Origin of the sequence: Mycolicibacterium moriokaense, from assembly GCF_010726085.1 — a bacterium.
Taxonomy (GTDB): Bacteria; Actinomycetota; Actinomycetes; order Mycobacteriales; family Mycobacteriaceae; genus Mycobacterium; species Mycobacterium moriokaense.
The window spans coordinates 2,906,039-3,019,243 of sequence record NZ_AP022560.1 but is presented as its reverse complement, the minus strand read 5'-3'; the positions used below and the strand labels follow the sequence as shown (position 1 = coordinate 3,019,243).

The following is a 113,205-nucleotide window of genomic DNA, read 5'->3' as shown; positions in this document are numbered from 1 at the left end:
GCAGGCACGCGGCCAGAAGTGCCAAGCTTTCTTGCCATGCAGGCAAAAGACGAGGAAAGTGTAGATCTGCGGGTGCGCCGTCGCCTCCGCGAGCTGCGCATGCAGCGGGGGCTCACCCTCGACGAGGTTGCGCGCCGGTCCAGCATCGACGTGTCGACGCTGAGCCGTCTCGAATCCGGCAAGCGGCGGCTGGCGCTCGACCATCTGCCCCGCCTGGCCGCCGCTCTCGCGGTGAGCACTGACGAACTGCTTCGTACCCCCGAGGTGGAAGATCCACGGGTTCATGCGAATTCGCATAGTAGACACGGAATCACCTACTGGCCGTTGACCCGGCAGGCGGCCGGCGGGCTGCTCGCGTACAAGATCAGGATCAGCGCCCGACGGCGTACGCCACCCGCCGAACTACCGGTGCACGAAGGTCAGGAGTGGATGTACGTGCTGTCCGGTCAGGTGCGACTGATTCTGGGAGACCGCGACTTCACGGTCAAACCCGGTGAGGCCGTGGAATTCTCGACATGGACGCCCCACTGGTTCGGTGTGGTTGACAGTCCGGCGGAGGCGATCACGATATTCGGCGTACACGGCGAACGGTTGCATCTGCACGGGTGATCTCACTCGTTCAGCCGCCCGACCACTGGTCGAGGTTGGCACGCAGGCATATTGGTCCGCCGGGCCTACAGGTAGCGCAGTGCACGCCCCCCTAGCTCAGGTAGGACGTCTGATTGACCAGCCGCACCGATGCCGCACCGTCGGGATAGAACTCGGCGATCGACAGCGACGCCAGGTCCAGGTGCATGCGGTACAGAATGCTCGGACCCGCGTCAAGCGCCATGCGCAGCAGCGTCTTGATGGGCGTCACGTGCGACACCACCAGCACGGTCTCACCCGGATGCTCGGCAATGATCCGCGCCCGCGCCCTGCCCACCCGCTCCGCCGCGGCGTCAAAGCTCTCGCCGTCCGGCGGCGCGACGCTCGTATCACGCAACCAACGCCGGTGCAAGGCGGGATCGCGCTCGGCGGCCTCGCCGAACGTCAGCCCCTCCCAGCCACCGAAGTCGGTCTCGATCAGATCCGCCTCCACGGTGACGTCGAGACCGAGCGCCTTGGCCGCCGCCTCGGCGGTGTCGTACGCACGCTGCAGCGGCGAGGTGATGACTGCGGCGACGCCGCCCTTCTCGGCCACGAACTGCGCGGCCGCTTCAGCCTGCCGACGGCCGAGTTCCGTCAGCGCCGGATTGCCGCGGCCCGAATACCGTCGCTCGACGGACAATTCGGTCTGGCCGTGACGCAGCAGCAGGAACCGGGTGGGTGCACCCCGCGCACCGGTCCAGCCCGCGGGGTTGGAATGCTTTTCCGTCTTGGCTTCCGGCGCCGATGTTTCCGCCTCCAATTCGGCGGCCGCATCCATGGCTTCGTTGGCCAACCGATCGGCGTGGCCGTTCTTCGCCCGCGGCACCCAGGTGTAGGTGACGCGATTGAACCGCGACGCCAAGGCGGTGGCCTGCTTGTGCAGTGGCGCGATGTCGGGATGCTTGACCTTCCAGCGCCCCGACATCTGCTCCACCACCAGCTTGGAGTCCATGTTGACGTCGACCTCGGAGGCGCCCAGCTTCGCGGCTTCCTCCAGGCCCGCGATCAGGCCGTTGTATTCGGCGACGTTGTTGGTCGCATGGCCGATCGCCTGCTTGCGTTCGGCGAGCACGGTCTTGTGGTCCGCAGTCCATACCACCGCGCCATACCCTGCGGGGCCCGGGTTGCCGCGCGCTCCGCCGTCAGCCTCGACGATGACCTTCATGTGCCGGTCCCCCTGACCCGCAACAGGATTGCTCCGCATTCGGGACACCGCAGCACGTCGTCGTCAGCAGCGGCGGAGATCCTGGCCAGTTCACCGCGGTCGATCTCGATCCGGCATGCCCCGCACCGGCCGCCCTGCAGCAGACCCGCACCCGCACCTCCGCGCGTACGTTGACGCTCATACAGCGCGACCAGGTCGACGTCCAGGCCGGCGACGAGTTCCTCACGCCGCGAAAGAGATTGGTGACGCTGACGGTCGAGCTCGTCGCGCGCTTCGTCGCACGCCCGCTGCGCCTCCCCCAGCTCCTTCTGCAACTCGTCGATCTTCGTCAGCTCGGTCGACTGCTGGGTCTGCAATTCCTCGCGACGCTCCATGACCTCCAGCAGCGAGTCCTCCAGCGACGCCTGCCTGCGCTCCAGGGTTTCCAGTTCGTGCTGTAACTCGGTGAGCTGCTTGGCATCCGTGGCCCCGGAGTCCAGCAGCTTGCGGTCGCGGTCCTCGCGCTGACGGACGGCATCGATCTCGGCTTCGAACTTCGCCACCTGCTCGTCGAGGTCTTCCAGCGCGATCTGCAACGCCGCCAACCGGTCGTTGGCCGCACTGTGCGTCGCCTGGATCTCCTCCAGCCGCTTGGACTCGGCGAGGTTGCCCGCCCGGTGCTCGATGCGGCCCAGCTCGGCGTCGAGCTCGGCCAGTTCGAGCAGCGAACGTTGTTGCACTACTTCAGCTTTCATGCCTCGTTCTCTCGACATTCCATGGGTCAGTACGAACCGCTGACACTCGCACGGGTAATGCTTCACCGAAATGACCGCGCAGCACGTCTGCCGCCTGCCGACACCACGGGTATTCGCTCGCCCAGTGTGCGACGTCGACAAGCGCCACGTCGGACGCGCGCCGGTGCTCGTCGGCGGGATGGTGTCGCAGATCCGCGGTGACGTAGGCCTGCACGCCCGCGTCAGCCACCGCATCGAGCAGCGAATCGCCCGCACCGCCGCAGACCGCCACCCTCGACACCGTGGTCTCGGCGTCTCCGGAGGCGCGGATTCCCCACGACGTGGCGGGCAGCGCATCGTGCACCCGTGCGACGAACGTCGACAGCCGTTCCGGCCGCGGCAGCGAGCAGATACGGCCCAGTCCGGCATCGCCCGGCAGCGGCGCCATTTCGAAGACGTCGAACGCGGGCTCCTCGTACGGGTGCGCGGCGCGCATCGCCGCCAGCACATGACCGCGCACCCGGGACGGTGCGACCACCTCGACCCGCTCCTCTGGTACGTGCTCGACCGTGCCGACGGTGCCGATGGCCGGTGCTGCACCGTCGTGCGGCAGGAACTGGCCGATACCCGTCGTACTCCAACTGCAGTGGGAGTAGTCACCGATGCGTCCGGCACCCGCGTCGAACATCGCGGTGCGGACCGCGTCGGCGTTTTCGGCGGGTACGAAGACCACCCACTTGTCCACACCCGGTCCGGTCGGGATCGGGGCGAGGACCTCCTCGACCGTGAGGCCCAACGCGTCGGCCAACGCGTCCGACACTCCCGGCGATGCGGCGTCGGCGTTGGTGTGCGCGGTGAACAGCGCCCGTCCGGTGCGGATCATCTGGTGCAGCAGCGCGCCTTTGGCGGTGTCGGCGGCGACGGTGTCGACCCCACGCAGTAGCAGCGGATGGTGTGCGAGCAGCAGCCCCCGGTCGGGCACCTCGGCGACGACGGCGGCGGTGGCGTCGACGGCAACCGTCACCGTCTCGACGGTCTCCGACGGGTCGCCGCAGACCAGACCGACCGAGTCCCAGTCCTGCGCCAGATTCGGCGGGTAGGCCGCCTCGAGCACGTCGATGACGTCGGAAAGCCGCACGCTCACGGCATCACCTCGGCGATCGCCTCAACGAGCGCCGGCCACTCGGGCCGCACCGCGGCACGCAGGAACTCCCCGTCCAGTCCGACGAAGGTGTCACACCGCCGGACTGCAATGCCCTTGCCGTCGAGGTGCTTTCGCATCAGCCCAGCATCCGCAACGGCGAACAGGACAAAGGGCGCACATCCGTCGACGACATTTGCCCCGATGCTAGTCAGGCCCTCGACCATCTCGACACGCAGGCGGCGCAGGCGCTGCGCACCGCGGTCGGCCTCGGCGACGGCCTCCGGGCTGCTGCACGCGGTGATGGCCTCCAATTGCAGGGTGCCCAGCGGCCAGTGCGGGCGGCGCGCGGTCAGCCGTTCGAGCAGATCGGGCGGGCCGAGGGCGTAGCCGACGCGCAGGCCGGCCAGTGCCCACGTTTTGGTCAGGCTGCGCAGTACCACCACATCGGGCAGCGCCTCGGCCGCCAGGGACTCCGTCTCGCCGGGCACCGCGTCCGCGAACGCCTCGTCGACGACGATGATGCGTCCCGGCCTGCGTAGCGCTCTGATCTGCTCGCGGGTGTGCAGCACCGAAGTCGGGTTGGTCGGGTTACCGATGATGACGAGGTCCGCGTCGTCGGGCACGCGGCCGTCGGACAGGTGAAACGGCGGCGCGAGCACGACGTGCCGGAACGGGACCCCGGCCGCGGCGAGGGCGACCTCGGGCTCGGTGAAGGACGGGGCGATCAGAGCCGCGGACCGCGACCGCAGCTCGGGCAGCAGGGCGAACCCTTCGGCGGCCCCGCCGAGCAGGGCGACCTCGTCGATGCCGCGGCCGTGTCTGGCGGCGACGGCCTCACGGGCGCGCTGCTCGTCGGCAGCACCGGGGTACCTGCCGAGATCGGCCATCCGGGCGGCGAGCCGGTCGACCAGCCACGACGGTGGCTGATCTGCGCGGACGTTGACGGCAAAGTCCAGCATGCCCGGGCCCGCGGCCTGGTCGCCGTGATAGCGCGCCCCCGGGCGGGATTGGCTTGCCACATCACGACACTAGTGGGCCGTACGGGACAATGAGATTGTGACGGCACGCCCGCAGCTGGTGATCTTCGACCTTGACGGCACCCTGACCGATTCGGCTCAGGGCATCGTGGCCAGCTTCCGTCATGCGTTGAGCACGGTCGGCGCCGTCGTTCCCGACGGCGACCTCGCCGCCATGATCGTCGGCCCACCCATGCACCACACGCTGCAGGAGATGGGTCTCGGCGACGACGCCGACGCCGCGATCGCCGCGTACCGGGAGGACTACCTGGCCCGCGGCTGGGCGATGAACCGCCCGTTCGACGGCGTCCCCACCCTGCTGGCCGACCTGCGGTCCGCGGGGATCCGGCTGGCCGTGGCCACCTCGAAGGCCGAGCCGACCGCGCAGCGCATCCTCGCCCATTTCGGTCTCGACGGTCACTTCGAGGTCATCGCGGGCGCCAGCGTCGACGGTTTGCGCGCGACCAAGTCCGAGGTCGTCAAGCACGCGCTGGTCCAGCTCGAGCCGCTGCCGGAGCTCGTGCTGATGGTCGGCGACCGGTCACACGACGTCGAGGGCGCCGCCGAACACGGCATCGACACCGTGGTGGTCGGCTGGGGCTACGGCCGCGGAGACTTCGACGGCCCCGACGCGGTCACCGCCCACGCGCACGTCGCCACCGTCGAGGACCTGCGGGAGGTGCTGGGTGTCTGAGACCTACCGGCTGCACATCACGTTCATCTGCTCGGGCAACATCTGCCGCTCGCCGATGGCGGAGAAGATGTTCGCGCATCAGATCCGCGAGCGCGGCCTCGCCGACGCGGTACGGGTGACGAGCGCGGGCACCGGCGGCTGGCATGAGGGCGAACCCGCGGACCGCCGAGCCAGTCACGTGCTGCGCTCGCACGGCTATCCCACGTCGCACAGTGCCACGCAGATCACCGACGACCACCTGTCCGCCGACCTCGTCATCGCGCTGGGGCGCAACCACGTCCGGATGTTGCGGGAGATGGGTGTGGAGGCGGACCGGGTGCGGATGCTGCGGTCGTTCGACCCGCGCTCGGGGGCGCACCCGCACGACGTCGAGGATCCCTACTACGGCGATCACGACGATTTCGAGGACGTCTTCGCGGTGATCGACGCGGCGCTGCCCGGCCTCCATCGGTGGGTGGACGAGCAACTCGCCGACCGGGGAATCGCGAGCTGATGAAGCGCTGGGCCTTCTTGTTCAGGCCATCCTGGTTGGCCCTGCTCGTCGTGGTGCTCGCGTTCGCGTACCTGTGTTTCACCGTGTTGGCACCCTGGCAGCTGGGCAAGAACACCAAGACGTCGCGGGAGAACGCCCAGATCGCGAACTCCGCGTCCGCTGACCCGGTGCCCGTGACAACGCTGCTACCGCAACAGGATTCGTCTGCACCCGACGAACAGTGGCGCCGGGTCACGGCGACCGGAAGGTATCTGCCCGACCACCAAGTGGTGGCCCGGTTACGGGTCGTCGACGGCGAACCCGCCTTCGAGGTGCTGGTGCCCTTCGCCGTCGACGGTGGGCCGACCGTGCTCGTCGACCGCGGTTACGTTCGCCCCGAGGGCGGCTCACGGGTGCCCGATATTCCCGCGCCGCCGACGGGGCCCGTGACCATCACCGCGCGGCTGCGGGATTCCGAAGGGGCGGTGCCGGGCAAGGAGCCGTTCCGCGAGGACGGCGTCCAGCAGGTGTACTCGATCAACACCTTGCAGATCGCCGAGCTCACCGGTGTACCGCTCACGGGCTCGTATCTGCAGCTGATCGAGGATCAGCCTGGCGGACTCGGCGTCATCGGGCTCCCCCACCTCGACGCAGGCCCCTTCCTCTCGTACGGCATCCAATGGATCGCGTTCGGCATCATCGCGCCGATCGGCCTGGCGTACTTCGTGCGCGCCGAAATTCTGCAGCGCCGACGGGAGAAGGCCGCCAAGGAGGCGGCGAACGCGGAGCCGGACAAGCCCCTCACGACCGAGGCGAAGCTCGCCGACCGCTACGGCAAGCGGCGCTGAGGCCCATCGCCACCACTGCAGCGGCCACCTGCACCGCCCGCGACAGTCGCACGGCCCGCTTGAGGTCGTTGATCGTCGGGGCCGGGCCGTCGCCGAGAGTGGGGCGGATCTCGAGTTCGTGGGCGTACTGGGTGGGACCGCCCAACCGCACACCGAGCGCGCCCGCGAAGGCGGACTCGACCACGCCCGCGTTGGGGCTGGGATGACGAGCCGCGTCGCGGCGCCACGCCCGCCACGCACCCAGCGGTGAACCACCGGCCACCGGTGCGCACACGATGACGAGGACTGCGGCGACGCGGGCGGCGACGACGTTGGCGGCGTCGTCGAAACGGGCTGCGGCCCAGCCGAATCGGGCATACCGCGGCGATTTGTGTCCGATCATCGCGTCCAGGGTGTTGGCGCCCCGGTAGACCAGAATCGCGGGGACGCCACCGACGGCGCCCCACAGCAACGGCGCGACCTGCGCATCGGAGGTGTTCTCCGCGACCGATTCCAGCGCCGCCCGCGCCAGGCCGTCGGCGTCGAGGACCGACGGATCGCGTCCACACAACGACGGCAGCAGGCGACGGGCGGCCTCCACGTCACCCTGCCCGAGGTGAGCCGCCATCTGCTCGCCCGTGCGGGCTAGCGACGTGCCGCCCAGTGTCACGAAGGTCGCCGCCGCCATGAGCGCGGGTTGTCCCGCCCGCCCGACAGCCCGTTCGCTGAAGATCCCGGCGACACCCAGCGCCCCGAGCAGAGCCGCGATGTGGATCATGCCGGCGCCGCGGGTGTCGGCGTAGGTCAGCCGCTCGAAAGCCGCTGCGCCACGGCCGAACAGCGCCACCGGATGGCCCCGGCGCGGGTCGCCGAACAACAGGTCGGCCAACCAACCGACCGCCACGCCGACGGCACGGCCATGGCGACGGGGAGCTGACACCCCGGCAGCGTCTCATATCGCGATGCCATCGAATTCAGACGGTTGGGCGTTCATGATTAGTGCAGGCCCTACAGCGAGGAGTCGATGATGACGTTCCCGGCCTTGAATCACGTCGCGCTGACGGTGCGCGACCTCGAAGTGAGCGCCCCCTGGTACCGCCAGCTGATCGGAGCAGACCCCCTGATCGACGAGCACACCGACGCCGGATTCCGGCATCTGGTGTGGACGTTCGACAACGGGACGCTGTTCGGCATCCACGAACACGACAGGAAGGCACCCGACGAACGCTTCACCGAGTTCCGCGCGGGGCTGGATCACGTCGGCTTCGGATGTGTGGATCGCGCGGCGCTCGAGCAGTGGGTCCAACGCCTGGACGCCCTCGGTGTCGAGCACAGCGGCATCGTGGACGAGAGCTACGGGTCGGGGCTGAGCTTCCGCGATCCCGACGGCATCGCGCTGGAGTTCTTCGCGCCACCTAGCTGATCGAATCGAGTAGTCGAATACTCCTGTCGCCGGGACGGCCCCCACTATCGGGGGATGGGGTGCGATCCGTTCCAGATGATGCTTATCCACCATGTCTTTCGGACGCAGTTCGCCGCGTTGCCTGGGTAGATCCGCACGGTAGACGCCGACGACACCACACGCGCCAATCTCGCAAACCTGATCGATGTGCTGCACCACCACGCCGGTTCTGTCGCAATGTCACGTTGAGAGCGCCGTCGCGCGCATATATGCATGGAAACGCTCTCAAGCTGACGTTGTGGTCGGCCTACGCCGCTGAGGACGGGGCCGGCGGCCCCGGCTCTGAACGCGCGGCTTTGCGCCCGTACCAGCTGTCGGCCACGCTGGCCGCCCATCTCAGCAACCACGCGCTGTCGATCGTGCCGGTTGTCGCGCAGTGGATCACACCCGAAGAAATTGAAGGCGTTCATCGACCGCGGTGGGGCGGATGTCAAGCCCGGCCAATCTTCAGTTCGCACTGTCCTTCGCGGGCTTCGTGCTCGCCGAATCAACGCCTGCCGAACAGGAGCGGTTCATCGCGTCCGTGCCGGTTATGCCCCGAATACTGTTGCGGCGCGTGGGCTGCCGCGCACAGTCGTCGTATCAGGCGAAGGTACACGCCACCTAGCTGAGCGTGACGACGATGCCCGACGCCGGGTCCACCTCGGCGTCGAGCAGCTCGAGGTAGGCCCGCTGGATTTCGTCCTCGGTCGAAATCCGCTGGACGCGCAGCCATCCGGCGGGCCATTTCGCGAACGGCTCCCACGCCTGCGCGACTTTCCGGTCGAGCTCGGCGGTTCCCCAGTCCTTGCCGCGCTTGGCCCCGGGGCCATTTGGGTCCAGTGCGTCGCGCCGACGGTGGCGCTGTGGGCCAGGCGGTCGCCGTAGCGGGAGTGGACATCGGTGCGCACCGCGCCGTCGCCCGAGATGTCGACGTACACCGCGCGATCGCCGGGCAGCTCGGCGACCGCGTCATACAGGTGCACATCGTCGTAGATGTTCAGGCTTTCGACGAACGCGCGGTTGCCGTTCGAGGTGAGGCCCACGACGTTGACGCCGTCGCGCTTGGCAAGCAGGTACGCCGCGATGATGGCCGTCTTCGACGAGGCGCTGGAGATGACGACGGTGTCTGTCCCGAAGAAGTTCTCGTCGGCGAGGAAGTCGTCGATGAGGAACGACGTGAAGAACAGCGGGAAGAACAGGATGTGTTCAGCCTCGCGGTCGGCTGAGTAGACGGGGTCGGTCTCGACGTCGCGGTACCCCTGATAGGCCGACGGCAGGTTGGCGCGGTGCGGCGCCGCGTCGAAGAAACCCTTGGTGTCGATACGGGACGGGGTGACGACCAGGTGGCTGGCGCACGGCAGGTAGCCGTAGACCCGCATGCCCTGGCGCAGACCGGAATTCCGCGTCTCCTCGACGTGGGCGTAACCCCAGACGTTCAGCTTTCCCCAGTCCGGGTCCGAAGCCGGGAAGAACGCCCAGTAGTTCATCGCATCGCCGAAGACGGCGTAGGTGATGTTGTTCGCGGTCAGGCCGAACGATTCGACGCGGAGCAGCGCCTCGCCATCGGCCAGCGAGGGCGGGTCGGCATGGACGATGCGGGTGTCGTGCAGATCCTTACGGTTCAGTTCGAGGTCCACGCGGTCAGCCTCGCACAAACGCGGGGTCGCCATTGCCGTCGTCAGTCACGCATACGGGAAGACGCCTCGGCGTCGTGCACCACCACACAGCACCGGTCGGGATCCGGATCGAGTTCCGCGCGCGCCTGCCGATGACCACATCCCTCGATCACGCCCTCGACGAGCCGCAGATTCAGCCCGCACACCACGTCGCGGTGATCCTGGGCAACCAGATGGAACGGGCAGTTACGCAGGGTGATCCTGCCGTCGTCGACACGGGGCAGATAGCCGCGAGCGAGCAGTGCGTCCACCACCTTTCCGTCGGCTTCGACGCCGGCTCTTCGACCCGACTCGTGCGCAGCGTTGTTCATCGCCTGCTGGACCGCTCCGCTGTCGTCCTGTTCGACGGATGCGACGAGAAGGGATGCCAGTAGTTGGTAGTCGCGGGGCGGCACGCTGACGGTGATCTCGTCGACGGCCCGGGCGTACAGCTTGGCGGGGCGTCCGGCCCCCGGCCCGCCACGCCCGGCTGGTCGTTGATAGCTGACCGTCAGCAGGCCGGCCTCCGCCAACTTGTCGAGGTGGTAGGCCGCCAGCGTGCGTCCGATCGACGCGGCGACCGCGGCCTGTTCACGCGAAACCGGCCCGTCGTGCTGGACGACGTATTCGTACAACTGCCGCCGCAACGGGTCATCCAGGTGGCTCAGGCCGTTCAGTGCGGCCAGGTCACGGGGCTGGATGGACATCCATTAACTCTAACACCAAAAACTATTGACAAATGCGATAGAGCGGCCGAATCTAAAACTAGTTCTGATTGGTTTTACAAAGGAGTTGATATGACCGCCTCAGCGCTACCCCACTCAGCTCATGGCTCCTCTGAGCTACTGCAGCGCGCCCGGTCGGACCCGGCGTACGCGGCGTTCCTGACACTGCGCGTCGGATTCACCGTGTTGCCGATCGTGATGGGCCTCGACAAGTTCACCAACAAGCTCGTCAACTGGGAGTCTTATCTCGCGCCGTGGATCGTCGATGCGAGTCCGATCGGCGCACATCAGATCATGCTCATTATCGGGGTAATAGAGATCCTTGCCGGCGTCGCCGTCGCCATCAAGCCGCGGTACGCCGCATACGTGGTCGCCGCCTGGCTGGCCGGCATCATCATCAACCTGCTGACCTATCCCGGTTTCTACGACGTGGCCCTGCGCGACTTCGGCCTGCTGCTCGGCGCGCTGACGTTGGGCGCCCTCGCGTCGGTCTACGACCCAGCCCCGCATCGGCATTCGGCTACCGATTCGACTGGCGCGTAACCGATCCCGCGCTGTTACCCTCCGGCCACCGGGTGCGACTAGCCTGGGAGACGTCATGAGCCGACGACCCAACGTCCAGGTACGGCGGATCTATGACCCGGTGCAGCCGGAGGATGGCACGCGGGTCCTCGTCGATCGCATCTGGCCCCGCGGTATGAGCAAGGCCCGCGCGCACCTCGACGAATGGTGCAAGGACGTCGCGCCATCGACTGAACTGCGCAAGTGGTACGGCCACGATCCCTCGCTGTTCGACGAGTTCACGCGCCGCTACCGCGACGAACTCGGCGATGCCACGCGGGCCGCCGCGCTCGCGCATCTGCGCGACCTGGCGAAGAAGCAACCGCTGACGCTGCTGACCGCCACCAAAAGTGCCGACCTCAGTGAGGCGGCCGTGCTAGCCGAGCTCATCGGAGCGTCATGAGCGATCAACGCCCGACCGTTGAGGCGCTCGGTGATCACGAATATCTTGTCCGGTTCGAACAGGACGAGGACAGCGTGGTGGTGCGCGTGTTCGCCGACCCGGCAGTCGTCGCCCAGATCGCCGACGATGAGCTGCGAGTCGTGGAAGCGACCGCGACCTACCTCGTCGCGCGCCAACTCCCGTTCGACCTACCCGAGCAGGTCAACCTCGATGAGGTTGCCGCGGCCTACGACAGCTACGTCGAGGATCTGCACCGGCAGTTGACGCCTCCATCGAGCCAATGAAACTTCTCGGACGGCCACCAAGGAAACCGCTAAACGGCCGGCATGCTCATCGACCGCGGCGAACGCCGGTGATCAGGTTCCGAAGTATTCGTGGATTTCGCGGATCGCCATCGATCCCTCGCCAACTGCGGCGGCCACCCGTTTGACCGAGCCCCGACGGACGTCACCGGCGGCGAACACACCGGGCCGGCTGGTTTCCAAGGTCATCGGCTGGCGTTGGGCCCGCCTCTGATTGCCGTGGGTGTCCGAGTAGAGGGCAGCCTGGCCGGTGGGCACAAAGCCGTGGTCATCGAGCTCGACAGCGCCGACTAGCCACGAGGTGTTGGGATCCGCGCCGATGAAAACGAACAGAGCGCGGGTCTCGATCAGGTGATGTTCGCCGGTCCTTTTGTCCTCGGCCACCAGCGCCGTCAGCAGACCGTCTCCGTGCACCTCCCGGATCTCGGTAGAAGGAAGCACGGTCACGCGGGGGTGCTGGTGGATCTGGTCGACGAGGTATCGGGACATGCTTTTGTTCAGGTCATCGCCGCGGATCAGCAAGTAGACCCGAGAAACCCGCGCGGCGAGGAAGACCGCCGCCTGCCCCGCCGAGTTACCGCCCCCAACGATCACAACGGGCCCTGTGCCGCACATCAACGCCTCTTGGAAGGTGGCCGCGTAATACACGCCGTTGCCCTCGTACGATTCGATTCCAGGTACGGCGAGCTTGCGGTACCGCGCGCCCGTGGCAACCACGACGGCACGCGCGATCACCGGCGCTTGATCGGCGAGTCGGAGCAGATGGTGTCCACTGTCGGATTCCAGCCGGGTCACCTCCGCCGAGACGATGATCCGCGCGCCGAACTTGCCGGCCTGCAGGACGGCCCGTTCGGTTAGGTCGGCACCCGAGATTCCGCCTGGAAATCCGAGGTAGTTCTCGATTCTCGATGACGTCCCGGCCTGCCCGCCGGTTGCGATCCGCTCCATGGTCGCGGTGGTCAGGCCGTCGGAGGAGCCATACACCGCGGCACCCAGCCCGGCCGGGCCCGCGCCCACCACGACGACGTCGGATTCGTCGGGCACTGTGTCAGGAACCGGCAGCCCGACGCGGCGGGCGAGCTCGGTGTTGGTCGGGTTGCGCAGCACTTCACTGCCCCAGACCACCACCGGAGTGTCTTGGGGCGATACTCCGAACCGCTGCAACAGCCGCTCGGCGTGCTTGTCACGTTCCAAATCGATCCATCTGTGCGGTAACCGGTTTCGCGCCGCGAACTCTCGCAGCCGCGCGGTATCGCGGTCATAACAGGAGCCGATGATCCGAAACCCGGTGCCATCCTGGATCAGCAGCGAGCGGCGAACCAGGTACGCGCGCAGAATGAGGTCACTCAGCACCGGATCGTGGCCAACCAGTGCCCGTACCCGTTCAGCCGGTATCACGAGAACTTCCCCGGGTTCGACCACTTCGGCGGTGTAGAAAGCGGCTTGGCCTTCCAGATCGCCGAGCTCTCCGAGGAACCGCCCTGGGCCATGAACCCGGATCACATGTCGGTTGCCTTCATCATCGGTAGTGGTGACGGCGATCTTGCCGGACAGAACGACGAAGAAGTAGTCGGAGCGCTCACCTTCGCGGACAAGCGTTTCGCCCCTGTTGACGGCGCGCCGGGCACCGCCGGCCTCGAGAACCGCAACCTGTTCGTCGGACAGTCGCGGATACGCACCGTGAAAATCGGGGGTTTCCGGCAGCGGAGTCGGTGCGCGCTGGTCGGGGGCGACCTCAAACATAGTTCTCATGGACGTAGCACCACCGCCACATCTCCCCCGGCTCCAAAGACTGCACGATCGGGTGACCCACGGTGTGCGCGTGGGCCCGCGCATGCCGCATAGGTGACGAGTCACAGCAGCCGACGTGCCCGCATGTCAGGCACAGCCGCAGGTGCACCCACGGTGTGCCGAGCCGCAGGCATTCCTCGCAACCGTCCGCACGTGGGCTCACGTTGCGGATCGCCGCCACATCCGGGTCGATCATCGTCGGCGTCATGACCGTGCCTCCTTCGCGCTGTCGGCCGACAGCGTCTGATCGAGCCATTTGCGTAGCGCCGCAACGGGAGCAGCGCCTGCCTGGCGTCCAAGTACTTGCCCCCGGTCCAGAAGCAGCAGAGTCGGCACCGCTTGGACCCCGAACCGCTGCGAGATCACCGGTGCCTTGTCCACGTCAACCTTGACCAATTTGAGTTGTCCCGCGCGTTCGGTCGCAAGCTGTTCGAGCGCCGGGCTGACCATCCGGCACGGTCCGCACCAGGTCGCCCACAGATCGACAAGTACTGGAACCGAGGACTTTTCGGCAACATCAGCGAAGTCCCCGTCGCCGGCCACAGCGATCCAGGGCAGCCATTGGTGACAATTGGCGCACCGCGGCTTGCCCGTCCCCGCCGCTGCTACCCGGTTGCGTTTTCCGCAGTGCGGACATCTCAGGATGTTTGTTTCCACGTGGTGTCCTCCGTCAGGCCGCCAGCGCCGGTTCCGAATAGCCCACGGCGAGTTCGCCGTTGTCCACCGTGATACGGATCTTGCCGCCCCCTGCGACGTCGCCGCGTAACAACGCCCGGCCGATCTTCGTCTCCACCTCATGGGCTATGTAGCGGCGCAGCGGCCGTGCGCCGTACACCGGATCGTAGCCGTGTTCGGCGATCATCCGGCGAGCGTCCGGAGTGATGTCGAGCTCGATTTGCCGTTCCGCCAACCGATGCTGCAGCTCGGCCAGCTGCAGCTCGACGATCCGTTCGAGTTGCGGCATCGACAGCGGGGTGAACAACACGATGTCGTCGACGCGGTTGAGGAATTCGGGCCGGAAATGTCCGCGCAGCTCGGCCATCACCCGGTCACGCGCGTCGGGCTTGATTTCGCCGTCCGCGCTGACACCGTCGAGCAGGTAGTGCGATCCGATGTTGGAGGTCATGATGACGACCGTATTGCGGAAGTCGACCTGACGTCCCTGTGCATCGGTGAGTCGGCCGTCGTCGAGCACCTGCAGCAGGGTGTTGAACACATCAGCGTGCGCCTTTTCGATCTCGTCAAGCAGCACCACCGAGTAGGGCTTGCGACGCACAGCTTCGGTGAGCTGACCGCCCTCCTCGTAGCCGACGTATCCCGGTGGCGCACCGACTAACCGGCTCACCGTGTGCCGCTCCTGATACTCGCTCATGTCGAGCCGGACCATGTTGTCCTCGCTGTCGAACAACGCCGCGGCCAGTGTCTTGGCGAGTTCGGTCTTACCCACCCCGGTGGGTCCGAGGAAGATGAAGGAGCCGATCGGGCGACGCGGATCCCGAATTCCGGATCGGGCCCGAATCACTGCATCGGCGACCAGTTGGACCGCCTCATCCTGACCGATCACGCGCTGATGCAGTATTTCGTCGAGCCGCAGCAGCTTTTCCCGTTCGCCCTCCTGCAATCGCGCGACCGGTATGCCGGTCCACGCGGCCACGATTTCGGCTATCTCGTTTTCGGTGACGACTTCACGCAGCAGCGGTTTGTCGCCCTGCTTTGACCTCAGCTGTTCCTCGGCCGCTTGCAGCTTGCGTTCCAGTTCGGTTATCTGACCGTAGCGCAACTCGGCTGCGCGGTTGAGGTCGTAGTTGCGTTCGGCCTCTTCGGCCTCGTGCCGTAGCTGCTCGAGTTGTCCGCGCAGTTCCTGTACCCGCCGGATCGCCTGCCGCTCGGCATCCCATTGTGCGTGCCGGGAATCGGCCTCGGCTCGCAGATCGGCCAATTCTTTGCGTAGTTCCTCCAAACGGGCCTTGCTCGCCGCGTCGGTCTCCTTGGCCAACGCCGCCTCCTCGATCTCGAGGCGTGTGACTCGACGAGTGACCTCATCCAACTCCGCTGGCATTGAGTCGATTTCGGTGCGAAGCCGCGCACAAGCCTCATCCACCAGATCGATCGCCTTGTCGGGCAGGAAGCGGTCGGTGATGTAGCGGTGCGACAGGGTCGCCGCAGCCACCAGCGCGGCATCCTGGATCTTCACCCCGTGGAACACCTCAAGGCGTTCACGCAGGCCGCGCAGGATCGAAATGGTGTCCTCGACGTCCGGTTCATTGACCAACACCGTCTGGAACCGTCGCTCCAACGCAGCGTCTTTTTCAATGTGCTTACGGTATTCGTCGAGGGTGGTGGCACCGATCATGTGCAGTTCACCGCGGGCGAGCATCGGCTTGAGCATGTTTCCCGCGTCCAGGGACCCCTCGGTCGCCCCGGCGCCGACCACGGTATGCAACTCGTCGACAAACAGCAGAATCTGGCCCTCGCCGGCCTTCACCTCTGCCAGTACCGCTTGCAGGCGTTCCTCGAATTCGCCACGGTACTTGGCCCCGGCCACTAGTGAGCCCATGTCCAGGGAAAATATTGTCTTGTCGCGCAGGCCTTCTGGGACGTCGCCGCGCACGATGCGCTGGGCGAGCCCTTCGACGATCGCGGTCTTGCCGACGCCGGGGTCGCCAATGAGCACTGGGTTGTTCTTGCTCTTGCGGCTGAGGATCTGGATCACCCTGCGGATCTCGGCGTCACGTCCGATCACCGGGTCCAGCTTGCCTGCGCGGCCTTCGGCGACCAGGTCCCGACCGTACTTCTGCAGCGCTTCGTAGGCGCCCTCCGGGGTCGCGGAGGTGACCCGCTGGTTGCCGCGCACCTTGGTCAACGCCGTCAGGAACGCATCCCGAGTCACGTTGTGAGAGGCGAGAATCCGTCCAGCAGCACTCGCCGAACCCTCGTCGGCGAGTGCGACGACAAGGTGCTCCACCGACACGTATTCGTCCTTGAGCCGCTTGGCTTCCCGCTCCGCTGCCTCCAGCAGGTTCGCCAGGCGCCTGGTGACAGAGACCTGGCCCGGCGTGGCGCCCGGGCCGCTCACCTTCGGGCGCCGGTCCAACTCGCGCTCCAGGTCCGCGCGCAGCGCCGCAGTGTCGGCGCCCGTCTGGTCCAGCAGCCGCGGCACCAGCCCCTCGGGCTGGTCGATCAGCGCCACCAACAGGTGTTCGCCGTCGACCTCGGTGTGACCCATCCGGGTCGCGATGCTCTGAGCGTCGGCCAACGCCTCCTGTGACTTCTGCGTCAGCTTGTTGATGTCCACAGCGATGTCCTCCTTCGGCGAGACGCTGATTCCAGTTCGTCGATGCGGTCCAGCAGATCGAGCACCAGCCCGATCGCCGCGTAGTTCAATCCCAAACCTCTTCGCAGCCGCTGGATGCGGGCCACGGTGGCAAGTGCAGACGGTTCAAACATCGGCTGCCCGCCGGCATCCCGGCTGCACGCGAGCAGACCAAGTGCGACCAGCCGGCGCACCATGTCGGGATGCAGCCCGCAGCGTCTGGCGAATACGTCGAGCTGCATCTCGGGTCGACGCGCGAGCACATACCGCGGGGCGGTCATCGTCCCCTCCTGGGATCGAACGTGGATTCGGCAGCCAGTTGCTGGAACAACTCGCGTTCGCGTGCGGTGGGTTTGGACGGCACCATCACCTTGATTTCGGCGTAGAGGTCGCCTGCCGCGCCACGCGGGTTCGGCATGCCTTCACCGCGCAGCCGCAGCCGCCGCCCGGTCGAAGACCCCTGCGGGACCTTGACTTTGGCTTCACCGCCGGGAGTCCGAACAGCGACGGTGGTGCCCAGCACCGCCTCCCACGGCGACACCGGCAGATCGACGATGACATTGCGGCCGTCGAGCCGGAAGCGGGGATGGGGCTTGATGCGCACCACAAGGTAGAGGTCCCCGGCCGGCCCATCGCGGCTGCCCCGGCCGCCTTCTCCGGCCAGCCGGATCCGTTGACCATCGATGACACCGGCGGGGATGTTGACCGAATAGTTGCGGCCGTCCAGGGAGAGCTGCCGTTTGCCGCCCCGGTAGGCCTCCTCGACGGTCAGCTCCAGCACCGCTTCCTGGTCGGCGCCCGGAATCGGCCCGAATCCGCCACTGCCGCCGAACATGTCGCCGAAAAGATCCTCGATGTTGATGCCGCCGGCACCGCCGAAGCCCTGGCCGTAGCGCACCCGCGCGCCGGACGGCCCTCCGCCCCGGAAGCCACCCGCACCAGCGCCTACCCGCTCATCCCAGTCCTCGGGAACCCTCCGGAAGTCTTCGCCGAACCGGTCGTAGCGTTTACGGGTCTCGGGGTCCGACAGCACGTGATAGGCCTCGTTGATCTCCTTGAACCGCTCTTCGGCCCCTGGATCCTTGTTGACGTCGGGGTGATACTTGCGGGCCAGTGTGCGAAACGCCTGCTGGAGCTGATCGGCGGTGGCGTCCCGCGACACCCCGAGCACTTCGTAGTAGTCGCGGGCCACGAAGCGTCACCCCCCGCGTCGACTGACCACGACGGCCGCCGGCCGCAGCTGCCGTGACCCGTCGCCGTAGCCCGGTCGAAGCACTTCGACGACCGTGCCGGGCGGGCTGTCCGGCTGGTCCACGACGCCGACCACCTCGTGCCGCTCCGGGTCGAAGGGGACCCCTGCCTCCCCATGGCGCGGATAGCCGAGCTGCTCGAGAACCTGTAACGCTTGTTCGAGAATGTTGCGGACACCCTCGACGACCGCATCGGACTGGTCGTCGGCATGACTGATCGCCCGCTCCAGGTTGTCCACGACGGGCAGCCACGCGCCGGCCACTCGGGATCGTTCTGTCATCCGTTCGCGGTCCAGTTCGCGGGCGTACCGCTTGCGCAAATTGTCCAGATCGGCGGCGGCGCGCCGCCAGCGGTCCTCGAGCCTGGCCAGTTCCTTGTCCGTATCAGGTTGGGGCGCATCCGTTTCTGGCGGGTTTTGAGCTAGCCGCCCATTTCCCTGTTCGGTTTCGGAATGATCTGGGCTGACCATTGCGGCTCAGCTCCGGTCGAACTCGGCGTCGACCACGTCGTCGTCGCCGACAGCAGAGCCCTGGCCGTCTCCGGCCGATTGCCCGTTGCCGCCGCCGGTCGGCATGGGTTGTAGTCCGTACAACACTTGTTGCAGCTCGGACGTCAGCGACTGCACGCGGTCCATCGGTGCGTCGTCCTTGATGGCTTGGCGCGCGTCGGCCACGAGCATCTCGGCGCGGGCCCGGTCGTGCGGCGCCGCAGAGTCGCCCAGCTCTTTTAGCCGGCGCTCGACTTGGTAAGCCACCGAATCGAGTTCATTGCGTGCATCGACCTGCTTACGCAGCTGCTCATCCTCGCGGCGGTGCGCCTCGGCCTCAGCGAGCATCCGCTCGACCTCGCTCTTGTCGAGGTTCGACTGTTCGCTGATGGTGATGCCCTGCTCGGCGCCGGTGTCCTTGTCGCGCGCAGTGACATGCAGGATTCCGTTGGCGTCGATGTCGAAGGTGACCTCAACCTGTGGTTCACCGCGCGGCGCCGGTCGGATGTTCTCCAACTTGAACCTGCCGAGTACGCGATTATCTTTGGCCATCTCTCGTTCGCCTTGCAACACAACGATATCCACGGCCGGCTGGTTGTCCGCCGCGGTAGTGAACACCTCGCTGCGCCGGGCCGGGATGGTGGTGTTGCGCTCGATGATCTTGGTCATCACGCCGCCGGCGGTTTCAACACCCAGCGACAACGGCGTGACGTCGAGCAGCAGGACATCGGACACCTCGCCCTTGAGCACACCGGCCTGGATGGCGGCACCGAGCGCGACGACCTCGTCGGGGTTCACGCTCATGTTGGGGTCCTTGCCACCGGTGAGCCGGCGCACCAGGGCCTGCACTGCGGGAATTCGGGTCGACCCGCCGACCAGGATGACCTCGTCGATATCGTTAGCCGTCACTTTGGCGTCGTCCATCGCCTGCTTGACAGGACCCATGCAGCGCTCGACGAGATCGTGCGTGAGTTCGTCGAACTTCGACCGATTGATGGTCATGGTGAGGTGTTTGGGGCCGTTGGCGTCGGCGGTGACAAACGGCAGGTTGACCTGCGTCTGCGTCACCGATGACAGTTCGACCTTCGCCTTCTCGGCTGCCTCGAACAGCCGCTGCAGCGCCTGCGGATCTTTGCGCAGATCGATGTTGTTCTCGCGCTGAAAGTCATCTGCGAGATAGTCCACGAGCCGGCGGTCGAAGTCGTCGCCACCCAGATGGGAATCACCGGCCGTGGCTCGGACCTCCACCACCCCGTCGCCGACGTCGAGCAGGCTGACGTCGAACGTGCCGCCGCCCAGGTCAAAGACCAGCACGGTCTCGTGGCCCTTCTTGTCGAGGCCGTAGGCGAGTGCCGCGGCGGTGGGCTCATTGATGATGCGCAACACATCGAGGCCGGCGATCCGGCCGGCATCCTTGGTGGCGTTACGTTGGGCATCGTTGAAATAGGCCGGTACGGTGATCACCGCTTCCTTGACCCGCTCACCAAGGAACTTGCTGGCGTCGTCGGCGAGTTTGCGCAGCACCTGCGCGCTGATCTCTTCGGGCGAGTACTTCTTGCCGCGGACTTCGAACCGGGCGGCGCCGCCGTCGCCCTCGACAACATCGAAGCTGACCGCCTTGGCTTCTTCCGATATCTCGTCGAAGCGGCGGCCGATGAATCGCTTTGCCGAGTAGATGGTGCCCTTTGGGTTCATGATCGACTGACGTCTGGCGAGTTGTCCCACCAAGCGCTCGCCGCTTTCGGTAAATGCCACCACCGAGGGCGTAGTGCGCGCTCCTTCGGCGTTGGCGATCACGATGGGTTCCCCGCCCTGCCAGGCGGCGATCACCGAGTTGGTTGTGCCGAGATCGATGCCTACCGCTGTTGCCATCGTCTATTCCCTTCGGTTGGAACTGGTGAGGATTTGCAGCGCCCGGTCGGCTACTTCGACGTCAGCCACGACGTCGTAGTACCTGGGCAGCAACCCGCTGACGGAGTGGAAATCGCGGCGGCCGAATTGCATCGCGTGCACTAGCAGGCCGACCAGGGCACCCGTGAGCGCACCGATAAGCAGGCCATAACCGGCCAACACAAACCCCGATATCATTGGGTCAATCCAGTTGAACAGTCCGAAGATCCAGCCGATCAACACACCGACCGCGGCGCCGGAGCCGGCACCACGCAGCGCTGCGCCACCGTAATTCAGCCGGCCTAGGACCTGCTCCACGTACTCGAGGTCGCGGCCCACGATGGCCACCCGGCTTACCTCGAACCCTTCGTCGGACAAGTAGTCGACCGCGCGTTCGGCGTCGGCGTAGTTGTGGAAGGTTGCGATCACCTGACGAGCCGGCTCATTGGGCCGGACCGCCCCTGTCGCCACCGTCGAATGATCAGCCATCATTCCCCCTATGCCTGCCAACCAGGTGCGTCAAAGCCACGGTTTCTCCTTGGTTGCAGAGGTGCTCCACGGAACGCCGACAACGGCTAGCGGTAGCGCATGCGCGAACCGCGCGTCGTAATTAGCTCCCAGACCAAGCAGTCTGGCGATCCGCAGCGACGGTTGCGTGCGCCCGGACAGCCGAAATGTTTGGCTGCAATTCGTCCTGGCAGCACCACGATGCGAATCGGCCGTCGTTATCAGGGCGGGGCTGACGATCCGGAGCGAAGAAGAGGGTTCGGATCGCCAATGTCGGGTATAGGGTCGCTTGTAGCGCATCACCACACTCCGCGCGACAAGGCCAGAGACGGGGGTCGGTCAGCGTGGCCGGTTCAACGTGAGCGGGAAACCGCTAGGCCCGCCAGGGCGAAGCCGGCAGGTCGGACTGGCCCCAGCGCAATTGGCGGCGCTCTCGCGCGTCGACTTCGGTGATTACGACACTGACGGGATCTTCCAGGTCGCAACGGTCGCCGTTGGCAACCTCTCAACCTGTCAGGTGGAGGCCAGTTACCGGTCGTTGGACGGTGAGTTCGTTCGCTTTCCACGCTCCCAGCCCGAATATCCCGAAATCGACCGACAGCTTCGCGAGTTCGGCTCCGGCGGGCAGATCGATGTTGGACGCGGACAGTGGGGATGGGCAATACCGATGAATCACCAGAGCATCGTTCAGGGTTGCCTGGTGGTCAGTGCCGCCGATGCGCCGCCAGAGTTTCAAGTCCTGTTGCTGAAGATCCTTGCGCAGCAAGCGGGTACCGCCTTGGCATACGTCGCAGTACAGGAGCGCGACATCGGTGTAGCTGAGCAGACGGCACAGGTGACCACCGATCTACACGAAACGAATCAGGCACTCGCCAGTACGGTTTCGCGGTTGCAACGGCAATCGAACATCCACGAGGTGCTGGGCGCTGCGGTGGCGGCGGGACGGGGCGCGCAGGGCGTCGCGGATGCGTTGTATGACTTGACTGCACTTCCGGTGGGGGTCGAAGACAGGTTCGGCAACCTGCGCTGCTGGGCTGGATCTGGGAGACCACACCCCTACCCAAAGCAGACAAGTGACGAGCGCGAGCTGTTGCTGCACGAGCTGGCGGCACGGAACGGTCCGGCGCGGATCGGCGGCCGGATGCTCGCACTTGTCCAGCCGCGGGCCGAGATCCTCGGTGTCCTTGCGTTACATGATCCCGATAACACGGTGTCCGAAGACAGCCTGTTCGCCCTGCGCTATGGCACCACCGTGCTGGCGATGGAGCTTTCCCACGAGCGAAGTATCGCCGAGATCGAGCTCAATCTGCGACGCGACTTGGTCGACGACCTGTTGGTGGGCACCGATCGGGACGGGGCCTACGCTCGCGCCGATGCCCTGGGCCATGATTTGCGGCGCCCGCATTACGTCGTGGTGATGAATGCCGCCGGTCGAGCAGATTGCACGCTGGCCACCGCCGCTGGGCGCGCCGCGACCGCGTTGCATCTGAACTACCTGCAAGGGCAGCACGGGGGATTCGTTGTTCTTCTCACCGACGGCCGCCCAGACCCCGGAGCGTTGCACCACGCGATCGGGGAAGGTCCCGACCGCGCGAGCGTCGTGATCGGCATCGGCACGCGATGCGACGTGCCCGATGAGTTGCCGCAGTCCTTCATCGAGGCGCGTCGCGCTTTCAACATCCAGCTGCGCTACGCCAATCCTGGGGGCGCGGCGGCGTTCGACGAACTGGGTTTCTACCGCCTCATCGACGGCGCCCACGACGGCGGCGCCGTCGAACCCTTTGTGCGCGAATGGTTGGGCGCACTACTCGACTACGACAGCAGCAAGAAATCCGAAATGGTCCTGACCCTCAGCGAGTATCTCGAATGCGGCGGAAACTATGACGAATCGGCGGCCGCGCTACACATTCATCGCAGCACGCTGCGCTACCGGTTGGCGCGCATTGCTGAACTCACCGGCTACGACCTCCGCGACGTCGATACCCGGTTCAACCTCCACGCCGCGACACGTGCGTGGCGGTTCCTCAACCCCGCTGGTTGACCGGCCGCCCGGCGTATCTTGCGTCAGGGCGAGCCGTCGCCCTCTAGGTCGATCAGCGGTTGTCGTCACCGAGAATGGCGCGGCGCTGCGGGCGGACGCCTCGGACTGTCGAGACCATTTCCGCCCCGGCACTTCAGTCGCGTGGGCAGTAACCACAGCCAGGAATCGCCTGAAATCAGAACACCATTCGGAAGAGCGCAAGCACCCGATCCCAATGCTCAGTCGACGGGTTGGACACGGCCGCGTCGATTATCCGAAAGGAACGGGCCACCGCGATGCTCAACCCGCCGAACAACTCTGGCAGCAGACGCTCGGTGTCCTCAGCGAAGGAGACGTCAGAAGGTGGCTGTCGCACTACCTGACGCAGCAGCTCACGGATCTCCTCAGCCTCTTCCATCTTGTCGAACTCGCGCATCCGCTCCTGAACGCCTTTGGTGATCGGAAGATCCTGCGGCACAATCACATCACGCCTGTTCCACTCGGCCGAGTTGCGGCCCGCGATGGCGATGTCATCGATCTGCTCGTCGACGAACTCCCGGAAGCGACGGAGGTCGTTCTTGTCGATCTTGATGCCTGCGACCGACCGAAAGAACCTTTCGAACACCGGAATACCGGACGGATGGGTCACTGGATACCTCCGCTCCATGGATAGAGACCGGTCCACCAAGCCACTGTTCGAGTTTCCACTGTCGCCCTCGACACGGAACCGGGCCCGCAGGCGCAATACCGCCAAGCCGGTTCGGCCTCACAGGACGATACGACCGCATGCGGCGCGTATACGCTCGCCTGGGGTGCCTGCCATCGACGGCGTTTTTCGATATGCCAGGCCGGTGCGTCGCCGATCGCGTGTTTCGACGATTAGCACCATAAGATTCTGGGTTGGGGGTTAATCCAGTTGCCGTCAATGGATTCCGCAGACACAAGAATCCGGACTCGGAGGGTTCAAATGAATGAAAGGGACGGACGGGAAGGACGGGAAGGGCAACGAATAGAGACCCGCTCCGTCACAGTCGATGTGAAGCGCTCCGCAACGAACAAGAGCGTAATCTCTGTCAGCGGTGAACTGCACCGCGGAGCAACCGCGACGATGCGCCGGGTAGTGGCCGATGAATTAAACCGATCGCCTGCGCAATTGGTACTCGATCTCTCCGGGGTGCTCCGTATCGGCGCCGAAGGGATCGATGCGTTGAAGTCGGCCGCGACGCAGGCCGGCGAATCCGACATTTCGCTCTGTCTCGTCGGGGTGCACGGCCACCCTGCCGGGACCGCGCTGGCCGACGCCGGACTGTTGGACCTCTTTGAGATATCCACAGCAGACAGCGCGAAATGAAATCGGGGTGTTCCCTGGTGTGTCGGCGCCAGTCCGGCCGTCTCAGGTGTTGTCTTGCGGGCGGTGTCGAGCTTGTCGTTGCCGTTCGCGTCGGCTGAAAGCTGCTCGACGCACAGCCTCTTCGCTGTCAAAGCTCGATCCGAGGGCGCCGGCCATGATGCCCATCGAGCAGGCCAGCCAGACTATTCGGGCGTAGTCGACAAGGCCGGCGGGACGCCTCAACTGGGACTGAAGGTACCCAAGGTCGATTACCGATAGGGCGGCCAGCATGGTCATCAGGAAGAGCACCACGTACATCACCATCACGCCGATGGTCAGGGTGAGCACCGTGGAGACGTTGTGGAGCAGGGCTTCACCACGCTGTCCGTGACTGGAGGGCCTGTCCCACAGGCGGTTGTAGCAGACGAACCACAGCACCATGGCGATGACCGCCAGGACCGAGATCGACGCGAGCCGCAATGGGTGAACCGTGACGGCCATCGGCCAGATGCCGGAGTAGAAGAGAGCGAAGGCCGCCGTCGCGGCGGCGGCAGCGGTCGCACCTTGCAGCGATGGAACCAAGCGCCACGGCCGATTGGCTCGCACAATTCCGACCAGCATTCGCAGGCGCCCGGGCAATCCGACCATCGCCAGATGCTGGTCGGCGTCCGGTGCTGGGGCGGGAATGCGCCGGCCACGAATCAGGAAGCTGCCGACCCGCCCGGCAAGGTCGTGGCCCGCTGCAATTCCGCCAGCGGGCAGAGTGAGCCCGACGTTGTGCTGCGCGAGGTGTGCGATCAACTGCACAACGAGGCCGCACAACCGGTGCCGTCGGCGCACCGCACCAAGCGCGGGCAGCGACACCAGGGCCGCACAGTGATCGGTGTTGTAGTCCGCGAGGAGCGGTACGGTTCCCAACCTCATGGGCAGCTCGGTTACCAAGACGACAATGTCCCATTGGTTCGCCGATCGGTACCGCTGGGCGAGATCGACCATCGGGATACTGCCGTTTTCGTCGAGCCCGATCGGGTCTTTGGTCACCTGCACCCGCCAGTCAACGTCGTCGGACACTTGCTGGCGCAGCCACGCCGGTAGTTCCTTCGCCAGGGCAGAGGCGATTTTGGGGGGCACCTCCTCGTCGATGACGAGGCCGACGATCGCGCTGTGTCGCCGTGCGGTGCTGGTCACCGCGCTCGGCGCGGCGGAATCGGTGCTCATCGACGTCCTCCCGTTGCTGGGGCGATCCAACTGCCTGCTATGCCGGGTACCCAATGCCCTCACGGAGAAGTCGGCTTAAGTGCGGCAACCGACACACCGCGAATGGAGGAGCGACGCGTTATGACGTATACGCCGACGTTCCGCAGGGAGCCACTCAGCGTTGGCTTGTGAGCCGGTAGATGTGCATCTCGTCGGGTAAGCCCTTAAAACGTTGCGCTCCAAGACTTTCGAACGCAAGACCCGACCCGGCGGAGAGATCGCGAACTGTGCGGCTGGCCAAGACCTCGCCGTCGCCGGCAAAAGCCCCGATGCGCGCGGTGATCGGACTGCCGGGTTCGTCACCGAGATCGACATTGCTGAACCAGCCGGGGTTCCACACCGGCGTCGTATCGCCGTCGCCGAATTCGCGGTAGGCAAGTCGGACCGAACCGTTACGTGCGTAACGGACCTGCCGACCAGTCATACCGACATCTTGGAGCAGCGAGACGAGTAGTGGGCGCGGACGGTATCGAACCGCCGACCGCTGGTGTGTAAAACCAGAGCTCTACCACTGAGCTACGCGCCCTTGCACGGGAAAAGTACACGCCAGCGGCGTGAGACACGAAATCCGTCAGTCGGACTTGAGCTGCGCGAGCGCGTCGGTCCACAGCTTCTGATCGCGCGCCTCCCCCGGCTGGTTCATCTCGGCGAAGCGGACGACGCCGGAGCGGTCGATTACGAAGGTCCCGCGGTTGGCGAAGCCGGTTTCGTGGTTGAACACGCCGTAGGCCTGCGCCACCGCGCCGTGCGGCCAGAAGTCCGACAGCACCGGGAACAGGAAGCCGCTCTCGGTGGCCCAGACCTTGTGGGTCGGCGGCGGGCCCACCGAGATCGCCAGCGTCGCGGTGTCGTCGTTCTGGTAGTCCGGCAGGTGATCCCGGATCTCGTCGAGCTCGCCCTGACAGATTCCGGTAAACGCCAGCGGGAAGAACACCAACAACACGTTCTTGTTGCCCCGGAAGTCGCTCAGCGTGACCGGCTGCCCATTCTGGTCCTTCAGGGTGAAGTCCGGCGCCTCGGTTCCGACGTCGATCACCGTGTCACCGCCTACCTGCCGCTTTGGATTTGGGCTGCACCAGCCGGCTCGCGATCCAGTCGCCGAGATTGGCCGACGACGTCTGCATCAGACCCGCGGTCGGCGCGGACTCGGCGATTTCGGCGGGCTGGACGTGTCCGGGCTTACCCGTCTTCGGGGTGATCACCCAGATGACACCGTCGTCGGCCAGCGGCGTGATGGCGTCCATCAGACGGTCCACCAGGTCGCCATCGTCATCGCGCCACCACAGCAGAACGACGTCGATCACCTCATCGGCGTCTTCGTCGAGCAGCTCACCGCCGCACGCTTCTTCGATGTCGGCCCGGATGTCGTCGTCGGTGTCCTCGTCCCAGCCCAACTCCTGCACAACCTGATCTTTTTGGATGCCCAGTCTTCGGGCGTAGTTCGGGGCGTCGTCCGCCGCGACCACGGTCGGTCCTCCTTCAGCCTGCTCGGCGCATTGTGCGTCCAGCCCTATCGTCGCACGACCAGCCGCTCGAGCAACTCACTGGCGGCCAGGTTCGTCGATCTAAGTCAATATGCCGCATCGCAGAGGTTCAGCGCTGTGGTCTTCGTGTCGTTGAGTCGAGAGATCGCGGCGTTGAATTCGTCGGGCCCGTAATTGCCCGCGATCGCCACGGCCAGGCCCCTGGCGGCGTCCACCCAGGCGTGCATCGCATCCTCCAGCTCGGGCGTCAGCGGGTCCGAGATACTGCGGGCAACCAGGTCAGCGCTGTGGTTGAGCGCATCGATCGCCGGTCCCGTCTTGGAGTCGGCGTCGGCGGCACTCTCGTTGAAGGCGTCGACGTAGGCATTCACGGCGGTGATCGCGTCGACACTGCTGGTGCTCAGCGACTCACACGCGGTATGGACGGCCTCCTGCGTGAGCGAACTCTGCCGCTCCGACTCGCGCGAACTGGAGCTGGCGGCCGATTCCGCGATCGACGCCGACACCGACGCCTTGTAGACGGGAGCGTCGGCGGCATCCACCCCGGCAGTGCCCTGCACGACGTTGCTACAGCCCACGATGATCATCGCGGTGACGGCGGAACTGCCCACCACGAGTGCGGCGACCCGCAGCCGCTTCGGACACAGCCAACCGGTCACCACGGCTGCAGACGTTACCGGGTTCCATCCGCAATCGCGGGTTCATTCCAGTCGCCACCCCCAGCGGTGCGCGTGGTGCAGGATTGGAGAAGGATGGAGAAGCGGAAAACATCCGCGTCGACCACCCCAGCTCGTACCCGCCTAACAAGGAGCGGAAGTTGACCACCGAGTTCGCGCGCCAAGACCTGGCCCAAAACTCCGGCAGTGCAGCCGAACCCGACCGGGTTCGCGTAATTCGTGAAGGTGTCGCCTCGTATCTGCCCGACATCGACACCGAAGAGACCAGCGAATGGCTGGAATCGTTCGACAAGTTGCTTGAGCAGTCCGGACCGGCCAGGGCCCGCTATCTGTTGCTTCGGCTGCTCGAACGCGCTGGAGAGCAACGAGTCGCCATCCCGGCGCTGACGTCCACCGATTACGTCAACACCATCCCGACCGAACTGGAGCCGTGGTTCCCCGGCGACGAGGACGTCGAACGTCGCTACCGGGCATGGATCCGGTGGAACGCCGCGATCATGGTGCACCGCGCGCAACGCCCGGGAGTCGGTGTCGGAGGCCATATTTCGACATACGCGTCGTCGGCCGCGCTCTACGAGGTCGGTTTCAACCACTTCTTCCGCGGCAAGTCGCACCCCGGCGGCGGCGACCAGGTCTTCATCCAGGGCCACGCGTCGCCCGGCATCTATGCCCGCGCATTCCTCGAGGGCCGGCTGACCGCCGATGAACTCGACGGGTTCCGCCAGGAACACAGCCATCCCGGCGGTGGACTGCCGTCATATCCGCACCCGCGGCTGATGCCGAACTTCTGGGAGTTCCCGACAGTGTCGATGGGCCTAGGTCCAATGAACGCGATCTACCAGGCCCGGTTCAACCACTATCTGCACGACCGCGGCATCAAGGACACCTCCGACCAGCATGTGTGGGCGTTCCTCGGCGACGGCGAAATGGACGAGCCGGAAAGCCGCGGTTTGGCCCATGTGGCGGCGTTGGAGGGGCTGGACAACCTGACGTTCGTCATCAACTGCAACCTGCAGCGCCTGGACGGGCCGGTACGCGGCAACGGCAAGATCATCCAGGAGTTGGAGTCGTTCTTCCGCGGCGCCGGCTGGAACGTCATCAAGGTGGTGTGGGGCCGCGAGTGGGACGCCCTGCTGCACGCCGACCGCGACGGTGCGCTGGTGAACCTGATGAACTCCACCCCCGACGGCGACTACCAGACCTACAAGGCCAACGACGGCGCCTACGTGCGCGACCACTTCTTCGGCCGCGACCCGCGCACCAAGGCCCTGGTCGAGAAGATGTCGGACGCCGAGATCTGGAACCTCAAGCGCGGCGGCCACGACTACCGCAAGGTGTACGCCGCCTACCGCGCGGCGATGGACCACAAGGGTCAGCCGACGGTCATCCTGGCCAAGACCATCAAGGGTTATTCGCTGGGCGCGCACTTCCAGGGTCGCAACGCCACGCATCAGATGAAAAAGCTTGCGCTGGCTGATCTCAAGTACTTCCGCGACGCACAACGCATTCCGATCAGCGACGCGCAGCTGGAGGAAAACCCATACTTGCCGCCGTACTACCACCCCGGCCCCGAGGCGCCCGAGATTCGCTACATGCTGGAGCGGCGACGGGCGCTCGGCGGCTTCCTGCCGGAGCGTCGCACCACCACCAAGGTGCTGCCGCTGCCGCCGCGCGACACCTACAAGGCGTTGAAGAAGGGCTCGGGCAATCAGGAGGTCGCCACCACCATGGCGACCGTGCGGACCTTCAAGGAACTGTTGCGCGACAAGGAGATCGGCAAGCGAATCGTGCCGATCATTCCCGACGAGGCGCGCACGTTCGGCATGGACTCGTGGTTCCCGAGCCTGAAGATCTACAACCGCAACGGGCAGCTCTACACCGCTGTCGACGCCGAGTTGATGTTGGCGTACAAGGAAAGTGAAGTCGGCCAGATCCTGCACGAGGGCATCAACGAGGCCGGTTCGACGGCGTCGTTCACCGCGGTGGGCACGTCGTATTCCACCCACAACGAGCCGATGATCCCGTTGTACATCTTCTATTCGATGTTCGGCTTCCAGCGCACCGGTGACGGCTTCTGGGCGGCCGCCGACCAGATGGCCCGCGGTTTCGTGCTCGGCGCCACCGCGGGGCGCACCACCCTGGTCGGCGAGGGCCTGCAGCATGCCGACGGGCATTCGCAGCTGCTGGCCTCGTCGAATCCCGCTGTGGTGGCCTACGACCCGGCGTTCGCCTACGAGATCGCCTACATCGTGGAGAGCGGGCTGGCCCGGATGTACGGCGAGGACCCGGAGAACGTCTTCTTCTACATCACCATCTACAACGAGCCCTACGTGCAGCCGCCCGAACCGGAAGGCCTCGACGTCGACGCGCTGCTGCGCGGCATCTACCGGTATCGGCCCGCACCGGACAAGCGGTCGCACACCGCGCAGATCCTGGCGTCCGGCGTGGCGATGCCCGAAGCGCTGCGCGCCGCGCACCTGCTAGCCGACGAATGGGACGTCGCCGCCGACGTGTGGTCGGTGACCAGTTGGAACGAGCTGAATCGCGACGGCGTGCGGATCGAGAAGGAGCGGCTGCGCCATCCGGAGCGGCCCGCCGAAACGCCGTTCGTCACCAAGGCGCTGCAGGATGCGGCGGGACCCGTCATCGCGGTGTCCGACTGGATGCGCGCGGTGCCCGAGCAGATCCGGCCGTGGGTGCCCGGCACCTACGTGACGCTGGGCACCGACGGGTTCGGCTTCTCCGACACCCGGCCCGCCGCGCGGCGGTACTACAACACCGACGCCGAGTCGGTCGCGGTGGCCGTGCTCGAGGGACTCGCGCGCGACGGCAACATCGACCAGTCGGTGGCCGTCGAGGCGGCGCGCAAGTACCAGATCGACGACGTGATGGCGGCGCCCGAGCAGACGTCGGACCCCGGCGTCGCCTGACCCTTCCACCGCCGAGCCCCGCTGCGTTGACTCTGCGCTCAGGGCGCTGTGTTCTCGCAGTCTTGCGCCCTGGACGCAGAGTCAACGCAGAAGTCCGCCGGTCGACTTGGAGGTTTCCTCTAGAACTGTCGCGTAGCCTTTATGGATGACCGACAATCGGTACGTTCCGCCGAAGTCCACCGTCGAGGTGCTGCAAACAGTCCCCGACGCCGTGCTCCGTCGGCTCAAGCAGTACTCCGGCCGGTTGGCCACCGAAGCGGTGCGCGTCATGGAACAGCGACTGCCGTTCTTCGCCGACCTGGAGGCCTCGCAGCGGGCCAGCGTCCAGTTGGTGGTCCAGGCCGCAGTGGTCAACTTCGTCGAGTGGATGCGTGATCCGCAGAGCAACGTCAGCTACACCGCCCAGGCGTTCGAGGTCGTACCGCAGGACCTGCGACGCCGCATCGCGCTGCGCCAGTCGGTCGAGATGGTGCGGGTCACCATGGAGTACTGCGAAGAGGTGGTGCCGCTGCTGGCCCGCTCCGACGAGCAGTTGACCGCGCTGACCGCCGGAATCCTGCGCTACAGCAGAGATCTCGCGTTCGCCGCCGCCACCGCCTACGCCGACCAGGCCGAGGCGCGCGGCGCGTGGGACACCCGGATGGAGGCCAACGTCATCGACGCGGTGGTGCGCGGCAACACCGGACCCGAACTGCAGTCGCAGGCCGCCGCACTGAACTGGGACGCCACCGCCCCGGTCACCGTCGTCGTGGGTCTGCCGCAGCCCGACCGCAGCGACCTCGCCGGCGAGGACGTCCACGACGTCGCAGCCCGCCATGGCCGAGCGGCCCTTTCCGACGTCCACGGCACCTGGCTGGTCGCCATCGTCTCGGGTGCACTGTCGGCGACGGACCGGTTCCTCGCCGACCTCATGAGGGTCTTCGCCGACGGACCCGTCGTCATCGGCCCGACCGCCACCACCTTGGCGGCCGCACACCGCAGTGCCACCGAGGCGATCGCGGGTATGAACGCCGTCGCGGGCTGGCCGGGTGCGCCGCGGCCGGTGGCCGCGCGCGAGCTCCTGCCCGAGCGGGCGCTGCTCGGCGACAACACCGCGATCGCCGCACTGGAGACCGAGGTCATGCGGCCGCTCAACGACGCCGGACCCGCCCTGACCGAGACGCTGGACGCCTACCTGGACTCCGGCGGCGCGATCGAGGCGTGCGCCCGCAAATTGTTCGTTCATCCAAATACCGTGCGGTACAGGCTTAAACGCATCACCGACTTCACGGGCCGCGATCCCACGGTTCCACGCGATGCTTACGTCCTCCGCGTCGCTGCCAGCCTGGGCCGACTCGGTCGCCAAACGCACCTAGCCAGCACACGAAATTCCGGTGGAGGCGGGGTGACGGACGTCACTTCACCGCCCGCTGCGGCGGGATGAGCGGTTAATATGTCGCGGACCGGTATCGATAGAGTCGCATCACATGCGCTTTTGTGGACTACCTACAAAAACCTAAGACGAGGTTCATAATCTCTTACACCGCGCAAACGCAGTTTCACAGTGTTCTCTTAAACAGTGCTTGCGTTGCTTGCGCCCGGACAGGGCTCCCAGACTCCCGGCATGCTCGCCCCTTGGCTAGAGCTGTCGGGTGCGGCTGACCGTCTTGCCACATGGTCGCAGATCAGCGGTCTTGACCTGGCTCGGCTGGGCACCACCGCTACCGCCGAGGAGATCACGGACACCGCGGTCACCCAGCCGCTGGTCGTGGCCGCCACCCTGCTCGCCCATGAGGAACTGAAGCGTCGTGGCGACCTGGACGGTAAAGACATTCTGGTGGCCGGCCATTCGGTCGGTGAGATCGCCGCGTACGCCATCGCCGGTGTGATCTCGGCGGACGACGCGGTCAAGCTGGCCGCGACCCGCGGCGCGGAGATGGCCAAGGCGTGTGCGCTCGAGCCCACCGGCATGTCGGCGGTGCTCGGCGGCGACGAGGCCGAGGTGCTGGCCCGTCTCGAGGCGCTCGACCTGATCCCGGCCAACCGCAACGCCGCCGGTCAGATCGTCGCGGCCGGTGCCGTGGCGGCGCTGGAGAAGCTTGCCGAGGATCCGCCGGCCAAGGCCCGCGTGCGGCAGTTGGCGACCGCGGGTGCCTTCCACACCCACTACATGGCGACCGCAGCCGAGGGGTACGCGGCCGCCGCCGAGGCGGTAACGACCGCCGAACCGACGGCGACACTCTTGTCGAACGCCGACGGTCAGCCCGTCGCTTCGGCCGCCGACGCCATGGCCAAGCTGGTGAATCAGATGACCAAGCCGGTGCGTTGGGATTTGTGCACCGAGACCATGCGTCAGCGCAATGTGTCGGCGATCGTCGAGTTCCCGCCCGCCGGGACGCTCGCGGGGATCGCCAAACGCGAACTTCGGGGGGTGCCGACGCGCGCCGTCAAATCTCCCGCTGACCTGGACGGGCTCGCCGAGCTCGCCCAGGCATGACTCCCGGCTCGCCGGGGCGAATGATTCTCGGCGCGCCGGGAAGCAACAACCACATACCAACATCAGTTGGCAGTAACAACCAATAAGAAGGAGCCATTGTGGCCACCACGCAGGAAGAAATCATCGCCGGCATCGCCGAGATCATCGAAGAGGTCACCGGCATCGAGCCCTCTGAGGTCACCCCTGAGAAGTCCTTCGTCGACGACCTGGACATCGACTCGCTGTCGATGGTTGAGATCGCTGTGCAGACCGAGGACAAGTACGGCGTGAAGATCCCCGATGAGGACCTCGCGGGCCTGCGCACCGTCGGTGATGTCGTCACCTACATTCAGAAGCTCGAGGAAGAGAACCCCGAGGCCGCCGCAGCTATTCGCGCACAGATTTCGGAAAACAAGTGACCAAACCTTCCACTGCTAACGGCGGTTACCCCAGTGTTGTGGTCACCGCCGTCACCGCGACGACGTCCATCGCGCCGGACATCGAGAGCACGTGGAAGGGCTTGCTGGCCGGAGAGAGCGGCATCCACGTACTCGAGGACGAGTTCGTAACGAAGTGGGATCTGCCCGTGCGTATCGGCGGGCATCTCAAGGAGCCTCTTGACCCACAGATGACGCGCCTGGACATGCGACGCATGTCGTATGTCCAGCGCATGGCCAAGTTCCTGGGCAACCAGCTGTGGGAGACCGCAGGTAAGCCCGAGGTCGACCCGGATCGGTTCGCGGTCGTCATCGGCACGGGCCTCGGTGGCGGCGAGAAGATCGTCGAGACGTATGACGCCATGAACGAGGGCGGCCCCCGCAAGGTGTCGCCGCTGGCCGTTCAGATGATCATGCCGAACGGTGCCGCCGCGGTCGTCGGCCTCGAACTGGGCGCGCGCGCCGGGGTCATCACCCCGGTGTCGGCCTGCTCGTCGGGATCGGAGGGCATTGCCCACGCATGGCGTCAGATCGTCATGGGCGACGCCGATATCGCGGTGTGCGGCGGTGTCGAGGGCGGCATCGAGGCGCTGCCGATCGCGGCGTTCTCGATGATGCGTGCGATGTCGACCAACAACGACGATCCCGAGGGTGCGTCCAAGCCGTTCGACAAGAACCGCGACGGGTTCGTGTTCGGTGAGGCCGGTGCGCTCATGGTCATCGAGACCGAGGAGCACGCCAAGGCTCGCGGCGCAAAGCCGTTGGCCCGGTTGATGGGTGCGGGCATCACCTCCGATGCCTTCCACATGGTGGCGCCCGCGGCCGATGGCCTGCGTGCCGGACATGCGATGAAGCGTGCGATGGAGACCGCGGGCCTGGAGCCCAAGGACATCGACCACGTCAACGCGCATGCCACGGCCACTCCGATCGGCGATACCGCCGAGGCGAACGCCATCCGGGTTGCCGGGGTGGATCACGCCGCGGTGTACGCGCCGAAGTCGGCACTCGGCCACTCCATCGGGGCGGTCGGGGCACTCGAGTCGATCCTGACGGTGCTCGCGCTGCGTGACGGCGTGATCCCACCGACACTCAACTACGAGACCCCTGACCCCGAGATCGATCTCGACATCGTTGCGGGCGAGCCACGGTACGGCGAATACCGGTACGCCATCAACAACTCGTTTGGCTTCGGCGGACACAATGTCGCCCTGGCCTTCGGGCGTTACTGAGGCAGGAAGGAACTCTCAGAGCAGGAATGGCAGCGCTTTCCACGGGGAACGGTTTCCCCAACGTAGTCGTCACCGGTTATGCGATGACGACCGCTTTGGCGACCGACGCGGACACCACCTGGCAGCGACTACTGGAGGGGCAGAGCGGTATTCGGCTGCTCGACGATCCGTTCGTCGAGCAGTACGACTTGCCGGTCCGCATCGGCGGCCACCTGCTGGAGAATTTCGAGGACGAGCTGACGCGGGTAGAACTGCGTCGGCTGTCCTACCTGCAGCGGATGTCGACGGTCCTGGGCCGTCGGGTCTGGGACCATGCCGGGGCGCCCGAGGTCGATCCTCGGCGTCTGATGGTGTCGATCGGCACCGGCATGGGCTCGAGCGAAGAGCTGCTCTACGCGTATGAAGGCTTGCGCGCCAAGGGTCTTCGTGCAGTGTCCCCGCTCGCCGTGCAGATGTACATGCCGAACGCGGCAGCCGCCGCGGTCGGGCTCGAACGCAAGGCCAGGGCCGGGGTCAGCACCCCGATCTCGGCCTGCGCGTCGGGTTCTGAGGGCATCGCGCAGGCGTGGCGTCAGATCGTGCTCGGCGAGGCCGACATCGCGATCTGCGGTGGCGTCGAAACCAAGATCGAGGCGGTGCCGATCGCGGGCTTCGCGCAGATGCGCATCGTGCTGTCGACCACCAACGACGATCCGGCCGGTGCTTGTCGCCCATTCGACAAGGACCGCAACGGTTTCGTCTTCGGTGAGGGCGGCGCGCTGATGGTGATCGAGACCGAGGAGCACGCCAAGGCCCGCGGTGCCACCATCTACGCGCGACTGATGGGCGCCAGCATCACTTCGGACGGGTTCCACATCGTGGCGCCCGACCCCAACGGCGAGCAGGCCGGTCACGCGATGACGCGGGCCATCCAGCTCGCAGGCCTGTCCCCCACGGACATCGACCACGTCAACGCGCATGCCACCGGCACCACCGTCGGTGACGTGGCCGAGGGCAAGGCGATCCACAACGCGTTGGGTGACCACAAGGCTGCGGTCTACGCCCCGAAGGGGGCGCTGGGCCACTCGGTCGGCGCAGTCGGCGCCGTCGAGTCCATCCTCACCGTGTTGGCGCTGCGCAACGGTGTGATCCCGCCGACGCTCAACCTGAAGAACCTTGATCCGGAGATCGACCTCGACGTCGTGTCCGGTTCACCACGACCTGGCAACTATCAGTACGCGATCAACAACTCATTCGGTTTCGGTGGGCACAACGTCGCGCTCGCGTTCGGCAAGTACTGATACCGCCTAACCTCAAGCGCTACAGGAGGATTGCATGACCATCATGGCCCCCGAGGCGGTTGGCGAATCGCTTGATCCACGCGATCCGCTGCTGCGCCTGAGGACATTCTTCGACGACGACAGCGTCGAGCTGCTGCACGAGCGCGACCGCTCCGGCGTGCTGGCCGCGGCCGGCACCGTCAACGGCCTGCGGACGATTGCGTTCTGCACCGACGGCACCGTCATGGGCGGCGCCATGGGTGTCGAGGGGTGCGCGCACATCGTCAACGCCTACGACACCGCCATCGAGGAACAGAGCCCGATCGTCGGCATCTGGCACTCCGGTGGTGCGCGGTTGGCGGAAGGCGTGAGGGCGCTGCACGCCGTCGGTTTGGTCTTCGAGGCCATGATCCGCGCATCGGGATACATCCCGCAGATCTCCGTCGTCGTCGGATTCGCCGCTGGCGGTGCGGCATACGGCCCGGCACTGACGGACGTCATCGTGATGGCGCCGGACAGCAAGGTGTTCGTCACCGGCCCCGACGTCGTGCGCAGTGTCACCGGCGAGGACGTCGACATGGTGTCGCTGGGCGGCCCGGATGCACACCACAAGAAGTCGGGTGTGTGCCACATCGTCGCCGACGACGAGCTCGACGCTTACGAGCGTGGCCGCCGGCTGGTCGGATTGTTCTGCCAGCAGGGTCATTTCGACCGCAGCAAGGCGGAGGCCGGCGATACCGACCTGCACGCGCTGCTGCCGGAGTCGGCCCGCCGCGCCTACGACGTGCATCCGCTCGTCGAGGCGCTGCTGGACGAGGGTGTGCCGTTCGAGGAGTTCCAGGGCAAGTGGGCGCCGTCCATCGTCGTGGGTCTCGGCCGGCTGGCCGGACGCACCGTCGGCGTGATCGCGAACAACCCGCTGCGCCTGGGCGGCTGCCTGAACTCCGAAAGCGCCGAGAAGTCAGCACGTTTCGTGCGCCTGTGTGATGCGTTCGGCATCCCGCTCGTCGTGATCGTCGACGTGCCCGGCTACCTGCCCGGTGTGGACCAGGAGTGGGGCGGCGTCGTGCGTCGCGGCGCGAAGCTGTTGCACGCGTTCGGTGAGGCCTCGGTGCCCCGCGTCACGCTGGTCACCCGTAAGATCTACGGCGGCGCCTACATCGCGATGAACTCGCGGTCGCTGAACGCCACCAAGGTCTTCGCATGGCCCGACGCCGAGGTCGCCGTCATGGGCGCCAAGGCCGCGGTCGGCATTCTGCACAAGAAGAAGCTGGCCGCCGCGCCCGAGGACGAGCGCGAGGCGCTGCACGAGCAACTGGCCGTCGAGCACGAGCGGATCGCCGGTGGTGTGGACTCCGCGATCGAGATCGGCGTGGTCGACGAGAAGATCGACCCGGCCCACACCCGCAGCAAGCTGACGCAGGCACTGGCCGAGGCGCCCGCCCGCCGCGGTCGACACAAGAACATCCCGCTGTAACCCGGGCGATTTGTGTGCGTTGAGGAGCGCTGAGCGCTCCTCAACGCACACAAATCACAGGAATTCCTTGGCCACCTCGACCACTTTGTCGCGGTCCGCGGCCACCAACCCGATACGGGTGCGACGGTCCAGGATGTCGTCGACGGTCAACGCACCTTCGTGCGTCACGGCGTACTCGAATTCGGCACGGATGACGTCAATGCCCTCGGCCACTCGCTCGGTGGGCCGGTCGCAACTGGCCGCGGCGATCACGTTCGGCGCTTCGGCGCCGTAGCGCGCCACGAGCGAACCGGGCAGCTCGGTCGGCGACCGCAGTGTCGCAACGGGATTCGACGGTGCACCCACCAACGGCTGGTTGCGGGTACGACAGCCGGTGGCGGTCAGGCCCCGCAGCTTCACCGCATGATCGAGCACGTCTTCGGCCATGTAGCGATATTCGGTCAGCTTGCCGCCGATGACACTGAGCAACCCGGACGGCGACTCGACGACTCGATGCTCACGTGACACGTCGGCCGTACGTCCCTCGCCCGCGTCGATCAACGGGCGCAGCCCGGCATACGCGCCGATCACGTCGTCGGGGCCCAGCGCGACATCCAGCGCCGTGTTGACCGTGTCCAACAGGAACTTGGTCTCCTCCGGAGTGGGTTGCGGGACATCGGGTATCGGGCCCGGCGCATCCTCATCGGTGAGCCCCAGGTACACGCGGCCGAGCTGTTCGGGCATCGCGAACACGAAGCGGTTGATCTCTCCCGGAATCGGGATCGTCAATGCGGCCACCGGATTTCCGAAGGCGGCGGCATCGAACACCAGATGCGTTCCGCGGCTGGGCCGCAGGCGAACCGACGGGTCCACCTCCCCTGCCCACACACCGCTGGCGTTGACGACCGCGCGGGCCGACACCTCGAACGACTCCCCGGATCGCTGATCGGTCAACGTCACCGACGTGCCCGTCGCATTGGATGCCGCGACGCGGGTGAGGATCATCGCCCCGTGCTGCGCGGCGGTGCGGGCGACGGCGGTGACCAGACGCGCGTCGTCGATCAGCTGACCGTCGTAGGCGAGCAGGCCGCCGGCCAATCCGTCACGACGGACGGTGGGCGCGAGTTCGATGGCGCGCTTCGCATCGATCCGACGCGAGCGCGGCAACGTCGACGCCGGGGTTCCTGCCAGCTTGCGCAACCCGTCGCCCGCGGCGAACCCGAATCGCACCAGCGCCCGCGACGCGGTGTTCATCGACGGCAGCAGCGGGACCAGCTGCGGCATGGCCCGCACGAGGTGAGGGGCGTTGCGCATCATCAGGATTCCGCGTTCGGCCGCGCTGCGCCGAGCGATGCCGACGTTGCCCGTCGCGAGGTAGCGCAGCCCGCCGTGCACCAGCTTGCTGCTCCAGCGGCTGGTGCCGAACGCCAAATCATGCTTCTCCACCAGCGCGACACTGAGTCCGCGCGTCGCGGCGTCCAATGCAATGCCGACGCCGGTGATACCGCCACCGATCACCAACACATCGATCGTGTCGCCGTCGGCCAGCGCCGAAAGCTCGGCGGCGCGGCGGGCCTCGTTGAGCGCGGTGGAAGACGTCACGGTTTCAGGTATCCGTTCAATGAGTGGGCGAGCTCGATGAAGAGCGCGTCGGCATCGAGGATGGGCGCCACGATCTGCCCGGACTGGATCACCGACTGGGTGATCAGCAGGCACATCGCACCGAGCTCGCGCGGATCGCCAGCCCGCACGCTGCCCTCCTCCTGCGCGAGCTTGATGTCGGAGGCGACCGCGTCGAGAAGCACCTGCTGGCTGGTGCCCAACCGCTCCGCGATGTAGACCATCGCGAAATCAGGGGCGCTGCGCAGCACCGACATCACCACGTCGTCGTGGCGCAGCCGGTCGGCGATCGCCACGATGCGCTCGACCAGCGCCTCCCGGCCGATCCGCCGACTCGGCACCTCGTCGAGCACACCGACGATCCGTGACGTCAGCAGCGCCGCCAACACCGAACGAGTGTCCGACCAGCGCCGATAGACCGTCGGCCTGCTGACGCCGGCGCGGCGCGCGATCTCGGCCAACGTCACGCGGTCGACGCCGAAGGCCAGCACGCAGTCGGCCGCCGAGGCGAGGATCCGATCCCCGATCGACGGCGAATCATCGTTACTGATTGACAGCATATGTAATACTGTAACGCATGACGCGTCCGGATGCCCAACAGACCGCACTGCTGCCCCCGATGAAGTGGAACGCGTGGGGCGACCCCGCGGCGGCGAAGCCGCTGTCCGACGGCATCCGGGCCTTGCTGAAGCAGGCCCTGGGCGTCGACGGCACGGAAGCGCCGGAACTGGAAGCCAAGGACGTCAAGCTGCGACCGTCGCAGCTGTCGGATGCCGACCGCGACGGCCTCGCCCAGATCGTGGGCGTTGACTACTGCCGCGTCGACGACGAAGGCCGGCTGCTGCGGGCCGGCGGCAAGTCGACACTGGACCTGTTGCGCCGCAAGGACTCCGGTGTCCAGGACGCACCCGACGCGGTGCTGCTCCCCCACACCGACGACGAGATCGCCGCGATCCTGCGCTACTGCTCCGAGCATGGCATCGCGATCGTTCCGTTCGGCGGCGGCACTAGCGTCGTCGGCGGCCTGGACCCGATCCGCGGCGACTTCGGCGCGGTGATCTCACTCGACCTGCGCCGCCTCAACGAACTGCATTCGCTCGACGAGATCTCCGGCGAAGCCGAACTCGGCGCCGGGCTCACCGGCCCGGACGCCGAGCGCCTGCTGGGCGAGCGCGGCCACTCCCTCGGCCACTTTCCGCAGAGTTTCCAGTACGCGACCATCGGCGGATTCGCCGCCACCCGATCGTCCGGCCAAGACTCGGCGGGGTACGGCCGCTTCAACGACATGGTCCGCGGGCTGCGCACAGTCACCCCGGCGGGCGTACTCGACCTCGGTCGCGCCCCCGAGTCGGCCGCTGGCCCTGACCTGCGGCAGTTGATGATCGGCTCGGAAGGCGTGTTCGGGATCATCACCCGCGTGCGGGTCCGCGTGCATCCGATCCCGGCGGCGACGCGCTACGAGGCATGGTCGTTCCCCGATTTCGCGACCGGCGCCGACGCGCTGCGCGCGGTCGTGCAGACCGGGACGGGGCCGACGGTCATCCGGTTGTCGGATGAAGCCGAGACCGGAGTGAACCTGGCCACCACCGAGAGCATCGGCGAACAGCAGATCACCGGCGGCTGCCTGGCGATCACCGTGTTCGAGGGCACCGAGGCCCACGTTGAGAGCCGTCACGCCGAAACCCGCGCGGTGTTGCAGGCCGCGGGCGGTACGTCGCTGGGCGAGGCGCCTGCGCGCGCCTGGGAGCACGGCCGGTTCAACGCGCCCTACCTTCGCGATTCGCTGCTCGCCGCCGGCGCGCTGTGCGAGACGCTGGAGACCGCGACCAACTGGTCCAACGTGCCCGCGCTGAAGGCGGCGGTCACCGAGGCGCTGACGAAATCTCTCGGCGAATCGGGCACACCGGCGTTGGTGCTGTGCCACATTTCGCATGTGTATCCGACGGGCGCCTCGTTGTACTTCACCGTCGTCGCCGGGCAGCGCGGGAATCCGATCGAACAGTGGCGCAAGGCGAAGGCCGCCGCGTCGGACGCGATGATGCGCACCGGCGCCACCATCACCCACCACCATGCGGTTGGCGCCGACCATCGCCCGTGGATGCGCGACGAGGTCGGCGAGCTCGGCGTCGCGGTGCTGCGGGCCGTCAAGGAGACGCTCGATCCGGCGGGAATCCTCAACCCGGGCAAGCTGATCCCGTGACCGTCGGCCGCGTGACGATGCTGACCAACCCGGCATCGGGGCACGGCAGTGCACCACACGCCGCCGAACGCGCGGTGACCCAGTTGCACAAGCGCGGCATCGACGTCGTCGCCATCGCGGGCACCGACGCCGAGCACGCCCGCCGACTCGTCGAAGGTGCCCTCGAGCGCGGCATGGATGCGCTGGTGGTGGTCGGCGGTGACGGCATCATCTCCCTCGCGCTGCAGGTGCTCGCACAGACCGAGATTCCGCTCGGCATCATCCCGGCGGGCACCGGAAACGACCATGCGCGTGAATTCGGAATTCCCACAAAGGATCCCGAGGCTGCGGCCGACGTCATCGTCGACGGCGAAGTGACGACGATCGACCTCGGCCGCATCAAGGGGATCGACGGCACCGAAAAGTGGTTCGGCACCGTGATGGCCGCAGGCTTCGACTCGTTGGTCACCGACCGGACCAATCGGATGCGATGGCCGCACGGCCGGATGCGCTACAACCTCGCGATGGTCGCCGAGATATCGAAGCTGCGACTGCTGCCGTTCAGCCTCACGTTCGACGGGCGCGAACTGGACACCGAATTGACGCTCGCCGCCTTCGGCAACACCAAAAGCTACGGCGGCGGCATGTTGATCTGCCCGAACGCCGACCCGACCGATGGCCTGCTGGACGTGACGATGGTCGCGTCGGCGTCGCGCACGAAGCTGATCCGCCTGTTCCCCACGGTGTTCAAGGGCACCCACATCGACCTCGACGAGGTGCGCACCGAACGCGCGCGCACCATCACGGTCGACTCACCGGACATCAACGCCTACGCCGACGGCGAGTACATGTGCCCGCTACCGGTCGAGGCGTCGGCGGTGCCCGGCGCGTTGAAGCTGTTGCGGCCGGCTCAGCGCAGCGGGCAGTAGACCGCCAATTCCTCCGGCGAGCAGACGCGAAACGCCCACGACACGCCGGAAGTTGGGGGCATTTGCGTCTGCTCGCGGATTACCCGACTCCGCGCGCCAGCCAGCTCACCTCGGCAGTGTCGCCGCCGTCGCGATAGGGCTCCAGCGCCTCATCCCACGCCGTGCCCAGCACCGAATCCAGCTCGGCGGCCAGGGCGTCGCCACCCTTCGCCATCAACGCCCGCAGCCGCATCTCCCCCACAATGACGTCGCCGTTCGCGCTCATCGCACCGCTCCACATGCCGAGCTGCGGGGTGTGGCACCAACGATGCCCGTCGACACCCGCGCTGGGATCCTCGGTCACCTCGAAGCGCAGCACCGACCAGGACCGCAGCGCGTTCGCCAAAGCGGCGCCGGTCCCCACCGGACCGATCCAGTTGGTGACGGCACGCAGCTGTCCCGGCATGGCCGGCTGCGGGGTCCACTTCAGGTTTGCCCGCGCCGACAGGGTCGACGACAGCGCCCATTCGACATGCGGTGCTACCGCCGCGGGAGAAGCATGGATGTACACCACGCCCGTCGCCGCGTCGGCGAATTGGTTCGATGCACGCATTTGCTGCTCCTTCGGCTCCACCAGGGACGTCTTCCCCAAGCGACCTAGCGAATCCGAATTACAGCTGTGTCGTGCGTGTCTATTGTGCCCTGTGGGGCCCCTGTTGCGCTAGTGTGCGCCGAATTCTCTCAGGACTTCGTCAGAGAGCGCGGGCCAGCGCGGATACGCCCAGTCGCCGAAGTCGCGATCCGTGAGCACGACGAGCGCCAGATCGGCCTCGGGATCGACCCACAAAAATGTCCCTGACTGGCCAAAATGCCCGTACGTGGCCCCCGAGTTGGCCGAGCCGGTCCAGTGCGGCGACTTGCCGTTGCGGATCTCGAAGCCGAGCCCCCAGTCGTTGGGGCGCTGGGTCCCGAACCCCGGCAGCACCCCCGACAGACCCGGAAACTGCACCGACGTGGCCTCCGCGTGCATCTGCTGCGAAACCGTCGTCGGCCGCAGCAGGTCACCGGCGAAGGCGACCAGGTCCGCGACGGTCGACACCACGCCGTACCCGGCAACCTCGGCCCCACCCTGCAATGCGGAATCCGCCATACCGAGCGGCTCGAACAGCGCCTCGGCCAGGTACTGCCCGAACTCGATGCCCGACGCCAGCTGGATCGTCTCGGCGAGGACCCCGAACCCGTAGTTCGAGTACACCCGCCGTTTGCCGGGCTGGGCCATGAGATCCGCCGAATGCATCGCGTATCCGGACGCGTGCGCGAGCAGATGCCGCACCGTCGAGCCGGGCGGACCTGCTTCGGTGTCGAGCTCGACGACACCCTCCTCGATCGCGATCTGCGCGGCGCGGGCCACCAACGGCTTGGTCACCGAGGCCAGCCCGAAACGGTGCCGGATGTCGCCGTGCTCGGCCAGGGTTCCCGACGGGCCGACCACCGCTGCCGCGACGGTCGGGGCGGGCCACTCTTCGATCGCGTCCAGGGCTGCCACCCGTGCAGCCTATGCGGCGGCCGACAAGGCGGCCGATCCGCTACTTGCGCGCGATGTAGTAGTAGTTGAACGCGTCGGACTCGATCTCGCGAACCGTCACATCACCGAAGCCGGCGTCGGCGAGCATCGACGTCGCCAACTGCCGACCCCAGCACGTGCCGAGCCCGTCGCCGTCGAGGCCCAGCGACACACTCATGCAGTGCGCCGTCGAGATCGTGTACATGTACGTCGCGAACGGCACGCCGACGTTGTCCTCCAGGTTGCTCGACGATTTGATGTCGACCATCAACAGCACGCCGCCGGGCCGCAGCGCACGGTAGATGTTCTCGAGTACCTTCGCGGGCCTCGCCTGGTCGTGAATCGCATCGAAAACCGTGATGACATCGTAGGTTTCGCTGTCATCGAGCGCCGCGACGTCCTTGGCGATGAACGTCGCGTTGGCCAGGCCCAGCGATGCCGCCTCGACGCGTGCGACGGCCAACCCCTCGTCGGAGAAGTCGATACCGGTGAATCGACTGGCCGGGAACGCCTTTGCCATCACGTTGATGGCATGCCCACTGCCCGTACCGATGTCGGCCACATCGGCGCCGGCGCGGAGTAACTCGGGCACCCCGTCGGCCATCGGCAGGATGACGTCGACGAGTGCGGCGTCGAAGACCTCGCCGCTCATCTCGGCCATCAACTTGTGGAAGCGCGGATAGGCGGAGTAGGGCAATCCGCCGCCGTTCTTGAAGCACCCGAGGATGGGCTGCTCCACTTCACCGATGAGCGAAACGAACTGTGCGACGCGGGCCAGATTGTCCGGGCCTGCCGCGCGCGTCAGCACCGCCGCGCGGTGGCTCGGCAACGAATACGTCTGCGTCGCAGGGTCGTAGTCGACCACCTGACCCGACGCCGCTCCGCCCAGCCACTCGCGCACATAGCGTTCGTTGAGCCCGGCCGCTTCGGCGATCTGCGCGCTGGTGGACGGCGGCAGGGCGGCCATCGTGTCGAACAGCTTCGTCTGGTGTCCTATCGACAACAGGACAGCCAGGCTGGCGCTGTCGATCGCGCCCGCGATGCGTTCGGCGAATTCCTGTGTTGTCGTCATGGCCCAACGGTAGGACCATCGGAGCGGGCGGGGTAGGGGTTGGTCAGGAGCGCCGGTCGTCGGTGGCGACGACGACGCCGGTGGTCACCACCCAGCGCTGCAGCGACTCCGTCCACGCGGAGAGATGCTGGGCATCGGCCCGGCGATTCGAACGCAGCACCAGCCGATAGACGTCACCACCCCACTCGAGCGACACCCCCTCGTCGAGCATGGGCAGCAGCGCATCGTCCAGCAGCCGATATCCCTCGTCGGCGCGGGCCTGCAGCAGTGCCGCGACACCGTCGACGACGCGACCGAGCAGTGTGAGCGTCGTATCCGCAGTGCCGGACGCCGCCTGCCGCAGCGCGGTGGCGGCCCGGCTCACGGCCTCGGCGTCGTCGGCCTCCAGCGCGGCGGCGGCGTCGAGATACGCCAGATAACCCTCGATACCGCTGGCCGAGGCGCCCGCGGCGAGCGCCTGAGCGCGGTCGGCCCACTGCCGCGAAACCACGTGGTGCCCACGGGAAAGCCACTGCAAGGCGAGGACCGCGGCCGTCGCTGCCGCCGACGCGGGATCGCTTCGCACGGCCCGGTCATAGGCACGTTCAGCCAACCGGACCGCCTCGCGGCCGTATCCGAGCCGCCATGCGGCGGACGCGTAGGCCTCGAGGTCGGCGGCGGGCATGGGTCCGAGGGCGTCGGCGCGCACGAACGCCGCGTAGCTGGCACGCCAGTCGTTGCGCCGGTGCGCATCGCGCGCCTCGGCGAGAAAGTCGATCAGTGTGTCCATCACATCTCCATCACACCAGCTCGATCGACCGTTTCGCCAGGCCCATCCAGAAGCCGTCGATGACCTGGCGCGGCGCCTGCTCGGGGTCGCCCGAAGCGCCGAGCGCGACGAACAGCGGCGCGAAGTGCTCGATCGTCGGATGCGCGTACGGCATCCCGGGCGCCTTGTGGCGGAAGTCGATCAGCGCGTCGACGTCTCCGGCGGCCAACCGCTCGGCGGCCCAGGCGTCGAACTCCACCGACCACGTCGGCGGGACGGCGCCCGGCGACCAGTCGTCGAGGAAGGGCAGGCCGTGGGTGGTGAACCCGGAGCCGATGACGAGGACCCCGTCGTCGCGCAGCGGTCGGACCCGCTCGCCGAGGTCCAGCAGCCGTTGCGGATCGAGCGTGGGCAGCGAGATCTGCAGCACCGGGATGACGGCTTCCGGATACATGACGGTCAGCGGCACATAGGCGCCGTGGTCGAGCCTGCGGTCCGGGTCGTGTGCGACGTGTTCGCCGTCGGGCATCAGACCTTCGATGGTCGCGGCGAGTTCCGGCGCGCCGGGGGCGTCGTAGGTGACGTCGTAGTAGTGCTCCGGGAAGCCCCAGAAGTCGTAGGTCAGCGGGGTTTCGGTCGTTGTCGAGCCGATCGTCAGGGGCGCGGCCTCCCAGTGCGCGGAGACGACGAGGATCGCCTTCGGTGTCGGAATGCGGGCGGCCCACGCGGCGAGCTGCGACACCCAGAGCTCGTCGTCGACGAGCGGTGGCGCGCCGTGGCTGAGGTACAGCACCGGTGTCATGCTTACAGCGTCCCACTATCACGGCTAAGGTTCTGACCCATGAGTCAGACAGTGCGCGGTGTGATTTCGCGGAAGAAGGGTGAGCCGGTCGAGGTGGTGGATGTCGTCATCCCCAATCCAGGGCCGGGCGAGGTGGTCGTCGACATCCAGGCGTGCGGTGTCTGTCATACGGACCTGACCTACCGCGAGGGTGGGATCAACGACGAGTTCCCGTTCCTGCTGGGCCATGAGGCCGCAGGCATCGTCGAGTCGGTCGGTGACGGTGTCACGCACGTGGAACCCGGCGATTTTGTGATCCTCAACTGGCGCGCGGTCTGCGGCGAGTGCCGGGCCTGCAAACGCGGCCGCCCGCATCTGTGTTTCAACACGTTCAACGCCGACCAGAAGATGACGCTGACCGACGGCACCGAACTCACCCCCGCGCTGGGCATCGGCGCGTTCGTCGACAAGACGCTGGTGCACGAGGGGCAGTGCACGAAGGTCGATCCCGCGGCCGATCCCGCGGTGGCCGGACTGCTCGGGTGCGGCGTGATGGCAGGCATCGGTGCGGCGATCAACACCGGCGCGGTCAACCGCGACGACACCGTCGCGGTGATCGGTTGCGGCGGAGTGGGTGACGCCGCGATCGCGGGCTCGGCGCTGGTCGGCGCCAAGCGGATCATCGCGGTGGACACCGACAACAAGAAGCTGGACTGGGCGCGCGGTTTCGGTGCGACGCACACGATCAACGCCCGCGAACTCGACCCGGTGGAGACCATTCAGGACCTGACCGACGGAAACGGCGCCGACGTGGTGATCGATGCGGTCGGACGGCCGGAGACCTGGAAGCAGGCCTTCTATGCCCGCGATCTGGCGGGAACCGTTGTCCTGGTGGGTGTTCCGACGCCGGACATGACGCTGGAGATGCCGCTGGTCGACTTCTTCTCCCGCGGCGGCGCGCTGAAGTCCTCGTGGTACGGCGACTGCCTGCCGGAGCGCGACTTCCCCACCCTGATCAGCCTGTACCTACAGGGGCGGCTGCCGCTGGACAAGTTCGTCTCCGAGCGCATCGGCCTGAACGACATCGAGGACGCGTTCCACAAGATGCATGCGGGTGAGGTGCTGCGGTCCGTGGTGGTGTGGAAGTGAACGGCGGCCCGATTCAGCGTGTCGTCACCCACGGCACCTTCGAACTCGACGGCGGCAGTTGGGAAGTCGACAACAACATCTGGATCGTCGGCGACGAGAACGATGTGGTCGTCTTCGACGCCGCCCACGACGCCGGGCCGATCGTCATGGCCGTCGGCGGCCGCAACGTAGTCGCCGTGGTGTGCACCCACGGGCACAACGACCACATCACCGTCGCGCCCGAACTGTCGCAGGCGCTCGACGCCCCCGTGCTGCTCCATCCGGCCGACGACGTGCTGTGGCGGATGACGCACCCCGACAAGGAGTTCCGGACCGTCGACGACGGCGAGACGCTGCAAGTCGGCGGTATTGAACTGCACGCCCTGCACACCCCGGGGCATTCGCCCGGGTCGGTGTGTTGGCACGCACCGGAACTCAACGCGGTCTTCAGCGGCGACACCCTGTTCCAGGGCGGCCCGGGCGCGACCGGTCGGTCCTACTCCGACTTCCCCACCATCCTGGCCTCGATCTCCGAACGCCTCGGAAAGCTGCCCGGCGACACCGTCGTCTACACCGGGCACGGCGACAGCACCACGATCGGCGACGAGATCGTCCATTACGACGACTGGGTCAAGAGAGGCCATTAACGGTCGAGGATGCGGCGCTTCTCGGCGTTGTACTCCTCATCGGTCAGCGCCCCGGAGTCGCGCAGGGCTGCCAGCTGTCTGATCTGCTCCAGCCGAACACCCTGATCGGACGGCGTGTAACTGGCGGAGGGATCGGGCGCGGCACTCGAGAGCGACGGTTCTGTCGTCACAAGCTCATCCGGGCGCAGCAGGCGCGCCTTCTTGCTCGCCCGCACCGACCACGTGATCGCGGCGAACAAACCCAGCAGGCCGAGCACGAACAGGCCCCCGAACAACCACACCAACCAGCCGTGCGAGCTGTCGCGCCCGAACGCCAGCCTCGGCGAGATGTACCCGTGCACGGCGCCGTCGACCTTGACGTCGTAGGTGCCTGCCTGCGCTATCTGCACCCTCCAGATCCGTACGTGCACATCGCTGTTGACCGACGTCGTCCCGCCGATACTCTCCGTGACCGTCGGGGCCGGGAGCCCCGCGGTCGGGGTGATGCTGAAACTCAGCTCCGGGATCGGAAATCCACTCGTCGGTGTGCCGGTGGTCGCGGTGTGGAGGCTGATGGTCGTCTCGCCCGCGGGCAGCTCGAGGCTGGCCGAGCCGGGGATCGGCACCTCACCGTAGGCGTCGTACTCGTCGAGCACGAACGCGTTGAGGATGAGCACGGCGATGAAGCCGATGATCGACGCGACCAGGGTGAGGATGGAAACCACGATCGCGATCCGCGGCGCGCGCCTCATGGCCGCAGTCTGTCATGCCAAGCGCCAAAAAGTAGGCCAGACCTTGCGTTTGTTACGCCGGCGTCTGTGCCGCGGCGCCGATCAACCACGTCCGCAAACCGACATGCAGTCCGTCGGCGAATCGCTGCCCCGGATCGGGCATGCCGATCGCCGCGATCGCGGCCCGCACGGGTTCGGTGGGCACCGAGAACGGCTAGCCACCGGCAACGAGCAGCATCGTCCCTTCGGCGAAGAAGGCGGTGAACTCGGCAGGCAGCCACGGCAGATGCCGGCCCACGAGTTCGGCCAGGGCACCGACCCGCTGCATCGCCCTGGCCTTGAAATCGCGGGCGAAGTCATGCGAGATGTTGCGCTCCAGCACCGAAGCCATCGACCCCAATAGCTCACCGAGCAACGGGCGCGTCACCACGGAATCCGCGATGACCGTCGCCACCCGAATCTCGCTGGCGTATCCCGGTCTGTGCAAGACGAATCTGCAGCTGAGCGGACCCTCGCACGACCAGGACAACCCCACGCTGCTCGAGCGCTTCTACCGGATCAGCCGGCAAGTCACGCAGTTCATGTGGCAGGAGATCGACGAGGGCATCCTGCCCGCCCTGTACGGCGCGACGGCTCCCGACGCACAGGGCGGTGCGTTCTACGGACCGCGCGGATTCCTCGAGTTGGCAGGCGGCGGCGTCACCGACGCGAAGATCCTCGCGCGCGCTAGCGACGAGGCCGACGGACGCCGGCTCTGGGAGATCTCCGAGCAGCTGACCTCGGTAAACTATCCGGCATAGGGAGGGTTACCGTCGTAGGTGACAGCTGGTCACCCCACGTTCTTGGAGGTCGCGATGCCGGAGTCAAGCATCGTCGTGCGTCCTGAACCCCCCGACAGCGGGTACTACACCGCCAGCTCCCGACTCCAGGCCGCGGGGTTGACCCGCGCGCTGGCGATCTTCGAAGAGGCGGCCGCCGTCGTTCCGCTTCCGACTCCACCTAATCCGATCGTCATCGCCGATTACGGCGCAGCAACCGCCCACAACTCGCTGCTGCCCATCTGCGCGGCAATCACCGTGCTGCGCAAGCGAACCCGCCACGATCATTCGATCTACGTGGCGCACACCGACGTGCCGGAGAACGACTTCACAGCGATGTTCCAGACCCTGGCGGAGGATCCGGACAGCTACCTGGCCAAGGATCCGGCATCCTTCGCCTCGGCTGTCGGACGCTCGTTCTACCAGCAGATCCTGCCGTCGAGCAGTGTGAACCTGGGCTGGAGTTCGTGGGCCATTCAGTGGTTGAGCCGGGTGCCTGCCCCGATACCCGACCACATCCAGGTCGCCTACAGCGGTGACGAGACGGCGCGGGCCAAGTACGCGAAACAGGCCGCGCACGACTGGCACGAGTTCATCGCCTTCCGCGGCAGGGAACTGTGTCCGGGTGGCCGCCTGGTGGTGATGACGATGGCGGTCGACGACGACGGCGAATTCGGCTACCGTCCGTTGTTCGCCGCCCTGCTCGACGCGCTCGACGAGCTGAAGGGAGCAGGGCTCGTCACCGAAGAGGAGATCCACCGGATGTGCATCCCGGTGGTCGGACGCAAAGCCTCGGACTTCTTCACGCCGTTCGCACCGTCGGGCCGTTTCGAACAACTCGAGATCGACCATCTCGAGGTGTTCAACGCCGAGGACAGGTTCTGGTCGCAGTACAAAGTCGACCGCGATGAAAAGGTTTTCGGCGCCCAATGGGGGTCCTTCTTACGCGCGTCGGTGTTCCCGACTCTGGCGGGCGCACTCGACGAAGGTATCGGCGACACCCGCACCACACAGTTCCTCGATCGCCTCGAGAAAGGTGTCGCCGAGCGGCTGGCGGCCGCGCCCGAGCAGATGCAGATTCCGCTTGCGCATCTGGTATTGATCAAGCGACGCAGGAACCGCTAACCCGCCATCCGCTCACGAAATGTGTTGCGGTAGTTCAGCGGTGCGACTCCGGTAAGCCGCCGGAACTGTTCGCGAAAGTTTGCCGGTGAGGTGAAACCGACTTCGCGGCCGATGCGTTCGACGCCATAGGCGGTGCCCTCCAACAGCTGCTGCGCATGCCGGACCCGCACTCCGGTCAGCCATTGCATCGGAGTCTGTCCCGTCTCGGCTTGGAAGCGCCGGTTCAACGTTCGCACGCTCACCGAGGCACGCGCCGCGATGTCGTGCAACGTCAGATCCCGGTGCGCCTCCTGTTCGATCCAGGCGAGGACGTCGTCCAACTCGGTGCGTTCGGCAATGTGCTTGACAGCAGCCTGATTTCGCAGGATGAACTGGGCCTGTCCCCCGCTGCGGTGCAGTGGTGCGACGGCCAGTCGGGACGCGTCGGCGGCCACCGCGGCGCCGTAATCGCGGGCGATCATGTGCAGGCACAGATCCAATCCGGCGGATGCGCCCGCCGACGTGAGGACCTGGCCCTCGTCGACGTAGAGCACGTCGGGGTCGAGGTCGACGGCGGGATAGCGGGCACGGAACAGGTCGGTGGCGATCCAGTGTGTCGTCGCACGCTTGCCATTCAGCAATCCGGTGGCGGCGAACGTGAACGCGCCGGTGCAGATCGATGCGATGCGCGTCCCGCGGGCATGGGCGGCCCGCAGCGCGGTCAGCACCTCATCGGGTGCGTCCGCCGACACGTCGTTGACGCCGGGAATGACGACGGTGTCCGCCTCGACGAGGGCCTCCAGACCGTGGTCCGTGGCGATGCGGATCGGGCCCGCGGACACCTCCGGTTGGACCCCGCACACAATGACGCGGTATCCCGTTGCACCAGAGGGCAATTCGACCCGGCCGAACGCCTCGATGGGGGTGGCCAGGTCGAATGCGATGGAGTCGGGAAGCGCGAGGACGGCGATGACGTGCATGCCGAGACCGTACCCCACCTTGTGGCAATATTTCAGCGATATATGGCGATCTTGCCACTGGCTGGCGCGTCGCATCCCCGAGACGATGACCGTGTGTATGCCCAGATTGTGTTGTTCGACGGATTCGATCCGCTCGACGCCATCGCCCCGTTCGAGGTGCTCGCCGCCGGCAGCGATGCGGCCGGGGGTGACCTGCAGATCGAGTTCGTATCGGCTGAGGGACCCCGCGAAGTTGTGAGCGGAACTCTGGAAATGGTGTTGCGCGCCAGCGCGGAACTCGACCCGGCGAGGCCCGGTTTCATCGTCGTGCCGGGCGCATCGGGCCCGATCGAGGGAGATCCCGACGAGGTCGACACCATCCCGGTGCTGCTTGCGCGGTTCGCCGAATCGGCCGCGATCCCCTTGCTACGCAAGGCGATGGACAACCCCGCCGTCACCGTCGCCACCGTGTGCGGCGGCGGCCTCGCGCTGGCGATGGCCGGTCTGCTGGATGGCCGCCCCGCCGTCACACACCACCTCGGCATGGATCTGCTCGAGGCCACCGGCGCGATCGCCGTGCACGCACGCGTAGTCGACGACGGCGATCTCGTGACGTCGGCAGCGGTCACCTCCGGACTGGACCTTGGGCTGCACCTGCTCGACCGCACCTACGGAGCACAGGTCGCTCTCGCGGTCGAGGACCTGTTCGCCTACGAACGACGCGGCACGGTGTGGACGCGATGACGATCGTCGGAGACTGGGACGTCACGATCAAAACGCCGATCGGCTCGCTGGCCATCGTGTATTCGTTCACCGAGCACGACGGCACCCTCGCGGGCACGGCGACCGGGAAAGGTGAGACGGTACCGCTGCGCGACATCATCGTTGACGGGAAACGGGTTACGTGGCGTCAATCGGTGACCAAGCCGATGCGGCTGAACCTCGACTTCGATGTGGTGGCCGACGGCGACCGGCTCGCCGGGCACTCCCGCGCCGGCCGCCTGCCACGGTCTGCGGTGACGGGTGAGCGCCGCCGCTAGGGCGCCATCTCGTAGGCGCCGTCGTAGGCCTTGACCCGCTCCCAGATCCGATGGAACCGGGCGTGGTCGGGCACCGGCTTGCGGATCGCGCTCAGCGCCCAGTCCTGCTGCGCCGTCGTCGCGGTCGGCTTACCCTGCAGCGCAACGGCATACGTGTTGAAGTCGCGGATCTGGAAGTCGAAGATCTGGTCCAGCATGTCGGAGTCCAGCCCGGTCAGCGCCGCCTGCTCGAGAATCAGTTGGCCGTACACGATCAACGAGAACAGGTGCCCCACGGTCAACAGGAAGTCGAGGTCCTTCTGCTGCTCGACGTCGGGTGCGGCGGCCAGCAGGAATTCGCGGAACGCCTTGGCCTGGTCGTAGAACACCGCGACATTCGGGATGCCGGCATGCTCCTCGTAGATCGGCGTCCAGTCGGCGAACTGCACCTTGCCCGCGCCACGGGTCGGACCCTGGTTCCAGAAGAACGTGTCGTCCGCGGCGTCGTTTCGCATCGGAATCGGCGGATATTCCTTGGGATTGAGCATGTAGTTCGGCATGAACTTCAGCACCAGGCCGACGTTCACATGGACCGTGCCCTCCAGTCGCGGCAGGGTGCCGATGAGCTGCGCGACCTCGCGGAACATCGTGTTCTTCTCGTACCCCTTGGCGGCGATCACGTCGTGCAACGACCGCAGCACCGTCTCGCCCTCCATCGTGACCTTGGCCTTGGTCATCGGGTTGAACAGCAGATAGCGCCGGTCCTCGAGGCTGGCAGACCTGAAGTAGTCGACCGAGCGCTGGCTGAACAGTTTCATCGCGATCAGGCGTGAATACGCGTCGACGAAATTGGTTCGTACGTGGGTGAAGTCGGTGACGGGGCTGCCGTACAGGATGCGGTTCTGCGCGTGTGTGATCGCCTCGTAGAACGCGTGCTCGGCCATGCCGATCGAGCAGGAGCACAGGTTGAATTTGCCGACGTTGACCGTATTCAGCGCCGCCGCAAAGGCTTCCACGCCGGTGTGCAGAATGTCTTCCTCCCGCACCGGATAGTTCTCCAGCCGGAAGGTGCTGACGTAGATCTGCATGTGCACGACGTTGTCGATCAGGTGGTAGTCGTCGTGCCGGCTGTCGGCGACTAACCAGACGTAGCCGTCCTGCCCCTCGACGTCCCCGCGCCGGCCGAACACCGACACCATGCTGGCGACGTTGCCGTTGCCGATGTAGTACTTCTCCCCCGTCGCCCGGTACAGGATGCCGTTGGCGCGGTCCTCCTCGCTCGCGGGAGTCAGGATCATGTCGGTGTTGTAGACGTCGGCACCGCGGGAGCGTTCGGACAGCCCGAACGCCATCACTTCGCCGTTCTCCAGGTCGTCGGCGGCCCGCAGCTTGGCGTCCTTGTTCTCGCTCTGCCAGATCGGACCTAACCCGAGGATGGTGACCTGCTCGGTGTACCAGTACGTCAGTCCGTAGAAGCCGAGGATCTCCGACAGCGCGGCGTTGCGTGCGGCGTCCCAGCGTTTGTCCGGGTTTCCGCCCGCGAACTCCGAGGGCGTCAGGAACGTCGCAAACAGCTTCTCGCGCTTGACGAAGTCGACGAAGTCGCCGGGCCACACCGCCGCCAGGTCGTCGTCGAGGAGGCGTTTCTTGCCCTGACCTTCGAACCAGTCGATCGTGGCGCGCAACAACCGCCGCGTTTCGGCGTCGAACTGGGGTGGGTCGTAGGTCCTGGGGTCGAACAGCAAGCCGTCGGTCTGCGTCATGGCGGTCAGCGTATGGCCGCCGTCGGCGCTACGGGGCCGGTTGCGGAGGCTGGATCGGGTTCGGGACGAACGGGAGCCCGGGAATGGTCTCGTAAGGCAGCGTCGGGATGACCGGCGGCGGTTGCGTCGTCGCCGGTGGGGGCTGCGTGGTCGTCGGGGGCGGCTCCGTGGTGGTGGGCGGAGGCGGTTCCGTGGTCGTCGGCGGCGGCTCAGGCGGCGGCGCCGTGACGGTCTCGGTCGCCGGGGGTGGCGGCGCCTCCTGGGTGACGGTCTCCGGCGGCGGGGCCTGCGTTTCCTGCGGCGGCGGAGACGCCTCGCTGGTGGTCGGAGGCGGCGTATGGGCCGTGGTCGTCGCCGGAGCGGGCGACTCCTCGTCGGAGCGCGTGGCGTACAGCACCGCGGCAGCCAGCGCGAGAAGCAGCAAGATCACGGCCGCCGCCAGCGCCACCGCGGGTCGGCGGTACCACGGCACCGGCGCGGCCACGGGTTCCTCGCCGTCGCGCTGGAACTCGATCTGCGGCCGGACATCGCCGGTCGCAGCGGCGGGCGGGTCATAGTCGTACGGATCGGTCGGGGCCACCTCGGGCAGATCGGTGGCGTCCGACCAGGCCAACGCGCCGAACGTCCCCGACGGTGGTGCCATCTCGTCTGGCGGCACCACCTCCGGCGCCATCAACGTCGCTTCGGCCGCAGCCACCGCGGGAGCGGCCGCAGCCATCGAGGTCTGGCCCTCCTCGACCGTCCCGCGCACAGCCGCGATGCCACCACCGACCGCCGCGGCCAACTCGGGATGGGCGGTCGTGATGACCGGAGTCCGGAAACGCTCCGACAACGTCGTCGTGATCAGCGGGATCCGCGCACCACCACCCACCGACGCGACGGCGGCCAGCTCGCGAACACCGTTGCGCTCCAACGCTTCTTGCAGCACACCCGCGAAGTCGGCGACGGGTTGCCGTATGGCGTCGTCGAGTTCAGTGCGGGTCAGCCGCACCTCACTGCGATGCCCGGGCACGTCGACCATCAGCGAGGTGACGCTCGCCGTGGACAGCCGCTCCTTTGCGCCGCGGCACTGCACCCGCAGATGCGTCAGCGATCCGATCGCCGACGTGCCCGACAGGTCGATGGCCCCCGCGGCTGACAGGTCGTCGAGCACGCGGGTGAGCAGTGCCTGGTCGACGAGGTCGCCGCAGAAATCACCGTGGCGGACGGTCGGCGCCAGCGGCGCGTAACCGGCGTCGGCGTCGACCAGCGTGATGCTGGTACCGGTGCCGCCGAAGTCGCACAGGGCGATGACGCCCCGCGTCGGCAGGCCGGGATCGTCCTGCAGCGCCGTCAGCGCGGCCGTCGCATCCGAGACGACCGGTGCGCGCTGGAACTCCGGCACCTCGGCGAGCGCGGTGCGCAGGCTCTCGACGGCGGCCTGGCGCCAGTGCGCGGGGTGGGTGACGGCGATCGGCCCGGCCGCCGGCTTGCCCGCCAGCAGCGCGACGAGCAGCGCGTGCAGCGCATCGGCGAGTATCTGATCGGCGCGGTGTGTAGAGCCGTCGGCTGCGACGATGCCGACCGGGTCGCCGACGCGGTCGACGAAGTCGGTGAGGATCAGCCCGCGCTCGTTGAGGTTGGGGTTCTCGCTCGGCACCCCGACCTCGGGCGGCCGGTGGGGAAAACGGGTGAGCACAGCGCTGCGAAGGAGGGCCGCGCGGCCGACGACCACCGCGGCCAGGTTGGAGGCCCCTACCGAGAGCCCTACCCCGTCAGCCATCACTTCCCGTCTCGATCAAACGCTATCGGAGATACATCTGATCGGACGGCGTTCGCGTTACTCAGCGAATCGTCCCAGCCCCTGGAATCAGTGGTAGATCCAGTGGGGTGACCCAGCCCGGCGACAGATCGTTGACCGCGGGCACGGCGTTGAGCGCCCGCAGGCCGGTGGACAGGCAGCCCGCGGCGGCCGCGTCACGCCCCGAACCGTCGGTGAATCTGAAGGCGGTCTCCTGGAAGATGCTCGGCGTGCCCTCGATGTCGACGCGGTAGACGTCGTTCTGGTTGCCGGTCGGCCATTCGGGTGCGGCGTCGTCACCGATCCGGTTGACGTGCTCGAGCTGGATGCGTGTCTCGCCCTTGTAGACGCCGTTGATGGTGAACCGGACGGCGGCGACGTGGCCCGCCGGGATGATGCCCTTGGCCGACTTTCGCTCGTTGGGTGTCACCCACTTGTCGTACGTCGTGGTGATCTCGTCGAGCATGATGCCCGCCGCATGGGCGATCATGGGAACCGTTCCGCCCCAGGCGAATACGAGGATATCGGGGGTTTCGAGCATGGCCTTCTTTTCGGGTGGCCTTCCGATGCCCATCTCGCGCTCGTAGTCGCCGGTGTAGTTGGTGTAGTCGAGCAGCTCGGATGCGCGCACCGTGCGGACCTCCGAGCACAGGCCCATCAGCGTCATGGGGAACACGTCGTTGGCGAAGCCGGGGTCGATGCCGGTGGTGAAGCACGACGACTCGCCCAGCTCACAGGCCTCGGTGATGGGTTCGATCCAGTTCGGCGGGTTGAGGTGCATCGTCGGCCACACCCACGGCGTCATGGCCGTCGAGCAGACGTCGATCCCGGCGCGCAGGAAACGCGTGATCAGGCCGATGTTTTCCTCAGCATGCGCGGCGGTCGGCCCGTAGTGCACCAGGGCGTCGGGTTTGAGCGCGATCAGTTCGTCGATGTCGTCGGTGGCGGTCACGCCCACCGTCGTGCCCATACTGCAGATCTCACCGACGTCGCGGCCCACCTTGTCGGGGTTGCTCACTCCGACGCCGACCAGTTCGAACAGCGGGTGTTTGACGACCTCGGGAATCACCATCTTGCCGACGAAGCCGGTGCCGTAGATGACGATCCGCTTCTTCTGAGAGTCAACAGTCACGCGCAACCTTTCGATCGGCCCCCACCTCGTCCTCACACTAGGCGTCGGGCAAAGCGGCGGTGCAGGAGTTGTCTCGGTACACCCAGCGCGGCCCCGATTTCGCCCCAGGAGAGCCCGAGTTTGCGCGCTGATCTAATTGCCTCGTCGTAGCGCGCCTTCGCGCAGGCCAAGTCGTCGCGGGCCTGGCCGAGTTCTCGCACGCTCGCGCCGGACAGCACGTCGTTCAGGATGGGATCGGGGTCGGTGCACTCGGGCCTGTCGTCCGGCTCGCCCCCGAACTCCTCGAGCACCTGCCGACGCACAGCCAAGATCTCCGGATCGTCAAACCACCACGGCTTCGGACCAACCCCACCCCAGGCACCCTCCGACCCCGCCGCGTCATCAATCGATGACGCCGATTTGTCGGCACTATCCCCCTCGGGCACATCGCACACCACCGATCCGTCCGGCTCGCCCCCGGGCACAGCACACACCACCGATCCGTCCGGCTCGCCCCCGAACTCCTCGAGCACCTGCCGACGCGCAGCCAAGATCTCCGGATCGTCAAACCACCACGGCTTCGGACCAACCCCACCCCAGGCACCCTCCGACCCCGCCGCGTCATCAATCGATGACGCCGATTTGTCGGCACTATCCATGCGCGAGAGCCTGCCCGCCGGGTACGACAACCACCAAGCGGGAATGAAAGCGGCCGCTACGGCATTATCCCGAGCATGACATCAGCGGTTAGCAACGGCGGGCCGCTGGCCGGTCGACGAGCATTGGTCACCGGAGCGTCGCGCGGAATCGGCGCCGAGATCGTACGGAAGCTGGCCGCTGACGGTGCGGCCGTCGCGTTCACCTACGGCGCGTCAAAGGCTGAGGCCGAGAAACTCGCCGCGGACGTGGCCGCCAACGGCGCGACCGTCGTGGCGATTCAGGCCGACAGCGGCGACCCCGAACAGGTGACGCGCTCGGTCAAGGAGACCGTCGCCCATCTCGGCGGGCTCGACATCCTCGTCAACAACGCGGGCATCGCGGTATTGGGCGACGTGGCCACGCTGCCGGCCGAAGACTTCGACAGGATCGTGGCGATCAACATCCGCGGCGTGTTCGTCGCCATCCAGGCTGCGCTGGCGCATCTCGGTGAGGGCGGTCGCATCATCAACATCGGCAGCATCAACGCGGAACAGGTTCCCGGCCCGGGGCTCGCGGTGTACGCGATGACGAAGGCGGCCGTCGCGGGGTTGACCCGCGGCCTCGCCCGCGACCTCGGACCGCGAGGCATCACGGTGAACAACGTGCAGCCCGGCCCCATCAACACAGACATGAACCCGGATAAGGGCGAATTCGCCGAATCGTTAAAGCAAGTGATGGCCGGCGGACGCTACGGTAAGCCGAGCGACGTAGCGGGCGTGGTCGCCTATCTGGCCGGCCCCGACACCGGATACATCACGGGTGCGCACTGGAACGTCGACGGCGGGTTCACTGTCTAGAGGTTGATCGGGTCCTCCGGCTCGCGCGCCCTCGTGGTGTCCCGCAGTGCGGCCTTGAATTGCATTGCCCGATAAGGCCACCCGTGATCGGTGCGCCACTGCGACACCACGAGCCCGACGCCGCCGCGGCCGTCGAACCGCGACCCGGGCAACACGTAGCCGCCGTAGAGCTGCGCGACCTGATTCTTCCCGTGGTTCTCGGCGTGCCATGCGGACCCGAGCACCGGAGTCTGCAGCGGCGTCGTGTGCATGTTGGCGACGGGCGATTCGACGACCCGGTAGCCCAGCGCATACTTCGACGCCAGGAAACCGCCCAGGATCCACTTGCCTTGTGCCATCCGGCGAAACGTCAGCTCACCCCACCGCTCACCCGCGGGCGTGATGGGTGTCGCAGTGCTGCCCCACCGCCAGCGTCCGTCGACGAATCCCCAACTCGCATAGCGCGATCGGTGCCCGATGTGCTCCGGACGCACCCGCATCAGGATGATGCCCTTGTCACGCTGAAATCCCGTGGCCACCACATAAACCCAACCGTCGTCGGGATCGAAGTCCCATGACCAGCACTGGGCATGCCCGCCGTGCAGGTCGGCGGGAAACTTGGCGTCGGCCCCCAGGTGCGTCCAGGACACCCCGCTGTCGTCGGACCGCCATATCTCCGTCCAGATGACGTTGCCGAACCCGCGGTTGACGATGGCGTGCAGATAGATCGCGTCGCCGACACGCAACAGATCCGACGGGATCACGGTGCTAATGCCGCCGCGGGTCCAGCCGGTCGACGCGTCGTCGTGGACGTAATGCCAGAGCTGGCGCGCGTAGTCGGGGTCCGCGCCGCCGGCCCGTTCGTAGACGATCTCGTGGTCGGCGTCCCCGGTGCCGATCAACACCACCGGTGACCGCCAATCGCCCTGGCCGACCTTGTGACCGGAGAACGTGTCGCCGAATACCGACACCAGCTTTCCGTCGGGCGCCACCACGGAAGCCCCGAGGTCGGTGCAGGTGACGCCCCAGCGTTCGGTCAGCCCGGGACCGGTGAGGTCGACGACCTTGCCGTCACGCAGCGGTACTCGCGGGCGTGGACGCAGACCGCGGCCCGCTGCCCTGCCGACCGAGGACTCGTCGGACAAGTCAGAAGCAGCGGCGCAGGCCGCCCGGCTCGCAGATCAGCGGGTACTGAGTGACCGGGTACGGCAGCGGGCCTTTGAAAGACATGGTCAACGGCGCGACGACCATGCCGGGCTGGTCGCCGCACTCGCCGCCGTGGAGCACCTTCATGGTGCCGACCCACGAATACGGGTCGAATCGGTAGACGGTCTCCTGCGGCGCCTTGCTGCCGTCGGGGCAGGTACGTCCGGCGGGGTTCTTGTAGCCGAACTGCCACTGATTCATGACCATCACGGCTTCGGCGCCGCCTTCGCCGGTATCCGGCGTGACCTTCAGCCGGCACGCGATCGGGAGCAACAGCGGTTCGCGCAGATCCCCGACCGTTGGAACGCAGATCGGGAAGATCTCCCACACCGCGGACGCCTGGCCGTCGATGTTGACGTTGTAGTAGCCCTCCGGCACACCCGGGGCCTTGACGTTGCCTTGCGCGTGGGCCGGAACCGCGAGGCCGACGACGGCGGCCATACCGATGAGGGCGGTGGCAAGCCCTCGGATCAACCTCACGATGCGCCTCCTTCACAAGGACCTCGTCGAGTATTCCAGTGCGCAGGGGCCTCCGTAACCCGTTTCGACGTCGCTCGGCGTTTCAAGCACCGCAGCCAGCGGGTAGATGCGTTCGGGGTGATGGCGATGAGACGACTGGCGGCGGTGATCGCTGTCGTCGTCCTCTGGTCCGGCGTTACGGCCTGCTCAACGGGCCAGCGAGTGGACCTCGGCGAATCCTCCGACAATCTGATCGCCGCGATCGCCGGCGAGCCCGACCAGCTGGACCCGCACAAGACCAGCGCGTACTTCTCGTTCGAAGTGCTCGAGAACGTCTTCGACACGCTGGTCGAACCCGACGGCAACCTCGAGATGCGCCCGGCTTTGGCCGAGTCGTGGGAGGTCAGCCCCGATCAGCTCACCTGGACGTTCCACCTGCGACCAGGCGTCACTTTTCACGACGGCAGCCCGTTCAGCGCGGACGACGTCGTGTACTCGTACCGCCGCATCATCGACGAGCAGCTGACCAACTCCGACAAGTTCAGCGCCGTCATCGATGTCAGCGCCCCCAATGCCGAGACCGTCGTCATCCGGCTCAAGCAGCCGACCCCGAATCTGCTGACGAACATAGGCGGCTTCAAGGGCATGGCGATCGTGTCGCGCCGCAACGTCGAAAGCGGTCAGATCGCGACGCATCCGGTCGGCACAGGACCGTTCGCGTTCAGCGGCCAGAAGAGCGGCGACTCCATCACCCTCACGGCGAACCCGTCGTATTGGGGTGGCGCACCCAAGGTTTCGGGCGTCACCTTCCGGTTCATCTCCGAGCCGACGACGGCGCTGTCGGCACTGCAGGCCGGCGAGATCGACTGGACCGACTCGATTCCGCCGCAGCGCGTGGCGCAGCTGCGCGACGACGACTCGATGAACCTCGCGGTCACCGCGAGCAACGACTACTGGTATCTGGCGCTCAACGAGGCCCGCAAGCCGTGGAACGACGTGCGGGTCCGTCAGGCGATCGCGTACGGCATCGACCGCGACTCGATCGTGGCGGCCACCAGTTACGGCACCGCCGCGACCAACCAGCTCGCGATCCCCGAGGGCAATCCCTGGTACACCGACTACCACCGCTACCGCTACGACATCGACAAGGCGGAGGCGCTGCTGGACGAGGCAGGAGTGAGCGGCACCGATCTCGACATGCTGGTCACCAGCGAGTACCCCGAGACCGTGACGGCCGCGCAGGTCATCGCCGACAACCTGGCGCCGCTGGGCTTCACGGTGAATATCCGCACCGTCGACTTCGCCACCTGGCTCGACGAACAGAACACCGGCAACTTCGACATGTTGATGATGGGCTGGCTCGGCAACATCGACCCCGACGACTTCTACTACGCACAACACCACACCGACGGCACCAGCAATGCGCAGAAGTTCTCCGATCCCGAGGTGGACCGGCTGCTCGACACTGGGCGCGTGGAGACGAATCGCCAAGCGCGCGAAGACCTTTACCGCCGTGCCACTACGCTGATCGCCGACGAGGTCAGCTACATCTACCTCTACAACCCGTCGGTGATCCAGGGCTGGAGCACCGGGCTGTCCGGCTTTGAGTCTCGTCGCGACGGCGCGATCCGCTTCCGCACCGCCAGCCTCGCCCGAGGTGAAACACGATGACCCGCTTGCTGACTCATCCGATCGCGCGTTTCCTCGCGCGCAGGCTCGTCTACTCCGCCGTCGTGCTGATCGGAGTGCTCATCGTCGTGTTCGCCCTCGTGCATCTGGTGCCGGGCGATCCGGTACGCATCGCACTGGGAACGCGCTACACGCCGCAGGCGTACGACGCGCTGCGGTCGGCCAGCGGACTCGACAAGCCGATCGTGGAGCAGTTCTTCGGCTACCTCGGCTCGGCGTTGACGGGCGATCTCGGCGTCAGCTTCCGCAACGGTGATCCGGTGACGGTCATCCTGCTCGAACGGCTGCCCGCCACGGTGTCGTTGGCGGTGGTCGGCATCGTCATCGCGTTGGCGATCGCGCTGCCCGCAGGCATCTGGTCAGCGCTGCACGAGGGACGCGTCAGCGACGCCATCGTCCGGGTCGCCAGCCAGTTCGGGGTATCGGTGCCGGACTTCTGGATGGGCATCCTGCTCATCGCGCTGTTCGCGACGACGCTGGGCTGGCTGCCGACGTCGGGATACCAACCGCTGCTGAACAATCCGGGCGGCTGGCTGCGCCACATCGTATTGCCCGCGTTGACGGTGGGACTCGTCGCGGGGGCGATCATGACGCGCTATGTGCGGTCCGCGGTGCTGGAGGTCGCCTCGATGGGATACGTGCGCACCGCCCGGTCGAAGGGGTTGGCGCCGCGGGTAGTCACGTTCCGGCACACCGTGCGCAACGCGTTGATCCCGGTGCTGACCATCACCGGCATTCAGCTCGCGACGATCCTCGGCGGCGTCATCGTCGTCGAGGTCGTGTTCGCATGGCCCGGCCTCGGCCGCCTCGTCTACAACGCCGTTGCGGCACGCGACTATCCGGTCATCCAAGGTGCGGTGTTGCTGATCGCCACACTGTTCCTGCTCATCAACCTGATCGTGGACGCGCTGTACGCGGTCGTCGACCCGAGGATCCGGCTCTCATGACCGTCGATACCGACGCCAGGGTGTCGTCGTGGCGCCTGCTGCTGGGCAATCCGGTCACGCTGGTCAGCGGTAGCGTGCTCCTCGCGATCGCCGTCATCGCGGTGGCAGCCGATTGGATTGCGCCCTATGGAGTCAACGACGTCGATGTGCCCGACGCGCTGCAGCCCCCGAGTGGCACACATTGGTTCGGCACCGACGAGTTGGGTCGCGACGTCTTCTCCCGAATACTCGTCGCGATCCAGGCGTCGATGCGGGTCGCCGTCGTGAGCGTCGTCTTCGCCGTCGTCGTCGGCGTGACGGTCGGGGTCATCGCGGGGTACCACGGCGGATGGCTGGACACCGTCGTCATGCGCATCGTCGATGTGATGTTCGCGTTTCCGGTGCTGCTGCTCGCGCTGGCGGTGGTGGCGATCCTCGGCCCTGGCGTGACGACGACGATCCTGGCGATCGGCATCGTGTACACCCCGATCTTCGCGCGCGTGGCCAGGGCGAGCACGTTGAGTGTGCGCGTGGAGCCGTTCGTCTCGGTGTCACGCACGATGGGCACCGGACATCTGTACATCCTCGGCAAGCACATCCTGCCGAATGTGGCCGGCCCGTTGGTGGTTCAGACCTCGCTGTCGCTGGCGTTCGCGATCCTGTCCGAGGCGGCGCTGTCGTTCCTGGGGCTGGGCATCCAGCCGCCGCAACCCTCGCTGGGCCGGATGATCTTCGATTCACAGGGCTTCGTGACGCTAGCGTGGTGGATGGCGGTGTTCCCCGGCGCGGCGATCTTCGTCGCGGTGCTGGCGTTCAACCTACTGGGCGACGGGCTGCGCGACGTACTGGATCCCAAGCAGCGCACGATGATCGAGGCGCGGAGGAAACAATGACCCCGGTGCTCAGCGTCCGCGATCTACGGGTCCGCATCGGCAGGCGCGAAATCGTGCGCGGTATCTCGTTCGACGTCGAGCGCGAGAAGACGCTCGGCATCGTCGGCGAATCGGGCTCCGGCAAGTCCATGACCGTGCTGGCGGCCACCGGGCTGCTCGACGCTCCCGGTGCGACGGTCGACGGCACCAGCACCCTCGCCGGCGACATTCAACTCGTCAGCGCCTCTCCCCGACTGCTGCGCAGCGTGCACGGCGGCCGGATCGGCTTCGTGTTCCAGGATCCCGGCACGTCGCTCAACCCGCTGCTGACCCTCGACCGGCAGATCACCGAATCCCTTGAGACACACCGTCGTATGACACGTCGCCAGGCGCACGGCCGCGCACTCGAGCTGTTGGAGGCGGTGGGGCTACCCGACCCGGAGACGCGCTTGCATGCGTACCCGCATCAACTGTCGGGCGGGCAGAAGCAGCGCGTGATGATCGCGATCGCGATGGCATGTGACCCGGAGCTGTTGGTGGCCGACGAACCGACCACCGCACTGGACGTGACGACGCAGGCTCAGATCATCGAGCTGGTCCGAGATCTGCAGCGCGACTTCGGCACAGCGGTGGTGTGGATCAGCCACGACCTCGGCGTGATCGGTCAGATCGCCGACGACGTCACGGTGTTGCGGGACGGCCAGGCGTTGGAGCAGGCGCCCATCCTGGATATCTTCGATCGTCCGCAGCACGCGTACACCCGCGAATTGTTGGAGGCCCGCCCGCTCGTGGGTGGCAGCGGTCCCCCGCCGCCACCCTCGGATGCCGAGACACTGCTGGATGTCTGCGGCCTCGATGTGCGGTTCGACGTCAGCACACCGGTCGGCAAGACCGTCGTCCACGCGGTGAAGGACCTGTCGTTCCAGATCCGGAAGGGCACGACACTCGGCCTGGTCGGCGAATCGGGTTCGGGGAAGTCGACCGTCGCCGCCGCGCTCACGGGCCTGGTCAAACCCGGCGCCGGTACCGCGACATTGGGGGCGTCGGACGTGTTCGGGGTGCGCGGGTCGGCCGAGAGGGCGCTGCGCAGGCGAATCAGCCTGGTGTTTCAGGACCCGTTCTCCACCCTCAACCCACGCGCCCGGGTGGGCGCGGCGATCGACGAGCCGCTGCGCGTACACCGCGTCGTGAAGGGCAAGCAGGAGCGCCGAAGGCGCGTCGACGAGTTGCTCGAACTCGTCGGCCTGCCAACGTCGTTCGCGTCGCGCTATCCGCACGAACTGTCGGGCGGCGAGCGCCAGCGGGTCAGCATCGCGCGAGCGCTGGCGGGCGAACCCGATCTGCTCATCCTCGACGAAGCCACTGCGTCGCTGGATGTTTCGGTCCAGGCCCGCATACTCGACCTCCTCGCGTCACTGCAACGCGACATGGGGCCGACCTACCTGTTCATCGCCCACGACCTCGCCGTTGTTCAGCGGGTAAGCCACGACGTGCTGGTGATGCGTGACGGCGCCGCGGTGGAGTACCGGCCGGCCGCTGAGCTGTTCGCCGCGCCGCAGGACGAGTACACGCGGGCACTGCTGGCGGCAGTGCCGCCGCGACGTCCCCGGGTTTCGATCTGAGTCCTATCGGCGAGATTGACACCAGGGCTGTAACGACCCTGTGTGCAATCTCGGCCATAGGCCGCAAAAGGACAGACCCGGCCATGAGAGGGTCATGGCCATGAGTCAGCTCAACGGCAAGGTCGCATTGGTCACCGGCGCATCATCCGGACTGGGCGCAGTCGTGGCCCAGGTCTTCGCGGAACGAGGCGCCTCGGTCTTCGGAATCGCCCGCGACGCCGACCGGATGGCAACGGTGTTCGAGTCGGTGCCCGGCGGAAAGTACGCGTCGGTGGACATCACCACGTCGGCCGCGTGCCGCGACGCCGTCGCGCAGTGCGTCCACGCGTTCGGCCGGCTCGACGTGTTGGTGAACGTCGCCGGCTTTCACCAGATGCGCCACACCACGACGATGACCGACGAGGAATGGGACCGCGATCTCGCGGTGAACCTCAACGGCCCGTTCTATCTCTGCCGGGCCGCGCTGCCCCACCTGCTCGAGACCGCGGGCAACATCGTCAACGTCGCGTCCATCGCGGGCGTGGAGGGCGAGGTGTACTCCGCCGGCTACTGCGCGGCCAAGCACGGGCTGGTCGGGCTCACCCGCGCGCTGGCCGTCGAGTACACCAAGGAGAGGATCCGCGTCAACGCGATCTGCCCGGGCGGCATGCCGACCCCGCAGGCCACCGAGTTCACCGCGCCCGACAACGCCGACTGGGATCTCATCCTCCGCATCGCCTCCCCCCGCGGATTCATGGATCCTGTCGACGTCGCCAAATCCGTTGCGTTCCTTGCCAGTGACGACGCCGCGGCAATCCACGGCGCCGTCTACCGGGTGGACAACGGCAAGGGCGCGGGCTGAGCCTCAGATCTCCTGGTTGCGCCGGCGTCCGAGGAAGAATGCCAGCCCGATCGCACCGAAGCCCAGCGTTCCGATGACACCGGCCGACACCATCAGGAAGATGTCGCGGCCGGACAGGCCGCCCGTCGGGGCTTGGTCGGACGCCAGCCGCAGCCGGTAGTCGCCGGGCAGCGGGCCCTCGGCAGGTGCGCCGAGACCGGGGAACTGCTGGGTGCGGTGCACCTCGAAAGTGCGCTCACCACCGGGTCCTTCGGCCCACACACCCCACGCCGGGGTGACGCCGTCGAGCAGCACCTTGCGCTCGCCGAACTGCGCGTCATCGCCGACGTCGACGATCTGGCGCACCCGGAACGGCTCGTACCGCGCGTTGGAGTAGTTCACCAGCACGGGCACGTTGTCGTAGCGCAGCACCGGCGGCGGAGGCGGAGGCGGCGGCATGCCGACACCCGGGTAGTAGCCACCGCCGAAGAAGCTGCCGACCGCGATGTTGCTGACGGCCTGCGCGACGTTGGCCGCCGCGATGACCGGGCTCAGCAGCGCCGCGGTGAAGCTGTACGCCGCGTACTGGGCCGCCTCGAACACCATCCGGCCCAGCGGCGGGACCACCATGATCCGCGGCGCCATGTCGTACATGTAGACGATGCGCACCGGGTCGCGGTACGGGTTGATGATGATCGGGCGGTAGTACTCGTCGTACTGGACCCACTCTGGCTTCCACTGCCGGACCGGGCTGACCAACTCGACGGGCGGATTCACCGAGAAGTTCGTCGTCGCGCTGGTGCCGACATCGAGGCCGGGGATCTTGAGGCTGGTCTCGATCGACTGCGAGAACGACGCCAGGTCCTGCTCGGGTGCCGGAGCCGGAATCTTCTCGTCGGCAACCGTTGCCTTGCTGGCGAGTTCGACGTCGGCCTCCGGCGCCTCCAGCGTCTTGGGCAGGACCGTCTCGATGTTGGCCGCCTGCGTGATGGACACCGTCGGCGTCTCGGAATCGTCACCGCTGGCCGTCTCGGTGGCCGACTCGCTGGTCGATGTCGCAGTGGTGGTCGGTGCCGACATGGATGTGGTCGCGCTGGTTTCCGAGGCGGGAGTCAGTTCGGCCGACGGTGCGGTGGTCGTCGCCGACGTTTCAGCAGCGCCGGTTGCGGTGGTGGTCGGCGCGGACGTGGTCGCGGTTGTCGCCGTCGTGGTCGGTGCGGCCGTCGTGCCCGGGGCCGTCGTGATCGGGGCCTGCGAGGCCGTCGTCACGTCCTCCTCGCTGGGCTCGGCGGGTACGACCGTGGTCACCGGAGGAGCGACCGTGGTCGTGGGCGCCTGCACGGTCGCCTGCGTCTCGACCTCCGTCTCGACCTCGGCCGGCGCGGGGGCCTGGGTCTGTGGTGCGGGGGCCTGAGGCTGTGGCGCCTGCGGCACCTGTGCGGGAGCTTGCGGCGCCGCCTCTTCTGGGGCCGCCACCTCGGGCGCAGGCGCGACGACGGTGGTCGTCCCACCGCCGTCGTGGCCGGGTTGGGCCAGCGCCGGGGCGATTCCGCCGGTCAGCGCTGTCAGGGTTATCACGACGCCCGATGCCAAGACGGCAACGACGCCTCTCTTCAAGCAAAACTCGAGGGGTGCACCCATCGTTCATCGACTCCTTCTGTCATCGGGAGCTGAGTGCGTTCACCACTGCCGCCAGGGCTTATGCCATCGGCCCCCGAATCTTTGCCTGGAAACAGAAGCTGTCGCATGCTCCGGTCTCAGAAGATTCATCGCTGGTTCGACCGGGGTGTTACACACGGAACCGTGCGGAACAGGATTGTGCGGACGGCGTGGGCCGTCCTCGCCGCGATGTGCCTGGTGGCCTGCGGTTCCGGCGGTCAGACGACGGCGCCGTCCTCCACAGCTGAAACGTCGACCACACCAGAACCGGCCTTCACTTCCGCCACACCGGCCACTGCGGAACCACACACCAAGAATTGGTTCGACCTCGACGTCGGGGACTGCCTGGTCGACCTCCCCCGAATCGACCTCGGCGAGGTCTCGGTCGGCGTCGTCGACTGCACCAGCCCGCACGCCGGCGAGGTGTTCCTCCGCGCCCCGGTGGAGGTCAACGCCGCCATCGCCGACGTCGCCGACCGGCAGTGCGCGGCGGGCGTCGCCGACTACACCGGACGACCGGGCGGCGACGGATTCACGGTCACCTATCTCATCGACTCGAACCAGGATCGGACGGCGGACAACCCGCTGCCCAGTACGGTGATCTGCCTTCTTCAGGCCGGCGACGGCAGCCCGCTCACCGAGTCAGCCCGCAAAGGCTAGGGACCACGGCGGCGCCACGCGCCGACGGTCAGAGCGATGCCGACCAGAGCGATGATCGGCCCGAGGATGGACCACGTGGTGGTGTTGGTCATCGGACTGTCGCTGACGAGGACCCCGAAACCCTGCAGGGCGAAGATGATTCCGAACAGGGTGACGAGAAGGCCCAGCACGATGATGGCGATCCGCATGTCCTCACCCTAGGCCTGCCCACGATGGCTGACGGCGCTTCAGCGACGGCGTTGCAGATACTTCTGGTACGCCTCGGCGGCGGCGGCCAACTCCGGGCGGGCGTCGAGCACCGGTTGCATCTTCTTGCGCGCTTCTTCGCGTTTGTACGGCAGGAATTCGGTCGGGAAGTTCCCCTCGTGCGGTCGGTAGTCCCGCAGCACGCGGCGCGCGACGGTGGCGATGTGCACCTCGTCGACGCCGTCGGCGATGCCCATGGTCGGCGCGGTGGCGTACATCGCCTGAATCGGGGTGAGATCGGTGGTGCCCAGCGAACCGAGGATGTGCAGGGCGTTGAACGACACCTCCCGCAGCACCTTCGCCATCGTGAACTTCACGGCGGCGATCTCGGTGCGCGCGTCCTGGGTCGACGTGTTGTCGATCTTCCACGCCGTCTCGAGCACGAACAGGCGCAGCATCTTGATGGCCGCGTACGACTCGGCGATCTTCTCCTGCACCATCTGGTGGTCGGAGATGATCTTGCCGTGCGACTCACGGGAGAGCGCACGCTCGCACATCATGTCGAACGCCAGGTTGCACTGTGCGACGGTACGCATCGCGTGGTGGATGCGACCACCGCCAAGTCGACGCTGCGCCAAGACTTTTGCGCCGTTCGGCGGGCCCAGAAGATGGTCCAGCGGCACCCGCACATCGCGATAGATGATGTGGTTGTGGTTGCGGGGCTCGGGCATGATCTCCACACCCGGCGTATCGCGCGGCACGATGAACATTCCGTTCGTGCACATGACGAAAAGGATGTCGGCGACGCGGCCCGCTGAGGTGAACCACTTCTCGCCGTTGATGACCCACTCGTCGCCGTACTGCACGGCCGTTGTCTTGAACAGGCTCGGGTCGCTGCCGCCCTGAGGTTCGGTCATCGAGTAGGCCGAGAAGATGTCCTGATTGAGCAGCGGCTTGAGCCAGCGCTCCTTCTGTTCCTCGGTGCCGTAGGCGGCGAGCATCTCCATGTTGCCGGTGTCGGGAGCCGCTGCGCCGAACATCTGCGGTGCACCCGGGTAGCGCCCGATGACCTCGTTGAGCAAACCGAGCTTGAGCTGCCCGTAGCCGGGGCCGCCGAGCTCGGGGTCGAGGAAGATCGCCCACAGGCCCTGGTCCTTGACCTCCTGCTGGAGTTCGCGGACATAGGCTTTCACCGCGGGGTCGGGGACGCGCACCGCGTGAGGAAAGATGTGGTCGAGCGGCTCGACCTTCTCCTCGCAGAACTCCTTGACCCAGTCGAGCTTCTCCTGAAACTCCGGTTCGGTGCTGAAATCCCAAGCCATGCAGTCCTCCTCGGCTGCTGTCGGATGCCGCCGACGTCAGTGTGTCACCTGACCGACGCTACGCCCGCGGAATCGGCTCGGGTACGAGGGGCCAAAAGGTTTGAAACCGCCGGAATGGGCAAGTCAACCGGGCGTTAGTTTATCGATCGGTACATGAGACGGAGTCTGACCATGATCATCCTCGGCATCATCCTGTTGATAATCGGCTATTTCACCAGCCTCTCGATCCTCTACACCATCGGCGGAATCCTCGTCGTCATCGGCATCGTGCTGTGGATCCTCGGCGCGGTCGGACGCCCCGTCGGCGGCCGAAAGGTCTGGTTCTAGCTGTTCTCGGTCATGACGTTGGTAGCAGGCGTGTTGGCTTGATGTGAGGAGAACCTCCGGGTGAGGTGTGGCTTGTCGAAGGCCCATCACCACCCCGGAGGTTCTCGTGTCCCACCGTAATGCCCGCACCACGCTGCACGGCCGAATGCTGATCGTGCAGCGCCACCAGCAAGGGTGGCCGCAGGCCCATATCGCCGCGGCGATGGGCATCTCCCGCAAATGCGTCCACACCTGGATCAGCCGTTATGCCGCTGAAGGTGAGGCCGGACTGCATGACCGGTCCTCACGACCGCACCACAGCCCCTCGCGGACCTCGGCGCGGGTGGAGCGCAAGTGATCGCCGCGCGGCGCAAACATCGTCGGGGCCAGGACTGGCTGGGTCCTGAACTGGGCATTGCGCCCCGGACCGTGGGACGGATTCTGCGCCGTCGCGCTGTGCCCTACCTGCGTGACTGCGATCCGATGACCGGTGCGGTGATCAAGTCGTCGAAGGCCACGACACGACGCTATGAGCGACAACGGCCTGGCGAGCTGGTGCATGTCGATGTCAAAAAGCTCGGTCGTATCCCCGACGGGGGTGGGTGGCGCGCTCACGGGCGTAGTGAACAGGTCCGCAGGCGCGGTATCGGGTATGACTACGTGCACTCGATGGTCGATGACCACAGCCGGCTGGCGTACTCAGAGATCCATGCCGATGAGAAAGGTCCGACGTGTGCCGGGTTCATTGCTCGGGCGGCGCAATACTTTCAATCGCAGGGCATTTCGCGTATCGAGCGCGTGATCACCGACAACCATCTGAGCTATCGGCGCTCGGCCCACGTCGCTGCCGTCATCGACCAACTGCACGCCAAACACCTGTTCATCAAGCCGCACTGCCCATGGCAGAACGGCAAGGTGGAACGCTATAACCGCACCCTGCAAAGCGAATGGTCCTATCGCCGGGTGTTCGCCTCCAACGCAGACCGCGCCCGAGCACTTGCGCCCTGGGTCGAGTTCTACAACACTCAACGCCGCCACAGCGCACTCGACGGGGTACCACCCATCAGCCGACTGCAACCAACGTCATGACCGAGAACATCTAGCGCCCTCAGCGGTACCCGCGTCGCGGCAGATGCTTCGCGGTGATGCGGTCGGCCTGGCCGATCGCCGCGCACACGACGATCTCGTCGCGTAGGCGACCGATTTCGGTCATCGTTGCCGGGTCTGCCACTCAGCACGACGGTGTCAACCACCAGTCATACACACCGATGTCAAAAACCATGGCCCCGTTCGTGTTTCCGTCCTCGTCGACCGAAAGCTGTGGTATCGCGAATTTCTTGAAGTCATCGTGCGCCGGATCGGGCACGTCGAAATCGTCCCGGGACGGGCCTGCGATACGACACACTCGGACGGTGCGCGCACAACGCTGTGGCAGAGAGCTACTGATCCTGATCGCCGGTGCCTGCCTGCTTGCGGGCTGCACACACAGCACGCCGCCGGATCCCCCACCGTCGCCGACGGTCGCGCCGAGCACCGGGGTCCCCGCACAAACGCTGGACCAGCCGACCTCACCCGGCCCGCTCGTGATTCCGCTGGGCGCACAGCCCAAACTCGCGCCCGATCCCGCTCAGCTGGCCGACGACCTCGTCGCCGACGAGCAGGCGCTGCGCAATCCATCGACGCCGGAACCCGCACTCATGGACGCGGCCCGGCGTCAGCAGGCGGCCTACCGCGCCATCGGACGCACCCCCGAGTGGGACCCGATCATCCGCCCTCGGATTCCGGCGTGGCTCACCGCGACCTACGACCTCAACGTCGACGCCAGGCGTCAGCTGTATCCCCTCACGGAGGTGAAGGACACGGTCCCCGCGTGGCGGATCGTGGCTCCCGCTCCCGCGGACACGTTGCTGGCTCACTACCGCGAAGCCGAGGCCGCGACGGGTGTTCCCTGGAACTACCTGGCCGCGATCCATCTCATCGAGACCCGCTTCGGCAGCATCGAAGGCACCAGCACAGCAGGTGCACAAGGCCCAATGCAGTTCCTGCCGTCCACATTCGAGACCTACGGCGACGGCGGAGACATCCACTCGCTGCGCGACAGCATCATGGCGGCGGGACGTTACCTCGCCGCGAATAACTTTGCCGGCAACCGCGATCACGCCATCTTCCGGTACAACAATTCGGACCTGTACGTGCGTGCGGTCAACGATTACGCCGAAGTGTTGGCGGCCGATCCCGCCGCCTTCGGGGGCTACTACCGATGGGACGTCTACTACCGCACCACCGCCGGCGACGTCTTGCTCCCGATCGGCTACGAGTCGATGGCTCCGATCCCGGTCGAAACGTACCTCGCCGACCACCCGCAGTAGGACTCACGCAGGAAAGTCACAGTCAGGCAGATAACCAGCGTTTCCGCCGGTCAGCTGGCATCATTTTCGCATGGTGGCCATCCCCGAAACCCTCTACGCGCGGGATGATGATGCCAACCTTGCGTATCAGGTCGTCGATGGTCCGGGGCCAGACCTGTTGTTCGTGCCCACACCCCGGTTCCCCATCGATCTGATCTGGGACGACTACACGGTGGCGGGCCATCTCCGTCGGCTCTCGTCGTTCGGTCGGTTGATCCTGACCGACCTCCTCGGAGTCGGCAGTTCGGATGCGGTGCCGATCTACGAGCGTCCCGCGATGCAAGGGTGGACGGACGGGCTGATCGCGGTGCTTGACGCGGCCGGTTCCGAACGCGCATCCGTGTTCGGTATGGCCGGATCAGCGCTTCCAGCAATGCTTTTGGCGGCCACGCACCCCGAACGGGTGCGATCGCTGGTGCTGTGGAGCCCCTACGCGTACTTCCTGCGCGCACCGGATCAGCCCTTCGCCATTCCCGAGCACGCGCTCGACAACCTGTCCGACGTCGTCGGGCAGACCGCGGGAAGCGGTCTGGCGATCGAGCTGTTAGCGCCGAGTTGGGCCAAGGACGCCGCGAAGCGACGCTGGTATGGCCGCGGTGAACGACTCGCCGGCGGACGCGGGTATTTCCGGGCCGTCAGCGACATGTTCCAGCACACCGATATGCGCCGGGTGCTGGAAAGCATTCAGGCGCCGACGTTGGTGCTGCATAGACAGGACGACCGCTTTGTCGTTGCCGGCCATGCCAAGTACGTCGCCGAACGGATTCCCAACGCGCGGCGCGTCGAGTTCGAAGGCAATGACCACGAATGGTTCGCCGGCGACTCCGAGCGAGTACTCGACGAGATCGGGGCCTTCCTCACCGGTGCCCGAAGGACCACACCGACCAACCGTGTGCTCTCCACGGTCCTGTTCACCGACATCGTCGGATCGACCGAGCGGGCAACGGCTTTGGGCGATGAGGCATGGGGATCGATCCTCGCCGCGCACAACCGGGCCATCGAGCGCGAGGCGCTCGGCGCGCGGGGCCGGATCGTGAAGTTCACCGGTGACGGCGCGCTCGCGACCTTCGACGGTCCGGCACGGGCGATCAACTGCGCGTGCGCAATCCGCGACGCGGTCAGCGATCTCGGCCTGCACATCCGCGCGGGCCTGCACACAGGTGAGGTCGAGGTCGAGGAGAACGATGTGCACGGCATCGCGGTGCACATCGCGGCGCGAATCATGGGCATCGCCGGGCCCGACGAGGTCCTGGTGTCCGGCTCGGTTCCGCCGCTGGTGCTGGGGTCCGGCCTGGCGTTCGACGAACGCGGCAGCTACGAGCTCAAGGGTGTGCCCGACCGGTGGCCGGTCCTAGCCGTACACGACCTCACCCACTGAGCCCAGGTCCTGCGCGACCATCTCCGGCAGCGCGGACATGTCACCGAACACGCGCACCGACTCGGTCCAACACGCCTCACCGACGACCTCGGATTGGTACCAGTAGACGCGGAGCCCGGCCGAGATGGCCGCCTGCACACCCACCACGCTGTCCTCGACGGCGATGACCCCGTCCGGATCCAGCCCGAGGCCGTCGATCGCCGCCAGGTACAGGTCGGGGGCCGGCTTCCAGGTCTGGAACTCATACGCCGAGAAGTGCGGTCCCGGGAAGTGGTGAAGCAAGCCGGTGCGCGCCAATCGGTCACCGATCATATCGATGGGCGAGTTGGACACCACGAACTTCGGATACTCGATCCGCTGCAGCGCCTCGTCCACGCCGGGAACGCAGCAAAGCCGCCCCTCGAGCAGTTCCTCGGCGAGCAGACGCGCTCGCGGAAGCGCATTCACGGGCGGGATCACGCCGATATACGCGCACAACATGTCGATCGCCTCTTGCATGCGCCGGCCTGCGGCCAGGTGTGCGATCTCATCGGTGGAGATCTCACCGCCCAGCTGCTTCGCCAGGCGTTGCAGTGCCAGCGTCTCCGCATCCTGTGAGTCGACCAGCGTGCCGTCCAGGTCGAACAGGACGGCAACGCCGGGCGTGGAATGGGTGGGCACGTCAAAGCCTCCAACTTCTATGCACATCAGGCGAACTGGGGCGCGCCCAGTCGCTCGACATAGAGCTCGTACTTCATCCGCAGCTCGGTCGCTGCTTCCCGGGCATCGGTGACGTGCAACGTGCCGCAGTCGTATCCGAGAAGGTCATTGAGAACGGACATCTGCTCGGGGGCGAAAACGATGGTGCCGTCGGGCGAAATGCTCTCGATGCCGTCGAGGCGTTGCGCCCTGCGGTTGACGTCCTGCGCCTCTGCCGCGGAAAGACCTTTCGGCAGTGCCAGATCAATCCGTTCGCGCGATACGTGCAGCGGGTAGCCCCCGATCATGCCGCCGGGAGCGGGCGAATGCAGTCGACGCGTCTCGCTGCCGAGCAACGCCCAGACCGTGCGCGCAGCCGACGTCGCGGTGACCTGCTGCCCGTCCTTGCCGCCCTGGCGTCGCAGGTTCGCCGCCAACCGGGCGAAGACCGCCTCGTGGTCGACGGCCACTTCTTCGCCATCCCTGAACACGGCCAGCGCATAGGGTATCCCGCGTGCTTCGCCGAAACGGTGGACGTGGTGGCTGAAGTAGTGGTGACACACCAGGTTGATGTCGATCTCGCTGACGTGCGCATCGAGCTCCTGCGCCGCCGCCCACGTGATGCCGGGAACGACGTTGGCGATGTTGCCGATCCCGATGTGCGGGGCCAGCCCGACTGTCGCGAGCGCCGGCCCGACCGCGTCGGGGTAGGCGGCGTTCACGACGATGGCGCGCGACTCGGCGAGGCGAACCGCCTGCATCAGTTCGTAGTTGAGGGCCAGATGCATGGGCAGCCACGGCCCGAGTTGCGCCTGATCCAGCTTCTTGAAGTCCTGTGGCGACACATCCATGATCGCTCGCGCGGCCTGGATGGACGCACCCATGAAGATGAGATCCGGCTGGATGCGGCGGATCTCGGCCGCGGTGCGATCAATGTCGGTCAGGTCGAGCTCCAGTGCCTCCACGTCACAGAAGTGACCGAGGTTCGACGCCGCGAGCTTCGTGAGGTTGGCGAAGCGGGTGGCCCGTTCCAGCGAGCGGCCGGCCATGACGAGGTCGACGGGCTGGTCACCGACGGCTAGCAGGTGTGCCAGCCGGATCGTGACGTCGCCGATGCCGATCAGCAGCAGCTTGGGGGTATTGGTAATGACGTTCATGATGGTCCTTTCGGGAATAAGCGCTTATTGCGATTTAGATTTCGAGGACAGCGCGCAAATGGGCCACCATCCCCATCAGTTCGACGCGTTCCGCTCCGTACGCGTGGGCGGATTCTCCGAACGTCACGGCGTTGTCGATCCGGTTGATCAATTCGGCCACCGAGAAGCGCTCGGGACTGGCCATCCGTTCGAGCGCCGAGCGAAAGCTCTTGCCGGTCAACGTCGACGGATTATCGAAGATGGGCCGCGCCGAAACCGATGGAGTAGGCCAGGACGAGGGCTGTGTCAGCATCTCCTCGCGGAAATCCAGTTCGGCGAGTTCCGGTGAAACCCGAGCCAGTGCACCTCGCAGCGCCATCGTCGAATAGCGCCACGCAAGGTCGTGCGCCCAGACGACATTGCCCCGGCTCGACGACACCTTGCTGCCGTTGATTCGCAGGAACCTGTTGGCTTTCAGGCTGGTTGGAATCATGCGGGGAACGTCGAGGATCCGCGCCAGCAGCGGGAACAAGACGCTGTAGTAGTAGCTGTTGTCGAACCCGAAGTAGTAGGTGACACACGGCCGCGTCTCGGCCGCCGCCAGCGTTGACCTGAATTCAGAGAAGCTGATGTCGGTCGGTAGGCCGAGGATCTGTCCCACCGCATAGCAGTGCGCGAAGAAGATGTCGAACCAGGGGTTGATCACCCGACCTGGCGCCACCTCGTACCCGTAGTCACTGCGGAATGTCAGCGTGGTGCGGCTGGGCTCCAACTCGTCGATGAACTTCACCAAAGCCGGGTTCTCCGAGTCGACTTCAAGATGCCACCCCTGCAGCCAGGACACATCTTGTTCGTCGATCACCCACACCGTCGGTAACGGCGAATCGTTGATCTCCGAGAACTCGGTGGATCCGGTGGACTCCTCGACGGGACTCAACGCGCGGACCATATCCATCGGGTTGCCGCACTGCTCGCACACGTTGAGGTAGGCGCGTTGCAGACAGTTCGGGCAGGTGCCGGAGACGAAGGATTCGACGGCGCCGTACCGTTCGTCGTCGCCGACGAATTCCGGCTGCCGAATCGCCCGCTCGTTTCCGAACAGTTCGGCCAGACCCGAGGCCAGGTACTTGCGGTAGTCATCGGCGGTGTTGTCGACGACTTCATCGAAATGGATGCCGAAGCGGCGGAAGTCCGACCGGATCAACTCGGTCATCTCGTCGCGGAACTCGCGGGTGTCCTTGCCGAACTGGCGGGCCTTCTTGGCCACGTATGTCTGATAGCTGTCGATGTGCGACGCGTGCACCACGGGGCTGCCGACCGCACCGAGCAGCCGTCGGTTGAGATCGGCTCGCAGATACGGACCCGCCAAGTGACCGACGTGGAGCCCGCCGTTGGGGGTCGGCGGCGGCGTCAAGATGACGTCGATGTATTGCCTCGGCATGTCTGCCTGTCTCCTTAATGGATGTCCACAAAGGGTTTTCGTGGTCACTGCAAACGCTATGAACTGCGGGCCGAAATCAGAGTCCGCCGATCGGACCCCAGGAGGATGAACCTGCTGTCCACCGATCGGGGGACGAGGCATGTCCCCCGATGTCACGGCCGATCAGCGGATGCCCATACCGGCCGACTCTTCATAGCGTCGAGCCATGACTTCGAGCGCCGGCGGAACTGCGCTGCGCAGTTGCGTCGGCACTTCACTGCCCCGCATGCAGAGCCGCTACCCAGCAGAGATCTGGCTTCTGCTCGGCGGTAGCTTTCTGGTGCGCGCGTTGGGATTCGCGTATCCGTTCCTGAGTTTCTTCGTCGCCGAGCACGGTCACGGACCCACGGTCGTCAGCACGGTGCTGGCGGCGTTCGGTGTGGGCTGGGTGATCGGCCAAATGGTGTGCGGCTCACTGATCGACCGGATCGGCGGGCAGCTCACGCTCGTCGCCACGATGGCGGTCGCGGCGGTGGTGTTGTGCGTGCTGGCGGTGTCCCACAGCATGCCGATGCTGATCGGCGGCGCCGTGGTCTTCGGCCTCGCATTCGACGCGCCCCGCCCGGTGATCAGCGCCGCCATCGCCGAGCTGATCCCGGACAGCGGGCAACGAGCCAAGGTCGACGCGTTCCGCTACGGCTGGGTGGTCAACGCCGGCGGCGCCATCACCGGCGCGCTTGGAGGGCTGTTGGCGATCCGGACCGGTGTATCAGCCCTGTTCTTGGTGCATGCCATCGCCTGCGCGACGTTCGCGGCGATAGCGATGTGGTTCCTTCCTGGCGGCACCGGTAGTGCCGGACCGTCAACCGCGATGTCGGGTTTCCGGCAGGCACTCGCCGACTCTCGCCTTGTCCTCGTGTACCTCACGAGCGCGGCGACGCTGACGGCCATGACGGCCGTCCTCGCCGACATGCCGATGCTGATGTCTATACAGGGCCTGGGCGCAGACGCCTTCGGGTGGGCGCAGGTGGCCAACGCCGTGGGTGTCGCCGCACTGACCCCAGTGGTCACGCCGTGGCTGAGCAAGCGAATCGCGGTACGTCCGCGCCTCGACATCCTCGCGGTCGCGGGCCTGTGGGCCGCCGTGTGTATGGCCGCTGCCGCCTACGCGACCACGACGACGGAGTTCAGCCTGGCATGTCTGGGCGTCGCGGCTGCCGAGACCGCCTGGTTCGTCGTCGCCGTCGGGATCGTGCACCGGATCGCACAACCTTCGCGACGCGGTGTCTACCACGGGATCTGGGCGACCACCCTCCCTGTTTCGTTCATCGTCTCGCCGCTGCTGGCGTCGTTCAGCCTCGACGTCGGCGGGCCCCATTTGGTCGCCGCCACCACGCTGCTCGTCGGCCTACTCGGCGCCGCAATCTGCGTCCCGCTTTCACGCCGACTCAATGCAACCCATAACTGAAACACACCCGAAAAGGAGACAACATATTGACGAAGTATCTCGGGGTCAGCCGGGCGACGCTGTACCGCTACTTGGCGGCGTAGGGCATTTGTCCGGCAATACTCCCTATTCCACCGACGGGTTAGGGCCGAAGATGTGGCCGCTTGGACTGGTACCTCCAGATGGTGTGATCCAGGCTGAAGACGTCCCATCCTTCGGCAAGGGCGGCGGCACGAACCACCGCGGCGGCCTTTTCAGATGGCAGTGCGCGTCCAGCGACGCCGAGTGCATTCGCCACGTAACGAATGATCATGCGGTCGGGCTTTACTCCGATCACTCGCTCGGCGTAGCGCACCAATAAGTCCGGCGTCGGCGTCAGGCCACTTGGACCGCCGCTAGCGTTATTCCCATCCTCGGGAGGATGCGGGCGGGCAAGGATGAATAGATAGCCCCACGTCACCTTCTGGCCGGGCACTGCCTTCCAGTCGGCTTCGATGTCGGCAAGGTGTTCACCCAACACTGCGTTGTGCACATCTGGGGTCGTGAATATCCCGTGACTGCGCAGAATGTGTACTTGCTGAAAAACGGCCTCCGACTTGAGGATGCCGGATCGTGTTGATGTCCTTTGCCGGTTCTTAACCAAGCCCGCCCAGCTCTCGGGATCTACACCGTCGAAGGTACGAAGTAGATCGTCAATGGAGTCCTGGTCGGCGTCACCGCCTTGTTCCGTCCTCAATTTTCGATAGCGGTTCAGCACGTTTAGCACGGTCCGGTAGTTGGCACTGATCGAGTAGATTGCGTCAATGACGCACAACGCCAAACTGTTCGCGTAACCGTCGGGGGTGAACCACCGGTTACTGGGGCCGAGATCTCGTTTGCATGATGCGATCAACCGCTGGAGTTCCTCGCGAGTGAACTCGGCCATGACCCGACTCCTCCTGATTGCGGTTATCGTCACGTACCTGGCTTAGGTGTACCTGATTACCGTCGGGATCGCGGGTTCTTAGTCGCATCGGTCCCGGCAGCGCATACTGCGCGCCAAGTTCGTCAAGTCTGACAGTGACATCGGCGATGTTGGTCACCCGGAAACCCAGCTGCAGCCTGGTACCCGCAGCCCCCAATGATGGGAACAGCTGCAGGATGGTGTTGCCGACTGCGCCGTCGAAATGATGTGGGTGGCTCGGTTCGTCGACGGAGAACAGTCCCACACCGAGCGCACGATAGAACGCCGCTGATACGTCAACGTCGCGGACGAACAGCGTGACTTCCAGGATGCTGTGTGCAGTCACCTCCGGATCGTCGCATTGACTACCGACAGTCGGTGGAACGGCGGATCGGGCCGGGCGGTAAAGGTCGGAACCCAAATCGCATCTGCCGTGGAAAGTAGTACGACCTTGGCAAACTCGACGGTGTATTTGCCGGTCAAACACATCTAGCTTAGTAAGCTGGTCAGCGACCGGCATAGCCTAAGGTTAAGCGCACCGCTCGCTCGCCTCTACTCGCGAAGTACCACGAGCACGAGCTGCGGGCACTGCTCGAACTGGGCGAGACGGGTGTGCGCTGGCGGCACCTCGGACATGTGCCGGCGAGGTACGCGGCCAGCGTGATTCTGACCGAATTTCGTTAATCGGTCTTCGGGGCGAAACGGCGGACGACCGCCGAACCTATTGCGCCGACTGCGATCATCGTGACCGCCAGCCAGTCGGGAATCGCGTCGATGACCCAGCCGATGATGCCGACGATGAGGACGTACGTCGGTATCCAGTCCACCACCGGGAGCAGCGACGGCGCTGGTTCGGTGGACTCCCCCGCCTCCCGGTCCGCCTTGGCCCCAACGTAATCGGGGTACACGTCGGTGAACGCGACGGCGAAGAACGTCGCGCCGAGCTGAAGGATCCAACCGGTCCAGAAGTTATCGGAGTCATGCAGCAGGGTGATGCCGATGAAACCGAAGACCGCGCAGAACGCGAAGGCGGCGGCCCACACCGCCGAGATCACGTAGTTTGTTCGCCGGAATACCGGTGTGTCCCAGTACTCCTCGGGCGTCATGTCCTTCGCGTAGGACAGTGTGAAGGGTCGGCGCACGATCAGGGTGGTCACCGCGAACACGGTGAGCGCGATGTTGGACATCTCGCCGGTCCAGGTGCTCAGCCAGTCTTCGACACCGGTTCCGATGAGCATCCTCACCGCGAGGAGAAGGCCGAAGAAGACGACGCCGAACAGGGTCAGCGAGTGCAGACGGTCGCCGCGCCGCCAGCCGGCCCACATCACGAAGATCGAGAATCCGAAGGCGATCGCGATGGCGCCTTCGTACCGGCCCGGGCTCCCCACGACCGCCAACAGGATCCACGGTGCGATGCCTGAGATCGGTGAGTCCAGGAACCCGTCGAGCACCTTGGACACGCTGAATCGGCGCTTCTGCGGCGCTACAGGCTCAGTGTCGTCGGGCATAACGCGTCAAATGTAGCCGCGACGGGCCCTTAACGCGCGGATCTCGTCCCGCGGGCGGTGATTCCGGTGAAACCCCACTTCCCGCTGGTCGGAGACCTTATTCTCACCGCATTGTCTCGGGGGTCGAGAAGGGATGGCCCTATGCGCGCTGTGGTGCGAGGCACGCTCAAATCGTTATTGCGCTGCGGGCTGGCGGCCGGCGTCATCGCCACCGTCGGCCTGGCCGGACCCGCCGCCGCGGACCCGAACCCCATCACCCCCGGCGTGTATGGCGACCCCGTCGCCGCCGCCGAGTACTGGCGGCCTCAGCTCGCCGACGACAGCTGCGGACTGATGGCCGTCGCCGATGTCGTCGGCGAGATCACCGGTGATCTACCCACCGAGCAGGAGATGGTCGATCTCGCGGAGAACACGCCGTCGGTGAGCCAAGAGGGCCCCATCTATCTCGACCCGGATGCGCCCGGTGGCGGTGAGGGGATCTCGTACAAGGATCTGGTCGTACTCCTGGCCCACTTCGACATTCCTTCGAAGGTCACCTACAACGAGATCGCCGACGAGACCGGCGTGCCGACCGGGTTGCCCTCGCTGGAGCAGTATCTGGGCCAGGGCCGCAAGGTCATTGCGTTCGTGAACTCGGCGATCATCTGGAAGGACTCCGAAGAGCAACACGACTCGAGTGATCACTACCTGGTGGTGACCGGCGTGGATACCAATACCAATTCGGTGCACCTGAACGACAGCGGCGCCGAAGAGAACGGCGCCAACGAGCAGGTCCCTGTCGACACCTTTTTGGCGGCGTGGGACACCGGCGACGACACGATGATCGTTACCGACGCCGCGTAATTGGCCGTTGGCGCGATCTCTCGACCGCCACGCTCTCGAGGTCTGCGGATCGCCGACAACGCGCTTTAGCGCCGCGCACGGGTAGTAATCGATAGGGTCCGAACGTGTTGTCGCTGAGCGAGGTAATCGGCCTCGGCGTGCGCGGCCCCGAGGGACACGAGGTCGGGCGCATCGCCGATGTGACCGCACGGCTGGGTACACACGACGGCAACGCCGTCGGCCATCGAATTCTGGTTCGGCGCAGGCGCAACCACGACCAGCTTGTGCCCTGGTCGGCCGTCACCACCATTGCGCACGACGGTGCGACGGTCACGGCCGACGGCTCCGTCTCCGCCATCACTTCGGTCGACGCCGCAATGGAAACTGATGAGATTCTTCTCGGCCGGGATGTTCTTGACACACAAATTCTTGACACCGCAGGCCAGCGGCTCACCCGTGTCGCCGATGTGATCCTGTCTCCACGCACCGACGGACGTCTGGAATTGGTCGGCGTCGACGTCGGTTTCGGCACCGTCCTGCGCCGTCTTGGGTTCGGGAAGTTAGTCAGCCAGTGGCGAACAGACCTCGTCACCTGGACGGATCTCCACCTCACCTCGAAACGCGGACACACCGTGCAACTGAAGGCGCCACGCGCTGCGATTCACCTGCTGGACGCCGACGAATTGGCCGCCCTCATCGATCGACTCGACACGGAGTCGGCCACCGAGGTTCTTGCGGCTCGGGAACCCGAAATCGCCGCCGCGGTGATCTACCAAAGCACCCCCGCGGTCGGCGAGAGGTTACTGCGCGCGATGAGCGAAGCACATGCGGCCAACGTCGTCGCCGCGATGCCCGTCCACCATGCGTTGCATTGGAATCAAGTGCTGGCCGCCCCGCAGCTTCTGCGTGGCCGGCACTTCCTCCGCTCCCGCGCGTGGCCCCGCCGAGCGCATCGGGCAGACCGCCGGTGAAACGCCGTGGCCTGGCTTTCGGAGCGCTTCTGGCAGTGGTTGGCCCCGGCCTGCTGGCAGGACTGTCCGACGATGATCCCGCCGGCATCACGACGTACTCGGTGCTCGGAGCCGACTACGGTTACCAGCTCCTCTGGGTACTGCTGTTGTCCACGGTCGCACTCATCATGTTCCACGTGCTCGCCGTGCGCACCGGCGTTGTCACCGGCCAAGGACTGGTCGGCCTTGTCCGCCAACGGTATGGCGTGCGAATTGGCGGCGCAGTTCTCGCCGCACTTGTAGTCGCCAACATCGGCACGACATGTGCCGAGTTCGCAGGCATAGCAGCCGGATTCGAGTTGTTCGGAACGAACCGCTACATCTCTGTTCCCGTTGCGGCACTACTCGTTTCAGCGCTCGTGTTGCGGGGCAGCTTCCACCGCATCGAACACTTCCTACTGTTGTTGTCGACGGTTTTTCTGGCGTATATCGCGTCGGGTCTACTGGCCCAGCCGAATTGGGGCGAAGCGGTCCAGGGTCTGGTCGTGCCCACCATGCCTGCGAATTTCGATGCCATCGCGATCGTCACGGCCACCGTGGGAACGACGCTCGCGCCGTGGGGGCTGTCGTTCATCCAGTCCTACGCCGTCGACAAGAAGTTGCGTCCGAAAGATCTGGGTTTGGAACGCCTCGACGTGGTGATCGGTGCGGTTCTGACCGGGGTGATCGGGTTCTTCGTCGTCGTGGCGTGCGCAGCGACCCTGCACCGCGACGGCCGCACGATCAGCGACGCGTCGGACGCGGCATTGGCGCTGGAACCGCTGGCCGGACATGCTGCGTCCACGTTGTTTGCCGTGGGCTTGATCGGGGCGGCGCTGCTGGCCGCCTCCATCCTTCCGTTGTCGACGGCGTACTCGGTGTGCGAATTCGCCGGCTTCGAGGCCGCACTCAACGACCCATTTCGCGAAGCGAAGACCTTCTATGTGACGTTCGGGCTGGTGACGCTGCTCGGCTCGGTCATTGTCATGATTCCCGGCGTTCCGCTGGTTACCGTCCTCGTCGCCACCCAGGTTCTCAACGCGGTCCTGCTGATTCCTCTGCTTTGCGTGATGATCGGCATCGCCCGCGACGGCACCCTTATGGGCCGGTTCAGACTGCACCGAGTCGGGACCGTCGCCTATGCGCTGGTCACCGCAGTGGTCATGGCTTGTGTCGCCGTACTGGCGGTGGTCTCAGCATGATGGGCGCTCGGCGGACGCCGTCGTCGGCCTGAGCGGCCCTGGTCGCTTCATGACGAAAGCCGGACGCTCAGTGACTTCACATGAAGTTAACCCGCCGTGACCGGTGTGACACTTTCACCTAACTAGCGTCAGCGTTCGTAGTTCACGGATCGCACACCCGCACTCCTGCGCGCAACTACGTTGCCGCACAGTGCCCTGTTTGGTGGAGGTTGCCTTGACACCGGAAGTCGAAGACGCCATCGCATCGATGGCGGCGGTCAACAACGAGTTCTTCTATTGGGTGTCGATCGCGCTGATGATGCTCATCCACGCCGGGTTCCTGGCGTATGAGGTCGGCGCATCGCGGTCCAAGAACGTGTTGGCGACCGCGATGAAGAACCTGCTCGCCTTCGCGACCATCGTCGCCTCGTTCTATTTCGTGGGCTGGTTCCTCTACAACGCCATGCCGAGCGGGTTCATCGAGTTCAACGATGCAGCCAAGGCGGCACTCCCGTGGAGCGACAACATGGGACCGAATATCGACGACCCGGCCAGCGGCATCTTCTGGGGTGCGTTCGCGCTGTTCGCGGCGACCACCGGGTCGATCATGTCGGGCGCGGTGCTGGAGCGGATCCGTACCAGCGCCTTCCTGGTACTGACGGTGCTCGTCGGTTCGGTCGTATGGATCATCGGCGCCGCATGGGGCTGGCACGGCGCCGGATGGATGCTCACCAAGCTCGGATTCCACGACGTCGGTGCTGCTGGCTGCGTGCACATGATCGCCGGCTTTGCGGCACTGGGCATTCTGATCAATCTCGGCCCGCGCATCGGGCGGTTCCTGCCCGACGGCACCGCGGTCACCATTCGCCCGCACAACCTGCCGCTGACCATGCTGGGCCTGATGCTGATCTTCACCGGGTTCTTCGGCTTCCTGATGGGCTGCGTCATCTACGGTGCGGGCGGCTACTCCACCATCTACGCGAGCCCGACGACGTTGTCCGCCTTCGCGTTCAACACGCTGATGGGTCTGGCAGGCGGCATCATCGGCGCCTACCTCACCTCGCGCGGTGAACCGTTCTGGACCATCTCCGGCGGCCTGGCCGGCGTCATCTCGGTGGCCTCCGGTATGGACCTGTACCACCCGGCGCTGGGATTCATCATCGCTCTCGTAGGTGGCGCGATGATCCCCTACATCGGCAAGCTGCTCGAGAAGTTCCGCATCGATGACGTCGTGGGGGCCGTGGCTGTGCACGGCGGCATCGGTTTGTACTCGGTCATCATGGCGGGCGTCTTCCTGTGGGGTTACCCGAACACCGATGGAAATCCGTCGATTTCGCTGTGGGGCCAGTTGATCGGCGCCGCGACGTTCGCCGCACTCGGCTTCATTCCGGCGTACCTGGTGTCGCTGGCGATGAAGAAGGTCGGCCTGCTGCGCATTCCGGCTGAGGTGGAGAACCAGGGCCTAGACCTCACCGAGGTTCCGGCGACGCCATACCCAGAGGGCATTCCCGTTACGGCCATGCCCACCAACGGCATTCACGCCATGGTGGTCATCGAAGAGGAGAAGGTGTAACCGTGAATCCTTTCGACAGCTACGACGACGCCACCGTGGTGTTCACCTTCGGTGGGTACTCGGTGGGCGTCTGGATCGCGTTCATACTCGCCGTCCTGCTGTTCATCGGTTTCTTCGTCCGGATGATCCAGCACGAGAATCGCGCGTACAAGGCGATCATCGAGCATGAACCGTTCGAAAAAGGTCCGGTCGCGGAGGGCGAACCAACGGCCTACTGATCGGGCGTATACGCAGTGCCACTTAATAAAGTGGCACTGCGTATCGCCCTGACCTCGAACCCACAGCCAGCTCATTCGAGCTGGCTGTGGGCTTTTTAGTGGGTAAACAACCCGGCATCCTGACGATGCTCTCTCACGTTTTGATTGATGCCGACTACTACCATCGCAAAATGAGAACTCCGAAGCCGAGCGGCGACGACGCATTAGAGGACAGCTGGCAGAATTCTGATTACAATAAGATCATCGAGATGACGAAGCGGCTGGGCGCTCCGCAAGCCACCGACATCGTCTTTTTTCTGATGACTATCCCGCACAATGTTGCCGATGTTCTTACTCAGCAGATTCGCGTAGCCAATGAGGCTGCGGCAAAGGACGGAGTTTCATGACTTCTCTGCGCCTCTCACTAACGATGGAAAGCCTTGCGGTGGCATAAGTTATATCGTCGGCGACGGCGTGGCTGAGACCGCGAAGCGAATGATGGTCATAGCGAGATGAATAAATACCGAGCAAAGCAGACAACTGGCTTGCCATAGCAGCCAGACGAGACGGTGACATTGCAGCCATGGCGTTCAACAACGAGCCCTGGAGCCAGCCCAGGACATGAATGAATCCCTTGCGTACTATTTGAAACACGTCGGCGGTCGCGAGGTTGAGATTAACTATGACAATCCAGAGTGATAAATGACCCCCTACGGGGCTCGAACCCTGCGACAGGGGTGAAAATACAACGAATATTCTCCACCCGTGTTAAGACGGGCGGATGTCTGTCGAGCACTTCCAACGACGATTGAGTACAGACGTGTCGCCGCCACGTTAGGGCTTGGCCGGACAACGTTGAAATCCGGCCCCAGGGACTTAAGTGCTAGCTGTTCTCGGTCATGACGTTGGTTGCAGTCGGCTGATGGGTGGTACCCCGTCGAGTGCGCTGTGGCGGCGTTGAGTGTTGTAGAACTCGACCCAGGGCGCAAGTGCTCGGGCGCGGTCTGCGTTGGAGGCGAACACCCGGCGATAGGACCATTCGCTTTGCAGGGTGCGGTTATAGCGTTCCACCTTGCCGTTCTGCCATGGGCAGTGCGGCTTGATGAACAGGTGTTTGGCGTGCAGTTGGTCGATGACGGCAGCGACGTGGGCCGAGCGCCGATAGCTCAGATGGTTGTCGGTGATCACGCGCTCGATACGCGAAATGCCCTGCGATTGAAAGTATTGCGCCGCCCGAGCAATGAACCCGGCACACGTCGGACCTTTCTCATCGGCATGGATCTCTGAGTACGCCAGCCGGCTGTGGTCATCGACCATCGAGTGCACGTAGTCATACCCGATACCGCGCCTGCGGACCTGTTCACTACGCCCGTGAGCGCGCCACCCACCCCCCGTCGGGGATACGACCGAGCTTTTTTGACATCGACATGCACCAGCTCGCCAGGCCGTTGTCGCTCATAGCGTCGTGTCGTGGCCTTCGACGACTTGATCACCGCACCGGTCATCGGATCGCAGTCACGCAGGTAGGGCACAGCGCGACGGCGCAGAATCCGTCCCACGGTCCGGGGCGCAATGCCCAGTTCAGGACCCAGCCAGTCCTGGCCCCGACGATGTTTGCGCCGCGCGGCGATCACTTGGCGCTCCACCCGCGCCGAGGTCCGCGAGGGGCTGTGGTGCGGTCGTGAGGACCGGTCATGCAGTCCGGCCTCACCTTCAGCGGCATAACGGCTGATCCAGGTGTGGACGCATTTGCGGGAGATGCCCATCGCCGCGGCGATATGGGCCTGCGGCCACCCTTGCTGGTGGCGCTGCACGATCAGCATTCGGCCGTGCAGCGTGGTGCGGGCATTACGGTGGGACACGAGAACCTCCGGGGTGGTGATGGGCCTTCGACAAGCCACACCTCACCCGGAGGTTCTCCTCACATCAAGCCAACACGCCTGCTACCAACGTCATGACCGAGAACAGCTAGCGCTGCTTGTTGGGATCCACAAGCGGTGGGGCACCTTTGGGTCGGACGATTATTACTTTGTGGCGTGCACGAGTGATCGCTACCCGAAGTAGGCGTCGGCTTGACATGTGAGGCGGCTCCTCGCGCCCATCGAAGAACACTCCCTTGTACTGCGCTTCAACGATGAGGACCCCGTCAAATTCCTTGCCTTTGGATTTGTGGATATTCATCAATACGCAGCCCTGAGGTTCGCGTAGCTCTGTCATCAAGCGGCCTTGGTCGAGCGTTCGACGTACCAGTTCAGCTGCGTTGTCGTAGCCACCAGAGTGGTCCCATTGCTCGGAGAGCCGTCCACCGATTTCGTCCGAGGCACCAAACAACCTGATGAACCGTGCCGCTTGGACGATGTCCTTCAGTCCTGCTCCCACGAGTATGTCCTGCGCCGCCCTCCAGTCGGTTACAGGGTTGCCGACGTAGGCAGGCATGGCTTCGTTCTGCTCAACGAGATGCTTGGCAGCCTTTAGCCGGACGTTACCGCCCTCAATGAGTGCCTCGGCATTTGCGCGGTAACTATCTCTGGCCTTGATCGCACTGGCGATCGGCGTGTTGCTGATTGCGCTCTTGACGTCATAGAAGTTCGCTATAGCGTTAATCGTCCCGGCCACAGCACTCACGGAATCCTGTAGGGGCCATTCAAGGATGGAGGCGACGATTTGGGCTGCCGCAGCAGAGAGTTCGACGTCCCACAAGACATCGTGGGCCACCGGTTTGAGTTCTGATCCGTTGTAGGTTCGTGCGCTCGACAACCAGCCGGAGACGTCAGAGACCAGCGTGTTGGCACGGGCAAGGACGGCGATGCTAGGGCGCTTTACGCCTTGCGTTCGCAGCTGCGAGTAGAGCCATCGCACCGCAGCATGGGTCGTCGATTCGAGCGCCCTTGGGTAGACGGATACCACCTTGACGTCGGCCGTATCGGGCAGCGCGCGGTTTCGAAGCACTGCATCCGCGAACTGCAGAATCCCGGCATCAGGGCTTCGATGGTTTTCGCCGCCCAAGTCAAACTCGCTCGGCTTAAGAATGGCTCTGACCTGATCGAGTCGGTTCGGGTCGACTTTGTCGTCGTACTCAAAGATGCGTTGGTCGGCGTCCGCCAAAATGATGACCGTACTTCGGATAGCGAGCGCTTGGACAAGTTCCCATTGCGAGTCACTCGTGTCCTGAAACTCATCGAGGATGATCACGGGGAATCTGTCCGCCACAAGCTCAGCGACCTTTGCGACTCCATCGATCAAACGAGCTGCCCCGCTTGCGAAGTAGTCAAACACGTACACGTTCTCCTCGGTAGCGAGCCGGTCGCGTTCGGCGCTCCAGTCGCCCTCAAAATTTGCCTTCGCCACCTTTTCGCGATCAGGGAACAAGATTCGTGTCGGCTGTCCGGTCAGCAGGCGGCCATGAGCACGAAGGATGGTCAAGCAGAAAGCGTGATAGGTCTGGACCGAGATTCGAGCGCGTTCGGACGCGGTGAGGACGTCGCGGCACCGCAGCACTACTTGTCGGACGGCGGCACGTGAGAAGCTCAAGAACAAGACCTCTTGTTCGGGTTCGAGGTCCAGGAGCAAGCGCTTGGCCTTGAGTAGTGCGAGGGTGGTCTTGCCGGAGCCGGGACCGCCAAGCACCATGACGCGGCCGTCTTGTTCATAAGCGTCCTTAGCTTGGCCAGTCAGATCGAAAGTCATTCGCCCTCAGTTGATTCCGACTCTGGCTAAGGTACACCTGGCTCCTCCGGCTCAGTGCGCAACTCCTGATCGATTTTGATCAGAATCGTGACAAGTTCAGTCGGCAACTCAGCCTCAGTCTCACACTGCTCAATGAGCATTGCGGCGTAGGCGTAGGCCTCCCCCTTGCGAGCTTTCAGAACATTGAAGGTGAGGGCGGGAACGTCATCGTCGGACATAGCCGGGTTGTACGGATGATGAGTGCCTGGGTAGTCCGCTCGAGCTGATACAGACTCGAGGAACCTGCGAAGCGTGGTGACTGGAATGCCATTGACGAGAACCTGCTCGATGCCTGACTCGGCCGATTCCCAGAAATGATCGAACGCCGCACGGTTGGCCAGCACATCTGCCGGAGGAGTCGCGTTTGGCTTGTCGCATGTGCCGTAGACCACCTTGCCAAGCGCCTTGAAGATTGGGCCGAAGCGGTCGACGTCGCCATCACCAGAACATGGAAATATTGAGACACCAGCAAAATCGAGATGAGTGTAGCCGACTCGAACACGTTCCAAGACAGACGAAATGGCCGGGAAGACAACAGCTTCGGTCGATCCCTCAACGACTAGCACTCCGCGAGCGAGGATCGCCTCTGCGAACTGGCGGCGATTCGTCAGATAGGTCTTTCGTTTGATCTTGGTCAGGTTGATCGGCGCTCCTGTGAGCATCGTTCCTTCGCGATGAAGCATGACGATGCTCTCGGGTTCGAACTGCTCGATCACTGGCGCTGAGTGCGACGTGACGATTGACTGCCCCATTTGTTGCAACACGTATCGAGTGACGTGTCGCTGTGTATGCGGAGGCAGCGCGATCTCTGGCTCCTCCATGGCGAAAATCACCGACTGCCTGCCTTTCAGGTCGGCAATGATGGTCAACAGGGAGAAGACCAGCAGGTTGATTGAGCCCGTGCCTTGGCGCGTATACGGTACAAGGTGGTCGCTCGGCTGGGTGGCCACAAAAAGGCGGACAACTTCACGCAAATGCTGTCTGGTCAGATCGGAAGCGAAGAATGCTGCAGAGTCCTCGCCTTGTGCGAGGTTGACGTGAATCGCCCTGGAAATCCCGGAGGCTCCTGACCTTGGAAACGAGGATGCAGGTATGCCGAAGGAACAGTCTGCCGGGAAGCCCACGTCAAGGCGTTACAGCCCGGAGGAGAAGGCCGCCGCGGTGCGGATGGTCCGCGCTCTGCGTGCCGAGTTGGGCACCGAGCAGGGCACGGTGTCGCGGGTGGCCCGCCAGCTCGGGTACGGGGTGGAGTCGGTGCGCTCGTGGGTGCGCCAGGCTGACATCGACGACGGGTACGCACCGGGAGTGTCCACTGCGGAGTCGGCGCGGATCAAAGCGCTTGAACAGGAGAACCGAGAACTCAAGCGTGCCAACGAAATACTGAAGCGAGCGGCCAGTTTCTTCGGGGCGGAGCTCGACCGCCAACACAAGAAGTAGTCGACTTCGTCGACGCCCATCGCGCCGAGTTCGGGGTCGAGCCCATCATCACCGTCCTGCGCACCGCAGGTGTCGATGGCCCCGAGCACCTACTACGACACCAAGACCCGCGCGCCGTCGGCGCGCGCAGCGGGACGAGGTCCTGGGGCCTGCCCTGGTGGCGTTGTGGGAGGACAATTACCGCGTCTACGGGGCGCGCAAGCTGTGGAAAGCCGCCCGCCGCGCTGGCCACGACGTCGGCCGCGACCAGGTCGCGCGGCTGATGCGCGCGGCCGGCATCCACGGAGTGCGCCGCGGTAAACGGGTGCCCACCACCACACCGGACCCGGCCGCGGCGCCACCCGGATCTGGTCAACCGGAAGTTCAGCGCGAGCGCGCCCAACCAATTGTGGGTCACCGATCTGACGTTCGTGCCGACCTGGTCGGGGGTGGCCTATGTCTGCTTCATCGTCGACGCCTACTCCCGGATGATCGTGGGCTGGCGAGTGGCGTCTCACATGCGCACCACCATGGTGCTCGACGCGTTGGAAATGGCCCGCTGGTCACGCGGAAACCTGTTGGAAGGCTTGACATGTCACTCCGATGCCGGATCGCAGTTCACGTCCATCCGCTACGGGGAACGGCTCGCCGAGATCGGCGCGGTGCCCTCGATCGGTTCAATCGGAGACAGTTTCGATAACGCCCTCGCCGAGACAGTCAACGGCTACTACAAAGCCGAGCTGATCTACGGCCCCGCCCGCAGCGGTCCATGGAAGACCGTCGAGGACGTCGAACTGGCCACCCTGGGCTGGGTCTACTGGCACAACACCAACCGCCTCCACAGCTACCTCGATGACGTTTCACCCACAGAGTTCGAAGCAGCGTTCTACGATGCCCAACGGACCGACCAACCCCTGGTCGCAATCCAATAGTTCGAGTCTCCGTCAGAACCAGGGCGATTCAACGAACTTGCCGAGCCGCTCCTTGAGTGTGTCGCGCACTGTCTGAAGTTGGGTAATGTCACCGATAGCCGGTGTGAGCGTGGATAGATGATTGAGGGTGCCCATCCACATTTCGGCTGAGCCCTCACCGCCTAGCTGAAGGATGGTGTCAAGGAGGGAACCGCGCTGGAGGCTAAGTGCGCGGGATCCTGTGCGCAAGGCTCGGAGATACACATAGCCAACGAGGCGTTTATGTGTCCGGTGAAAGACCGATCGGCCACCACCGAGCGAGGCAAGCTGTTCAGGGTCAAGTTCATCCGGCACAGGCTCGGGATGGGAAAAGTACGTCTCCCCGACAAAGTCGTCTTCGTCCTTGTCGTATCGACCGATGAAGCAGACGGGTAAGCCCCATTCCACAGTCTCGCCGTCTGCGCGCTCTGAGCCTCCAGGTTCGTCGTCGATAAACAACCCGGTGTCGTTGTCCCACAAGCGCAGGTGCTGATCCCCGAATCGACGGCGCTCTTCATCGGCCAAGTCAGTGAGTACGAGGTCGATCCGTACATCGAGCGGATTGCCTTCGTCGTCCACGTACTGACCAAGATAGAAATCATGCTCATCAATCACCGGCCTGCGGTACAGGCGTTCGGGCCCAAGTACGAGATCCATAGCTTCGCAAATCGTGGACTTTCCGACATTATTGCCGCCCACGAGCAGAGTATGAGGCTGGAAATGCACCTCGCCATCCTTGGTGCCGCGGAAATTCTGAATACGCAAATACCGAGCCCTCATACATTATCCCTGAGCCACTCGGTGGCGTTGTCAGCAAAACCCTTTGATACCCACGAGCGATGCTTCAGTTCTACAACAAGCAACAGATCGACGCAGTCTTGATGGCGTCTGTTCGAGTCGTATGAAGTGGGTAGCGTATTCATGGCCCTCTGTAACCGGTTAGATGGTGCGTTCGGCGAGGCTTGGCACACTATTGCTTGTTCAATGATAGCATAGTGAGCAAACATCCTATGAGCGTCTGTCAGCGAGAACCGTCGGCGTATCGAGGCACCGCTCACCTACCCGGCGGAGACAGTTAAGTTGCATTACACCGAATGTTACATAAACAGCGACTACATTTATAGCCCGCGCGGCTACACTCAAAGCTATATAAAGGACGGGTACATATATAGCCAAAAAGGTTATACGCAGTTTTATTTGCACGGCAACTATATCTATGGGCCACTTGGTTATTCGAACTACTACATATCGAACGGCTATATTTACGGCCCGTCGAAAGAATTGCCTTGGCTATAGGGTGGCATTCAACGAATTCAATATCTGATTGTGACGCGTCACACTCGCGGGATGTTTTCCGTCCGTCGCTCCGCCAAAACGGCGAGCGTGGTTTTCCGCGATCTTCTTGACCGATGCCCGGCTGATCATCTTCGTCAGCGCAACGACCGTGGACGAGGCGCGCCGTGTAGCCCAAGAGATCAGGGACAACGCTCCCAAGCCGAAGCAGCGCGGCGACGACTTGGTCGACATCTCCGTCTGGTACCTGTCCGGCAAGCCAACGTCGACAACGAAACGTATCAACGTTCCGCTCTGGGACGACATCCAACGCAATTACCCAGTGCCCAGTGAGAGAGTCGCTGCACGCGTTGTTTGGGATGGAGAAGCCAACGGACGCCGGCAAGCTGATCCTGTTGCACGGCGAGCCCGGCACCGGCAAGACCACTGCGATCAGAGCCTTGATCCGCCATTTGCAATGCTGGTGCCGGGCGCAGTACATATCCGACCCTGAGCGCGTGTTCTCAAGTCCCGTGACCCGTCCCGGTGAGTCCAGAGACTGCATTTGTTGAATCACCCCGCCTTTGGTGGAGTGCGTCTGTGATCGTAGTGGAGCCTCTCGACGGCCTCAGGGGTGAAGTCGTCGAGGTACTCGTGGGGGCGTTCGGTGTTGAACCACGCGACCCATTCGGCGGTGGCGAGCTCGACCTGGTTGACGTCACGCCAGGGGCCTTGCCGACGGATGAGTTCGTTCTTGAATGAGCCAACGGTGGTCTCGGCCAAGGCGTTGTCCAGCGCGTCGCCGACCGAGCCGACCGAGGGATCCACGCCCTCGTCGATGAGGCGCTGGGTGAACGCCACCGATGTGTACTGGCTGCCGGCGTCGCTGTGCGCGATCAGCCCGCGCAGGCTGGTGGTGCCGTCCTGGGTGCGGGTGAAGAAGGCGTGCTCGATCGCATCGAGGACCAGATCGGTGGTCATCGACCGGGCGGCGCGCCAGCCCAGGATCCGGCGGCTGTAGGCGTCGATGACGAACGCCACGTAGACGAACCCCATCCACGTCGACACGTAGGTGAAGTCAGCCACCCATAACCGGTTTGGCGCACAGGCGTAGAAGCGTCGATCAACCAGATCGGGGTACCGCTGGTGGCTGTCGTCGGCGACGGTGGTCTTGTGCTTGGACCCGTAACGCGCACCCTCCCAACCCTGTTGGCGCATGATCCGCTCCACCGTGCACCGTGCCACATCGTGGCCCTGCCCGCGCAGCCAGATCCACAACTTGCGCGACCCCAACGTCTGGACGAACCGACCTTTCTTCTTGTCTTCCCTGGCCGCAGTGATGATCTCGACCAACTCGGCATCCCGGATCTGGCGACGCGTCGGGGTCTTCGTGATCCACTCGTAGTACGTCGACGGACTGATCGGCACACCGTGCTCGGAGAGCACCGCACATGGGCTCGACACCCCAGCGCAAGCCGGCCCCACCGTCGGGGCCGGAGACCTGGTGGTCCTTGTGTTCGGCGATGAACCGGATCACCGTCTCCCGGGCCGGTCGAGCTCGGCCCCGAAGAAAATCGCCGCTGCTTTCAAGATCTCATTGGCCCGACGCAACTCGGCGATCTCCTTGCGCAGCGCCTTATTCTCCTCGGCCATCTGCGTCGTCACACCCGGCCGCTGGCCGGTGTCGACCTCCGAGCGACGGATCCAGGTCCGCAGGGTCTCCGGGGTGCCGATCCCCAACATGCCCGCAACCGCGGTGATCGCCGCCCACTGCGACGGGTACTGCGGGCGCACCTCAGCGACCATGCGCACCGCCCGCTCACGAAGCTCGTCGGGGTACTTGCTGACACGTCCCATGACTCAGATCCTCCCAAGATCGGGAGTCTCCGGACTCACCGGGACAGGTCACCGGCTACATGATGGACGTTCTTGGCAAGCACACCGATGATGAATCTGCGAAATGGCAACTGCTGGTTGCTGAAGACAGCGATGAGTTCCTACGCGTGTCCGCCCGCCGGGAATCCGGTGCAGCGCTTGGCCGACTTCTTAACCTGTCTGATGGCATTCTCGGCCAAGGCTCCAATACCCTCATCCTGCTCACCACCAATGAACGCTTGGATCGACTGCATCCCGCGTTGATACGGCCGGGCCGCTGCCTCGCCCAGGTGGAGTTCACGAAGTTCTCCCCCAGCGAGGCCGACGCGTGGCTGGCCGATGATATGCCGCGACAGACCGAGCCCAAGACGCTAGCCGAACTCCTCGAACTATCGACCCTTCAGAAACGGATCACAAATGGGATTGCGCCAGTAGCGAGGATCGGTCAGTACCTGTGAAGTAGTCGAGCGCGAGCATCTCGCTAGCGCAGACGATTATCCCGCAGTCATCAAGTAGTTCCCGCCCATACCGCTGCCACAGTGGCGTACACCAGTCTTGGGTATGTGTCTTATTGGCGGCGGTCGCGACAAGCAGGTCCTTCCCAAATACCTCTGAGAGGGCAGGCGCGCGATGAGGCGCTCCATGCCTTCTGGAACAGACGCTAATCTGGGTTAGGACTGGGCAACTCCTCTACCAAGTCTTCAACATTGACTTCAAATACTTCTGCAAGCTTGACAACTGTTTCCAGCGAAACGTTCCTCTGGCCAGACTCGAGTCTGCAATATTCTCCCGTTCGGATGCCGCATCGAGAGGCAACCTCCCCTTCCCTCAACCTTAGAGCTTTCCGGTGGCCACGGATACGAACGCCAAATTCTCGGGTCATTTCACTTAACGACTGTTCGTCGTCTGATCCACCGTCAATGCCGACAAGCTTGTGGATAAAAACGTGATACGCAGGAGAATAGATCTTGCTTGTCTGCGCGAGGTGGCGCTTGTCCGCCACAGCCCTGCCCCGAATAATCGGCTTCAAGTGTAGCCAGTAATCGCCGCCCGTTACCTCCCGCACATCCAAGACTTCGTACGATCGCAGCGACCCGACTTCTGTAATTGCGTCTTCACCTTGTCTAACATCTCTAATCCTACGTCGCTTGCCTCGGTCAAACACAGTCCTGAGACGACGGCCATGCCACAGGTTTTCGGTACCGTTGTATACACCCGGCATTGAGAATGCAAGAATAATGTTTAGCAACCCGGGAACATACAAACCAAGGAAAATGGAATCCCACAGCTGGACACGATCAGTAATCCGCCAGTGCGACAGGAACACAAACTCCCAACGTGACAATGCCCATGAGAATACTAGAACAGCGATCAAATACAGTGCGGTTAACACTGCCAGTGTCTCCACTATACGATACCGGGGATTGAGCACCTCTGCCCAGAATTGATCTGTCTCATTGTGCCGACGCGCAAACTTTAGCTTAGGAAATTTTGATCGTTTGACATAGCTCATTGGGAACGTCTTTCTAACAACGATCGCCACAATCGCTACTATCAATACGGTCCCAAAAAACCATACAAAGAACTTTGCGTGCGCCCAGGGTGGTACTTCTAATTCCTCCTGCATCACCTCCACAAACACAAGGGCGTTGTACATCAGAAGTGTCGTCGTTCCGGCGAGCGCCAATCCAGAAAGGATATTGCCAAGGGTGGTGAGCTGCTTGTTCGGAGCGGGGTTATTCGCCGCATGGTGTGTCAGCATTAGACCGATGCCGGCCACAAGTAGGGACGCGCCAAGCGCAATCATCCCCGAAGCGGGCATAAATTGAATCCAGGCCATTTTGCATGCTTCCCGAGCGCCGCTGGTCGCCTCAGCGTCAGGAAATGCGCCAGCGGGCGTCATAGCCTCATTTGTTTCACCTATGATTATTAACGTGTTCGCTAGAGGGCGGTTTCCGCTGGGTGGTTGAGTGGCAGCAACCGATCCAAAGAAATACGCTGCGAAGGCAAGAACGACGAAGCCAGTGGCGAACAACGCAAGAGTGTGAGAAACGCCGCGGCGGGAGCTTCTCGCATTCGGCGTTGGTTGCCCAGCCAGTAGCAGCGTCGTGATTGCGAGAACCATGAATCCAGCAAGAACGCCCGCGAGCGTGGCATTGGACGCCGATAGGTCCAGGACGCTCCAAGGATGTCTCGGCGACAAACACCGCTCGTCGAAGATTAGGTTTGTCTCATCCACAAGCGCACCTGGCCACTGTCAGCGCAATTCATTGCCCCATTGCTGGAATGGTATGAGAGCAATGGTCTTCCTCGTGGCCGATTGGTCGAACTCGGTTGGTATGGCAATCTGATGCGCCCTGCTAACACCGCGGAAGTGGAGAGGCTGTTCAGCCAGTGACGGCCCGAACCAGCTAGTGAATACTTTGGGTAGTGCCGAAGTAAGGCATCAACCGTTAGCCTGAACCGAACCCGCATGCAGGGAGCATCGAGGACATTCCGCCGGGGGGCTTCGCGAAGCCTCGTGGCGGATGTTCGACCACTATCCGGTTATGGATGCAGTTTCTGGCAGGCTGGAAAATAGGACTCCGTCGGTCAGCGGTTGGCTGTTGCGCCGCCACTGGACACTGCGGACGTGACGGACGACTCCTAGACCGATCTGCAGCTTCCCATTGCCAACGGTCATGAAGATCTATGAACGCCTTCAGAACGACGTCGAACTCTTCGAGCCGCGCGACGGACAACTTGCGCGCACGACGACCGAACTGTTCGAGCGCGTCATGCAGCTCGGATACAGGCCGGCGGGTGTTCATACCCCATTGATCCCGCCATAGGTGCCGAACTAGGTGCCTCTTTTGGGGCCGAAGTTGGCGACCATCTTTGCCTCCTGTGTCGGGGGCTAACCGTCCCTACGTTCAGGACGTTCGCAACCAACGAGATGAAAGTAAGGCGCCCGCGACATGTCTCTTCCGATGATCCGGCCGAGCACGGCTACGGCCGGTTCGGCAGCCAAGGCGGGCAGATCGTCATCCTCGCCAACCCAAATGAAGTTGAGGACATGACTGGCGGGCAGGCGTCGAGTACGCCACCGGCAAAATTCCGAAGTGGGACTTCATACCGTCCGCCGCGCTGCCCGCATACTTCACCACCGAGCATCTTGTGGGCGCGATCGATCCCGCCGACCGACTTCAACGGACTCAAGGTCCTCGGCAGCTACGGCGACGCCTGGCTGATCGAATCGCACTACATCCCATCGGGCTACGTAATCGTCGCTGCGACAGGCGGGCTCGACTCGGACATGAACCCGGTAGGAATGCGTGAGCATGTAAACACCGCTTACCACGGCCTTCGCCACATCCCCGGCCGTGGACCGTATCCGCTGACTGATTCGTTCTACGCCAGGGGATTTGGTACCGGAGTCAGACACCGTGGTGCAGCGGTCGCCGTGCAGGTAACCACGAACGTCAGCTACACGGCTCCCACCATCAAGACGTAGGCGCGGATGATGCCCGACAGATGCCGCAACTCGCGCGATCCATTCAGAGACTACGGCGCACCCTCTGAGTTCTCATGGGGCCCAGGGCCGGTGCCGCCCGGCAAGGAGCACGCGCCGCCAAGCGAAGGCGGCGTGTACCGAGCGATGTGCCCGCTGGTGCAACTCACCCGCAGCGACGACCTCAGCGTGCGGCCGAGACAACGCAGATGGAGGCCGGGCGACCCGCCGCGTGGCTACCCCGGCGAGCGCGTCGGCTGAGGCAACGACCTAGGTCGCGTAGACGTTTCGCCAGTTTGTCTTCAGGGAACCGTCGGGTCGGCGCGGTTTGGCAAACCATAGCTCAGCTGCGAACTTTGATTCATACTTCACCTTGCCGAGGGCGTAGGTGAAAGTGCCGTCGATACTAAGGTTGCGTTCCGCATCAATCCACGTCTGCACTTGGGGATACGGCTTGAGAAGAATCGTGTAATGCCCTGGCTCAGAAGGCATCAACGCCTTCTTTTCGAACTTCTCGCTGCGAGCCGAAACAATCACCTCGTCAGGATCCTCTTTCACACAGGGCTTCACTTCAACAATCAGATGTGCGTTCAACGCGGGCAGTGGTCCACTGTTTAGGAGCTTCACGTACAGATGGGGCTTACCCGTGTGATCAAGCTCGTACTTGAAGTCGTCCAGGCCGACCCACGGCCGCAGACGGCTGCTGATTTCAGACCTCGATTGACGCCAAGTGAGCCATGCGAAGATAACCGCTCTGACCGCGCTCGCTGAAATTCCCCACTGACGCTCATCGAAATTCCCCACCCGTGTGGCTCCGCCGAGAAGGGCGGGCCTCCTTCGATGCTGCTGGTGTCTGACGCCTGCAGTACTGCCCGAAGGAGGCCCGCTTTCTCATGCTCACATGGGAGGACGATGTGGAATTACATGTGAATCGCCCTGGTTCTGACGGAGACTCGAACTATTGGATTGCGACCAGGGGTTGGTCGGTCCGTTGGGCATCGTAGAACGCTGCTTCGAACTCTGTGGGTGAAACGTCATCGAGGTAGCTGTGGAGGCGGTTGGTGTTGTGCCAGTAGACCCAGCCCAGGGTGGCCAGTTCGACGTCCTCGACGGTCTTCCATGGACCGCTGCGGGCGGGGCCGTAGATCAGCTCGGCTTTGTAGTAGCCGTTGACTGTCTCGGCGAGGGCGTTATCGAAACTGTCTCCGATTGAACCGATCGAGGGCACCGCGCCGATCTCGGCGAGCCGTTCCCCGTAGCGGATGGACGTGAACTGCGATCCGGCATCGGAGTGACATGTCAAGCCTTCCAACAGGTTTCCGCGTGACCAGCGGGCCATTTCCAACGCGTCGAGCACCATGGTGGTGCGCATGTGAGACGCCACTCGCCAGCCCACGATCATCCGGGAGTAGGCGTCGACGATGAAGCAGACATAGGCCACCCCCGACCAGGTCGGCACGAACGTCAGATCGGTGACCCACAATTGGTTGGGCGCGCTCGCGCTGAACTTCCGGTTGACCAGATCCGGGTGGCGCGCCGCGGCCGGGTCCGGTGTGGTGGTGGGCACCCGTTTACCGCGGCGCACTCCGTGGATGCCGGCCGCGCGCATCAGCCGCGCGACCTGGTCGCGGCCGACGTCGTGGCCAGCGCGGCGGGCGGCTTTCCACAGCTTGCGCGCCCCGTAGACGCGGTAATTGTCCTCCCACAACGCCACCAGGGCAGGCCCCAGGACCTCGTCTGCGCGCGCGCCGACGGCGCGCGGGTCTTGGTGTCGTAGTAGGTGCTCGGGGCCATCGACACCTGCGGTGCGCAGGACGGTGATGATGGGCTCGACCCCGAACTCGGCGCGATGGGCGTCGACGAAGTCGACTACTTCTTGTGTTGGCGGTCGAGCTCCGCCCCGAAGAAACTGGCCGCTCGCTTCAGTATTTCGTTGGCACGCTTGAGTTCTCGGTTCTCCTGTTCAAGCGCTTTGATCCGCGCCGACTCCGCAGTGGACACTCCCGGTGCGTACCCGTCGTCGATGTCAGCCTGGCGCACCCACGAGCGCACCGACTCCACCCCGTACCCGAGCTGGCGGGCCACCCGCGACACCGTGCCCTGCTCGGTGCCCAACTCGGCACGCAGAGCGCGGACCATCCGCACCGCGGCGGCCTTCTCCTCCGGGCTGTAACGCCTTGACGTGGGCTTCCCGGCAGACTGTTCCTTCGGCATACCTGCATCCTCGTTTCCAAGGTCAGGAGCCTCCGGGATTTCCAGGGCGATTCAATGCCCTGGCCAAGCGTGGTTGGACGATCTCGGCGATCGCCCGGCACACCGGCTTCGACCGCAAGACGGTCCGCAAGTACCTGGCCGGTGACGGCCAGCCCGGGGTGCGAGCCCGCCCCGGCCCGGACCCCTTCGATCCGTTCGTCGACTACGTCACCGCGAGGCTGACCGAGGACCCACACCTGTGGGCCCGCACCCTGTTCGACGAACTCGAGGAACTGGGCTTCGGGCTGTCGTATCAGAGCCTGACCCGCAACATCCGCACCCGGAACCTGCGCCCGGTCTGTGAAGCCTGCCGCGCAGCCACACAGCGCCCGAACGCCGTCATCCCACACCCACCGGGGGACGAAACTCAATGGGACTGGCTGGAATTGCCCGATCCACCGGCATCGTGGGGTTGGGGCAAGACCGCACACCTGCTGGTCGGATCACTGGCTCATTCCGGGAAATGGCGCGGCTTCCTGGCGGCGTCGGAGGATCAACCGCATCTGGTCGCCGGCCTGGACCGGGTGAGCCGTGGCCTGGGAGGGTGCACGCGGGTGTGGCGCTTCGACCGGATGGCCACGGTCTGCGATCCCGGCTCGGGCCGGGTGACCGCGTCGTTCGCCGGGGTCGCCAAGCACTACGGCGTCTCGGTGGCGATCTGCCCGGCCCGGCGCGGCAACCGCAAGGGCGTGGTGGAGAAGGTCAACCACACCGCCGCGCAACGTTGGTGGCGCACCCTGGCCGACGATATGACGGTTGAGGCGGCCCAGGTCGACCTGGATCGCTTTGCGCGGGTACGTGGTGACACCCGGTTGCGGGCCACCGCTGATGGCCGGTCCTCGGTCGCGGTGGTGGCCAAAACGGAGCCACTGCAACCTATGCCGGCAACCCCATATCCGGTGATCGTGACCGAGACCCGCACGGCGTCGCGGCAGGCGTTGGTGTCTTACCGCGGCAACCGCTACTCGGTGCCCCCGGAGCTCGCCACTGCTCAAGTGGTGGTCAGCCATCCGGTCGGTGGTCAGTTCTGCGATATCGCCACCATGAGCGGGATCGTGGTCGCCCGGCACCGAATGGCCGCCGACGGGCTCGGGTGATGGTGCGTGACAGCGGTCATGTCATCGCCCTGGACACCGCGGCGATGGCCACCGCGGCGACCGGACGGCCACACCGCCGCAAGGAACGCATCCCACCCGGCCCGGCGGCCAAAGCCGCTGCCGCGCAACTACTTCAACTCAGGCAGCTACCCATCACGGCAATTGAAACGTCAACTCCGTCAACCGATTCCACCGTCATCGATCTGTCCGCCTATGAGCGGGCCGCCCAGAACAGGACCATCCAATGACCCCACACCCCGCACCCCAAAGACCACCACCACGACCACCGGCGACGAGTCGCCGTCGGCGGCGGCGTCGCGGTATCAGCAGCTGCGTTCGCATCTGGCCGAACTCAAACTGGCCGCGGCCGCCGAAGCCCTGCCCGCGGTCTTGGACCAGGCCGCCGCCGAGAACCTCTCGCTGACCGTGGCCCTGGAGCGACTGCTGGCCGTGGAAGTCGAAGCCAGCACCGCCCGCCGACTGGCGGGCCGGCTACGGTTCGCCTGCCTGCCCACCCCGGCCACCCTCGATGATTTCGATGTCGATTCCGCCGCCGGCATCGACCGCAAGCTCATCGACGAACTGGGCACCTGCCGCTACCTGCAATCAGCGACCAACATCTTGTTAATCGGACCACCGGGCACCGGCAAAACCCACCTCTCCGTGGGATTGGCCCGCGCCGCCGCGCACGCCGGTTACCGGACATACTTCACGACCGCCGCCGACCTCGCCGCACGGTGTCACCGCGCCGCGATCGAGGGACGCTGGGCCACCACGATGCGGTTCTACGCCGGACCGACCCTGCTGGTTATCGACGAACTCGGGTATTTACCGCTGCCCGCCGAGGCTGCCTCCGCATTGTTTCAGGTTGTGTCCCAACGGTATTTGAAGACCAGCATCGTCATCACCACCAACCGCGGGGTGGGTGCGTGGGGCGAAATCCTCGGCGACACCACCGTCGCCGCAGCCATGCTCGACCGTCTGCTGCACCGCTCGGTGGTCATCAACCTCGACGGCGAGTCCTACCGCCTCCGCGACCACCAGGCCGCCGCCGAAACCCTGCGCCGCACCACCACCGGCACCCGCCAACAACTACACTGACCGCTGCTCACAGGTGAGGAATTTCAACGAGCACACCTGAGGACTTTCGATGAGCGCGGTCAGCTCCGAATGCGAGTGCTCCTGCCATGGCAGTTCCCACTGCCTCAACGCTGGCGGGATTCCAGCCCCACCCATCAGACCCAGGATTCCAAACCCAAAGGTTCACTCGCTAGCCCTCCGCCCGCGTCGAGTGTGCATCGCCCTCTTTTATTCGCGGCGCACACCGCGCGATCGTATTGAGTGCCTACGACGGCGCGGTGGCTGTTTGCAGGGATCTCCTAATCCTGCGCGTCGCGCGCTTCGCGGAAGAGCGCCGCATTCTCGGCGGTGAACCAGTACTCCACGAACTCTCCATCGGGGTAGTCGAAGGACCAGGCGTAAGTGCGATTGACGCCCCGGCAGTAACGGCCCGGCTACGTAAGCAGCCCAGCGATTGCGAGCCTCCCCTTTTTCAATGCCCAATATCCTCGCAAGCTCGTCGCCACTGAACCGCTCTTCGGGCGAGTCGATAAGCGTCGAGAACAAGCGCCGTGCCGTATCGCATAGCTTGTCCCAAACTACAGCGGCTAAGTCGGCGTCGGCACTCGCTCTTCCAGTCGCCGCGCAGTCACACTCTGGCCCATTCACCATGTCAAAACGCGCCCAAGTCAACGTCCGGGCCGCGCCAGTTAGCTAGCGCGCGGACCCTTCCGCCGCGAGCCCGCCGCGCGCCGCGACGACGCCGCGACGGGAGGTCCGATCGGGCAATTTCTTCGGCTCGAAAACGCTTTGACCAGGCGAAATACGGTGGGGCTGTTCAGAGTCGGTTGATTGTTGACGTTTCTGTGTCGGTTGATCCTTGACACTCTGTGTGTGTGTTTAGGTCTCTGCGCTGGTGCGTAGGGCCCTCTTGTTTCGTACTCGTGCGGTGCTGGTGCGGGCGGCGGTTTTGACCAGTTGGTCGCCGACCCAGAACCGCAGCAGGTCGCCGTCGATGTGGACATCGCAGCGTTGGCCGCCGTAGTGGCGCCCGATGCAGACTTGCTGCCAGGACACGCACACAATGCCGTTGGCGCAGACCCGGTGGCTGACCCAGTCATCACCGCTTCGATCACCGCTGCGCGCTGTCGAGTTTGATGGCGGTGCCGCCGGGGCGCCGGCGGTGAACCGTTCGGCGGGACTGGCCATCTTCAACGATTGGTGCGGGCGGCGGGTGTTGTAGTCGAGCACCCATTCATCGAGAGCCTGCTGGGCGGTCTTCAGGTTCGTGAAAGCCGCCTGGCCGCTGAGGAATTCGGCTCGTAGGGTGCGGTGGAACCGCTCGATCTTGCCGGTCGTGGTGGGTGAGCGGGGCTGGGTCAACAAGTGCTCGATGCCGTGTTGGCGGCAGATCGCGTCGAAGAGCACCTCGACCGGCGGATGGTTGAACCGTCCGGTGAACACCTTGCCGTTATCGGTCAGGATCTGCTCAGGGGCGCCGTAGCGGGCCAGCGCCGAGCTTGTCAAGATTTCTGTGTAGGTGGCTGGTTTACAGGTAGGGGTTGATTCGTTCGGGGTAGGTCAGGGCCAGTGCGCCTAGTGCTTGTTTCCAGCCGTTGGTGCGTGCTCCCTCGACGAGGCGCTTGGTGCGTGAGCGGTCTCCGGTCTTGAGTGGGTCGTCGTAGAACTTCTGGCGTTCTCGAGCGCGTTTGTCCTCGATGTTGCAGATCGCCAGCCACAGCAGCTTGACCGCGGCCTGATCACTGGGAAAGTGTCCGCGGTTCTTGATGATCTTGCGTAACTGGTAGTTCAGCGATTCGATCGCGTTGGTGGTGTAGATGATTCGCCGCAGATCTGGCGGGAACGCCAAGAACGGGATGAACCGCTCCCAGGCATTACGCCAGGCGATCACTGTCGTCGGATTCGACTGTCCCAGAGCCGAATTAGCGAACTCCTCGAACGCCTCGGCTGCCGCGTCGGCGGTGGGAGCGGTGTAGATGGTCTTCAGTGCCGCCGCGATCTCCTTGCGCTTTCCGTAGGAGACAAACCGCATGGAATTGCGGATCAGATGCACCACGCAGGTCTGCACAGTGGCCTGCGGCCACGTCGCCTCGACAGCCTCGGCGAACCCATTCAACCCGTCGGTGCACACGATCAGGATGTCCTTGACCCCACGATTGGCCAGCTCGGCACAGACCCCGGCCCAGAACTTCGCGCCTTCGTTGGCCGTCACCCAGATCCCCAGCACGTGGCGGATGCCATCGAGATCGACACCCACGGCGATGTGGGCGGCGCGGTTCTTGACCTGGTGACCGTCACGGATCTTAATCACCAGCGCGTCGAGATAGACGATCGGATAGAGCTCCTCCAGCGGCCGTTTCTGCCACTGAATGACCTCCTCGAGCACTGCATCGGTGATCTTGGAGACCGTCTCGTGGGAAAGCTCGGTGCCGATCGTGGTGGCCAGATGATGCTGAATATCGCGGATCGTCATCCCGCCGGCGTAAAGCGAGATGATCATGTCGTCCAGACCGCCCAGGCGCCGTGCACCCTTAGGGACCAGCGTCGGAGTGAAGCTCCCGTCGCGATCGCGCGGGATCGCTAACCCGACGTCACCGACCTCGCTGGCCACGGTCTTAGGTGTGAACCCGTTACGAGCATTGGGTAGTTCACGCCCGACCGGATCACCCTTCTCATAACCCAGGTGGTCAGTGAGCTCAGCGGCCAACCCGCGCTCCAGAACGGCTTTGACCATCTCGGGCAGAAACCCGCCCTCACCGGTCAACTGCAACTGACCGGCATCGATCTGGGTAAGTCCCCTGGTGTGGTGGGGTTTCGGGAGCTGAGGCCGATGGTGCTGGGTGTGTCGTTGCCGGTGTTGGGGTGGGCCATCGCGTAGTGGTCAGTGAGTTACCTACCAAGTGACTCAACAGGAAGACACACGACGCGATGACCCAGGATCATTCTGCCCTGCTTGCCCAGCTCGACGCGCTCAAGTCCGCTGATGCGAGCGCAGTGTTTGCCGAATTGATCCGCGCCGGCCTGCAGCAGCTCATCGAGGCCGAGGCCACCGCCACGATCGGCGCGGGCCGCTATCAGCGCAGTGACGAACGCACGGTGCACCGCAACGGGCACCGCCCGAAGACAGTGTCGACCACCTCAGGCGATATTGAGGTGCAGATCCCCAAGCTGCGGGCTGGGTCGTTCTTCCCGTCGCTGTTGGAGCGGCGCCGCCGTATCGACAAGGCGTTACACGCGGTGATCATGGAGGCCTACGTGCACGGCGTGTCGACCCGCAGTGTCGATGACCTGGTCGCGGCGATGGGCGTCGCGGCGGGGGTCTCCAAGTCGGAGGTCTCACGGATCTGCGCGGGCCTGGATAAGGAGATCGAGGCGTTTCGGACCCGCAGCTTGACCCACACGCAGTTCCCGTACGTGTTCTGCGACGCGACGTTCTGCAAGGTGCGTATCGGGGCGCACGTCGTCTCTCAGGCCCTGGTGGTGGCTACCGGGGTCTCCCTCGAGGGCACCCGTGAAGTGCTGGGCACTGCGGTCGGTGACAGTGAGTCCTTCGAGTTCTGGCGAGAGTTTCTGGCGTCGCTGAAAGCCCGCGGCCTGACTGGGGTGCATCTGGTGATCTCCGACGCCCATGCCGGGCTCAAAGCCGCGGTGGCGCAGCAGTTCACCGGTTCATCGTGGCAGCGGTGCCGGGTACATTTCATGCGTAACCTGCACACCGCGGTCGCCGCCAAACACGCGCCGGCGGTGACTGCGGCGGTCAAGACGATCTTCGCCCACACCGACCCCGCCGAGGTCGCCGCCCAGTGGGACCGCGTCGCCGACACCCTGGCCCCTAGCTTCCCGAAAGTCGCGGCCATGCTCGGCGAGGCCAAGACCGACGTGCTGGCGTTCACCGCGTTCCCGCGGGCGCACTGGCAGAAGATCTGGTCGAACAACCCCATCGAACGGCTCAACAAGGAGATCAAGCGCCGCGCTGATGTCGTGGAGATCTTCCCCAACCCCGCAGCGTTCCTGCGCCTGGCCACCGCGGTAGTCATCGAAGCCCACGACGAGTGGCAGGTCACCCGCCGCTATCTTTCCGATGTCTCCATGGACGAACTACGCGCCGTCATCGAGACAAAACACGCCGCGGCAGCACTTGTCAAACAACACCAAATCACCTAGCGTTCAACATGACTCGTTGATCGCAACGCGTGAACCACGCCAGATCCGAAGTCCACCACTCCCCGGGACGCTATCATCGATCTTGGCTAACACATCATCCAACACCCGCAGACTTCAACGCCTCCATGGCATCAGCGCCCGACATCGGCTCGTCAGTGGTCACATCCATCGATACTGCTCCAATTCATCAGGAGCCACAGCTACACAAAACATCTGACACGCCCAGCGCCGCGCGTAACGCGTCACAGACCGCGCGGGTGCGTTCCCGGGCCATCAACCTCGCGCAGACACACATCCGGGAATGATCATCGATGCCGGTCAATGCTTTGGCGCTAGTGCCGTCGGCCAGCGGGAAGCCGCCGACCACATCCATCTGCCACAACTCCATCGCCGCGGCGCGTTCCCAGCGTTTCCACTTGCGGGAACGCCGGTCGCGCCGGGTCGGGTCGATCATCGCCGCGCGCACCAACGCCCGATAGGCCCCCGATTCCGAGGGCACCGGCTGCACCCCGCGTTTGGCCAGTTCGAACACCAGTCGCCGCGGCCCCCAATAGGGCCGCCAACGCCGCAACTCCAACAGCGCCGCTTCCACCTCGGCGGGCATTTGATGCGGACACCGCGCCGGTCGATGCGACCGGTCCACCAGCCCCTCGAGACCCTCGGCCTCATACCGGGCCAACCACGAGTGCAGCGTCTGACGCGACACCCCAACCTTCGATGCGACCTGCGAAATCGACAACCCATCGCTGATCACCGCCAACACGGCCTGATACCGCTGCTCGGCCACGCTTAACTCCCTCATCTAGGGAGTGTCAAGGATCAACCGAAGTAGGTGTAAAGCATCAGCCGAAACACTGTCGCCCATCACCCGAAGACCAAACGTCGAGCATCAGCCGAGGTAATACAAATGCTTGGTGGGGCGGGCGGGGCTCGAACCCGCGACCAACGGATTATGAGTCCGCGGCTCTAACCAACTGAGCTACCGCCCCTGCTCACAGTTTCGCGGCACCAATGGTCGCATACGCTCCACATGCCGTCTCAGCGGCAGGAGGAGCACCATGTACGACCTCGAAGCGGCCATCGCCGACCGGCGCTCGATCCGCATGTTCCAGCCCGACCGCCCGGTCCCCCGCGACCTCGTTGACGAGGCCCTGCAGCTGGCCATCCGCGCCCCGTCGAACTCCAACATCCAGCCCTGGCACCTGGCCCTCGTCTCGGGCGATGCCCTGCAACGCCTGGTGGGCGCCCTCATGCACGAGGCCAGGGCCAGACCGCCCGTCGTCCCGCAGCTGCCGCCGTCCTTCGCGCACCTGCGCAGCGAACTCGGCGCCGTCGTGTACGGCTCGATGGGCATCACCCGCGACGACATCGACGGCCGGCGCGAGGCCGTGCTGCGCAACTGGGAGTTCTTCCACGCGCCGCTGGCGGGCATCGTCTGCATGCACAGCGACCTCGACTACGTCGACAGCCTCGGCGTCGGGATGTTCCTGCAGACGTTCATCCTGTCGCTGACCGCGCGCGGCGTCGGCACCTGCGTGCAGGTGTCGATCGCGGGCTACCCCCAGGTCCTGCACGCGCAGTTGGCCATTCCGCCCGAGTACCGAATCCTCTGCGGCCTCGCGATCGGCTATCCGGACCCCGACTTCCCCGCCAACCAGCTACACATTCCACGCAACCCGATCGACGACAACGTCGTCTTCCACGACTACTGAACCGACACCGTCTGCCCGTCCGCGTCGACCGAGAACAACTCGACGCCCTCCTCCACGAGCGGCGCATCGGCACCCAGCGACACCATGATCTTGTTGCAGGCGTTGCGCATCACGTCGAACGTCAACTCCAGCGCCTCGTCCTCCGAGAAGTGCTTATTCACCCCCGCGACCACGTCGGCACCGATCTGCGACGGCGTCCAGATCAACGCGTCGACGTACCGCAACGCGGCCTTCTGCGCACCGGTCAGCGTGTCTGAGGATTCGAACTGCTCGATCTGGCTGTACAGGTCCTCGGAGCCGCCCGCATCCAACGCGTTCGTCTCTCGCCGGGACTTGCACAGCCGGCAGTTGTGCTGCGCCGCCCCATGCAACCGCACGACCTCCGTCGTCACCGGATCCAGCGCCCGCATCCGCGCCACCGCGGGCACGAACCCGTTCAGCAGCGCGTCGACGGGATCCGAGTCGTGATCCCACGCCACGTCCGCGCTGTAGCCCGGCTTGCCGTGCCCCAGCGCGTCGAGGCCGGCCCACACGCGGGGCACGTAGTCGGCGACGAAGATCATCACGGCCGTGCGAAACACGTTGTCGCCCAACACCGTCAACAGCTGCTTGCGCTGATTGGCGCCGACCCCCGTCACGTCGACCGCGAACTGCTCGGTGAACGCCGCCACCACCGACTCCGACTCGGAGACACCCTCGTCCCAGTCCAGCTCCATCGGCAGCGGACGCAACGACAGCGCCCGACCGCACGTCAGCCGCGTCAGCGTGTCCAGGCGCCCGTCCCCGGACGACATCGCGACCAGGCCGGCGACGCGGTCGGCCAGTTGTACGTCACTCACCCCAGGGATTATTGCGCCTGGCTCACCGAGGACATGTGAAAGTCGGGGATCCGCAACGTCGGCATCGTCACGCGGGTGACCCAGTCGCCCCACTCCCGCGGCAGCGTGCGGTCGGTGGCGCCGGCCTCGGTGGCCCGTCGCAGCAGGTCCAGCGGACTCTCGTTGAACCGGAAATTGTTGACGGCCGCGGTCACCTCGCCGTCCTCGACGAGGTACACGCCATCGCGGGTGAGTCCCGTCAGCAGCAGCACCGCCGGGTCGACCTCGCGGATGTACCACAGCGTCGTCAGCAGCAGGCCGCGCTCGGTGCTCGCGATCATGTCCGCCATGCTCGCCGACCCACCCGTCATCAACAGGTTGTCCGCCGACACCGCCACCGGCGCGTCGAACTCCGCCGCCGATGCCCGCGGATACGCCAGCGTGGCGATCGTGCCGTCGCGGATCCAGTCCGTACGCCCGATATCCATGCCGTTGTCGAAGACCGACGCCCGCTCCGAGGACGCCGACGTCGTGACGAACGGCGCACACTCCAAGCCCTCGGCGAACGGATCGGAGTACAGCGTCAACGGCAGATCGGTGAGCTTCTCCCCCACCCGGGTCCCGCCGCCGGGCGCCGACAATGCGGTGTGCCCCTCCTGCGCGCCGCGGCCTTCCATCGACCACCACAGGTAGATCATCAGGTCGGCCACCGCCGACGGCGGCAGGAGCGTCTCGTACCGACCGGCAGGCAACTCGACGGTGCGCCGCGCCCAGCCCACCCGCGTCGACAGCCGCTCGAGCATCGAATCCGTTGGCACATCAGTGAAGTCGGGAGTGCTGAAGCCCGCCCACGCGCTGGCACCGTCACGTTTGGCGTTGATCTCCACCGACCCGGTCGGCTCCGTGAAGCGCCGGCGCAGGCCGTTCGACGTGGCCAGGAACGTCGTCTCGACACCGTGCCGCGCGAACCCGTACAACTGATCCGGCCCGCTGAACCCCCGCGCGGCCAGGCTGCCCGCCACATCCAGAAACGCCTGCACGCTGGTGCCCGGGACCGGAGCGTCCCAATCGTCAGGGCCGTCGTCGCCCGGCAACGGCGGCGCAGCGTCGCGGGCCTCGGGCGCGGCGAGCGCGGTGTCCTGCGACGCGGCCACCAGCCCGGGGATCGCCGACGGGTCCACGTCACTGGTCTCCACCGAGCCGACGCGCGCGGTCACACCTTGGCGCACAATCGATATCACCGTTGTAGTGCGGCTCACCGATTCGCCGTTGGTGGTCATCGAATTGCCCGCCCACCGCAACGACGCGTCGGTGCGGTCGGACACCAGGACGATGGTCTCGTCGGCCTTGCCCAGTCGGGCGGCCTCGGCCAGCGCACGCTCGACTACCTGCTGTGCTCCGATCACCGGCTACCGCCCCGCCTCGTCGCGTGTATTGAGCACGTTCACCCCGCGGAACAGTGCCGACGGGCAGCCGTGGCTGACCGCCGCAACCTGGCCGGGTTGCGCCTTGCCGCAATTGAAAGCACCGCCGAGACGCCACGTCGACGGTCCGCCGACGGCTTCCATCGATCCCCAGAAGTCGGTCGTGGTCGCCTGGTAGGCGACGTCGCGCAGCTGGCCGTCCAGGCGCCCGTTGCGGATTCGGAAGAACCGCTGCCCGGTGAACTGAAAGTTGTAGCGCTGCATGTCGATCGACCACGACTTGTCGCCGACGATGTAGATACCGTCCTCGACGCGGGCGATGAGGTCGTCGGTGCTCAGGTCGGCCGTGCCGGGCTGCAGCGACACGTTGGCCATCCGCTGGATCGGCACATGATGTGGTGAATCGGCATACGAGCAGCCGTTGGACCGCCTGACGCCGAGCCGTGGGGCGAACACCCGGTCGAGCTGATAGCCGACAAAGATGCCGTCGCGCACCAGATCCCAGCTCTGCGCGGCCACGCCCTCGTCGTCGAACCCGACGGTGGCCAAACCGTATTCGACGGTGCGGTCGGCGGTGACGTTCATGACCGGCGAGCCGTAGCGCATGGTCCCCAGCTTGTCCGGCGTCGCGAACGACGTGCCTGCGTAGGCGGCCTCGTAACCGATGGCGCGGTCGTATTCGGTGGCATGGCCGATCGATTCGTGGATCGTCAGCCACAGGTTGGTCGGATCGATCACCAGGTCCGTCGGCCCGGCGGAAACGCTGGGCGCCTTGGCCTTCTCGGCCAGCAGCGACGGTATCTGCGCCAGCTCGTCGGACCAGTTCCACACGTCGTCGCCCGCGACGACCTCCCAGCCCCTGGCCATCGGCGGTACCAGTGTGCGCATGGTTTCGAAGGTGCCCGCCGCGGGGTCGACGGTGGTCGCCTCCAGCCCCGGCATCATCCGCACCCGCTGCTGGGTGATCGACGACCCGAACGTGTCGGCGTAGAACGTCTGCTCCTTGACCGAGTGCAGTCCGGCCGAGACGTAGTCGACGCCGTCGGCGGCCATCAGCCGACCGGAGTACTCGCCCAGCACGGCGATCTTGTCTGCGGCGGGAACCGTGAACGGGTCGATGCGATAGTCCGACACCCAGGTGACGTCGGAGTACACCGGCTCGGGAGCCAGCTCGATGCGCTCGGCGTTCAACGGCTTGAGCGTCGCCGCCACGTGCACGGCCCGACGCGCGGTCTCGGCGGCCGTGGCGGGATCCAGCTCGGCGTGGGACGCGAAGCCCCACGTGCCGTCGACGATCACCCGCACCGCCAGACCGATCTCGCGGTTGACGAGGGCCGCCTCCAGCTCGCCGTCGCGCAGCTGGATGAGCTCCGTGGTGATCCCGTGAATACGCAGGTCGGCGTAGCTGGCTCCGGCGGCGGTCGCCGCCGACAGTGCCGCATCGGCCAGCTCATGGCGCGGCAGCCCGAGGAAGTCGGCGTCCACCCGGTGTTGCGCTGTCACGCCCCCACCGTAATAGCGGGCCCACCGGCGCGCTTCACACGGCTCAGGTAGTGACGGCGCTGGTGCCCAGAATCGTCAGCTCCAACGCAAGTGCCATGCCGCACACCA

The 113,205-nt window shown here is 65.4% G+C and carries 109 protein-coding genes, 2 tRNA genes, 9 pseudogenes and 2 other annotated features (1 of these 122 running past the window's edge); of the genes and pseudogenes, 53 read left to right on the top strand and 67 right to left on the bottom strand.

Going from position 1 to position 113,205, the window contains the following annotated elements; translation table 11 throughout:
* Window positions 1–36: 36 nt before the first annotated feature.
* Complete coding sequence (locus tag G6N43_RS14715; RefSeq protein ID WP_083157295.1) at window positions 37–609, top strand: type II toxin-antitoxin system RelB family anti-toxin; 573 nt, start codon at window positions 37–39, stop codon at window positions 607–609.
* A gap of 91 nt (window positions 610–700) precedes the next feature.
* Here the strand turns inward: G6N43_RS14715 and G6N43_RS14710 are convergent, their stop codons facing one another.
* The 4 genes from G6N43_RS14710 to cobC are packed head-to-tail and all read right to left on the bottom strand — an operon-like array spanning window position 701 to window position 4,611.
* Entirely contained in the window at window positions 701–1,795 is a 1,095-nt protein-coding gene (locus G6N43_RS14710) for a bifunctional RNase H/acid phosphatase (RefSeq protein ID WP_083157294.1), read from the bottom strand.
* Window positions 1,792–2,529 (bottom strand): zinc ribbon domain-containing protein, encoded by a 738-nt coding sequence (locus tag G6N43_RS14705; protein ID WP_083157293.1) that lies wholly within the window; start codon window positions 2,527–2,529, stop codon window positions 1,792–1,794. Before G6N43_RS14705 ends, G6N43_RS14710 begins: the two co-directional genes overlap by 4 nt.
* Window positions 2,519–3,652 carry a Nif3-like dinuclear metal center hexameric protein gene (locus tag G6N43_RS14700; protein WP_083157292.1) on the bottom strand — a complete coding sequence of 378 codons (1,134 nt, stop codon included), beginning with the start codon at window positions 3,650–3,652 and terminating at the stop codon, window positions 2,519–2,521. Before G6N43_RS14700 ends, G6N43_RS14705 begins: the two co-directional genes overlap by 11 nt.
* The gene (gene cobC / locus G6N43_RS14695) at window positions 3,649–4,611 is read right to left on the bottom strand and encodes an Rv2231c family histidinol phosphate aminotransferase CobC (protein WP_407664914.1); all 963 of its coding nucleotides are present in this window, start codon (window positions 4,609–4,611) and stop codon (window positions 3,649–3,651) included. Before cobC ends, G6N43_RS14700 begins: the two co-directional genes overlap by 4 nt.
* A 97-nt stretch (window positions 4,612–4,708) precedes the next feature.
* On the opposite strand from cobC, the gene G6N43_RS14690 reads away from it, so the two are divergent.
* The 3 genes from G6N43_RS14690 to G6N43_RS14680 are packed head-to-tail and all read left to right on the top strand — an operon-like array spanning window position 4,709 to window position 6,682.
* Entirely contained in the window at window positions 4,709–5,362 is a 654-nt protein-coding gene (locus tag G6N43_RS14690) for an HAD-IA family hydrolase (RefSeq protein WP_163658110.1), read from the top strand.
* Between the two features lie 55 nt (window positions 5,363–5,417).
* Window positions 5,418–5,855, top strand: coding sequence for a low molecular weight protein-tyrosine-phosphatase (locus G6N43_RS14685; protein WP_234810320.1), 438 nt, complete (start codon window positions 5,418–5,420; stop codon window positions 5,853–5,855).
* On the top strand, window positions 5,855–6,682 hold the full coding sequence (locus tag G6N43_RS14680; RefSeq protein ID WP_083157539.1) for an SURF1 family cytochrome oxidase biogenesis protein: 828 nt from the start codon (window positions 5,855–5,857) through the stop codon (window positions 6,680–6,682). Before G6N43_RS14685 ends, G6N43_RS14680 begins: the two co-directional genes overlap by 1 nt.
* Here the strand turns inward: G6N43_RS14680 and G6N43_RS14675 are convergent.
* Window positions 6,636–7,601: a cobalamin biosynthesis protein gene (locus G6N43_RS14675; protein ID WP_083157540.1), complete on the bottom strand. Its 966-nt coding sequence runs from the start codon at window positions 7,599–7,601 to the stop codon at window positions 6,636–6,638. The genes G6N43_RS14680 and G6N43_RS14675 overlap by 47 nt on opposite strands.
* 87 nt (window positions 7,602–7,688) lie before the next feature.
* On the opposite strand from G6N43_RS14675, the gene G6N43_RS14670 reads away from it, so the two are divergent.
* Window positions 7,689–8,084 (top strand): VOC family protein, encoded by a 396-nt coding sequence (locus G6N43_RS14670; protein ID WP_083157541.1) that lies wholly within the window; start codon window positions 7,689–7,691, stop codon window positions 8,082–8,084.
* 569 nt (window positions 8,085–8,653) lie between these two features.
* Here G6N43_RS14670 and G6N43_RS14660 read toward each other — a convergent pair.
* Window positions 8,654–9,742, bottom strand: a complete 1,089-nt coding sequence (locus tag G6N43_RS14660) for a DUF2855 family protein (protein WP_234810321.1) — start codon at window positions 9,740–9,742, stop codon at window positions 8,654–8,656.
* A gap of 41 nt (window positions 9,743–9,783) precedes the next feature.
* On the bottom strand, window positions 9,784–10,467 hold the full coding sequence (locus tag G6N43_RS14655) for a helix-turn-helix transcriptional regulator (protein WP_083157543.1): 684 nt from the start codon (window positions 10,465–10,467) through the stop codon (window positions 9,784–9,786).
* A gap of 90 nt (window positions 10,468–10,557) precedes the next feature.
* Here G6N43_RS14655 and G6N43_RS14650 point away from each other — a divergent pair, with 90 nt between their 5' ends.
* From G6N43_RS14650 to G6N43_RS14640, 3 genes are read left to right on the top strand one after another with little or no spacing between them, the layout of a single operon-like run.
* Window positions 10,558–11,028, top strand: coding sequence for a DoxX family protein (locus G6N43_RS14650; protein ID WP_083157544.1), 471 nt, complete (start codon window positions 10,558–10,560; stop codon window positions 11,026–11,028).
* A 55-nt stretch (window positions 11,029–11,083) separates the two neighbouring features.
* On the top strand, window positions 11,084–11,449 hold the full coding sequence (locus G6N43_RS14645) for a DUF488 domain-containing protein (protein ID WP_083157545.1): 366 nt from the start codon (window positions 11,084–11,086) through the stop codon (window positions 11,447–11,449).
* Complete coding sequence (locus tag G6N43_RS14640) at window positions 11,446–11,733, top strand: hypothetical protein (RefSeq protein ID WP_083157546.1); 288 nt, start codon at window positions 11,446–11,448, stop codon at window positions 11,731–11,733. Before G6N43_RS14645 ends, G6N43_RS14640 begins: the two co-directional genes overlap by 4 nt.
* Window positions 11,734–11,805: 72 nt before the next feature.
* Here G6N43_RS14640 and G6N43_RS14635 read toward each other — a convergent pair whose 3' ends face one another.
* The 9 genes from G6N43_RS14635 to G6N43_RS14595 are packed head-to-tail and all read right to left on the bottom strand — an operon-like array spanning window position 11,806 to window position 20,972.
* Entirely contained in the window at window positions 11,806–13,503 is a 1,698-nt protein-coding gene (locus G6N43_RS14635; RefSeq protein WP_234810322.1) for an FAD-dependent oxidoreductase, read from the bottom strand.
* Window positions 13,487–13,750 (bottom strand): UBP-type zinc finger domain-containing protein, encoded by a 264-nt coding sequence (locus G6N43_RS14630; RefSeq protein WP_083157548.1) that lies wholly within the window; start codon window positions 13,748–13,750, stop codon window positions 13,487–13,489. The genes G6N43_RS14635 and G6N43_RS14630 overlap by 17 nt, the downstream gene beginning before the upstream one ends.
* Entirely contained in the window at window positions 13,747–14,199 is a 453-nt protein-coding gene (gene trxA / locus G6N43_RS14625) for a thioredoxin (protein ID WP_083157549.1), read from the bottom strand. Before trxA ends, G6N43_RS14630 begins: the two co-directional genes overlap by 4 nt.
* A gap of 13 nt (window positions 14,200–14,212) precedes the next feature.
* Window positions 14,213–16,837, bottom strand: a complete 2,625-nt coding sequence (gene clpB / locus G6N43_RS14620; protein WP_083157550.1) for an ATP-dependent chaperone ClpB — start codon at window positions 16,835–16,837, stop codon at window positions 14,213–14,215.
* A complete protein-coding gene (locus tag G6N43_RS14615) occupies window positions 16,819–17,136 on the bottom strand; it encodes a chaperone modulator CbpM (RefSeq protein ID WP_083157551.1) in 318 nt (105 codons plus the stop codon). The genes clpB and G6N43_RS14615 overlap by 19 nt, the downstream gene beginning before the upstream one ends.
* Window positions 17,133–18,047 (bottom strand): DnaJ C-terminal domain-containing protein, encoded by a 915-nt coding sequence (locus tag G6N43_RS14610; protein WP_083157552.1) that lies wholly within the window; start codon window positions 18,045–18,047, stop codon window positions 17,133–17,135. The genes G6N43_RS14615 and G6N43_RS14610 overlap by 4 nt, the downstream gene beginning before the upstream one ends.
* A gap of 6 nt (window positions 18,048–18,053) precedes the next feature.
* Window positions 18,054–18,575 (bottom strand): nucleotide exchange factor GrpE, encoded by a 522-nt coding sequence (locus G6N43_RS14605; RefSeq protein ID WP_083157553.1) that lies wholly within the window; start codon window positions 18,573–18,575, stop codon window positions 18,054–18,056.
* Between the two features lie 6 nt (window positions 18,576–18,581).
* On the bottom strand, window positions 18,582–20,465 hold the full coding sequence (gene dnaK / locus G6N43_RS14600; RefSeq protein ID WP_083157554.1) for a molecular chaperone DnaK: 1,884 nt from the start codon (window positions 20,463–20,465) through the stop codon (window positions 18,582–18,584).
* A gap of 3 nt (window positions 20,466–20,468) precedes the next feature.
* Entirely contained in the window at window positions 20,469–20,972 is a 504-nt protein-coding gene (locus G6N43_RS14595; protein WP_083157573.1) for a general stress protein, read from the bottom strand.
* A 376-nt stretch (window positions 20,973–21,348) separates the two neighbouring features.
* Here G6N43_RS14595 and G6N43_RS14590 point away from each other — a divergent pair, with 376 nt between their 5' ends.
* A complete protein-coding gene (locus G6N43_RS14590) occupies window positions 21,349–23,031 on the top strand; it encodes a PucR family transcriptional regulator (protein WP_083157555.1) in 1,683 nt (560 codons plus the stop codon).
* Window positions 23,032–23,206: 175 nt separating this feature from the next.
* Here G6N43_RS14590 and G6N43_RS14585 read toward each other — a convergent pair whose 3' ends face one another.
* Complete coding sequence (locus tag G6N43_RS14585; protein ID WP_083157556.1) at window positions 23,207–23,659, bottom strand: DUF1931 family protein; 453 nt, start codon at window positions 23,657–23,659, stop codon at window positions 23,207–23,209.
* A 318-nt stretch (window positions 23,660–23,977) separates the two neighbouring features.
* On the opposite strand from G6N43_RS14585, the gene G6N43_RS14580 reads away from it, so the two are divergent.
* Window positions 23,978–24,361 carry an STAS domain-containing protein gene (locus G6N43_RS14580; RefSeq protein WP_083157557.1) on the top strand — a complete coding sequence of 128 codons (384 nt, stop codon included), beginning with the start codon at window positions 23,978–23,980 and terminating at the stop codon, window positions 24,359–24,361.
* A 42-nt stretch (window positions 24,362–24,403) separates the two neighbouring features.
* Here the strand turns inward: G6N43_RS14580 and G6N43_RS14575 are convergent, their stop codons facing one another.
* The 6 genes from G6N43_RS14575 to G6N43_RS14550 form a co-directional block, all read right to left on the bottom strand.
* Window positions 24,404–25,558, bottom strand: coding sequence for a hypothetical protein (locus G6N43_RS14575; protein WP_083157558.1), 1,155 nt, complete (start codon window positions 25,556–25,558; stop codon window positions 24,404–24,406).
* A gap of 154 nt (window positions 25,559–25,712) precedes the next feature.
* Window positions 25,713–26,021 (bottom strand): nucleotidyl cyclase domain-containing protein, encoded by a 309-nt coding sequence (locus tag G6N43_RS31075; protein WP_083157559.1) that lies wholly within the window; start codon window positions 26,019–26,021, stop codon window positions 25,713–25,715.
* A gap of 30 nt (window positions 26,022–26,051) precedes the next feature.
* A tRNA-Val gene (locus G6N43_RS14565) sits at window positions 26,052–26,123 on the bottom strand.
* Between the two features lie 45 nt (window positions 26,124–26,168).
* A complete protein-coding gene (locus G6N43_RS14560) occupies window positions 26,169–26,633 on the bottom strand; it encodes a peroxiredoxin (protein ID WP_083157560.1) in 465 nt (154 codons plus the stop codon).
* A gap of 4 nt (window positions 26,634–26,637) precedes the next feature.
* A complete protein-coding gene (locus G6N43_RS14555; RefSeq protein ID WP_083157561.1) occupies window positions 26,638–27,063 on the bottom strand; it encodes a DUF3052 domain-containing protein in 426 nt (141 codons plus the stop codon).
* A gap of 104 nt (window positions 27,064–27,167) precedes the next feature.
* On the bottom strand, window positions 27,168–27,743 hold the full coding sequence (locus tag G6N43_RS14550; RefSeq protein WP_179968007.1) for an Rv2240c family protein: 576 nt from the start codon (window positions 27,741–27,743) through the stop codon (window positions 27,168–27,170).
* Between the two features lie 155 nt (window positions 27,744–27,898).
* Here G6N43_RS14550 and aceE point away from each other — a divergent pair, with 155 nt between their 5' ends.
* From aceE to G6N43_RS14515, 7 genes are all read left to right on the top strand, one after another.
* Entirely contained in the window at window positions 27,899–30,688 is a 2,790-nt protein-coding gene (aceE, locus tag G6N43_RS14545; protein ID WP_083157575.1) for a pyruvate dehydrogenase (acetyl-transferring), homodimeric type, read from the top strand.
* Between the two features lie 145 nt (window positions 30,689–30,833).
* Window positions 30,834–32,111 (top strand): PucR family transcriptional regulator, encoded by a 1,278-nt coding sequence (locus G6N43_RS14540; protein ID WP_083157562.1) that lies wholly within the window; start codon window positions 30,834–30,836, stop codon window positions 32,109–32,111.
* A gap of 135 nt (window positions 32,112–32,246) precedes the next feature.
* A complete protein-coding gene (locus G6N43_RS14535) occupies window positions 32,247–33,164 on the top strand; it encodes an ACP S-malonyltransferase (RefSeq protein WP_083157563.1) in 918 nt (305 codons plus the stop codon).
* A 98-nt stretch (window positions 33,165–33,262) separates the two neighbouring features.
* Window positions 33,263–33,562 (top strand): meromycolate extension acyl carrier protein AcpM, encoded by a 300-nt coding sequence (acpM, locus tag G6N43_RS14530; protein WP_083157564.1) that lies wholly within the window; start codon window positions 33,263–33,265, stop codon window positions 33,560–33,562.
* Complete coding sequence (gene kasA / locus G6N43_RS14525; RefSeq protein ID WP_083157565.1) at window positions 33,559–34,809, top strand: 3-oxoacyl-ACP synthase KasA; 1,251 nt, start codon at window positions 33,559–33,561, stop codon at window positions 34,807–34,809. Before acpM ends, kasA begins: the two co-directional genes overlap by 4 nt.
* A 26-nt stretch (window positions 34,810–34,835) precedes the next feature.
* Window positions 34,836–36,089 carry a 3-oxoacyl-ACP synthase KasB gene (gene kasB / locus G6N43_RS14520; protein WP_083157566.1) on the top strand — a complete coding sequence of 418 codons (1,254 nt, stop codon included), beginning with the start codon at window positions 34,836–34,838 and terminating at the stop codon, window positions 36,087–36,089.
* Between the two features lie 34 nt (window positions 36,090–36,123).
* Window positions 36,124–37,545, top strand: coding sequence for an acyl-CoA carboxylase subunit beta (locus G6N43_RS14515; protein WP_083157568.1), 1,422 nt, complete (start codon window positions 36,124–36,126; stop codon window positions 37,543–37,545).
* Window positions 37,546–37,599: 54 nt separating this feature from the next.
* Here G6N43_RS14515 and G6N43_RS14510 read toward each other — a convergent pair whose 3' ends face one another.
* Both G6N43_RS14510 and G6N43_RS14505 read right to left on the bottom strand, forming a co-directional pair.
* Window positions 37,600–39,126 (bottom strand): glycerol-3-phosphate dehydrogenase/oxidase, encoded by a 1,527-nt coding sequence (locus G6N43_RS14510; RefSeq protein ID WP_083157569.1) that lies wholly within the window; start codon window positions 39,124–39,126, stop codon window positions 37,600–37,602.
* Window positions 39,123–39,704, bottom strand: coding sequence for a TetR/AcrR family transcriptional regulator (locus G6N43_RS14505; protein WP_083157570.1), 582 nt, complete (start codon window positions 39,702–39,704; stop codon window positions 39,123–39,125). Before G6N43_RS14505 ends, G6N43_RS14510 begins: the two co-directional genes overlap by 4 nt.
* A 59-nt stretch (window positions 39,705–39,763) precedes the next feature.
* Between G6N43_RS14505 and G6N43_RS14500 the strand changes: the two genes are divergently transcribed.
* Entirely contained in the window at window positions 39,764–41,344 is a 1,581-nt protein-coding gene (locus G6N43_RS14500) for an FAD-binding oxidoreductase (protein ID WP_110810570.1), read from the top strand.
* A 17-nt stretch (window positions 41,345–41,361) separates the two neighbouring features.
* A complete protein-coding gene (locus G6N43_RS14495; protein WP_234810323.1) occupies window positions 41,362–42,252 on the top strand; it encodes a diacylglycerol kinase in 891 nt (296 codons plus the stop codon).
* A gap of 79 nt (window positions 42,253–42,331) precedes the next feature.
* Here G6N43_RS14495 and G6N43_RS14490 read toward each other — a convergent pair whose 3' ends face one another.
* The 5 genes from G6N43_RS14490 to G6N43_RS14470 all read right to left on the bottom strand — a co-directional run bounded on the left by G6N43_RS14490 (window position 42,332) and on the right by G6N43_RS14470 (window position 46,417).
* Window positions 42,332–42,844, bottom strand: coding sequence for a DUF3145 domain-containing protein (locus G6N43_RS14490; protein WP_083157668.1), 513 nt, complete (start codon window positions 42,842–42,844; stop codon window positions 42,332–42,334).
* A gap of 108 nt (window positions 42,845–42,952) precedes the next feature.
* Complete coding sequence (locus tag G6N43_RS14485) at window positions 42,953–43,777, bottom strand: serine hydrolase domain-containing protein (RefSeq protein WP_083157650.1); 825 nt, start codon at window positions 43,775–43,777, stop codon at window positions 42,953–42,955.
* A gap of 40 nt (window positions 43,778–43,817) precedes the next feature.
* Window positions 43,818–44,867: a class I SAM-dependent methyltransferase gene (locus tag G6N43_RS14480; RefSeq protein ID WP_083157651.1), complete on the bottom strand. Its 1,050-nt coding sequence runs from the start codon at window positions 44,865–44,867 to the stop codon at window positions 43,818–43,820.
* Between the two features lie 43 nt (window positions 44,868–44,910).
* Window positions 44,911–45,636 (bottom strand): hypothetical protein, encoded by a 726-nt coding sequence (locus G6N43_RS14475; protein ID WP_083157652.1) that lies wholly within the window; start codon window positions 45,634–45,636, stop codon window positions 44,911–44,913.
* Window positions 45,637–45,646: 10 nt separating this feature from the next.
* Window positions 45,647–46,417, bottom strand: coding sequence for a dioxygenase family protein (locus G6N43_RS14470; protein WP_083157653.1), 771 nt, complete (start codon window positions 46,415–46,417; stop codon window positions 45,647–45,649).
* Window positions 46,418–46,456: 39 nt separating this feature from the next.
* Between G6N43_RS14470 and G6N43_RS14465 the strand changes: the two genes are divergently transcribed.
* Window positions 46,457–47,545, top strand: a complete 1,089-nt coding sequence (locus G6N43_RS14465) for an S-(hydroxymethyl)mycothiol dehydrogenase (RefSeq protein ID WP_083157654.1) — start codon at window positions 46,457–46,459, stop codon at window positions 47,543–47,545.
* Window positions 47,542–48,171, top strand: a complete 630-nt coding sequence (locus G6N43_RS14460) for an MBL fold metallo-hydrolase (protein WP_083157655.1) — start codon at window positions 47,542–47,544, stop codon at window positions 48,169–48,171. Before G6N43_RS14465 ends, G6N43_RS14460 begins: the two co-directional genes overlap by 4 nt.
* On the opposite strand, the gene G6N43_RS14455 is transcribed toward G6N43_RS14460, so the two are convergent.
* The 3 genes from G6N43_RS14455 to G6N43_RS30685 are packed head-to-tail and all read right to left on the bottom strand — an operon-like array spanning window position 48,168 to window position 49,308.
* The gene (locus tag G6N43_RS14455; RefSeq protein WP_083157656.1) at window positions 48,168–48,902 is read right to left on the bottom strand and encodes an SHOCT domain-containing protein; all 735 of its coding nucleotides are present in this window, start codon (window positions 48,900–48,902) and stop codon (window positions 48,168–48,170) included. The genes G6N43_RS14460 and G6N43_RS14455 overlap by 4 nt on opposite strands.
* Window positions 48,903–48,954: 52 nt before the next feature.
* A complete protein-coding gene (locus tag G6N43_RS30880) occupies window positions 48,955–49,086 on the bottom strand; it encodes a hypothetical protein (protein ID WP_263991884.1) in 132 nt (43 codons plus the stop codon).
* A 9-nt stretch (window positions 49,087–49,095) separates the two neighbouring features.
* Window positions 49,096–49,308: a hypothetical protein gene (locus G6N43_RS30685; protein WP_234810336.1), complete on the bottom strand. Its 213-nt coding sequence runs from the start codon at window positions 49,306–49,308 to the stop codon at window positions 49,096–49,098.
* Between the two features lie 40 nt (window positions 49,309–49,348).
* Here G6N43_RS30685 and G6N43_RS14445 point away from each other — a divergent pair.
* Window positions 49,349–49,681, top strand: a pseudogene (locus G6N43_RS14445) (short chain dehydrogenase); the annotation flags it as partial.
* Between the two features lie 54 nt (window positions 49,682–49,735).
* The gene (locus tag G6N43_RS14440; protein WP_083157670.1) at window positions 49,736–50,824 is read left to right on the top strand and encodes a class I SAM-dependent methyltransferase; all 1,089 of its coding nucleotides are present in this window, start codon (window positions 49,736–49,738) and stop codon (window positions 50,822–50,824) included.
* Here G6N43_RS14440 and G6N43_RS14435 read toward each other — a convergent pair.
* Window positions 50,821–51,783 carry a GlxA family transcriptional regulator gene (locus G6N43_RS14435; RefSeq protein WP_083157671.1) on the bottom strand — a complete coding sequence of 321 codons (963 nt, stop codon included), beginning with the start codon at window positions 51,781–51,783 and terminating at the stop codon, window positions 50,821–50,823. The two genes, G6N43_RS14440 and G6N43_RS14435, sit on opposite strands and share 4 nt — an antisense overlap.
* A 93-nt stretch (window positions 51,784–51,876) precedes the next feature.
* Between G6N43_RS14435 and G6N43_RS14430 the strand changes: the two genes are divergently transcribed.
* A complete protein-coding gene (locus G6N43_RS14430) occupies window positions 51,877–52,506 on the top strand; it encodes a DJ-1/PfpI family protein (RefSeq protein ID WP_083157672.1) in 630 nt (209 codons plus the stop codon).
* Complete coding sequence (locus G6N43_RS14425) at window positions 52,503–52,802, top strand: hypothetical protein (protein ID WP_083157673.1); 300 nt, start codon at window positions 52,503–52,505, stop codon at window positions 52,800–52,802. The genes G6N43_RS14430 and G6N43_RS14425 overlap by 4 nt, the downstream gene beginning before the upstream one ends.
* On the opposite strand, the gene G6N43_RS14420 is transcribed toward G6N43_RS14425, so the two are convergent.
* The 4 genes from G6N43_RS14420 to G6N43_RS30680 all read right to left on the bottom strand — a co-directional run bounded on the left by G6N43_RS14420 (window position 52,799) and on the right by G6N43_RS30680 (window position 58,094).
* The gene (locus tag G6N43_RS14420; protein WP_083157657.1) at window positions 52,799–54,544 is read right to left on the bottom strand and encodes an acyl-CoA dehydrogenase family protein; all 1,746 of its coding nucleotides are present in this window, start codon (window positions 54,542–54,544) and stop codon (window positions 52,799–52,801) included. The genes G6N43_RS14425 and G6N43_RS14420 overlap by 4 nt on opposite strands.
* Window positions 54,545–54,572: 28 nt before the next feature.
* On the bottom strand, window positions 54,573–56,306 hold the full coding sequence (locus G6N43_RS14415; RefSeq protein ID WP_083157658.1) for an Hsp70 family protein: 1,734 nt from the start codon (window positions 56,304–56,306) through the stop codon (window positions 54,573–54,575).
* Between the two features lie 61 nt (window positions 56,307–56,367).
* Window positions 56,368–57,396: an NAD(P)H-dependent amine dehydrogenase family protein gene (locus G6N43_RS14410; protein ID WP_234810339.1), complete on the bottom strand. Its 1,029-nt coding sequence runs from the start codon at window positions 57,394–57,396 to the stop codon at window positions 56,368–56,370.
* A 92-nt stretch (window positions 57,397–57,488) separates the two neighbouring features.
* Window positions 57,489–58,094, bottom strand: a complete 606-nt coding sequence (locus G6N43_RS30680) for a hypothetical protein (RefSeq protein ID WP_234810337.1) — start codon at window positions 58,092–58,094, stop codon at window positions 57,489–57,491.
* 75 nt (window positions 58,095–58,169) lie between these two features.
* Here G6N43_RS30680 and G6N43_RS14400 point away from each other — a divergent pair, with 75 nt between their 5' ends.
* Window positions 58,170–58,931 carry a 3-oxoacyl-ACP reductase family protein gene (locus G6N43_RS14400; protein ID WP_083157660.1) on the top strand — a complete coding sequence of 254 codons (762 nt, stop codon included), beginning with the start codon at window positions 58,170–58,172 and terminating at the stop codon, window positions 58,929–58,931.
* Here G6N43_RS14400 and G6N43_RS14395 read toward each other — a convergent pair.
* Together G6N43_RS14395 and G6N43_RS14390 are read right to left on the bottom strand one after the other, a co-directional pair.
* Window positions 58,928–60,013 (bottom strand): glycoside hydrolase family 183 protein, encoded by a 1,086-nt coding sequence (locus tag G6N43_RS14395; RefSeq protein WP_083157675.1) that lies wholly within the window; start codon window positions 60,011–60,013, stop codon window positions 58,928–58,930. The genes G6N43_RS14400 and G6N43_RS14395 overlap by 4 nt on opposite strands.
* 43 nt (window positions 60,014–60,056) lie before the next feature.
* Window positions 60,057–60,596 (bottom strand): hypothetical protein, encoded by a 540-nt coding sequence (locus G6N43_RS14390; RefSeq protein WP_083157661.1) that lies wholly within the window; start codon window positions 60,594–60,596, stop codon window positions 60,057–60,059.
* A 126-nt stretch (window positions 60,597–60,722) separates the two neighbouring features.
* On the opposite strand from G6N43_RS14390, the gene G6N43_RS14385 reads away from it, so the two are divergent.
* The 5 genes from G6N43_RS14385 to G6N43_RS14365 all read left to right on the top strand — a co-directional run bounded on the left by G6N43_RS14385 (window position 60,723) and on the right by G6N43_RS14365 (window position 66,525).
* Window positions 60,723–62,246, top strand: a complete 1,524-nt coding sequence (locus G6N43_RS14385; protein WP_083157676.1) for an ABC transporter substrate-binding protein — start codon at window positions 60,723–60,725, stop codon at window positions 62,244–62,246.
* Window positions 62,243–63,211, top strand: coding sequence for an ABC transporter permease (locus G6N43_RS14380; protein ID WP_083157662.1), 969 nt, complete (start codon window positions 62,243–62,245; stop codon window positions 63,209–63,211). Before G6N43_RS14385 ends, G6N43_RS14380 begins: the two co-directional genes overlap by 4 nt.
* Window positions 63,208–64,083 (top strand): ABC transporter permease, encoded by an 876-nt coding sequence (locus G6N43_RS14375; protein ID WP_083157663.1) that lies wholly within the window; start codon window positions 63,208–63,210, stop codon window positions 64,081–64,083. Before G6N43_RS14380 ends, G6N43_RS14375 begins: the two co-directional genes overlap by 4 nt.
* Window positions 64,080–65,684: a dipeptide ABC transporter ATP-binding protein gene (locus G6N43_RS14370; RefSeq protein ID WP_083157664.1), complete on the top strand. Its 1,605-nt coding sequence runs from the start codon at window positions 64,080–64,082 to the stop codon at window positions 65,682–65,684. Before G6N43_RS14375 ends, G6N43_RS14370 begins: the two co-directional genes overlap by 4 nt.
* 100 nt (window positions 65,685–65,784) lie before the next feature.
* The gene (locus G6N43_RS14365) at window positions 65,785–66,525 is read left to right on the top strand and encodes an SDR family NAD(P)-dependent oxidoreductase (protein WP_083157677.1); all 741 of its coding nucleotides are present in this window, start codon (window positions 65,785–65,787) and stop codon (window positions 66,523–66,525) included.
* Between the two features lie 3 nt (window positions 66,526–66,528).
* Here the strand turns inward: G6N43_RS14365 and G6N43_RS14360 are convergent, their stop codons facing one another.
* Window positions 66,529–68,082, bottom strand: a complete 1,554-nt coding sequence (locus G6N43_RS14360; protein WP_263991886.1) for a hypothetical protein — start codon at window positions 68,080–68,082, stop codon at window positions 66,529–66,531.
* Between the two features lie 270 nt (window positions 68,083–68,352).
* Here G6N43_RS14360 and G6N43_RS14355 point away from each other — a divergent pair, with 270 nt between their 5' ends.
* Window positions 68,353–68,823, top strand: a complete 471-nt coding sequence (locus tag G6N43_RS14355) for a hypothetical protein (RefSeq protein ID WP_083157678.1) — start codon at window positions 68,353–68,355, stop codon at window positions 68,821–68,823.
* Here G6N43_RS14355 and G6N43_RS14350 read toward each other — a convergent pair.
* On the bottom strand, window positions 68,820–69,011 hold the full coding sequence (locus G6N43_RS14350; RefSeq protein WP_083157666.1) for a hypothetical protein: 192 nt from the start codon (window positions 69,009–69,011) through the stop codon (window positions 68,820–68,822). The two genes, G6N43_RS14355 and G6N43_RS14350, sit on opposite strands and share 4 nt — an antisense overlap.
* A gap of 39 nt (window positions 69,012–69,050) precedes the next feature.
* Window positions 69,051–70,331, bottom strand: a complete 1,281-nt coding sequence (locus tag G6N43_RS14345) for an acyl-CoA dehydrogenase family protein (protein WP_083157667.1) — start codon at window positions 70,329–70,331, stop codon at window positions 69,051–69,053.
* A gap of 153 nt (window positions 70,332–70,484) precedes the next feature.
* On the opposite strand from G6N43_RS14345, the gene G6N43_RS14340 reads away from it, so the two are divergent.
* Window positions 70,485–70,658 carry a hypothetical protein gene (locus G6N43_RS14340; RefSeq protein ID WP_163657900.1) on the top strand — a complete coding sequence of 58 codons (174 nt, stop codon included), beginning with the start codon at window positions 70,485–70,487 and terminating at the stop codon, window positions 70,656–70,658.
* A 106-nt stretch (window positions 70,659–70,764) separates the two neighbouring features.
* Window positions 70,765–71,726, top strand: a pseudogene (locus tag G6N43_RS14335) (IS481 family transposase).
* Window positions 71,727–71,745: 19 nt separating this feature from the next.
* Here G6N43_RS14335 and G6N43_RS30875 read toward each other — a convergent pair.
* A complete protein-coding gene (locus G6N43_RS30875) occupies window positions 71,746–71,868 on the bottom strand; it encodes a hypothetical protein (protein ID WP_263991973.1) in 123 nt (40 codons plus the stop codon).
* A 181-nt stretch (window positions 71,869–72,049) separates the two neighbouring features.
* Here G6N43_RS30875 and G6N43_RS14330 point away from each other — a divergent pair, with 181 nt between their 5' ends.
* The gene (locus G6N43_RS14330) at window positions 72,050–73,006 is read left to right on the top strand and encodes a lytic transglycosylase domain-containing protein (protein WP_234810347.1); all 957 of its coding nucleotides are present in this window, start codon (window positions 72,050–72,052) and stop codon (window positions 73,004–73,006) included.
* 70 nt (window positions 73,007–73,076) lie between these two features.
* Complete coding sequence (locus G6N43_RS14325) at window positions 73,077–74,423, top strand: adenylate/guanylate cyclase domain-containing protein (RefSeq protein WP_083157786.1); 1,347 nt, start codon at window positions 73,077–73,079, stop codon at window positions 74,421–74,423.
* Here the strand turns inward: G6N43_RS14325 and G6N43_RS14320 are convergent.
* From G6N43_RS14320 to G6N43_RS14310, 3 genes are read right to left on the bottom strand one after another with little or no spacing between them, the layout of a single operon-like run.
* Entirely contained in the window at window positions 74,397–75,083 is a 687-nt protein-coding gene (locus G6N43_RS14320; protein WP_163658108.1) for an HAD family hydrolase, read from the bottom strand. The two genes, G6N43_RS14325 and G6N43_RS14320, sit on opposite strands and share 27 nt — an antisense overlap.
* Window positions 75,084–75,109: 26 nt before the next feature.
* Window positions 75,110–76,258 carry a hypothetical protein gene (locus G6N43_RS14315; protein WP_083157784.1) on the bottom strand — a complete coding sequence of 383 codons (1,149 nt, stop codon included), beginning with the start codon at window positions 76,256–76,258 and terminating at the stop codon, window positions 75,110–75,112.
* A gap of 34 nt (window positions 76,259–76,292) precedes the next feature.
* Window positions 76,293–77,678: a class I tRNA ligase family protein gene (locus G6N43_RS14310; protein ID WP_163658106.1), complete on the bottom strand. Its 1,386-nt coding sequence runs from the start codon at window positions 77,676–77,678 to the stop codon at window positions 76,293–76,295.
* A 205-nt stretch (window positions 77,679–77,883) separates the two neighbouring features.
* On the opposite strand from G6N43_RS14310, the gene G6N43_RS14305 reads away from it, so the two are divergent.
* Window positions 77,884–79,125, top strand: a complete 1,242-nt coding sequence (locus tag G6N43_RS14305) for an MFS transporter (protein WP_234810346.1) — start codon at window positions 77,884–77,886, stop codon at window positions 79,123–79,125.
* A gap of 121 nt (window positions 79,126–79,246) precedes the next feature.
* Here G6N43_RS14305 and G6N43_RS14300 read toward each other — a convergent pair whose 3' ends face one another.
* The 3 genes from G6N43_RS14300 to G6N43_RS14290 form a co-directional block, all read right to left on the bottom strand.
* Window positions 79,247–80,029, bottom strand: a complete 783-nt coding sequence (locus tag G6N43_RS14300) for a DUF8548 family protein (RefSeq protein ID WP_083157781.1) — start codon at window positions 80,027–80,029, stop codon at window positions 79,247–79,249.
* Window positions 79,959–80,393: a VOC family protein gene (locus G6N43_RS14295; RefSeq protein ID WP_133056603.1), complete on the bottom strand. Its 435-nt coding sequence runs from the start codon at window positions 80,391–80,393 to the stop codon at window positions 79,959–79,961. Before G6N43_RS14295 ends, G6N43_RS14300 begins: the two co-directional genes overlap by 71 nt.
* A 334-nt stretch (window positions 80,394–80,727) precedes the next feature.
* A complete protein-coding gene (locus G6N43_RS14290) occupies window positions 80,728–81,555 on the bottom strand; it encodes a hypothetical protein (RefSeq protein WP_110810584.1) in 828 nt (275 codons plus the stop codon).
* 141 nt (window positions 81,556–81,696) lie between these two features.
* On the opposite strand from G6N43_RS14290, the gene G6N43_RS14285 reads away from it, so the two are divergent.
* The 6 genes from G6N43_RS14285 (at window position 81,697) to G6N43_RS14260 (ending at window position 86,724) form a co-directional block, all read left to right on the top strand.
* Window positions 81,697–82,398 carry a C39 family peptidase gene (locus tag G6N43_RS14285; protein WP_083157780.1) on the top strand — a complete coding sequence of 234 codons (702 nt, stop codon included), beginning with the start codon at window positions 81,697–81,699 and terminating at the stop codon, window positions 82,396–82,398.
* A 104-nt stretch (window positions 82,399–82,502) separates the two neighbouring features.
* Window positions 82,503–83,348 carry a magnesium transporter MgtE N-terminal domain-containing protein gene (locus tag G6N43_RS14280; RefSeq protein WP_083157779.1) on the top strand — a complete coding sequence of 282 codons (846 nt, stop codon included), beginning with the start codon at window positions 82,503–82,505 and terminating at the stop codon, window positions 83,346–83,348.
* The gene (locus tag G6N43_RS14275; protein ID WP_083157778.1) at window positions 83,345–84,568 is read left to right on the top strand and encodes an NRAMP family divalent metal transporter; all 1,224 of its coding nucleotides are present in this window, start codon (window positions 83,345–83,347) and stop codon (window positions 84,566–84,568) included. Before G6N43_RS14280 ends, G6N43_RS14275 begins: the two co-directional genes overlap by 4 nt.
* Before the next feature lie 214 nt (window positions 84,569–84,782).
* Entirely contained in the window at window positions 84,783–86,120 is a 1,338-nt protein-coding gene (locus G6N43_RS14270; RefSeq protein ID WP_083157788.1) for an ammonium transporter, read from the top strand.
* A 2-nt stretch (window positions 86,121–86,122) separates the two neighbouring features.
* A complete protein-coding gene (locus G6N43_RS14265; RefSeq protein ID WP_083157777.1) occupies window positions 86,123–86,338 on the top strand; it encodes a hypothetical protein in 216 nt (71 codons plus the stop codon).
* A gap of 86 nt (window positions 86,339–86,424) precedes the next feature.
* On the top strand, window positions 86,425–86,724 hold the full coding sequence (locus G6N43_RS14260; protein ID WP_083157776.1) for a hypothetical protein: 300 nt from the start codon (window positions 86,425–86,427) through the stop codon (window positions 86,722–86,724).
* Between the two features lie 490 nt (window positions 86,725–87,214).
* Here the strand turns inward: G6N43_RS14260 and G6N43_RS14255 are convergent.
* The 3 genes and pseudogenes from G6N43_RS14255 to G6N43_RS14245 all read right to left on the bottom strand — a co-directional run bounded on the left by G6N43_RS14255 (window position 87,215) and on the right by G6N43_RS14245 (window position 90,993).
* Window positions 87,215–88,179: pseudogene (locus G6N43_RS14255) on the bottom strand (IS481 family transposase).
* A gap of 106 nt (window positions 88,180–88,285) precedes the next feature.
* A complete protein-coding gene (locus G6N43_RS14250) occupies window positions 88,286–90,004 on the bottom strand; it encodes a UvrD-helicase domain-containing protein (RefSeq protein WP_083157883.1) in 1,719 nt (572 codons plus the stop codon).
* 26 nt (window positions 90,005–90,030) lie between these two features.
* A complete protein-coding gene (locus tag G6N43_RS14245) occupies window positions 90,031–90,993 on the bottom strand; it encodes an ATP-dependent nuclease (RefSeq protein ID WP_083157882.1) in 963 nt (320 codons plus the stop codon).
* Window positions 90,994–91,135: 142 nt separating this feature from the next.
* On the opposite strand from G6N43_RS14245, the pseudogene G6N43_RS14240 reads away from it, so the two are divergent.
* Window positions 91,136–92,391, top strand: a pseudogene (locus tag G6N43_RS14240) (IS3 family transposase).
* Window positions 91,435–91,564: a sequence feature (AL1L pseudoknot), on the top strand. Its footprint overlaps the pseudogene before it by 130 nt.
* A gap of 12 nt (window positions 92,392–92,403) precedes the next feature.
* Here G6N43_RS14240 and G6N43_RS14235 read toward each other — a convergent pair.
* Window positions 92,404–93,189: an ATP-dependent nuclease gene (locus tag G6N43_RS14235; protein ID WP_083157894.1), complete on the bottom strand. Its 786-nt coding sequence runs from the start codon at window positions 93,187–93,189 to the stop codon at window positions 92,404–92,406.
* Between the two features lie 664 nt (window positions 93,190–93,853).
* On the opposite strand from G6N43_RS14235, the pseudogene G6N43_RS31070 reads away from it, so the two are divergent.
* Window positions 93,854–93,973, top strand: a pseudogene (locus G6N43_RS31070) (hypothetical protein); the annotation flags it as partial.
* Between the two features lie 88 nt (window positions 93,974–94,061).
* Window positions 94,062–94,253 (top strand): AAA family ATPase, encoded by a 192-nt coding sequence (locus G6N43_RS31065; RefSeq protein WP_407664900.1) that lies wholly within the window; start codon window positions 94,062–94,064, stop codon window positions 94,251–94,253.
* A 1-nt stretch (window position 94,254) separates the two neighbouring features.
* On the opposite strand, the pseudogene G6N43_RS14225 reads toward G6N43_RS31065, so the two are convergent.
* Window positions 94,255–95,538, bottom strand: a pseudogene (locus tag G6N43_RS14225) (IS3 family transposase).
* 62 nt (window positions 95,539–95,600) lie between these two features.
* On the opposite strand from G6N43_RS14225, the gene G6N43_RS14220 reads away from it, so the two are divergent.
* Window positions 95,601–96,014 (top strand): hypothetical protein, encoded by a 414-nt coding sequence (locus G6N43_RS14220; RefSeq protein ID WP_133056617.1) that lies wholly within the window; start codon window positions 95,601–95,603, stop codon window positions 96,012–96,014.
* A gap of 203 nt (window positions 96,015–96,217) precedes the next feature.
* On the opposite strand, the gene G6N43_RS14215 is transcribed toward G6N43_RS14220, so the two are convergent.
* Window positions 96,218–97,681, bottom strand: a complete 1,464-nt coding sequence (locus G6N43_RS14215) for a helix-turn-helix domain-containing protein (protein ID WP_163658104.1) — start codon at window positions 97,679–97,681, stop codon at window positions 96,218–96,220.
* 556 nt (window positions 97,682–98,237) lie between these two features.
* Here G6N43_RS14215 and G6N43_RS14210 point away from each other — a divergent pair.
* Together G6N43_RS14210 and G6N43_RS14205 are read left to right on the top strand one after the other, a co-directional pair.
* Entirely contained in the window at window positions 98,238–98,387 is a 150-nt protein-coding gene (locus tag G6N43_RS14210) for a hypothetical protein (RefSeq protein WP_163658102.1), read from the top strand.
* Between the two features lie 323 nt (window positions 98,388–98,710).
* Window positions 98,711–99,049 carry a hypothetical protein gene (locus G6N43_RS14205; protein ID WP_234810358.1) on the top strand — a complete coding sequence of 113 codons (339 nt, stop codon included), beginning with the start codon at window positions 98,711–98,713 and terminating at the stop codon, window positions 99,047–99,049.
* A 267-nt stretch (window positions 99,050–99,316) separates the two neighbouring features.
* On the opposite strand, the gene G6N43_RS14200 is transcribed toward G6N43_RS14205, so the two are convergent.
* Both G6N43_RS14200 and G6N43_RS14195 read right to left on the bottom strand, forming a co-directional pair.
* Window positions 99,317–99,850, bottom strand: coding sequence for a hypothetical protein (locus G6N43_RS14200; RefSeq protein ID WP_083157862.1), 534 nt, complete (start codon window positions 99,848–99,850; stop codon window positions 99,317–99,319).
* Between the two features lie 154 nt (window positions 99,851–100,004).
* A protein-coding gene (locus G6N43_RS14195) for an IS3 family transposase (protein ID WP_407664899.1) occupies window positions 100,005–101,260 on the bottom strand; the annotation gives its coding sequence in 2 pieces (ribosomal slippage) (window positions 100,005–100,957 and window positions 100,957–101,260; 1,257 coding nt in all).
* Window positions 100,832–100,961 (bottom strand) — a sequence feature (AL1L pseudoknot). It overlaps the preceding gene by 130 nt.
* A 2-nt stretch (window positions 101,261–101,262) precedes the next feature.
* Here G6N43_RS14195 and G6N43_RS14190 point away from each other — a divergent pair.
* Window positions 101,263–102,644, top strand: a pseudogene (locus tag G6N43_RS14190) (Mu transposase domain-containing protein).
* Complete coding sequence (istB, locus tag G6N43_RS14185; protein ID WP_163658100.1) at window positions 102,610–103,497, top strand: IS21-like element helper ATPase IstB; 888 nt, start codon at window positions 102,610–102,612, stop codon at window positions 103,495–103,497. Before G6N43_RS14190 ends, istB begins: the two are co-directional and overlap by 35 nt.
* Before the next feature lie 207 nt (window positions 103,498–103,704).
* On the opposite strand, the gene G6N43_RS31060 is transcribed toward istB, so the two are convergent.
* The 3 genes and pseudogenes from G6N43_RS31060 to G6N43_RS14175 all read right to left on the bottom strand — a co-directional run bounded on the left by G6N43_RS31060 (window position 103,705) and on the right by G6N43_RS14175 (window position 106,261).
* A complete protein-coding gene (locus G6N43_RS31060) occupies window positions 103,705–104,127 on the bottom strand; it encodes a DUF6416 domain-containing protein (protein WP_220100601.1) in 423 nt (140 codons plus the stop codon).
* A 228-nt stretch (window positions 104,128–104,355) separates the two neighbouring features.
* Window positions 104,356–104,973, bottom strand: a pseudogene (locus tag G6N43_RS14180) (integrase core domain-containing protein); the annotation flags it as partial.
* Between the two features lie 31 nt (window positions 104,974–105,004).
* A complete protein-coding gene (locus G6N43_RS14175) occupies window positions 105,005–106,261 on the bottom strand; it encodes an IS256 family transposase (RefSeq protein WP_407664913.1) in 1,257 nt (418 codons plus the stop codon).
* A 143-nt stretch (window positions 106,262–106,404) separates the two neighbouring features.
* Here G6N43_RS14175 and G6N43_RS14170 point away from each other — a divergent pair, with 143 nt between their 5' ends.
* Window positions 106,405–107,640 (top strand): IS256 family transposase, encoded by a 1,236-nt coding sequence (locus G6N43_RS14170; protein WP_163658098.1) that lies wholly within the window; start codon window positions 106,405–106,407, stop codon window positions 107,638–107,640.
* 223 nt (window positions 107,641–107,863) lie between these two features.
* Here G6N43_RS14170 and G6N43_RS14165 read toward each other — a convergent pair.
* A pseudogene (locus tag G6N43_RS14165) lies at window positions 107,864–108,442 on the bottom strand (helix-turn-helix domain-containing protein); the annotation flags it as partial.
* Between the two features lie 110 nt (window positions 108,443–108,552).
* Window positions 108,553–108,629: transfer RNA gene (locus tag G6N43_RS14160), tRNA-Ile, on the bottom strand.
* A gap of 69 nt (window positions 108,630–108,698) precedes the next feature.
* On the opposite strand from G6N43_RS14160, the gene G6N43_RS14155 reads away from it, so the two are divergent.
* Window positions 108,699–109,352, top strand: a complete 654-nt coding sequence (locus G6N43_RS14155; RefSeq protein ID WP_083155737.1) for a nitroreductase — start codon at window positions 108,699–108,701, stop codon at window positions 109,350–109,352.
* Here the strand turns inward: G6N43_RS14155 and G6N43_RS14150 are convergent.
* The 4 genes in view from G6N43_RS14150 to G6N43_RS14135 are tightly spaced (at most 43 nt apart) and all read right to left on the bottom strand, a layout consistent with a single transcriptional unit that may run on beyond the window.
* Window positions 109,346–110,191: a carboxymuconolactone decarboxylase family protein gene (locus G6N43_RS14150; RefSeq protein WP_083155735.1), complete on the bottom strand. Its 846-nt coding sequence runs from the start codon at window positions 110,189–110,191 to the stop codon at window positions 109,346–109,348. The two genes, G6N43_RS14155 and G6N43_RS14150, sit on opposite strands and share 7 nt — an antisense overlap.
* Before the next feature lie 8 nt (window positions 110,192–110,199).
* A complete protein-coding gene (locus G6N43_RS14145) occupies window positions 110,200–111,576 on the bottom strand; it encodes a TldD/PmbA family protein (RefSeq protein ID WP_083155731.1) in 1,377 nt (458 codons plus the stop codon).
* Between the two features lie 3 nt (window positions 111,577–111,579).
* Complete coding sequence (locus G6N43_RS14140; RefSeq protein WP_083155728.1) at window positions 111,580–113,097, bottom strand: TldD/PmbA family protein; 1,518 nt, start codon at window positions 113,095–113,097, stop codon at window positions 111,580–111,582.
* Window positions 113,098–113,140: 43 nt separating this feature from the next.
* Window positions 113,141–113,205, bottom strand: partial view of a CbiQ family ECF transporter T component gene (locus tag G6N43_RS14135; protein ID WP_083155724.1) — the final stretch only. It continues 784 nt past the right edge of the window; 65 of the gene's 849 nt are visible here — the last part of the coding sequence; its start codon lies off the right edge, out of view; it ends in the stop codon at window positions 113,141–113,143.

Bases quoted from the DNA above. Each gene is read 5' to 3' on its own strand.
- G6N43_RS14465 (WP_083157654.1), top strand. From the start codon at position 46,457: ATGAGTCAGACAGTGCGCGGTGTGATTTCGCGGAAGAAGGGTGAGCCG.
- G6N43_RS14490 (WP_083157668.1), bottom strand. From the start codon at position 42,844: ATGCGTGCATCGAACCAATTCGCCGACGCGGCGACGGGCGTGGTGTAC.
- G6N43_RS14455 (WP_083157656.1), bottom strand. From the start codon at position 48,902: ATGAGGCGCGCGCCGCGGATCGCGATCGTGGTTTCCATCCTCACCCTG.
- G6N43_RS14290 (WP_110810584.1), bottom strand. From the start codon at position 81,555: ATGCCCGACGACACTGAGCCTGTAGCGCCGCAGAAGCGCCGATTCAGC.
- G6N43_RS14435 (WP_083157671.1), bottom strand. From the start codon at position 51,783: ATGCACGTCATCGCCGTCCTCGCGCTTCCCGACTCCATCGCATTCGAC.
- G6N43_RS14605 (WP_083157553.1), bottom strand. From the start codon at position 18,575: ATGGTCAGCCCAGATCATTCCGAAACCGAACAGGGAAATGGGCGGCTA.
- G6N43_RS14640 (WP_083157546.1), top strand. From the start codon at position 11,446: ATGAGCGATCAACGCCCGACCGTTGAGGCGCTCGGTGATCACGAATAT.
- G6N43_RS31075 (WP_083157559.1), bottom strand. From the start codon at position 26,021: ATGACTGGTCGGCAGGTCCGTTACGCACGTAACGGTTCGGTCCGACTT.
- G6N43_RS14420 (WP_083157657.1), bottom strand. From the start codon at position 54,544: ATGACGCAGACCGACGGCTTGCTGTTCGACCCCAGGACCTACGACCCA.
- G6N43_RS14325 (WP_083157786.1), top strand. From the start codon at position 73,077: ATGGTGGCCATCCCCGAAACCCTCTACGCGCGGGATGATGATGCCAAC.
- G6N43_RS14315 (WP_083157784.1), bottom strand. From the start codon at position 76,258: ATGAACGTCATTACCAATACCCCCAAGCTGCTGCTGATCGGCATCGGC.
- G6N43_RS31060 (WP_220100601.1), bottom strand. From the start codon at position 104,127: ATGGTGAATGGGCCAGAGTGTGACTGCGCGGCGACTGGAAGAGCGAGT.
- G6N43_RS14380 (WP_083157662.1), top strand. From the start codon at position 62,243: ATGACCCGCTTGCTGACTCATCCGATCGCGCGTTTCCTCGCGCGCAGG.
- G6N43_RS14250 (WP_083157883.1), bottom strand. From the start codon at position 90,004: ATGACTTTCGATCTGACTGGCCAAGCTAAGGACGCTTATGAACAAGAC.
- cobC (WP_407664914.1), bottom strand. From the start codon at position 4,611: ATGCTGGACTTTGCCGTCAACGTCCGCGCAGATCAGCCACCGTCGTGG.
- G6N43_RS14630 (WP_083157548.1), bottom strand. From the start codon at position 13,750: ATGACGCCGACGATGATCGACCCGGATGTGGCGGCGATCCGCAACGTG.
- G6N43_RS14645 (WP_083157545.1), top strand. From the start codon at position 11,084: ATGAGCCGACGACCCAACGTCCAGGTACGGCGGATCTATGACCCGGTG.
- G6N43_RS14540 (WP_083157562.1), top strand. From the start codon at position 30,834: ATGACCGACAATCGGTACGTTCCGCCGAAGTCCACCGTCGAGGTGCTG.
- G6N43_RS14235 (WP_083157894.1), bottom strand. From the start codon at position 93,189: ATGAGGGCTCGGTATTTGCGTATTCAGAATTTCCGCGGCACCAAGGAT.
- G6N43_RS14475 (WP_083157652.1), bottom strand. From the start codon at position 45,636: ATGGACACACTGATCGACTTTCTCGCCGAGGCGCGCGATGCGCACCGG.
- G6N43_RS14285 (WP_083157780.1), top strand. From the start codon at position 81,697: ATGCGCGCTGTGGTGCGAGGCACGCTCAAATCGTTATTGCGCTGCGGG.
- G6N43_RS14635 (WP_234810322.1), bottom strand. From the start codon at position 13,503: ATGAGAACTATGTTTGAGGTCGCCCCCGACCAGCGCGCACCGACTCCG.
- G6N43_RS14715 (WP_083157295.1), top strand. From the start codon at position 37: ATGCAGGCAAAAGACGAGGAAAGTGTAGATCTGCGGGTGCGCCGTCGC.
- kasB (WP_083157566.1), top strand. From the start codon at position 34,836: ATGGCAGCGCTTTCCACGGGGAACGGTTTCCCCAACGTAGTCGTCACC.
- G6N43_RS14220 (WP_133056617.1), top strand. From the start codon at position 95,601: ATGGACGTTCTTGGCAAGCACACCGATGATGAATCTGCGAAATGGCAA.
- G6N43_RS31065 (WP_407664900.1), top strand. From the start codon at position 94,062: ATGGAGAAGCCAACGGACGCCGGCAAGCTGATCCTGTTGCACGGCGAG.
- G6N43_RS14655 (WP_083157543.1), bottom strand. From the start codon at position 10,467: ATGTCCATCCAGCCCCGTGACCTGGCCGCACTGAACGGCCTGAGCCAC.
- G6N43_RS14215 (WP_163658104.1), bottom strand. From the start codon at position 97,681: ATGGTTCTCGCAATCACGACGCTGCTACTGGCTGGGCAACCAACGCCG.
- G6N43_RS14705 (WP_083157293.1), bottom strand. From the start codon at position 2,529: ATGAAAGCTGAAGTAGTGCAACAACGTTCGCTGCTCGAACTGGCCGAG.
- G6N43_RS14155 (WP_083155737.1), top strand. From the start codon at position 108,699: ATGTACGACCTCGAAGCGGCCATCGCCGACCGGCGCTCGATCCGCATG.
- G6N43_RS14365 (WP_083157677.1), top strand. From the start codon at position 65,785: ATGAGTCAGCTCAACGGCAAGGTCGCATTGGTCACCGGCGCATCATCC.
- G6N43_RS14500 (WP_110810570.1), top strand. From the start codon at position 39,764: ATGAAGTGGAACGCGTGGGGCGACCCCGCGGCGGCGAAGCCGCTGTCC.
- G6N43_RS14680 (WP_083157539.1), top strand. From the start codon at position 5,855: ATGAAGCGCTGGGCCTTCTTGTTCAGGCCATCCTGGTTGGCCCTGCTC.
- G6N43_RS14495 (WP_234810323.1), top strand. From the start codon at position 41,362: ATGCTGACCAACCCGGCATCGGGGCACGGCAGTGCACCACACGCCGCC.
- G6N43_RS14340 (WP_163657900.1), top strand. From the start codon at position 70,485: ATGAGACGGAGTCTGACCATGATCATCCTCGGCATCATCCTGTTGATA.
- G6N43_RS14345 (WP_083157667.1), bottom strand. From the start codon at position 70,331: ATGGCTTGGGATTTCAGCACCGAACCGGAGTTTCAGGAGAAGCTCGAC.
- G6N43_RS14375 (WP_083157663.1), top strand. From the start codon at position 63,208: ATGACCGTCGATACCGACGCCAGGGTGTCGTCGTGGCGCCTGCTGCTG.
- G6N43_RS14305 (WP_234810346.1), top strand. From the start codon at position 77,884: ATGACTTCGAGCGCCGGCGGAACTGCGCTGCGCAGTTGCGTCGGCACT.
- G6N43_RS14440 (WP_083157670.1), top strand. From the start codon at position 49,736: ATGCCGGAGTCAAGCATCGTCGTGCGTCCTGAACCCCCCGACAGCGGG.
- G6N43_RS14595 (WP_083157573.1), bottom strand. From the start codon at position 20,972: ATGGCTGATCATTCGACGGTGGCGACAGGGGCGGTCCGGCCCAATGAG.
- G6N43_RS14575 (WP_083157558.1), bottom strand. From the start codon at position 25,558: ATGAGCACCGATTCCGCCGCGCCGAGCGCGGTGACCAGCACCGCACGG.
- G6N43_RS14355 (WP_083157678.1), top strand. From the start codon at position 68,353: ATGTGCCTGGTGGCCTGCGGTTCCGGCGGTCAGACGACGGCGCCGTCC.
- dnaK (WP_083157554.1), bottom strand. From the start codon at position 20,465: ATGGCAACAGCGGTAGGCATCGATCTCGGCACAACCAACTCGGTGATC.
- G6N43_RS14425 (WP_083157673.1), top strand. From the start codon at position 52,503: ATGACGATCGTCGGAGACTGGGACGTCACGATCAAAACGCCGATCGGC.
- G6N43_RS14615 (WP_083157551.1), bottom strand. From the start codon at position 17,136: ATGACCGCCCCGCGGTATGTGCTCGCGCGTCGACCCGAGATGCAGCTC.
- G6N43_RS14370 (WP_083157664.1), top strand. From the start codon at position 64,080: ATGACCCCGGTGCTCAGCGTCCGCGATCTACGGGTCCGCATCGGCAGG.
- G6N43_RS14300 (WP_083157781.1), bottom strand. From the start codon at position 80,029: ATGGCCGAGTTCACTCGCGAGGAACTCCAGCGGTTGATCGCATCATGC.
- G6N43_RS14650 (WP_083157544.1), top strand. From the start codon at position 10,558: ATGACCGCCTCAGCGCTACCCCACTCAGCTCATGGCTCCTCTGAGCTA.
- G6N43_RS14400 (WP_083157660.1), top strand. From the start codon at position 58,170: ATGACATCAGCGGTTAGCAACGGCGGGCCGCTGGCCGGTCGACGAGCA.
- G6N43_RS14685 (WP_234810320.1), top strand. From the start codon at position 5,418: ATGGCGGAGAAGATGTTCGCGCATCAGATCCGCGAGCGCGGCCTCGCC.
- G6N43_RS14410 (WP_234810339.1), bottom strand. From the start codon at position 57,396: ATGGTGATTCCCGAGGTCGTCAAACACCCGCTGTTCGAACTGGTCGGC.
- G6N43_RS14415 (WP_083157658.1), bottom strand. From the start codon at position 56,306: ATGGCTGACGGGGTAGGGCTCTCGGTAGGGGCCTCCAACCTGGCCGCG.
- G6N43_RS14210 (WP_163658102.1), top strand. From the start codon at position 98,238: ATGAAGATCTATGAACGCCTTCAGAACGACGTCGAACTCTTCGAGCCG.
- G6N43_RS30680 (WP_234810337.1), bottom strand. From the start codon at position 58,094: ATGGATAGTGCCGACAAATCGGCGTCATCGATTGATGACGCGGCGGGG.
- G6N43_RS14515 (WP_083157568.1), top strand. From the start codon at position 36,124: ATGACCATCATGGCCCCCGAGGCGGTTGGCGAATCGCTTGATCCACGC.
- G6N43_RS14670 (WP_083157541.1), top strand. From the start codon at position 7,689: ATGACGTTCCCGGCCTTGAATCACGTCGCGCTGACGGTGCGCGACCTC.
- G6N43_RS14710 (WP_083157294.1), bottom strand. From the start codon at position 1,795: ATGAAGGTCATCGTCGAGGCTGACGGCGGAGCGCGCGGCAACCCGGGC.
- G6N43_RS14385 (WP_083157676.1), top strand. From the start codon at position 60,723: ATGAGACGACTGGCGGCGGTGATCGCTGTCGTCGTCCTCTGGTCCGGC.
- G6N43_RS14580 (WP_083157557.1), top strand. From the start codon at position 23,978: ATGAATGAAAGGGACGGACGGGAAGGACGGGAAGGGCAACGAATAGAG.
- G6N43_RS14480 (WP_083157651.1), bottom strand. From the start codon at position 44,867: ATGACGACAACACAGGAATTCGCCGAACGCATCGCGGGCGCGATCGAC.
- G6N43_RS14310 (WP_163658106.1), bottom strand. From the start codon at position 77,678: ATGCCGAGGCAATACATCGACGTCATCTTGACGCCGCCGCCGACCCCC.
- istB (WP_163658100.1), top strand. From the start codon at position 102,610: ATGAGCGGGCCGCCCAGAACAGGACCATCCAATGACCCCACACCCCGC.
- G6N43_RS14470 (WP_083157653.1), bottom strand. From the start codon at position 46,417: ATGACACCGGTGCTGTACCTCAGCCACGGCGCGCCACCGCTCGTCGAC.
- G6N43_RS14170 (WP_163658098.1), top strand. From the start codon at position 106,405: ATGACCCAGGATCATTCTGCCCTGCTTGCCCAGCTCGACGCGCTCAAG.
- G6N43_RS14505 (WP_083157570.1), bottom strand. From the start codon at position 39,704: ATGCTGTCAATCAGTAACGATGATTCGCCGTCGATCGGGGATCGGATC.
- G6N43_RS14350 (WP_083157666.1), bottom strand. From the start codon at position 69,011: ATGCGGATCGCCATCATCGTGCTGGGCCTTCTCGTCACCCTGTTCGGA.